Origin of the sequence: Amycolatopsis sp. NBC_01307 (assembly GCF_035975215.1) — a bacterium.
Taxonomy (GTDB): domain Bacteria; phylum Actinomycetota; class Actinomycetes; order Mycobacteriales; family Pseudonocardiaceae; genus Amycolatopsis.
Genome location: NZ_CP108403.1, coordinates 9,219,311 through 9,332,077, shown reverse-complemented (window position 1 = coordinate 9,332,077; position 112,767 = coordinate 9,219,311). Strand labels below are relative to the sequence as shown.

At 70.6% G+C, this 112,767-nt stretch carries 112 protein-coding genes and 2 pseudogenes (2 of these 114 only partly in view); 38 read left to right on the top strand and 76 right to left on the bottom strand.

Annotated features, from left to right (window positions below; translation table 11 throughout):
• Together OG439_RS41795 and htpX are read right to left on the bottom strand one after the other, a co-directional pair.
• A protein-coding gene (locus OG439_RS41795; RefSeq protein ID WP_326945972.1) for an LLM class flavin-dependent oxidoreductase crosses the window boundary here: on the bottom strand, positions 1 to 994 show its 5' portion. The gene continues 101 nt to the left of window position 1, outside the view; the window shows 994 of its 1,095 coding nt (coding positions 1-994); it begins with the start codon at positions 992 to 994; its stop codon lies beyond the left edge, outside the window.
• 89 nt (positions 995 to 1,083) lie between these two features.
• Entirely contained in the window at positions 1,084 to 1,944 is an 861-nt protein-coding gene (gene htpX / locus OG439_RS41790; RefSeq protein ID WP_326945971.1) for a zinc metalloprotease HtpX, read from the bottom strand.
• Positions 1,945 to 2,088: 144 nt separating this feature from the next.
• Between htpX and OG439_RS41785 the strand changes: the two genes are divergently transcribed.
• The 3 genes from OG439_RS41785 (at position 2,089) to OG439_RS41775 (ending at position 4,646) form a co-directional block, all read left to right on the top strand.
• Positions 2,089 to 3,057, top strand: coding sequence for a YncE family protein (locus OG439_RS41785; RefSeq protein ID WP_326945970.1), 969 nt, complete (start codon positions 2,089 to 2,091; stop codon positions 3,055 to 3,057).
• Between the two features lie 40 nt (positions 3,058 to 3,097).
• A complete protein-coding gene (locus OG439_RS41780; RefSeq protein WP_326945969.1) occupies positions 3,098 to 3,973 on the top strand; it encodes an LLM class F420-dependent oxidoreductase in 876 nt (291 codons plus the stop codon).
• Between the two features lie 79 nt (positions 3,974 to 4,052).
• Complete coding sequence (locus tag OG439_RS41775; RefSeq protein WP_326945968.1) at positions 4,053 to 4,646, top strand: helix-turn-helix transcriptional regulator; 594 nt, start codon at positions 4,053 to 4,055, stop codon at positions 4,644 to 4,646.
• On the opposite strand, the gene OG439_RS41770 is transcribed toward OG439_RS41775, so the two are convergent.
• From OG439_RS41770 to OG439_RS41755, 4 genes are all read right to left on the bottom strand, one after another.
• The gene (locus OG439_RS41770) at positions 4,639 to 5,739 is read right to left on the bottom strand and encodes a lanthionine synthetase C family protein (protein ID WP_326945967.1); all 1,101 of its coding nucleotides are present in this window, start codon (positions 5,737 to 5,739) and stop codon (positions 4,639 to 4,641) included. The genes OG439_RS41775 and OG439_RS41770 overlap by 8 nt on opposite strands.
• A complete protein-coding gene (locus OG439_RS41765) occupies positions 5,736 to 8,678 on the bottom strand; it encodes a lantibiotic dehydratase (protein WP_326945966.1) in 2,943 nt (980 codons plus the stop codon). The genes OG439_RS41770 and OG439_RS41765 overlap by 4 nt, the downstream gene beginning before the upstream one ends.
• A 66-nt stretch (positions 8,679 to 8,744) precedes the next feature.
• A complete protein-coding gene (locus OG439_RS41760) occupies positions 8,745 to 8,867 on the bottom strand; it encodes a hypothetical protein (protein ID WP_326945965.1) in 123 nt (40 codons plus the stop codon).
• Positions 8,868 to 8,996: 129 nt separating this feature from the next.
• Positions 8,997 to 9,365, bottom strand: a complete 369-nt coding sequence (locus OG439_RS41755) for a YrdB family protein (RefSeq protein WP_326945964.1) — start codon at positions 9,363 to 9,365, stop codon at positions 8,997 to 8,999.
• A 209-nt stretch (positions 9,366 to 9,574) separates the two neighbouring features.
• Between OG439_RS41755 and OG439_RS41750 the strand changes: the two genes are divergently transcribed.
• The 12 genes from OG439_RS41750 to OG439_RS41695 all read left to right on the top strand — a co-directional run bounded on the left by OG439_RS41750 (position 9,575) and on the right by OG439_RS41695 (position 22,060).
• Complete coding sequence (locus OG439_RS41750) at positions 9,575 to 10,870, top strand: class I SAM-dependent methyltransferase (protein WP_326945963.1); 1,296 nt, start codon at positions 9,575 to 9,577, stop codon at positions 10,868 to 10,870.
• Position 10,871: 1 nt separating this feature from the next.
• The gene (locus tag OG439_RS41745) at positions 10,872 to 11,663 is read left to right on the top strand and encodes a glucose-1-phosphate cytidylyltransferase (RefSeq protein ID WP_247060419.1); all 792 of its coding nucleotides are present in this window, start codon (positions 10,872 to 10,874) and stop codon (positions 11,661 to 11,663) included.
• Positions 11,660 to 12,307 (top strand): PIG-L deacetylase family protein, encoded by a 648-nt coding sequence (locus tag OG439_RS41740; protein ID WP_326945962.1) that lies wholly within the window; start codon positions 11,660 to 11,662, stop codon positions 12,305 to 12,307. Before OG439_RS41745 ends, OG439_RS41740 begins: the two co-directional genes overlap by 4 nt.
• A gap of 5 nt (positions 12,308 to 12,312) precedes the next feature.
• The gene (locus tag OG439_RS41735) at positions 12,313 to 13,332 is read left to right on the top strand and encodes an NAD-dependent epimerase/dehydratase family protein (protein ID WP_247060415.1); all 1,020 of its coding nucleotides are present in this window, start codon (positions 12,313 to 12,315) and stop codon (positions 13,330 to 13,332) included.
• Positions 13,332 to 14,612 (top strand): DUF4910 domain-containing protein, encoded by a 1,281-nt coding sequence (locus OG439_RS41730; RefSeq protein WP_326945961.1) that lies wholly within the window; start codon positions 13,332 to 13,334, stop codon positions 14,610 to 14,612. Before OG439_RS41735 ends, OG439_RS41730 begins: the two co-directional genes overlap by 1 nt.
• Before the next feature lie 5 nt (positions 14,613 to 14,617).
• Complete coding sequence (locus tag OG439_RS41725; protein WP_326945960.1) at positions 14,618 to 16,000, top strand: hypothetical protein; 1,383 nt, start codon at positions 14,618 to 14,620, stop codon at positions 15,998 to 16,000.
• A 7-nt stretch (positions 16,001 to 16,007) separates the two neighbouring features.
• Positions 16,008 to 16,952 carry a glycosyltransferase family 2 protein gene (locus OG439_RS41720; protein ID WP_326945959.1) on the top strand — a complete coding sequence of 315 codons (945 nt, stop codon included), beginning with the start codon at positions 16,008 to 16,010 and terminating at the stop codon, positions 16,950 to 16,952.
• Positions 16,949 to 18,133 carry a polysaccharide pyruvyl transferase family protein gene (locus OG439_RS41715; RefSeq protein ID WP_326945958.1) on the top strand — a complete coding sequence of 395 codons (1,185 nt, stop codon included), beginning with the start codon at positions 16,949 to 16,951 and terminating at the stop codon, positions 18,131 to 18,133. Before OG439_RS41720 ends, OG439_RS41715 begins: the two co-directional genes overlap by 4 nt.
• Positions 18,130 to 18,678 (top strand): dTDP-4-dehydrorhamnose 3,5-epimerase family protein, encoded by a 549-nt coding sequence (locus OG439_RS41710; RefSeq protein ID WP_247060404.1) that lies wholly within the window; start codon positions 18,130 to 18,132, stop codon positions 18,676 to 18,678. The genes OG439_RS41715 and OG439_RS41710 overlap by 4 nt, the downstream gene beginning before the upstream one ends.
• A 5-nt stretch (positions 18,679 to 18,683) precedes the next feature.
• The gene (locus OG439_RS41705; protein WP_326945957.1) at positions 18,684 to 20,000 is read left to right on the top strand and encodes a glutamate-1-semialdehyde 2,1-aminomutase; all 1,317 of its coding nucleotides are present in this window, start codon (positions 18,684 to 18,686) and stop codon (positions 19,998 to 20,000) included.
• Positions 20,001 to 20,168: 168 nt separating this feature from the next.
• Positions 20,169 to 21,650, top strand: coding sequence for a right-handed parallel beta-helix repeat-containing protein (locus tag OG439_RS41700; RefSeq protein WP_326945956.1), 1,482 nt, complete (start codon positions 20,169 to 20,171; stop codon positions 21,648 to 21,650).
• 164 nt (positions 21,651 to 21,814) lie between these two features.
• The gene (locus OG439_RS41695; protein ID WP_326945955.1) at positions 21,815 to 22,060 is read left to right on the top strand and encodes a hypothetical protein; all 246 of its coding nucleotides are present in this window, start codon (positions 21,815 to 21,817) and stop codon (positions 22,058 to 22,060) included.
• On the opposite strand, the gene OG439_RS41690 is transcribed toward OG439_RS41695, so the two are convergent.
• From OG439_RS41690 to ddaH, 16 genes are all read right to left on the bottom strand, one after another.
• On the bottom strand, positions 22,047 to 22,661 hold the full coding sequence (locus OG439_RS41690) for a maleylpyruvate isomerase family mycothiol-dependent enzyme (protein WP_326945954.1): 615 nt from the start codon (positions 22,659 to 22,661) through the stop codon (positions 22,047 to 22,049). The two genes, OG439_RS41695 and OG439_RS41690, sit on opposite strands and share 14 nt — an antisense overlap.
• 139 nt (positions 22,662 to 22,800) lie before the next feature.
• A complete protein-coding gene (locus OG439_RS41685) occupies positions 22,801 to 23,448 on the bottom strand; it encodes a phosphatase PAP2 family protein (RefSeq protein ID WP_326945953.1) in 648 nt (215 codons plus the stop codon).
• Positions 23,445 to 24,620: a glycosyltransferase family 4 protein gene (locus OG439_RS41680; RefSeq protein WP_326945952.1), complete on the bottom strand. Its 1,176-nt coding sequence runs from the start codon at positions 24,618 to 24,620 to the stop codon at positions 23,445 to 23,447. The genes OG439_RS41685 and OG439_RS41680 overlap by 4 nt, the downstream gene beginning before the upstream one ends.
• The gene (locus OG439_RS41675; RefSeq protein WP_442792253.1) at positions 24,617 to 25,888 is read right to left on the bottom strand and encodes an O-antigen ligase domain-containing protein; all 1,272 of its coding nucleotides are present in this window, start codon (positions 25,886 to 25,888) and stop codon (positions 24,617 to 24,619) included. Before OG439_RS41675 ends, OG439_RS41680 begins: the two co-directional genes overlap by 4 nt.
• Before the next feature lies 1 nt (position 25,889).
• The gene (locus OG439_RS41670; RefSeq protein WP_326945951.1) at positions 25,890 to 27,413 is read right to left on the bottom strand and encodes a right-handed parallel beta-helix repeat-containing protein; all 1,524 of its coding nucleotides are present in this window, start codon (positions 27,411 to 27,413) and stop codon (positions 25,890 to 25,892) included.
• Positions 27,414 to 27,422: 9 nt separating this feature from the next.
• A complete protein-coding gene (locus tag OG439_RS41665) occupies positions 27,423 to 29,363 on the bottom strand; it encodes a heparinase II/III family protein (protein WP_326945950.1) in 1,941 nt (646 codons plus the stop codon).
• Positions 29,360 to 31,543 carry a bi-domain-containing oxidoreductase gene (locus OG439_RS41660; protein WP_326945949.1) on the bottom strand — a complete coding sequence of 728 codons (2,184 nt, stop codon included), beginning with the start codon at positions 31,541 to 31,543 and terminating at the stop codon, positions 29,360 to 29,362. The genes OG439_RS41665 and OG439_RS41660 overlap by 4 nt, the downstream gene beginning before the upstream one ends.
• Positions 31,540 to 33,459 carry an asparagine synthase (glutamine-hydrolyzing) gene (asnB, locus tag OG439_RS41655; protein ID WP_247060391.1) on the bottom strand — a complete coding sequence of 640 codons (1,920 nt, stop codon included), beginning with the start codon at positions 33,457 to 33,459 and terminating at the stop codon, positions 31,540 to 31,542. The genes OG439_RS41660 and asnB overlap by 4 nt, the downstream gene beginning before the upstream one ends.
• Positions 33,460 to 33,495: 36 nt before the next feature.
• A complete protein-coding gene (locus OG439_RS41650) occupies positions 33,496 to 35,340 on the bottom strand; it encodes a Wzz/FepE/Etk N-terminal domain-containing protein (RefSeq protein ID WP_326945948.1) in 1,845 nt (614 codons plus the stop codon).
• Entirely contained in the window at positions 35,337 to 36,692 is a 1,356-nt protein-coding gene (locus OG439_RS41645; RefSeq protein WP_442792252.1) for an exopolysaccharide biosynthesis protein, read from the bottom strand. Before OG439_RS41645 ends, OG439_RS41650 begins: the two co-directional genes overlap by 4 nt.
• Before the next feature lie 109 nt (positions 36,693 to 36,801).
• The gene (locus OG439_RS41640; RefSeq protein WP_326945946.1) at positions 36,802 to 37,944 is read right to left on the bottom strand and encodes a glycosyltransferase family 4 protein; all 1,143 of its coding nucleotides are present in this window, start codon (positions 37,942 to 37,944) and stop codon (positions 36,802 to 36,804) included.
• 43 nt (positions 37,945 to 37,987) lie between these two features.
• The gene (locus OG439_RS41635; protein WP_247060383.1) at positions 37,988 to 39,304 is read right to left on the bottom strand and encodes a nucleotide sugar dehydrogenase; all 1,317 of its coding nucleotides are present in this window, start codon (positions 39,302 to 39,304) and stop codon (positions 37,988 to 37,990) included.
• Between the two features lie 197 nt (positions 39,305 to 39,501).
• Positions 39,502 to 39,774: a helix-hairpin-helix domain-containing protein gene (locus OG439_RS41630; RefSeq protein WP_326945944.1), complete on the bottom strand. Its 273-nt coding sequence runs from the start codon at positions 39,772 to 39,774 to the stop codon at positions 39,502 to 39,504.
• A gap of 75 nt (positions 39,775 to 39,849) precedes the next feature.
• On the bottom strand, positions 39,850 to 40,569 hold the full coding sequence (locus tag OG439_RS41625) for a glycoside hydrolase family 75 protein (protein WP_326945943.1): 720 nt from the start codon (positions 40,567 to 40,569) through the stop codon (positions 39,850 to 39,852).
• 211 nt (positions 40,570 to 40,780) lie between these two features.
• Positions 40,781 to 41,410, bottom strand: coding sequence for a polysaccharide deacetylase family protein (locus tag OG439_RS41620; RefSeq protein ID WP_326951744.1), 630 nt, complete (start codon positions 41,408 to 41,410; stop codon positions 40,781 to 40,783).
• Between the two features lie 108 nt (positions 41,411 to 41,518).
• Positions 41,519 to 42,370, bottom strand: coding sequence for a dimethylargininase (gene ddaH, locus OG439_RS41615; RefSeq protein ID WP_326945942.1), 852 nt, complete (start codon positions 42,368 to 42,370; stop codon positions 41,519 to 41,521).
• Positions 42,371 to 42,444: 74 nt separating this feature from the next.
• Between ddaH and OG439_RS41610 the strand changes: the two genes are divergently transcribed.
• The gene (locus tag OG439_RS41610; protein WP_247015250.1) at positions 42,445 to 42,891 is read left to right on the top strand and encodes an Lrp/AsnC family transcriptional regulator; all 447 of its coding nucleotides are present in this window, start codon (positions 42,445 to 42,447) and stop codon (positions 42,889 to 42,891) included.
• A 198-nt stretch (positions 42,892 to 43,089) separates the two neighbouring features.
• On the opposite strand, the gene OG439_RS41605 is transcribed toward OG439_RS41610, so the two are convergent.
• Complete coding sequence (locus OG439_RS41605) at positions 43,090 to 43,473, bottom strand: hypothetical protein (RefSeq protein ID WP_326945941.1); 384 nt, start codon at positions 43,471 to 43,473, stop codon at positions 43,090 to 43,092.
• 54 nt (positions 43,474 to 43,527) lie between these two features.
• On the opposite strand from OG439_RS41605, the gene OG439_RS41600 reads away from it, so the two are divergent.
• The 4 genes from OG439_RS41600 (at position 43,528) to OG439_RS41585 (ending at position 47,985) form a co-directional block, all read left to right on the top strand.
• On the top strand, positions 43,528 to 44,292 hold the full coding sequence (locus OG439_RS41600) for an enoyl-CoA hydratase (protein WP_326945940.1): 765 nt from the start codon (positions 43,528 to 43,530) through the stop codon (positions 44,290 to 44,292).
• Positions 44,293 to 44,555: 263 nt separating this feature from the next.
• Positions 44,556 to 46,481: a 2-oxoacid:acceptor oxidoreductase subunit alpha gene (locus tag OG439_RS41595; protein ID WP_326945939.1), complete on the top strand. Its 1,926-nt coding sequence runs from the start codon at positions 44,556 to 44,558 to the stop codon at positions 46,479 to 46,481.
• The gene (locus OG439_RS41590) at positions 46,478 to 47,542 is read left to right on the top strand and encodes a 2-oxoacid:ferredoxin oxidoreductase subunit beta (RefSeq protein WP_326945938.1); all 1,065 of its coding nucleotides are present in this window, start codon (positions 46,478 to 46,480) and stop codon (positions 47,540 to 47,542) included. The genes OG439_RS41595 and OG439_RS41590 overlap by 4 nt, the downstream gene beginning before the upstream one ends.
• Positions 47,543 to 47,655: 113 nt before the next feature.
• Positions 47,656 to 47,985, top strand: coding sequence for a VOC family protein (locus OG439_RS41585; protein ID WP_326945937.1), 330 nt, complete (start codon positions 47,656 to 47,658; stop codon positions 47,983 to 47,985).
• Between the two features lie 55 nt (positions 47,986 to 48,040).
• On the opposite strand, the gene OG439_RS41580 is transcribed toward OG439_RS41585, so the two are convergent.
• The 3 genes from OG439_RS41580 to OG439_RS41570 form a co-directional block, all read right to left on the bottom strand.
• Positions 48,041 to 49,366: a sunset domain-containing protein gene (locus OG439_RS41580; RefSeq protein WP_326945936.1), complete on the bottom strand. Its 1,326-nt coding sequence runs from the start codon at positions 49,364 to 49,366 to the stop codon at positions 48,041 to 48,043.
• Positions 49,367 to 49,383: 17 nt separating this feature from the next.
• Positions 49,384 to 50,436, bottom strand: coding sequence for a polyprenyl synthetase family protein (locus tag OG439_RS41575; RefSeq protein ID WP_305879382.1), 1,053 nt, complete (start codon positions 50,434 to 50,436; stop codon positions 49,384 to 49,386).
• Between the two features lie 116 nt (positions 50,437 to 50,552).
• A complete protein-coding gene (locus OG439_RS41570; protein WP_326945935.1) occupies positions 50,553 to 51,176 on the bottom strand; it encodes a LysR substrate-binding domain-containing protein in 624 nt (207 codons plus the stop codon).
• Positions 51,177 to 51,268: 92 nt separating this feature from the next.
• On the opposite strand from OG439_RS41570, the pseudogene OG439_RS50485 reads away from it, so the two are divergent.
• Both OG439_RS50485 and OG439_RS41560 read left to right on the top strand, forming a co-directional pair.
• Positions 51,269 to 51,541, top strand: a pseudogene (locus OG439_RS50485) (MFS transporter); the annotation flags it as partial.
• A gap of 316 nt (positions 51,542 to 51,857) precedes the next feature.
• The gene (locus OG439_RS41560) at positions 51,858 to 52,265 is read left to right on the top strand and encodes a hypothetical protein (RefSeq protein WP_326945933.1); all 408 of its coding nucleotides are present in this window, start codon (positions 51,858 to 51,860) and stop codon (positions 52,263 to 52,265) included.
• 66 nt (positions 52,266 to 52,331) lie between these two features.
• On the opposite strand, the gene OG439_RS41555 is transcribed toward OG439_RS41560, so the two are convergent.
• Positions 52,332 to 52,643 (bottom strand): DUF6204 family protein, encoded by a 312-nt coding sequence (locus OG439_RS41555; RefSeq protein ID WP_326945932.1) that lies wholly within the window; start codon positions 52,641 to 52,643, stop codon positions 52,332 to 52,334.
• Between the two features lie 161 nt (positions 52,644 to 52,804).
• Positions 52,805 to 53,404 carry a hypothetical protein gene (locus OG439_RS41550; protein WP_326945931.1) on the bottom strand — a complete coding sequence of 200 codons (600 nt, stop codon included), beginning with the start codon at positions 53,402 to 53,404 and terminating at the stop codon, positions 52,805 to 52,807.
• Positions 53,405 to 53,618: 214 nt separating this feature from the next.
• Here OG439_RS41550 and OG439_RS41545 point away from each other — a divergent pair, with 214 nt between their 5' ends.
• From OG439_RS41545 to OG439_RS41525, 5 genes and pseudogenes are all read left to right on the top strand, one after another.
• Positions 53,619 to 54,047: a hypothetical protein gene (locus tag OG439_RS41545; RefSeq protein ID WP_326945930.1), complete on the top strand. Its 429-nt coding sequence runs from the start codon at positions 53,619 to 53,621 to the stop codon at positions 54,045 to 54,047.
• Positions 54,047 to 54,664, top strand: coding sequence for a DUF3558 domain-containing protein (locus tag OG439_RS41540; RefSeq protein WP_326945929.1), 618 nt, complete (start codon positions 54,047 to 54,049; stop codon positions 54,662 to 54,664). Before OG439_RS41545 ends, OG439_RS41540 begins: the two co-directional genes overlap by 1 nt.
• Positions 54,664 to 54,921, top strand: a pseudogene (locus tag OG439_RS41535) (PPE domain-containing protein); the annotation flags it as partial. The gene OG439_RS41540 and the pseudogene OG439_RS41535, both read left to right, overlap by 1 nt.
• A 930-nt stretch (positions 54,922 to 55,851) precedes the next feature.
• A complete protein-coding gene (locus OG439_RS41530; RefSeq protein WP_326951823.1) occupies positions 55,852 to 56,007 on the top strand; it encodes a hypothetical protein in 156 nt (51 codons plus the stop codon).
• A 21-nt stretch (positions 56,008 to 56,028) separates the two neighbouring features.
• The gene (locus tag OG439_RS41525) at positions 56,029 to 56,754 is read left to right on the top strand and encodes an ESX secretion-associated protein EspG (RefSeq protein ID WP_326945928.1); all 726 of its coding nucleotides are present in this window, start codon (positions 56,029 to 56,031) and stop codon (positions 56,752 to 56,754) included.
• A gap of 47 nt (positions 56,755 to 56,801) precedes the next feature.
• Here OG439_RS41525 and nuoN read toward each other — a convergent pair whose 3' ends face one another.
• The 17 genes from nuoN to OG439_RS41440 all read right to left on the bottom strand — a co-directional run bounded on the left by nuoN (position 56,802) and on the right by OG439_RS41440 (position 75,650).
• Positions 56,802 to 58,373 (bottom strand): NADH-quinone oxidoreductase subunit NuoN, encoded by a 1,572-nt coding sequence (nuoN, locus tag OG439_RS41520; protein WP_326945927.1) that lies wholly within the window; start codon positions 58,371 to 58,373, stop codon positions 56,802 to 56,804.
• A gap of 3 nt (positions 58,374 to 58,376) precedes the next feature.
• The gene (locus OG439_RS41515; protein WP_326945926.1) at positions 58,377 to 59,966 is read right to left on the bottom strand and encodes an NADH-quinone oxidoreductase subunit M; all 1,590 of its coding nucleotides are present in this window, start codon (positions 59,964 to 59,966) and stop codon (positions 58,377 to 58,379) included.
• Positions 59,966 to 61,864 carry an NADH-quinone oxidoreductase subunit L gene (gene nuoL, locus OG439_RS41510; RefSeq protein WP_326945925.1) on the bottom strand — a complete coding sequence of 633 codons (1,899 nt, stop codon included), beginning with the start codon at positions 61,862 to 61,864 and terminating at the stop codon, positions 59,966 to 59,968. Before nuoL ends, OG439_RS41515 begins: the two co-directional genes overlap by 1 nt.
• Positions 61,865 to 61,874: 10 nt before the next feature.
• Positions 61,875 to 62,174, bottom strand: a complete 300-nt coding sequence (nuoK, locus tag OG439_RS41505) for an NADH-quinone oxidoreductase subunit NuoK (RefSeq protein WP_247060354.1) — start codon at positions 62,172 to 62,174, stop codon at positions 61,875 to 61,877.
• Positions 62,171 to 63,031: an NADH-quinone oxidoreductase subunit J gene (locus tag OG439_RS41500; protein ID WP_326945924.1), complete on the bottom strand. Its 861-nt coding sequence runs from the start codon at positions 63,029 to 63,031 to the stop codon at positions 62,171 to 62,173. The genes nuoK and OG439_RS41500 overlap by 4 nt, the downstream gene beginning before the upstream one ends.
• Positions 63,028 to 63,591, bottom strand: a complete 564-nt coding sequence (gene nuoI, locus OG439_RS41495) for an NADH-quinone oxidoreductase subunit NuoI (protein WP_326945923.1) — start codon at positions 63,589 to 63,591, stop codon at positions 63,028 to 63,030. The genes OG439_RS41500 and nuoI overlap by 4 nt, the downstream gene beginning before the upstream one ends.
• A complete protein-coding gene (gene nuoH / locus OG439_RS41490) occupies positions 63,578 to 64,927 on the bottom strand; it encodes an NADH-quinone oxidoreductase subunit NuoH (protein WP_326945922.1) in 1,350 nt (449 codons plus the stop codon). Before nuoH ends, nuoI begins: the two co-directional genes overlap by 14 nt.
• On the bottom strand, positions 64,924 to 67,398 hold the full coding sequence (locus OG439_RS41485) for an NADH-quinone oxidoreductase subunit G (RefSeq protein WP_326945921.1): 2,475 nt from the start codon (positions 67,396 to 67,398) through the stop codon (positions 64,924 to 64,926). Before OG439_RS41485 ends, nuoH begins: the two co-directional genes overlap by 4 nt.
• Positions 67,395 to 68,693: an NADH-quinone oxidoreductase subunit NuoF gene (nuoF, locus tag OG439_RS41480; RefSeq protein ID WP_326945920.1), complete on the bottom strand. Its 1,299-nt coding sequence runs from the start codon at positions 68,691 to 68,693 to the stop codon at positions 67,395 to 67,397. Before nuoF ends, OG439_RS41485 begins: the two co-directional genes overlap by 4 nt.
• Complete coding sequence (nuoE, locus tag OG439_RS41475; RefSeq protein WP_326945919.1) at positions 68,693 to 69,571, bottom strand: NADH-quinone oxidoreductase subunit NuoE; 879 nt, start codon at positions 69,569 to 69,571, stop codon at positions 68,693 to 68,695. The genes nuoF and nuoE overlap by 1 nt, the downstream gene beginning before the upstream one ends.
• A complete protein-coding gene (locus tag OG439_RS41470; RefSeq protein WP_326945918.1) occupies positions 69,568 to 70,902 on the bottom strand; it encodes an NADH-quinone oxidoreductase subunit D in 1,335 nt (444 codons plus the stop codon). Before OG439_RS41470 ends, nuoE begins: the two co-directional genes overlap by 4 nt.
• Positions 70,899 to 71,651, bottom strand: a complete 753-nt coding sequence (locus OG439_RS41465; protein WP_326945917.1) for an NADH-quinone oxidoreductase subunit C — start codon at positions 71,649 to 71,651, stop codon at positions 70,899 to 70,901. Before OG439_RS41465 ends, OG439_RS41470 begins: the two co-directional genes overlap by 4 nt.
• Positions 71,652 to 71,655: 4 nt before the next feature.
• Positions 71,656 to 72,204: a NuoB/complex I 20 kDa subunit family protein gene (locus OG439_RS41460; RefSeq protein ID WP_086863694.1), complete on the bottom strand. Its 549-nt coding sequence runs from the start codon at positions 72,202 to 72,204 to the stop codon at positions 71,656 to 71,658.
• A 4-nt stretch (positions 72,205 to 72,208) separates the two neighbouring features.
• Positions 72,209 to 72,628 (bottom strand): NADH-quinone oxidoreductase subunit A, encoded by a 420-nt coding sequence (locus OG439_RS41455; protein ID WP_247063898.1) that lies wholly within the window; start codon positions 72,626 to 72,628, stop codon positions 72,209 to 72,211.
• A gap of 481 nt (positions 72,629 to 73,109) precedes the next feature.
• Positions 73,110 to 74,396 carry a geranylgeranyl reductase family protein gene (locus OG439_RS41450; RefSeq protein WP_326945916.1) on the bottom strand — a complete coding sequence of 429 codons (1,287 nt, stop codon included), beginning with the start codon at positions 74,394 to 74,396 and terminating at the stop codon, positions 73,110 to 73,112.
• 9 nt (positions 74,397 to 74,405) lie between these two features.
• Entirely contained in the window at positions 74,406 to 75,095 is a 690-nt protein-coding gene (locus tag OG439_RS41445; protein ID WP_247060336.1) for a demethylmenaquinone methyltransferase, read from the bottom strand.
• Between the two features lie 9 nt (positions 75,096 to 75,104).
• Positions 75,105 to 75,650, bottom strand: coding sequence for a DUF4386 domain-containing protein (locus tag OG439_RS41440; protein ID WP_326945915.1), 546 nt, complete (start codon positions 75,648 to 75,650; stop codon positions 75,105 to 75,107).
• A 53-nt stretch (positions 75,651 to 75,703) separates the two neighbouring features.
• Between OG439_RS41440 and OG439_RS41435 the strand changes: the two genes are divergently transcribed.
• Positions 75,704 to 76,174, top strand: coding sequence for a MarR family winged helix-turn-helix transcriptional regulator (locus OG439_RS41435; RefSeq protein WP_326945914.1), 471 nt, complete (start codon positions 75,704 to 75,706; stop codon positions 76,172 to 76,174).
• Between the two features lie 63 nt (positions 76,175 to 76,237).
• Here OG439_RS41435 and OG439_RS41430 read toward each other — a convergent pair whose 3' ends face one another.
• Together OG439_RS41430 and OG439_RS41425 are read right to left on the bottom strand one after the other, a co-directional pair.
• The gene (locus OG439_RS41430; protein WP_326945913.1) at positions 76,238 to 77,341 is read right to left on the bottom strand and encodes a glycosyltransferase; all 1,104 of its coding nucleotides are present in this window, start codon (positions 77,339 to 77,341) and stop codon (positions 76,238 to 76,240) included.
• 3 nt (positions 77,342 to 77,344) lie between these two features.
• Positions 77,345 to 78,415, bottom strand: coding sequence for a glycosyltransferase family 4 protein (locus OG439_RS41425; RefSeq protein WP_326945912.1), 1,071 nt, complete (start codon positions 78,413 to 78,415; stop codon positions 77,345 to 77,347).
• A 177-nt stretch (positions 78,416 to 78,592) separates the two neighbouring features.
• Between OG439_RS41425 and OG439_RS41420 the strand changes: the two genes are divergently transcribed.
• On the top strand, positions 78,593 to 79,429 hold the full coding sequence (locus tag OG439_RS41420; RefSeq protein ID WP_247060331.1) for an inositol monophosphatase family protein: 837 nt from the start codon (positions 78,593 to 78,595) through the stop codon (positions 79,427 to 79,429).
• A gap of 31 nt (positions 79,430 to 79,460) precedes the next feature.
• Complete coding sequence (locus OG439_RS41415) at positions 79,461 to 80,024, top strand: GNAT family N-acetyltransferase (protein WP_326945911.1); 564 nt, start codon at positions 79,461 to 79,463, stop codon at positions 80,022 to 80,024.
• Between the two features lie 154 nt (positions 80,025 to 80,178).
• On the opposite strand, the gene OG439_RS41410 is transcribed toward OG439_RS41415, so the two are convergent.
• The 3 genes from OG439_RS41410 to menD form a co-directional block, all read right to left on the bottom strand.
• Positions 80,179 to 80,622 (bottom strand): DUF3592 domain-containing protein, encoded by a 444-nt coding sequence (locus OG439_RS41410; RefSeq protein WP_326945910.1) that lies wholly within the window; start codon positions 80,620 to 80,622, stop codon positions 80,179 to 80,181.
• Between the two features lie 22 nt (positions 80,623 to 80,644).
• Positions 80,645 to 82,174 carry a M1 family metallopeptidase gene (locus OG439_RS41405; RefSeq protein ID WP_326945909.1) on the bottom strand — a complete coding sequence of 510 codons (1,530 nt, stop codon included), beginning with the start codon at positions 82,172 to 82,174 and terminating at the stop codon, positions 80,645 to 80,647.
• 372 nt (positions 82,175 to 82,546) lie between these two features.
• On the bottom strand, positions 82,547 to 84,223 hold the full coding sequence (gene menD / locus OG439_RS41400; RefSeq protein ID WP_326945908.1) for a 2-succinyl-5-enolpyruvyl-6-hydroxy-3-cyclohexene-1-carboxylic-acid synthase: 1,677 nt from the start codon (positions 84,221 to 84,223) through the stop codon (positions 82,547 to 82,549).
• Between the two features lie 90 nt (positions 84,224 to 84,313).
• Between menD and OG439_RS41395 the strand changes: the two genes are divergently transcribed.
• From OG439_RS41395 to OG439_RS41380, 4 genes are read left to right on the top strand one after another with little or no spacing between them, the layout of a single operon-like run.
• Positions 84,314 to 85,237, top strand: a complete 924-nt coding sequence (locus OG439_RS41395; protein WP_326945907.1) for a 1,4-dihydroxy-2-naphthoyl-CoA synthase — start codon at positions 84,314 to 84,316, stop codon at positions 85,235 to 85,237.
• Between the two features lies 1 nt (position 85,238).
• Positions 85,239 to 86,372, top strand: a complete 1,134-nt coding sequence (menE, locus tag OG439_RS41390) for an o-succinylbenzoate--CoA ligase (protein WP_326951743.1) — start codon at positions 85,239 to 85,241, stop codon at positions 86,370 to 86,372.
• Between the two features lie 51 nt (positions 86,373 to 86,423).
• A complete protein-coding gene (locus OG439_RS41385; protein WP_326945906.1) occupies positions 86,424 to 86,570 on the top strand; it encodes a hypothetical protein in 147 nt (48 codons plus the stop codon).
• A gap of 50 nt (positions 86,571 to 86,620) precedes the next feature.
• A complete protein-coding gene (locus OG439_RS41380) occupies positions 86,621 to 87,493 on the top strand; it encodes a 1,4-dihydroxy-2-naphthoate polyprenyltransferase (protein ID WP_326945905.1) in 873 nt (290 codons plus the stop codon).
• On the opposite strand, the gene OG439_RS41375 is transcribed toward OG439_RS41380, so the two are convergent.
• From OG439_RS41375 to OG439_RS41365, 3 genes are read right to left on the bottom strand one after another with little or no spacing between them, the layout of a single operon-like run.
• Positions 87,490 to 88,581: a PLP-dependent cysteine synthase family protein gene (locus OG439_RS41375; RefSeq protein ID WP_326945904.1), complete on the bottom strand. Its 1,092-nt coding sequence runs from the start codon at positions 88,579 to 88,581 to the stop codon at positions 87,490 to 87,492. The two genes, OG439_RS41380 and OG439_RS41375, sit on opposite strands and share 4 nt — an antisense overlap.
• Complete coding sequence (locus tag OG439_RS41370) at positions 88,578 to 88,865, bottom strand: DUF4229 domain-containing protein (protein ID WP_247060318.1); 288 nt, start codon at positions 88,863 to 88,865, stop codon at positions 88,578 to 88,580. Before OG439_RS41370 ends, OG439_RS41375 begins: the two co-directional genes overlap by 4 nt.
• A gap of 11 nt (positions 88,866 to 88,876) precedes the next feature.
• On the bottom strand, positions 88,877 to 89,359 hold the full coding sequence (locus OG439_RS41365) for an Lrp/AsnC family transcriptional regulator (RefSeq protein WP_247060317.1): 483 nt from the start codon (positions 89,357 to 89,359) through the stop codon (positions 88,877 to 88,879).
• A gap of 282 nt (positions 89,360 to 89,641) precedes the next feature.
• Here OG439_RS41365 and OG439_RS41360 point away from each other — a divergent pair, with 282 nt between their 5' ends.
• Both OG439_RS41360 and OG439_RS41355 read left to right on the top strand, forming a co-directional pair.
• Complete coding sequence (locus OG439_RS41360; RefSeq protein WP_072474890.1) at positions 89,642 to 89,854, top strand: BldC family transcriptional regulator; 213 nt, start codon at positions 89,642 to 89,644, stop codon at positions 89,852 to 89,854.
• Positions 89,855 to 90,015: 161 nt separating this feature from the next.
• Positions 90,016 to 90,201 (top strand): hypothetical protein, encoded by a 186-nt coding sequence (locus OG439_RS41355; protein ID WP_247060316.1) that lies wholly within the window; start codon positions 90,016 to 90,018, stop codon positions 90,199 to 90,201.
• 316 nt (positions 90,202 to 90,517) lie between these two features.
• Here OG439_RS41355 and OG439_RS41350 read toward each other — a convergent pair whose 3' ends face one another.
• From OG439_RS41350 to OG439_RS41330, 5 genes are all read right to left on the bottom strand, one after another.
• Positions 90,518 to 91,882, bottom strand: a complete 1,365-nt coding sequence (locus OG439_RS41350; protein ID WP_326945903.1) for a MinD/ParA family ATP-binding protein — start codon at positions 91,880 to 91,882, stop codon at positions 90,518 to 90,520.
• An 88-nt stretch (positions 91,883 to 91,970) separates the two neighbouring features.
• Positions 91,971 to 92,939 carry a c-type cytochrome biogenesis protein CcsB gene (gene ccsB / locus OG439_RS41345; protein ID WP_326945902.1) on the bottom strand — a complete coding sequence of 323 codons (969 nt, stop codon included), beginning with the start codon at positions 92,937 to 92,939 and terminating at the stop codon, positions 91,971 to 91,973.
• Positions 92,940 to 92,942: 3 nt separating this feature from the next.
• The gene (gene resB, locus OG439_RS41340) at positions 92,943 to 94,538 is read right to left on the bottom strand and encodes a cytochrome c biogenesis protein ResB (RefSeq protein ID WP_326945901.1); all 1,596 of its coding nucleotides are present in this window, start codon (positions 94,536 to 94,538) and stop codon (positions 92,943 to 92,945) included.
• Positions 94,535 to 95,308 (bottom strand): cytochrome c biogenesis CcdA family protein, encoded by a 774-nt coding sequence (locus OG439_RS41335; protein ID WP_326945900.1) that lies wholly within the window; start codon positions 95,306 to 95,308, stop codon positions 94,535 to 94,537. Before OG439_RS41335 ends, resB begins: the two co-directional genes overlap by 4 nt.
• Positions 95,309 to 95,380: 72 nt before the next feature.
• Positions 95,381 to 96,442, bottom strand: a complete 1,062-nt coding sequence (locus tag OG439_RS41330) for an FAD-dependent oxidoreductase (RefSeq protein ID WP_326945899.1) — start codon at positions 96,440 to 96,442, stop codon at positions 95,381 to 95,383.
• 80 nt (positions 96,443 to 96,522) lie between these two features.
• Here OG439_RS41330 and OG439_RS41325 point away from each other — a divergent pair, with 80 nt between their 5' ends.
• Positions 96,523 to 97,074, top strand: coding sequence for a TetR/AcrR family transcriptional regulator C-terminal domain-containing protein (locus OG439_RS41325; protein WP_326945898.1), 552 nt, complete (start codon positions 96,523 to 96,525; stop codon positions 97,072 to 97,074).
• A gap of 100 nt (positions 97,075 to 97,174) precedes the next feature.
• On the opposite strand, the gene OG439_RS41320 is transcribed toward OG439_RS41325, so the two are convergent.
• From OG439_RS41320 to hemL, 4 genes are all read right to left on the bottom strand, one after another.
• On the bottom strand, positions 97,175 to 97,564 hold the full coding sequence (locus tag OG439_RS41320) for a hypothetical protein (RefSeq protein ID WP_326945897.1): 390 nt from the start codon (positions 97,562 to 97,564) through the stop codon (positions 97,175 to 97,177).
• Between the two features lie 87 nt (positions 97,565 to 97,651).
• Complete coding sequence (locus OG439_RS41315) at positions 97,652 to 98,224, bottom strand: TlpA family protein disulfide reductase (RefSeq protein WP_326945896.1); 573 nt, start codon at positions 98,222 to 98,224, stop codon at positions 97,652 to 97,654.
• The gene (locus OG439_RS41310) at positions 98,221 to 98,847 is read right to left on the bottom strand and encodes a histidine phosphatase family protein (RefSeq protein WP_247060305.1); all 627 of its coding nucleotides are present in this window, start codon (positions 98,845 to 98,847) and stop codon (positions 98,221 to 98,223) included. The genes OG439_RS41315 and OG439_RS41310 overlap by 4 nt, the downstream gene beginning before the upstream one ends.
• Positions 98,844 to 100,145 (bottom strand): glutamate-1-semialdehyde 2,1-aminomutase, encoded by a 1,302-nt coding sequence (gene hemL / locus OG439_RS41305; RefSeq protein ID WP_326945895.1) that lies wholly within the window; start codon positions 100,143 to 100,145, stop codon positions 98,844 to 98,846. The genes OG439_RS41310 and hemL overlap by 4 nt, the downstream gene beginning before the upstream one ends.
• 209 nt (positions 100,146 to 100,354) lie before the next feature.
• Here hemL and OG439_RS41300 point away from each other — a divergent pair, with 209 nt between their 5' ends.
• Complete coding sequence (locus tag OG439_RS41300) at positions 100,355 to 100,831, top strand: TspO/MBR family protein (RefSeq protein ID WP_326945894.1); 477 nt, start codon at positions 100,355 to 100,357, stop codon at positions 100,829 to 100,831.
• Between the two features lie 64 nt (positions 100,832 to 100,895).
• On the opposite strand, the gene OG439_RS41295 is transcribed toward OG439_RS41300, so the two are convergent.
• From OG439_RS41295 to OG439_RS41230, 14 genes are all read right to left on the bottom strand, one after another.
• Positions 100,896 to 101,534, bottom strand: coding sequence for a hypothetical protein (locus tag OG439_RS41295; RefSeq protein ID WP_326945893.1), 639 nt, complete (start codon positions 101,532 to 101,534; stop codon positions 100,896 to 100,898).
• 10 nt (positions 101,535 to 101,544) lie between these two features.
• Positions 101,545 to 102,750, bottom strand: coding sequence for an ABC transporter permease (locus OG439_RS41290; protein ID WP_326945892.1), 1,206 nt, complete (start codon positions 102,748 to 102,750; stop codon positions 101,545 to 101,547).
• Positions 102,747 to 103,460: an ABC transporter ATP-binding protein gene (locus tag OG439_RS41285; protein WP_326945891.1), complete on the bottom strand. Its 714-nt coding sequence runs from the start codon at positions 103,458 to 103,460 to the stop codon at positions 102,747 to 102,749. Before OG439_RS41285 ends, OG439_RS41290 begins: the two co-directional genes overlap by 4 nt.
• Entirely contained in the window at positions 103,457 to 104,755 is a 1,299-nt protein-coding gene (locus tag OG439_RS41280) for an efflux RND transporter periplasmic adaptor subunit (protein ID WP_326945890.1), read from the bottom strand. The genes OG439_RS41285 and OG439_RS41280 overlap by 4 nt, the downstream gene beginning before the upstream one ends.
• Positions 104,756 to 104,817: 62 nt before the next feature.
• Positions 104,818 to 105,156, bottom strand: a complete 339-nt coding sequence (locus OG439_RS41275; protein WP_247060296.1) for a hypothetical protein — start codon at positions 105,154 to 105,156, stop codon at positions 104,818 to 104,820.
• A gap of 13 nt (positions 105,157 to 105,169) precedes the next feature.
• Positions 105,170 to 105,616 (bottom strand): hypothetical protein, encoded by a 447-nt coding sequence (locus tag OG439_RS41270; protein WP_326945889.1) that lies wholly within the window; start codon positions 105,614 to 105,616, stop codon positions 105,170 to 105,172.
• The gene (locus tag OG439_RS41265; RefSeq protein ID WP_326945888.1) at positions 105,613 to 106,155 is read right to left on the bottom strand and encodes a hypothetical protein; all 543 of its coding nucleotides are present in this window, start codon (positions 106,153 to 106,155) and stop codon (positions 105,613 to 105,615) included. Before OG439_RS41265 ends, OG439_RS41270 begins: the two co-directional genes overlap by 4 nt.
• 17 nt (positions 106,156 to 106,172) lie before the next feature.
• Positions 106,173 to 107,144: a porphobilinogen synthase gene (hemB, locus tag OG439_RS41260; protein WP_326945887.1), complete on the bottom strand. Its 972-nt coding sequence runs from the start codon at positions 107,142 to 107,144 to the stop codon at positions 106,173 to 106,175.
• A gap of 81 nt (positions 107,145 to 107,225) precedes the next feature.
• Positions 107,226 to 107,630, bottom strand: coding sequence for an Imm1 family immunity protein (locus OG439_RS41255; protein WP_326945886.1), 405 nt, complete (start codon positions 107,628 to 107,630; stop codon positions 107,226 to 107,228).
• Positions 107,627 to 108,355 carry a DddA-like double-stranded DNA deaminase toxin gene (locus OG439_RS41250; RefSeq protein WP_326945885.1) on the bottom strand — a complete coding sequence of 243 codons (729 nt, stop codon included), beginning with the start codon at positions 108,353 to 108,355 and terminating at the stop codon, positions 107,627 to 107,629. Before OG439_RS41250 ends, OG439_RS41255 begins: the two co-directional genes overlap by 4 nt.
• Positions 108,356 to 108,453: 98 nt before the next feature.
• Complete coding sequence (locus tag OG439_RS41245; RefSeq protein WP_247060288.1) at positions 108,454 to 109,986, bottom strand: uroporphyrinogen-III synthase; 1,533 nt, start codon at positions 109,984 to 109,986, stop codon at positions 108,454 to 108,456.
• 83 nt (positions 109,987 to 110,069) lie between these two features.
• The gene (gene hemC, locus OG439_RS41240; protein WP_247060286.1) at positions 110,070 to 110,999 is read right to left on the bottom strand and encodes a hydroxymethylbilane synthase; all 930 of its coding nucleotides are present in this window, start codon (positions 110,997 to 110,999) and stop codon (positions 110,070 to 110,072) included.
• A 21-nt stretch (positions 111,000 to 111,020) separates the two neighbouring features.
• The gene (locus OG439_RS41235; RefSeq protein WP_326945884.1) at positions 111,021 to 112,328 is read right to left on the bottom strand and encodes a glutamyl-tRNA reductase; all 1,308 of its coding nucleotides are present in this window, start codon (positions 112,326 to 112,328) and stop codon (positions 111,021 to 111,023) included.
• Between the two features lie 73 nt (positions 112,329 to 112,401).
• On the bottom strand, positions 112,402 to 112,767 hold the final stretch of the coding sequence (locus OG439_RS41230) for a redox-sensing transcriptional repressor Rex (protein WP_326951742.1). The gene runs 564 nt beyond the window's last position; the window shows 366 of its 930 coding nt (coding positions 565-930); its start codon lies beyond the right edge, outside the window; it ends in the stop codon at positions 112,402 to 112,404.

The following is a 112,767-nucleotide window of genomic DNA, read 5'->3' as shown; positions in this document are numbered from 1 at the left end:
CGCGCAGGGCCGGCACGACCTCGCCGGTCAGCAGGTCGAGGTCGTCGGGCAGCACCGCCGGCCGCAGGTGGAAGCCGGCGACGCCGGACTCGGCGGCCCAGCGCGGCAGCTCGGCGGCCAGCTGCGCGGGCGTGCCGACGAACGACAGGCCGACGGGCTCGAACGGCGTCAGCGCGTCCAGCTCCCGCCGCCGGTCCCGGGCGGTCTGCGCGGTCTCGGCGAGCACGATCGAGACGGTCGCGAGCACCTTCGCGCCGGGGAACCGCGCGGCCGTGGCACACACGGCGTCGAGGTGGTCCGCCCTGGTGATGACCAGGTCGGCGGCGACGGCGTGCGGGGAATCGCCGTAGACGGCGGTCACCGGGTGGCCCTGCGGCGGCCGCGGCGTGATCGACGGGCCCTTCACGCTGAAGAAGCCGCCCTCGAAGTCGACGTAGTGCAGCTTCTCCCGGTCGATGAACCGGCCGGTGGCCGCGTCGCGGATGATCGCGCCGTCCTCCCAGCTGTCCCAGAGCCGGGTGACGACGTCGACGACCTCGGCGTTCTCCGCCTCCGCGGCGGCCTCGGCGGGCGCCGGGCGCCGGCCGAAGTGCGCGGCCTCGGCGTCGGTGCGCGACGGCACGGCGAGCACGCCGGCGCGGCCGCGGCTGGCGTAGTCCAGCGTCGCGACCGACGTCGAGACGTGGAACGGCTCGGTGTGCGTGGTGGTGACCGTCGGCACCAGGCCGATCCCGCTGGTCGCCGGCGCGATCGCGGACAGCGTGAGCAGCGCGTCGAGGCGGCCGCGGACGACCTGTTCGCCGCCGGACTGCAGCGCCAGCGAGTCGTCGAGGGTGACGAAGTCGAGCGAAGCCGCTTCGGCGAGCTTCGCGTACTTCAGGTAGTGGCCCGAGGTGAACAGCGCGGCGGGCTCGGCCGCGGACACGCGCCACGCGGCCGGGTGGTACCCGGCCCCGTCGATGGCGACGCCCAGGTGCAGCTCTGCGGAGACCATGCCTGCGCAACTCCGCGCGCCCGACGTGGATTCCCCGTCCCACCATGTGGAAGAAACGCAGCTTTCCCCGTGAAAGTGACGCCTGGGGGTCAGAGACCGCCGGGGGCGCGGCGGGCCATCTCCTCCAGCCGCGCGATGCGGTCGGCGATCGGCGGGTGCGTCGAGAACAGCTTGCTCATGCCCTCGCCCGGGCGGAACGGGTTCGCGATCATCAGGTGCGACTGCGACACCAGCTGCGGCTCCGCGACCAGCGGCCGCGCCCGCGTGCCCGCGTCCAGCTTCCGCAACGCCGAGGCCAGGCCCAGCGGGTCGCCGGTCAGCTCGGCGCCGGACGCGTCGGCCTGGTACTCCCGCGACCGGCTCACGCCCATCCGGATGACGGCGGCCGCGATCGGCCCGACGAAGAGCAGCAGCAGGCCGACCAGGGGGTTCCCGTCGCGGTTGTTGCCGCCGAAGAAGAACGCGATGTTCGCGAGCACGCTGATCAGGCTGGCCAGCGCCCCGGCGACGCAGGAAATCAGGATGTCGCGGTTGTAGACGTGGGACAGCTCGTGGCCGAGCACGGCCCGCAGCTCGCGCTCGTCGAGGATGTCGAGGATGCCGGTGGTGCAGCAGACCGCGGCGTGACGCGGGCTGCGGCCGGTGGCGAACGCGTTCGGCGCGGCCGTCGGGCTGAGGTACAGCGCCGGCATCGGCTGCCGGGCGACCGTCGCGAGCTCGCGCACGATCCGGTACATCGCGGGCTGCTCGGCCTCGGACACCGGCTGCGCGTGCATCGCGCGCAACGCCAGCTTGTCCGAGTTGAAGTAGGCGAAGGCGTTCATCCCCAGCGCGATGACCAGGCCGATGACCAGGGCACCGCGGCCGAAGAGCCCGCTGATCGCGACGATGATCGCCGACAGCAGGCCGAGCAGCAACGCCGTCTTCAACCCGTTCTGGTGCCCGTGCACGCGCGCTCGCCTCCGTCCGCTCTTTCCCGCTCTTCTGGTGGGTTACCCACTGGAAACAACGCGATCGGGGGACCCGAAGTTCCTTCGCGTGATCATCGCGCGGGTTACGCTCGGGAGGCGAATCGATCACGAGCGGAGGCGCCGATGCGAGGCCGCCGGATACGCCGGAGGACCCTGTTCGCCCTGGTCACCGCGGGCGCGGGGGCGGTGTTCCTGCCCGGGGTCGCGCGCGCGGAGAACGTCCGGTCGATCGAGCTGGGCGGCGCCCCGACCGGGATCGCGGTGAATCCGGTCACCGGCCTCGGTTACGTCACGGATCCCCAGGCCGGGACCGTTTCCGTCGTGGACCCGCAGAGCGCGACGATCGGCGCGGTGGTCCGCGTCGGCGGCGCGCCCGGCGACATCGCGGTCGACTCGGTCGCCAACCGGATCTACGTCGCCAACCCGCCGGCCGGCACCGTCGTGGTGCTGGACGGCCGCACCCACGACCTGGTGAGCGTCATCGGCGCGGGCGCCGGCGCGGCCACCCTGGCGGTCGACGAGCAGGCCAACCGCGTCTACGCGGCCAGCGGCGGCACCGGCATGCTCGCCGTGCTCGACGGCGTCAGCTGCTCGCTCGCGGCCCTCGTGCCCGGCCCGAAGCCGAGCCTGGGCGGCATCGCCGTCGACCCCGGCCGCAAGCTGGCCTACTGCGCCAGCACCGACACCGACTCGGTGGAGGTGTTCGACATCGACGCCGGGAAGTTCGTCGCGAGCGTGCACGTCGGGGCGAAGCCGACGGCGGTCGCGGTGCACGCCGCGAGCGGCACGGTGTACGTCGCGAACTCCGGCATCCACCACATGTCCATTGTGGACTCCTCGACGCGCACCGAGCGCAAGACCGTGTTGCTGCGCAGCGAATCCTCCGCGCTCGCCGTGCACCAGGGCACGAACACGGTCTACACCAACGGCGGGCAGAACGGCCTCAGCCGGATCGACGGCGCCACGGGCACACTGACCGGCGACCTGTCACTGGGCGTCAACCCCGGCGACGTCGCCGTCGACCAGCGGACGCACACGGTGTTCGTCACGGATCCCTTGCACGGCAGGGTTTCCCTCATCGGGGATTTCTGAGCACGCACCTGGGGTAACTCCAGGTATACGGTCGGGGACTATGAAACTCGGACTGCAGATCCCCGACTTCACCTGGCCGAACGGGGCGTCCGCGCTGGGCGCCGACCTGGCCTCCGTCGTCCGCACCGCCGACCAAGCGGGCTTCGACTCCATCGCCGTGATGGACCACTTCTTCCAGATCGGCGGGGTCGGCCCCGTCGAAAACGACATGCTCGAGGCGTACACCACCCTCGGCTTCATCGCGGCGCACACCGAGCGCGCCAAGCTGCTGACCGTCGTCACCGGTGTCCTCTACCGCCACCCGGGCCTGCTGGCCAAGGCGATCACGACGCTGGACGTGCTCTCCGGCGGCCGCGCGATCCTCGGCGTCGGCGCGGGCTGGAACGAGGAGGAGTCGAAGGGCCTCGGCTTCCCCTTCCCGCCTCTGAAGGAGCGTTTCGAGCTGCTGGAGGAGAACCTCCAGTACATCCTGCAGATGTGGGCGGAGGGCGACGCGCCGTTCAAGAGCGCGCACTTCGACGCGTCGCGGCTCCTGAACGTCCCGCAGGTGCTTTCGAGCCCGCGGCCGCCGATCATGATCGGCGGCGGCGGCGAGAAGAAGACGCTGCGGTTCGTCGCGAAGTACGCCGACCAGTGCAACCTCTTCAACAGCCCGGAGCTGGAGCACAAGCTCGACGTCCTCAAGCAGCACTGCGAGACCGAGGGCCGCGACTACGGCTCGATCACCAAGACCGTCTACCACATCCTCGACATCGGCGAGGACGGCGAGAAGACCGGCGAGCTGCTGAAGGAGCTGGAGCGGCTGAACGGGCTCGGCATCGAGGTCGCCCTCGGCATGGTCCCGCACGTGCACAACCCGGCGGTGCTCGAGAAGTTCGGCACCGACGTCATCCCGGCCGCCGCGCGGATCGGCTGACCCGGACAAAAGAACAATCAATTCCCCGCGGATCCCCTGATATCGTTTCTTCGATATTTCGGGATCTGCGGGGGCCACCATGACGGAATCACCGACTCGGCTGAACGTGATCGCCCCGGCCTGTCTCGGCGAGGCCCTTTCACCGCACGTGTTCCTGCTCGAAAAGCAGGACATCCGGCTGGTCCTGACGGCCGATCTGTCCTGCACCCTGCGGGAACACCGCGGCGCGGTGGCCGCGGTGCCCGCTTTCACCGAAGCCGAGGTTTCGGTGATCAGTTCACTCCGGGCCGCATTTCCCGGGCAAGCGGTGATCGGCGTCGTCGACGACGTCTCCGGAAACCAGACGTATGCCGCGATGCACGCTGGAGCGCACGGCGTGCTCAACATCCAGCTGCCGCCGTCCCGCGCGGTGACGGTGATCCACCGGCAGGCCGCCCGCCTCGCACTGGCCACCCCGGATCACCCCGGCGCCGCGCCGGCGTTGAGCGTGAGCGACTTCGCGGTGCTCGAGATGGTGATCGAAGCGCGGTCGACGCGGGAGATGGCCCGGCGCTTCTACTGCTCCGAGCGGACGATGTACCGGCGGCTGAAGGACATCTACGGCCACATCGGCGTCGACGGCCGCCGCGGGCTCCTCGAACTGCTCGCCACGCGCCGGCGGGCGTTCAGCTGAACAGCAGGACGCGGTCCCACGACGACGCGCCGCGCGCGTCGTACCCCGCGAACGGCAGCAGCGCGCAGGCCACCCCGGCCGCGCCTTCGACGAGCCCGGCCACGTCGACGGGCGCGCCGGATTCGTGGTGCCGGAACAGGAACTCCGCCGTTTCGTCCGCACAGGCGGCCACGCGCCGGGCGACGCGGCCGGCCGCGGCCAGCAGCTCCGGATCGCCAGTGGCCGTGCCGACGCGGTGCAGGGCTTGCAGCAGACCGGCGTAACCGTGGCAGACGGTCGGGCCGTCGAGGTGCCACTCGGCCTCGGGACGCCGGGTGACCGCGCGCAGGGCCTCGACCGCGAGCCGCCGCCAGGCCGGTTCGCCCAGCACGGTCCCGGCCCGGTGCAGGGCAACGGCGACGCCGGGAGCGCCGTAGCACCAGGCGCTCTTGGCCGGGACCGGGGGTTCCCCGGCCCAGGCCGGGAAGTACGGACCGGCGGCGTCTTCGCCGGCGACGTCGCGCAGCCAGCCTGCGATGTGGTGCATCGCGTCCTGCTGGCCGGGCACCACCCGCTCGTGTTCCGCGGCGAGGGCGAGGAACGCGAGGATCCCGGCGACGCCGTGGGCCATCCCGGCGTCGGCGCCGGGCCGGGTTTCCGTGACCGCCAGCCGGACCAGCGCGTCCAGGGTCGGTCCGACGTCGGCGCCCGCGTCGAGCAGGACGCGCCCGAGCCCGGTGAGGCCGTTGACGACGTCGTAGCCGCTCGGGTGGGCGAGCCGGTGCGCCTGCGCGGCCTCGGCGTACGCGGTCAGCCGCGCCCGCAACTCCCGGTAGCGGCCGGTGCCCGCCGCGCACGTCTGCGCGGCGGCGAGCACCGCGGCCGGGCCCTCGTAGAGCCCGGCGGCCGGCGCGTCGTCCAGCGCGGCCACCGCGGCCGCGAGGTGCCGGTGGGCCACCGGCAACCACCGCTCGTCCGCCCGGCCCAGCTCGCCGAACAGCATCGCGACGCCGGGGTGACCGCGGAACAGCGAGGTCGGCCGGGTCCCGCCCGATCCGACGGGCGTCAGCCGCCGGGCGGTTTCGGCCACCAGCGCCGCGAAGTCCGCGGTCACGAGTGCCTCCGGCGGCCGAGGTGGTCGAGAACCGCGGCACGCGCGTAGCCGTGCACCTTCCGCTCCCGCTCGACGGGCCCGCCGAACAGCCGGTTGCACGTCATGTGCAGCAGGCTCGCCAAGATCTCCTCGGCGTCGCCCAGCTCGCGGACGACGTCGCCGTAGCGGCGCACCGCCTCGTCACGCGGGCCGAGCGCGTCGACGACCGCGCGTCCTTCGGCCGTCGCGCGCAGGCCGGGCCAGCCGCCGGCCGGATCCACGAGGGACCGCCACCGGACGCGGTTCCGGGCGTACTCGCGGCCCGGAGCGATCGCCGGCAGCCGGTCCGCCGCACCGAACGCGTGGGCCAGCGCCGCCAGCGACACCGCGGCCAGCTCGTCCAGCGAGAAAGCCGTTCGCCGTTCCAGGTCCAGCAGCCTCAGCGCGAGCTCGCTGTCGGCGTGGAACACCGCTTCGGCCGCCGGCATCGCCGCCGGGCCGCCGTAGCGCTCCAGCTCCGGCTCGTGGCTCGCCACCAGCCAATCACCGATCAGCCGCTGGTCCGACCACTCGCCGAGCCGCGCCGCGAGGCGGGGGAACACCGACGGCCACAACGTCGCCGGGTCACCGTGGAACCGCAGCCGCAGGACCGGGTCCAGCTCCGCGTAGCGGACGAAGTACCAGGGCCCGCCGGCTTCGGCGGCCAGCGCCGGGAGCCGGTCGCGCACGACGTCCGGTCGCGGTGAGAAAACCTTGACGTACAGCCATTCCCCGCCCGGCTGGTACCGGCGACGGGCCCGCAGCGGGCGGGGCGGCGGCGCGGACGGCACCGGCGTCCGGCGGCTGAGCCCGACGACCACCTCGGCGGGCCGGCCGCCCAGCCAGCCGCCCGGGTCGGCGGACTCAGTGGCGACCAGGCCGGCGTCCTTCCGCAGCTCGTCGCGCAGGATCGCCCGGTGCCACGGGTCGGCCAGGTCGAGCGTCAGCCGCTGGTCCCGGCTGCGCACCTCGACCCGCTCCGGCACCCGCCACGCCGTCCGCCAGCGCTCGACCGCGCCGGGCCAGGCGTCGTCCGGCACGTCGCGCAGGGCGTCCAGCCGCCACACCGCCGGGCTCAGCACCGTGCGCCGGTAGCGCACGCGCGGCAGGTACGGCCCGGCGAGCGCGCTCCCCCAGTCCCACGGTTCCCACAGCCGCGTCCCGGTCAGCCTGGCGTCGTGCAGGAACCGGACGACGTTCGGTGCCTGGTCCTCGAGCCGCAGCATGTTGTGCACCACCGGCAGCAGCTCGGTACCCGTCGGGACGTGCACGACGGTCACGCGGCCACCGGTCACGCCGACGGCGAGATCGGCCGGCGCGAGCGTCCCCCCGGGCAGGCCGACCGCGATCCGCCGGCCGGTGTGCGCGGGCGTGTTGACGACGTTCGCGCCGCGCCCCTCGCGCGGCTGGTAGGCCAGGGTCACGGGCACGACCTGCTCGTCACGCTCCACGACGTCCGGGTCGGGGAGCATTCCGGCGAACCGGCTCGCGGTCGCGCCGGGCTGGTACGACCCGTGGCTCGGCGCGGTGACCAGCCGGAACTCGCCGGCGGCGAGGTCCTCGACCGAGGCCGCGCACAGCTGGAAGCAGTACTCGCCGAACCGCGTGACCTCGGCCGGGTCGCCGTCGTCGGCCAGTGCGTCGACGGTCTCGTCGTCGAGCACGACCTCGCGCGCGCCGTCCCGGACCGCCTCGGCCACCAGCGCCGCCACCCGGCGGTCCCGGGCGGTCCGCTCCGGCGGCGGCTCCGGCGTCGCGGGCCGCGCGGCCGGCCACCGGTAGCCCGCCGGGGCGCCGATCCCGGCGGTCTCGTCGAGGGCCTCCAGCAGCGGAACCAGCCGTCCGGCGCCGTACCGCTCGGTGAACCGGGCCTGCCACTCGCCGAGGACGGCCCGGCGCGGCGACATCCGCCACATCGCGGTGACCGCGGCCGCGGCCTCGGCGCGGACGTCCTCGGGCAACCGGACGCGCAGCCCCTGCCGGGTGTCGACGTGCACGGGGTTCTCGTGCGGCTTCACGGCCCGCGCGAGGGCGACGAGGCGACGCAGTTCGGCGGTCCCTTCGCCGATCGGCCGCGTGTCGTAGGCGTCGCGCGCTTCGGCCACGGCGACGAGGGCGTCGCGCAGCGGTACGACCGCCCCGCGGCGCTCGGCCGCGGCCAGCACGTCGATGACGTGGGTGAGCGGGTCACCGCCGTCGAGCGGCGGCCGCAGCGACGTCAGCAGCACGCCCTGGCGCACCAGCTCGGCGATCAGCCCGATGGCTCGGGTGCCGGAGACGGGGAACCGGTCCCGCAGCGCGGCGACGACGTCCGCGACGGGACGGGCCGCCCGCGTCTCGGCGAGCACGGCCTCGACCGCCGGGGTGCACCGCACCGAAACGGCCGCGCGCTGACCTGCCGAGGGCGTGTCGAGGTGCAGCCGGTCAGCGCGGCGGACCACCGTCGAGTGCGCCTGGACGTCGAGGTGCGGCAGCAGGCCGGGCTCCGGTTCCGCCGCTTCGATGACCTCCCGCAGCCAGCCGAGGTCGACGCGGGTCCGCGTCCGCGCCGGTCCGTCGTCCTCCACCTTCGGCGCGAGGTCGAACCGGCCGGCGGACACCCCGGCGAACAGCCCGAACGGCGTCGGCCGGGTCCGCGAGCGGAGGTCGTACTTGAGCACGGCGAGCGCGGCCCGCCGCAGCTGAGCGGGCTTGCGCGCGTCGAGCCGGCCGCTCCGCGCGTCCGCCAAGACCGCGGCGAGGCTCGGGCTGGCGACCTCGATCGCTTCGGCCAGCTCGGCCCGGTCGGCCGCGGCGCGCAAGACGTCCCGGCACGCCTCGGGATCCGGGCCGCCGGGGGCGGCCGGCAGCCGCGCGGCGCCCGAGCGCAGCGGGGTGCGTACGACGAAACCGTCGTGCACCCGGAAAATCTCGTCACCCATTTCCGGCCTCCGGGAAACCGGCGGCGGAAAACCGGAACCGGTCCGGTTTTCCGCCCGCCGCGGCGATCAGAAGGCCGAGCAGCAGTCGGTGCCGAGGATCCAGACCACGACGTCCGGGTTGAACTCGGCCTGGACGTCGAGGTCGAACTCGTCCGGCACGACCTGCATGTCACCATTTGCGTTCTGCATGATTCCGCTCCTGTCCGTGGGTACGGGGATTTCGACGTTCACCGGGGCCCTGGTGCTCACCCAGTAAATGGGCGAACCCACGGCCGGGGCAATCGCCGGCAGACAGGTTGGCAGTGATGGCAGGGCTGGTCAGCCGTCCTTGGCGACGCGGCGGGTGAGGGCCGCGACGCCGATGCCGACCACGGCCAGCACGATCCCGGCGATCACCCAGCCGACCAGGGCCAGCACCACGCCGGTGGCCGCGAACAGGGCGAACTCCACCAGGAAACGGGCCGGTTCCGGGAGCCGCCGGGGCGCCTTCGGGGCGATGAACAGGCCCCAGACGGCGGCCGCCGCCACCGGCAGCAGGACGGCGTCGACGATGGCCAGCACCACGCCGCCGCCGAGCTGGGTGCCGGCCAGGGCCAAGCCGCCCAGGAGGGCCAGTTCCGTCAGGAACCGGACCGTCAGCACCACACCCGCGACCCCGCTCAGGCGGGGAGTCGGCTCCGAAGTCATCCGCCCAGCGTAGGGCCCAAGTCCACTGTGGACGTTACGGATCCGGACCGGCACCGTCCGTGATCTGCACCACAGGTCACCTGGTTGGCGTGGTGATGTTGCGGTTCCGAATCGGTCCACCGGCCCGGCACGCGTCGCTGTAACGACCTTCCACCGCCGCTCGACGTGTCTAACGCATATCGCGACCGCGAGTCCAAGGAGCCTGGTAGATGACCACATGTCGACTCTGCGGTTCGACAAACACGGCCAGCGTCGTGGACCTCGGCGCGACTCCCCCGTGTGAGCGATTTCTGACCGCCGAACAGCTCGACGAGCCGGAAGCCACTTTCCCGCTGCACCTCATCGTGTGCACCGAGTGCTGGCTGGCGCAGATCCCGCCGTTGATCGACCCGGACGACACCTTCACGGAGTACGCGTACTTCTCCTCCTTCTCGACGTCGTGGGTGGAGCACGCGAAGCGCTTCGTCGACGGCTCGGTCGAGCGCCTCGGGCTGGACGAGAAGTCGTTCGTCGTGGAGGTCGCCAGCAACGACGGTTACCTGCTCAAGCACGTCGTCGGGCACGGGATCCGGTGTCTGGGAGTCGAACCTTCGGTGAACGTCGGGCAGGCCGCGCGCGACGCCGGCGTGCCCACCCTGACCGCGTTCCTCTCCGAGGAAACCGGCCGTCAGGTGCGCGAGGAGCACGGGCCGGCCGACCTGGTCGCCGCCAACAACGTCTACGCGCACATCCCCGACGTCCTCGGCTTCACCAAGGGCCTGCGCGCCCTGGTCGCGGACGACGGCTGGGTCTCCATCGAGGTCCAGCACCTGCTCACGCTGATCGAGAAGAACCAGTACGACACGATCTACCACGAGCACTTCCAGTACTACACGGTCGAATCGGCCCGCCGCGCGCTGGCGACCGGCGGCCTGACCGTGGTCGACGTCGAACTCGTGCCGACGCACGGTGGCTCGATCCGGCTGTGGGCGCGTCCCACCGAGGCTTTCGGGGGGTCCCGGGTGGCGGAGCCCCCGGCCCGGGGCGGCGCCCCGGTTGTCGCAGCGGTCGCGGGCGAGCCCAGCGAGCGGATGACCGACGTGCTGGAGCAGGAGAAGGCCGCCGGGCTGCACGAGCTGTCCGGGTACACCGAGTTCGCCGAGCGCGTCACCCGCGTGCGGCTGGACCTGCTGAAGTTCCTCATCGAGGCGCGCAACGACGGGAAGACCGTCGTCGGCTACGGCGCCCCGGGCAAGGGCAACACCCTGCTCAACCACTGCGGCATCCGCACTGACCTGCTGCAGTACACGGTCGATCGCAACCCGTACAAGCACGGCCGGTTCACCCCGGGCACCCGCATCCCGGTGCTGCCCCCGGAGCGGATCGAAGCCGATCGGCCCGACTACGTGCTCGTCCTCCCGTGGAACCTCCGGGAGGAACTGACCGAACAGCTGTCGTTCGTGGGTGCCTGGGGCGGAAAGCTCGTGTTCCCCATCCCCCGCCTGGAAATCGTCGAGGTGTCTTGAAGTGAAGGTCGTACTCTTCTGCGGTGGTTACGGGATGCGGATGCGCAACGGCGCGGCCGACGACGTTCCGAAGCCGATGGCGATGGTCGGTCCGAGACCGCTCATCTGGCACGTCATGCGGTATTACGCGCACTTCGGGCACACGGAGTTCATCCTGTGCCTCGGCTACGGCGCGGCGCACATCAAGAACTTCTTCCTGAACTACCAGGAAACCATTTCCAACGACTTCGTCCTGCGCAACGGCAAGCCGGAACTGCTCTCCACCGACATCGCCGACTGGACGATCACGTTCGTGCAGACCGGGATCGAGTCGCCGATCGGTGAGCGCCTGCGCCGCGTCCGCGACCACCTCGACGGCGAGGAGATGTTCCTCGCGAACTACGCCGACGTCCTGTCCGACGCGCCGCTGCCCGACATGATCGAGCGGTTCGAGAACACCGACGCCGGCGCGTCGATGATGGTCGTGCCGCCGCAGTCGTCGTTCCACTGCGTGGAGATGAACGAAGGCGGCATGGTCGGCGCGATCACCGCCGTCAGCGAAATGCCGCTGTGGGAGAACGGCGGGTACTTCGTGCTCCGCCAGGAGGTCTTCGACCACATCCCGGAGAACGGCGACCTGGTCGCCGACGGCTGCGGCGAGCTGGCCAAGCGCGGCCGGCTGCTGGCCTACCCGTACCGCGGGTTCTGGAAGCCGACCGACACGGTCAAGGAGCGCGCGGCGCTCGACGACGCCTACACGCACGGCAAGAAGCCCTGGGCGCTCTGGGAGCGGCCCGTCGCGAGCACCGCGTGATCGGGCTCCGGCCGGGACAGCTCGGCGGCGTCGTCGCCCTCGGCGCGCACTGCGACGACATCGCGATCGGCGCCGGCGGCACCCTGCTGACGATGTGCGCGTCGCGGCCGGGCCTGCGGGTCGACGCGCTGGTCCTCTCCGGCGGCGGCACGCCCCGCGAGGACGAGGAGCGCGCGGCGCTGGCGGCGTTCTGCCCCGGCGCGCAGGTCGAGGTCACGGTGCTGAAGCTGCCCGACGGCCGGTTCCCGGCCCACTGGGAAGAGGCCAAGAACGCGCTGGAGGAGCTGCGGCGACGGACCGACCCGGACGTCATCCTGGCGCCGCGCACCGACGACGCGCACCAGGACCACCGCGGGCTGGCCAAGCTGGTGCCGACGGCGTTCCGCGACCACCTGGCGCTCGGCTACGAGATCGTCAAGTGGGACGGCGACCTCGGCGCCCCGTCGGTCTACCAGCCGCTCGACGACGACGTCGCCGAGGAGAAGGTCCGGCTGCTGCAGACGCACTACGCGTCCCAGCGGCACCGCGGCTGGTACGACCGGGAGGCCTTCCTCGGCCTGGCCCGGATCCGCGGGATCGAAGCGGCCGCGAAGTACGCCGAAGCGTTTTTCGTCAAGAAACTCACTCTCGACCTGAAGGGCTGAATTCGATGCGGGTGTTGCTGACGGGGCACAAGGGCTACCTGGGCACGGTGATGGCCCCGGTGCTCGCCGCGGCCGGCCACGAGGTCGTCGGCCTCGACTCCGGGCTGTTCGAGCAGTGCCTGCTCGGGCCCGCGCCGGCCGACCCGGGCGGGTACGCCGTCGACCTGCGCGACGTCACGGCCAAGCACGTCTCCGACGTCGACGCGGTGATCCACCTGGCCGCGCTGTCGAACGACCCGCTGGGTTCGCTCGCGCCCGAGCTGACCTACGACATCAACCACCACGCGTCGGTGAAGCTCGCCAAGCTGGCGAAGGACGCCGGTGTCCAGCGCTACCTGTACGCGTCGACCTGCTCGGTGTACGGCGCGGGCGGCGAGAACCTCGTCAACGAGGACGCGCCGCTGAAGCCGGTGACGCCGTACGCCGAGTCGAAGGTGCGCGTCGAGGCCGACGTCCACGAGCTCGCCGACGACGACTTCACCCCGGTCTACATGCGCAACGCGACGGCGTTCGGCTACTCGCCCCGGCTGCGCGGCGACATCGTGCTGAACAACCTCACCGCCCACGCGCACCTGTCCGGCGAGGTGCTGGTGCTCTCCGACGGCACGCCGTGGCGGCCGCTCGTGCACGCCCAGGACATCGCGCGCGCGTTCACCGCCGCGCTGACGGCGCCGAAGGAGGCCGTGCACAACAAGGCCTTCAACATCGGCACCGAGGACAACAACGTCACCGTGGCCGAGATCGCCCAGGAGGTCGTCGAGGCCGTGCCGGGCTCGACGCTGAACATCACCGGCGAGGCCGGCGCCGACCCGCGCTCCTACCGCGTCGACTTCTCACGCTTCCGCGAAGCCATCCCGGGCTTCGCCTGCGAGTGGTCGGTCAAGGACGGCGCCGTCGAGCTGATCGAGGCCTACCGGAAGTTCGGGCTGACCCGGGAGTCGTTCGAGAAGCTGTTCACCAGGCTCGCCTGGCTGCGCAGCGAGGGCGAAGCCGGCCGCGTCGACGACACCCTGCGGCGGCACTAGTGGCGGGCACGCAGCTGCGGACCGGGGCGGAACTGCACGCCCTGGTCGAGCGGCTGTACCCGATCTGCCGCAGCATCACCGGCGACGGCGTGCGGCAGACCCTGGACATCATCGGCGAGCACATCGCGCTGGAGCGGCACGAGGTCCCGACCGGCACCCAGGTGCTGGACTGGACGATCCCGCAGGAGTGGAACATCCGCGACGCTTACGTGGCCACTCCTTCGGGTGAGCGGGTAATCGACTTCCGGGAGTCGAACCTGCACGTCGTCGGCTACAGCGTCCCGGTGTCGGAGCGGCTGCCGCTGAGCGAGCTGCGGGAGCACCTGCACACGCTGCCGGACCGGCCGTCGTGGGTGCCCTACCGGACCAGCTACTACGCCCCGGCCTGGGGATTCTGCCTCGCGCAGGAGAAGCTCGACGCGCTGCCCGACGGCGAGTACGACGTCGTCATCGACTCGACCCTGGCGGACGGCTCGCTCACCTACGGCGAGCACGTCGTCCCGGGCCGCGTCACCGACGAGGTCATCGTGTCCTGCCACGTGTGCCACCCGTCGCTGGCCAACGACAACCTCGCCGGCATCGCGGTGGCGGTCTCGCTGGCGCAGCAGCTGGCTCTCGTCCAGCCCCATTACACGTACCGGTTCCTGTTCATGCCGGGCACGATCGGCTCGATCACCTGGCTGGCGCGCAATTCCGACCGGATCGAGAAGGTCAAGCACGGGCTGGTCCTGGCGTGCGCCGGCGACCCGGGCCCGCTGACGTACAAGAAGTCCCGCCGCGACGACGCCGAGATCGACCGCGTCGTGCAGCACGTGCTCCGCTCGCGGGAGCACAAGGTCGTCGACTTCTCGCCGTACGGCTACGACGAGCGCCAGTTCTGCTCGCCGGGCTTCAACCTCGGCGTCGGCTCCCTGACGCGGACGCCGTACGCCGGCTACCCCGAGTACCACACCTCCGCCGACAACCCGGGTTTCGTCTCGCCCGCGGCCATGGAGGACACGCTCGGCGCGCTTCGCGACGCCTTCGGCGTCCTGGACCGCAACCGCCGGTACGTCAACCTCAGCCCGTACGGCGAGCCGCAGCTCGGCAAGCGCGGGCTGTACGAATCGCTCGGCGGCCGCAGCGACGCCAAGGAAGCCCAGATGGCCATGCTCTGGGTGCTCAACCTCTCCGACGGCGACCACTCGCTCCTGGACATCGCCGAGCGGGCCGGCCTGCCGTTCGACATCGTCGACGTCGCGGCGCGTGCCCTGCACGACGCCGGTCTGGTCAAGGAGTGAGCGACGTGGCCAACCACCGCCGGGCCTCCGGCTCGCTGCTCCGGAACGGCGCCGTGCGCGCCATGGCCGGACGGCTGAGCTGGGGCCTCGGCGACCAGGCGGTCTCGAGCCTGACGAACTTCGCGGTCGGCCTGTACGTGGCCCGCTCGCTCGGGACGTTCGCGTTCGGCATCTTCAGCCTCGCCTGGGTGACGTACGGCGTGGTGCTGAACGTCTCGCGCGGCCTGGCGACCGACCCGCTGATGGTGCGCTTCAGCGCCGTCTCGGAGGACCGCTGGCGCCACGGCGTGGCGAGCGCGTCCGGCACCGCCATCGGCGTCGGCTGCGTGACCGGCGTGATCAGCCTGGTCGCCGGACTCGCGGCCGGCGGCCCGCTCGGCAACGCGTTCGTCGCGCTCGCCGTCGTGCTGCCGGGCCTGCTGCTGCAGGACGCCTGGCGCTTCGCGTTCTTCGCCCGCGGTGCGGGCAAGAAGGCGTTCATCAACGACTGCGTGTGGGGCGTCGCGCTGATCCCGGCGCTGGTCATCGCCGCCGAGATCGGCACGGTCGTCGCGTTCGTGCTGGCCTGGGGCATCTCCGGCGCGGTCGCGGCGGTCTTCGGCTGGTTCCAGACCGGCGTCCTCCCGCACCCACGCGCGCTGCTCGGCTGGTTCAAGTCCCAGCGCGACCTGAGCGTCCGCTACCTGGTCGAGAACGTCAGCAACAGCGGCGCGTCGCAGCTGCGGGCGTACGGCCTCGGCGCGATCGCCGGCATCACCGCCGTCGGCGCGGTCCGCGGCGCCGAGCAGCTGCTCGGCCCGTTCCTGGCCCTGCTCATGGGACTGTCCCTGGTCACCGTCGCCGAGGGCGCGCGGGTGCTTCAGCGGGCGCCGCACCGGCTGAAGCACTTCTGCATGATCCTCGGCGGCGGCCAGGCCGCCGCCGCGCTGTGCTGGGGCCTGGCGCTGCTGCTCCTGCTGCCGGACGCGGCGGGCCGCTGGGTGATGGGCTCGGTGTGGGACTCGTCGTCCCCGCTGATCCTCCCGGTGACCCTCGCCGTGGTCGGCGCGAGCTTCTCGACCGGCGCCGCGGCCGGCCTGCGGGCCCTCGGCGCCGCCCCGCGGAGCCTGCGGTCGCAGCTGATCGCCTCCCTGTTCTACGTCACGTTCGGCATCACCGGAGCCTTCCTGGGCGGTGCGGCCGGGTCCGCGTGGGGCGTCGCGGCCGCGACGCTCACCGGATCCGTCGTCTGGTGGCTGCAGCTGCGGCTCGGACTGCGCGAGTACGTGCCGCCGGCCCCGGACGACGCCGGGGCCGGCGACGCCACCATCGTCTTCGCGCCGCTCAAGGAGACGATCAACGAAATCACCGTGGTCTTCGAGCCGATCAAAGAGCCGATCAAGGAATGAGGACTCCATGACCACCGTCCCGCGGCTGAGCCTCGGCCTCCCGGTGTACAACGGCGAGGAGTACCTCGCCGAGTCACTGGACGCGCTGCTCGGCCAGACCTACGAGGACTACGAGCTGATCATCTCGGACAACGCGTCCACCGACGCGACCGACGAGATCTGCCGCCGTTACGCCGAGAAGGACTCGCGGATCCGCTACGTCCGCCAGCCGAAGAACATCGGCGCGACACCGAACCACAACTTCGTGTTCGACGTCTCCCGCACCGAGCTGTTCAAGTGGGTCTCCCACGACGATCTCTACGCGCGCGACCTCCTCAAGCGCTGCGTCGAGGCGCTCGACGAGCGCCCGGACGTCATCCTCGCCCACTGCGACCAGGCCATCATCGACGGCGACGGCCGCATCGTCCAGCCGCTCGAGTACACCCTGAACACCGGCTCCCGGCACGCCCCGGACCGCTTCCGCAGCATCCTGTTCGAGCCCGGCGGCGACGACTTCTACGGCGTCATCCGCGCCGACGTCCTCCGCCGCGTCAAGCCGCTCGACAGCTACCACCACGCCGACCGCACGTACTCGGCCGAGATGGCGCTGCACGGGCCGTTCTACCAGGTGCCCGAGCTGCTCTACTTCCGCCGCGACCACCCGGGCCGCGCGGAGCGGGCCAACCCGACCATCCGGAGCCGGTGCGCCAACCTCGACCCGCGGCGCGCGGACCGGCTCCGGAACCCCACCGTCCGCCTCGTCGGCGAGTACATCGTCGGGTTCGCCGACCTGATCCGCCGCTCCCCGATCTCGGGCGCCGACAAGCGCGAGTGCTTCCGGCACTTCGGCAGCTGGCTGACCGACCGCGCGCGCTCCGGCCACGGCGAGCGCGTCGAGGACCGCGCGCCGACCGCCTCCGACGTCGCCACGGTCAACGAGATCGTGGCCGGCCGGGAAGGCAGGCTCGCGTGAAGCGTGCCCCTCGCGTCGGCGTGTTCGGCCTGCTCGGCTCGGGGAACCTCGGCAACGACGGTTCCCTAGAAGCCGTGCTCGGCTACCTGCGCGCCGAGTACCCGGACGCCGTGCTGGGCGCCCTCGTGGGCGGTCCGGAGGTCGTCCGCGAGCGGTACGGGCTCGACACCACGCCCCTGCACTGGAACCAGTCCGAGTACGAGACGGCGTCCGGCCTCCGGTCGATCGTCCTGAAGGGCCTGGGCAAGCTCGTCGACATCGGCCGCACGGCCGCTTGGGTCCGCAAGCAGGACGTCGTCATCGTGCCGGGCATGGGTGTCCTCGAAGCGACGCTTCCGTTGCGTCCCTGGGGTTTTCCGTATTCGCTGTTCCTCCTCTCGGCCACGGGCCGGCTCTTCGGAACGAAGGTGGCGCTGGTCTCGGTCGGCGCCAACGAGATCAGCGCGCGGGCGACGCGGACGCTGGTCCGCTGGGTCGGCCGCCTGGCCACCTACCGCTCCTACCGCGACGACATCTCTCGCGACGCGATGCGCGCCATGGGCGTCGACACCAGCCGTGACCAGGTGTATCCCGACCTAGCGTTCTCCCTCCCCACCCCGGACGACGCCGGCGAGCCGGGCACCGTCGGTGTCGGCGTGATGGCCTACTACGGCGGCAACGACGACCGCGCCGACGCCGACCGGATCTACCGCCACTACGTCGACACGATGAACCGTTTTGTCGGCTGGCTCGTTGACCAGGACAGACCCGTCCGGCTGTTCATCGGCGATCAGATCGACCGGCAGGTCGTCGACGAGATCATCGAGAAGACCGCTTCCCCGCTGGTGACGGCGGCTTCGGCGGAGACCCTGGACGAGCTGATGCACGAGATGGCCGCGGTTGACCGCGTGGTGGCGACGCGCTACCACAACGTGCTCTGCGCCCTGAAGGTCGCGAAACCGACCGTGGCGATCGGGTACGCGCCGAAGAACGACGTCCTCATGGCGGAGATGGGGCTCGGCGGTTTCACCCAGCGGGCGAAGACCGTCGACTTCGACCGGCTCGTCGAACAGTTCACCGAGCTGGAGAACCGTTCGGCCGAACTGCGCCAGACACTGCTGGAACGGAACGAGATGAACGCGCAACGGCTCAAGGACCAGTTCGCCGCCCTTTCGGCGGCCCTCTTCGGGGGTGGGCGATGAAGGCCATTCCGGTGCCCGAAATCGAGGGCGTGTACCTGTTCGAACCGGCACCCCACGTGGACGTGCGCGGCTTCTTCAGCCGCACCTTCGACCGCGAGGTCGTCGCGTCGGTCGGGATCGACCCGGACGGCTTCGCCCAGGACAGCCTTTCCCGGTCCCGCAAGGGAGTCGTGCGCGGAATGCATCTGCGCGGCGGGGCCGGCGAGTCGAAGCTCGTGCGCTGTTCGCACGGCGCGATCTTCGACGTCGTCGTGGATCTCCGACCGGATTCCCCGACATTCCGAAACATCAAGACTTTCGAACTTTCCGGTGAGACGCAGGTTTCGGTATACATCCCCGCGGGGTGCGCGCACGGATTCCAGTCACTCACAGATCCCTCTGACGTTTCGTACCGTATCGATCGGGCGCACAATCCGAACGAAGACATTACGATTTCGTACAAAGACCCTGAATTGGACATTTCCTGGCCACTGTCAGTCACACTGGCCAGTGACCGAGACGAACGTGCGCCGTCTCTCGGAGAGGCGTTGAAACCAACGAGGTGACCCCCATGGGAACGAACTTGCCCCGCTCCACGACGGCGAACGAGCGGCTGCACCGGGTCATCCCGGGTGGTGCGCACACTTACGCCAAGGGCTCGGACCAGTATCCCTTCGAGATGGCCCCGGTCATCTCCCACGGCCGCGGCGGCCACGTCTGGGACGTCGACGGCAACGAGTACATCGAGTACGGCTCCGGGCTGAGAGCGGTCAGCCTGGGCCACGCCCACCCCCGCGTCCTCGACGCCGTCCGCGGCGAACTGGACAAGGGCAGCAACTTCATCCGCCCGTCGATCATCGAGGCCGAGGCCGCCGAGCGGTTCCTCGAAAACGTGCCGACGGCCGACATGGTGAAGTTCACCAAGAACGGCTCCGACGCCACCACGGCCGCGGTCCGGCTGGCCCGCGCCGCGACCGGGCGCAAGCTCGTCGCGAAGTGCGCCGACCACGCGTTCTTCTCGACCGACGACTGGTTCATCGGCACGACGCCGATGAACGCGGGCATCCCGGACGAGACGACCGAGCAGACGGTGTCCTTCCCGTACGGCGACCTGCAGGCCGCCGAGGAGCTGCTGCAGCGCCACAACGGCGAGATCGCGTGCCTGATCCTGGAGCCGGCCGCGGCGGCCGAACCGCCGCCGGGGTACCTGCAGGGCCTGCGGGAGCTCGCCACGCGCCACGGCGTCGTGCTGATCTTCGACGAGATGATCACCGGCTTCCGCTGGTCCGCCCACGGCGCGCAGGGCCTCTACGGCGTCACCCCGGACCTCTCGACGTTCGGCAAGGCCCTCGGCAACGGCTTCGCCGTCTCCGCACTCGCCGGCAAGCGGGAACTGATGGAGATCGGCGGGCTGCGCACCGACCGGGAGCGCGTGTTCCTGCTCTCGACCACCCACGGCGCCGAGACCCACTCCCTCGCCGCCGCGATGGCGGTGATGGACGTCTACCGCGACGAGGACGTCATCGGCCGCATGCACGCCCTCGGCGACCGGCTCGCCGCCGGCGTCCGCGACGTCGCGGCCGGAATCGGCGTCGAGGACCACGTGGTCGTCCGCGGCCGGGCCAGCAACATGGTCTTCGGCACGCTCGACGAAGAAGGTAAGCCGTCGCAGCCGTACCGGACGCTGTTCCTGCGCGAGCTGATCAGCGGCGGGGTGCTCGGCCCGTCCTTCGTGGTCAGTGCCGCGCTCACCGAGGCGGACATCGACAAGACGATCGACGTCGTCGCCCAGGCCTGCACGGTCTACCGCAAGGCGCTCGACGCCAACGACCCCACGCCGTGGATGGGCGGCCGCCCGGTGCAGCCGGTCTTCCGCAAGCGCGCCTGACCCGGCCCCCGCGCCGCCCGGTGCCCGGTTCCTGCCGGGCGCCGGGCGGTCGCGGGTCCGGAGCACGCCACCGGATCCCCGCTCCGGGGAGCCGGTTTCACTCGTTGGGTCCGATGAGGACACTTGAGGGTGACTGTTTTCCCGCCCGATCGTGCGTAGCGTCCTGCCATGGGCAGATCTCGTGCGTTTCTCGTCGGTGCTTGCTCGCTCTTGATCGCCGTGGCTTGCCCGGCGATCGCGAACGGTGCCGACGGGCCCGGGCCGGTGTGCGATCACCAGCCCGCGGCGTACGAGGAACCGCCGCCCGGGGCGGTCTCCGTCGAACCGGGCGTCGACGGAGACCTCTCGGCCAAAACGGCGGCGCACCCGCCGGGCACCACCTTCTGGCTCCGGCCCGGCACCCACACCCTCGGCACCGACGAGTTCGGCCAGGTCGCGCCCAAGGACGGCGACGTCTACCTCGGCGCTCCCGGCGCGGTCGTCGACGGCCGCGGCGTCAACCGCGCGGCGTTCACCCAGCAGGCTCGCGACGTCGAGATCAAGGGCCTCACCATCCGCGGTTTCGCCGCGCTGCAGGACCAGGGCGTGGTCAACCACGACTCCGGCGACGGCTGGCTCATCGAGAACACCACCATCGAAGACAACGCCGGCGCCGCCCTGATGGCCGGCGCAGGCCAGGTCGTGCGGCACAGCTGCCTGCGGAACAACGGCCAGTACGGGCTCAACGCGTACCAGGCAGGCGACCACATCACCGGGCTCGTGCTGGAGGGCAACGAGATCACCGGCAACAACACCGGCGACTGGGAGACCAAGGTCCCGGGCTGCGGCTGCAGCGGCGGGGCCAAGTTCTGGGCGGTGAACGGCGCCGACGTCCGCGGCAACTGGGTCCACGGCAACCACGGCGCCGGCCTGTGGGCCGACACGAACAACAACGACTTCCTCGTCGAGGACAACCTGTTCGAGGCCAACGACGCCGAGGCGCTGTTCTACGAGACGAGCTACAACCTCGTGCTGCGCGGCAACACCTTCCGCGGCAACAGCCTGGTGCAGGGCCGCAAGTTCGCCTCGCGCGGCGACAACTTCCCGGCCGCGACGGTGTACCTGTCGGAGTCGGGCGGCGAGTCCCGGGTGCCGGCGCGGACGTCGGCCATCGACATCAGCGGGAACACGTTCGTCGACAACTGGTCCGGGATCACGCTGTGGGAGAACGCCGACCGCTTCTGCACCAGCCCGGCGAACACGTCTTCGGGCTACTGCACAAAGGTGGCTTCCCCGTCTTCGTGCTCGGCGGGCACCATCACGAAGGCGCCGGCCTACGGCGACTGCCGCTGGAAGACCCAGCACGTCGAGATTCACGGGAACACCTTCCGGTTCGATCCTGGGCGGGTGGGCTGCACGAGCTTCTGCGGGCGGATGGCGCTGCTGTCGAACTACGGGACGTTCCCGGACTGGTCGCCCTACAAGGGAACCGTGGTCCAGGAAGCGATCACGTTCCAGCAGGACAACCGGTGGCACGACAACTCCTATGCGGGGCCGTGGACCTTCGTCGTGCATGACACCTCCAGGACGGTCGACCCTGCGGGCTGGCGGGCGGGCCCGTACTCGCAGGACGCGTGTTCTTCGTTCGACGGTGGGTCCGCCGGCTGCTGATCACGACTATGGCACCGGGTTCCGACACTTTTCTCCGACGATCACGACTTCGATGAAGATTTCCCTTGGTACACAAGGGAAAAGTCGCGAGTGGTGAATTCCGGACACCGCAATCACCCGTTCAAGCGATGGTGTTCGCACGAGTGTTCGGTACCTTCGGAGACATGGCCACCTCGAGCCCCGTTCCCGAAACCCTCCGCCATGACGCGACCGACGTCGTCGCGTTCGACGCGATGGGCGTCCTCTACTCGCGCGCCGACGACGTCGGTGAACTGCTCGTCCCTTTCTTGCGCAGCAGGGGATGCGTGCTCGAACGGCATGACATCCCCGACTGGTTCGTCAGCGGAGAAACCGGAACACCGCGGCTGTCCACGATGGACAGACTTCGAAGAGAGCTCAGACCGTGGTGAACCGCGAACTCGGCTCTCCTCGCAGCCGCCCCGAGGGCAGCCGCCGGTTGCAGAGCACCAGCAGGAGATCCTGGGCGGCGCCCGTGAGCGGCGAGCCGGTGCCGTACGACCAGTCGAGGTCGTCGGCGCGCAGGGAGACGCCCGCCAGATCGGCGCCGAAGTACCTCACCTGCTTCGGCTTGAGACCGTCGAGAACCACCTCGAGCCGTTCCCGGGGCACACTCCGGTCGAGGCTCAGGGCGGTCGTGATGTCCAGGCCGTGGATCACGTCGTGGCTCAGGGCGCCTTCCGCTCCCCCGCCCGGCGGCCGCCAGGGGTGTTCGGCGTTGTCGCGCAGCGAGGCGACGAGCGCCTCGGACGACAGCTCGGCCGCGTCGCGTCGCGCCACCCGGTCGGCCATGTGGTTGAAGCGCCCGGCGGACTTCAGCAGTTCGCGGGCGAACCGGCCGGTCGACATGCGGAACGGCATCGTCAGGTGGGCGACCACCTCCGGCACGCGCCAGCCCGCGCACAACGTCGGCGTCGCCCATTCGGCCGGCGACAGGCCATCGAGCACCGCCGCCAGCTCACGGCGTTCCGCGGCGATCAGGTCCTGGATCATCGGGGTCTCCTTCGCGAGTCGGTCACCCCACCGACGAACAAGCCCGACCGAGACCGACAGGTTCGCCCGGAGAACCGCCACACAACCGGACCGGCGCCTGGGCGCCGCGAGTGTCACCCCGCCGACGACCGCGGAGTCGTCAGAGGCGATCGGCGACGCGGTCCACCGCCCACGCCATCGCGGGGACCACCGCCAGCGCGGCGCAGAACCCGCCGATCGCGTCCGTCGGGTAGTGCGCGCCCAGGGACACTTCGGCCCAGCCCATCGCGATCCCGGCGACCACGGCCAGCACCAGCATGAGCAGCACCCCCGCCGTGCGGCCCAGGTGCAGGCGGTCGGCCACCAGCAGGCCGATGACCAGCGCGAGGGCCGTGGCCATGGCCGTGTGACCGCTCGGGTAGGACAGGAACTCGCCGTGGATCTTGCGGCCGACGATCGGTTTCAGCACCGTCGTCACCGCGACGGTGGCCAGGACCCCGACCACGGTCAGCACCGCTATCCGGACCCGGTGGGCCAGGAAACCCAGCAGCGCGACCAGAGCGACCAGGATCGTCGACCCGACCGGTTCGCCGCCAAAGTCGAAGACCAGCGCCACGTACCGCCAGGGTGGCCGGACGCCGTCGAGCGACGGCAGCACGGCCGCGTCGATCCCGGTCAGGCCGGAGTCGTGGAAGTGGAGGATGCCGAGCGCGACGAGCACCGCAGTCGCCAGCGCACCCGACATGGCCAGCGGGGCCCGCAAGGCGACCGGCAGGGCCTCGGGTGCCGTCCGGACGAGTTCCCTCACCCGTGTGCCTCGATCGCGGCCTGGTACCCGGAGATCAGCCGGTCGAGCCCGACCGCCGGGGTGAAGTCCTTCTCGTACCGGACGCGGGCCGCGTCCCCCATCTCCTGGTTCCGGTCGCCGGTCACCTGGCGCAGCCGGTCCGCGAGCGAGGCCGCGTCGTTCGGCTGGTGCAACAGGCCCGTCACGCCGTCCTCGACGAGCTCGGGGAACGCGCCGTGGGCCGCCGCGACCGTCGGCACGCCGGCCGCCATCGCCTCGACGACGACCAGGCCGAACGCCTCCAGCCACGTCGACGGCGCCACCACGGCGACGGCGTCGGCGGTCAGGGCGCGGCACTCCGCCTTGTTCTGCAGGCCGACGTACGAGACGTCCGGCCGGCCGGACGCCCAGGTGGCGACCTCGTCCTGCATCGGGCCGGTGCCGGCGATGACCAGCGGCACGCCCAGGGCGCCGCCGAGCTGGTCCCACGCCCGCATCAGCAGGCCGACACCCTTTTCCTCGGTGATACGGCCGAGGAACAGTACGTGCTTTCCGTCGCCGGTGCGGCGGACACCGGGGTCGGTGACGAAGTTGTGCTTCACCGCCATCCGCTCGCCGGGCATCCCGGCCGACACCAGGAGGTCACGTTGAGCCGCCGAAATGCAGAAGAACCGGGACACGCCCGTCCACCACCGGCGGCGGTTCGCGATCATGCTGGCCGCCATCGGCACCGTCGCGGCGCTCGATCCGCGGTAACAGCCGTGCTTCACCGCGGGCAGCGGTGAGCCGCCGACGCACTCGGTGCAGATGTGGCCGTCGCGGTGCAGGGTGCCCGGCGGGCAGACCATCGTGTAGTTGTGCAGCGTCGCGACGGCGGGCACGCCCGCGTCCGCGCAGGCGGCGACCACCGACGGTGACAGCAGCGGGAACGTGTTGTGGATGTGCACGACGTCCTGACGCGACGCCCGCAACCGGGCCGCGAGCTCCTTCCGGACCGCCGGGTTCCACGGGATCATCAGCGGAACGGTCGCCTTGCGGGGCAACGGCATCTGCGCGATGTCGTCGCTGCGGCGCTCGAACAACGACACCTTGTGCCCGCCCTCGGCGAGCAGGGAGACCTCGGCGTCGACGACGTTGTTCTCACCGCTCGGCTGCTCGGACCGGTACCGGTTGTGGACCACGAGCACCTTCACGCGGCTGCACCTCGCACGCTTGCCCCCTTCGCCGGGATGAATGCTTCTTCGTCGGACTGCGGCACCCCGCGGACCAGCAGCGACGCGGCCAAGGCCAGGTGGAGCAGGTACGGCGACGCGTCGCCGAGGCCGGCCTCGGTGTAGGAGGCCGAAATGCAGTAGGTGATCAGGAAGATCGCGCACGCGCGAGCCAGGGACGGCGGCCGCAGCACGGCCACCACGACCAACGTGAGGAGGAAGCCCGCGACCAGCGCGATCCCGACGAACCCCTGCTCGTGGTAGATCGCCAGCCAGCTGTTGTCGATGGGGAGGCCGTCGTAGGACTTGTCCGTCAGGCCGACGCCGAAGATGTACTCCGACGTCGTCCGCGGGGCCTCCAGCAACGCGTCCCAGACCTTCGCGCGGCCGGTCAGGCTGGAGAAGTTGTCCGCGCTCTGCCCGCGGAGGAACCACGCCTGCAGCGCGCCGGCCAGCACGAGGCCGCCGACACCGCCGATACCGGCCGTCCACGCGAACACCTTGCGGGCGCGGGCGCTGGTCAGCGCCATCGACAGGAAGGCCACCAGTAGCCCGGCGAGCAGGCCGAGCGTCGCCGTGCGGGTGTGCGTGAGCAGCAGCAGCGCGAGGGCCGGCACCACGATGATCAGGGCACTGCGCCAGGTCGTGCGGCGGCCGAACCAGAGCAGGAGCGTCAGGCCGGAGATGACCGCGGCGTACTGGCCGATCTGCGGCGGCGTGAGCGGCCAGATCGCGCCGGACAACCGGCCGCCATACTCCTCGGGCATCGCGTTGCCCGGCGAGACGACCAGGCCCACCGCGACCGACGCGAGCACGATCCCGTACGTCCGGATGTGGGACCGGACCAACCCGAACCCGCCGTCCCACCAGCGGGTGAGCAACCAGAGCGTGGAGAGGAAGACCGTGAGCCGGAAGCACCGGAAGAGCGCGCCCGCGCCTTCCTTCAGGTCGGCGCTGGCCAGGATGCTGGACAGCAGCAGCAACGTCAGCAGCAGCAGGTATGCGCTCGGCCGGATCCGCAGATGCTTGTTCAGGGCCAGCGCGATCACGAAGGCCGTCATCAGTGAGCCCATCGTGACCAGCTGGCTGACCGACCGCGGCAGCGGGATGACCGTCTTCGCGCCGGTCGAGCCGAGCGTGTTGATGATCAGCAGCGCCCACGCCAGGGCCGCCCACTTCGGCGTCGACGACGCGGGCTCGACCGTGGCTTCGCCGCGGATCCTCGTCGTCGTTCGGGTTTGTGTCGCCATGTCAGCCCCCGCCCTGCGCGGTGAAGGTGCTTCCGGAGTCCTGCGAGTACGGCGAGCCCTGCCACTCGCCGATCTCGATGACGCGGTCGGTGGTGTACGGGATGAACGTCCACGGCCCGGCGTAGCTGTTGTCGTGCCAGCGGTTGTCCTGCTTGTACGTGATCGCCTCTTGGACGACGTCGTTCTTGTAGGGCGACCAGTCCGGGTAGGTGCCGAAGTTCGACAGCAGCGCCATCCGGCCGCACGAGGCCTGGCAGCCGACCACGGCCGGGTCCAGGACGAACTTGTTGTCGTGGATGTCGACGTGCTGGGTCTTCCAGCGGCAGTCGCTCAGCAGCGGCTCGGTGGTGATCGCCGGCGCCGCGCACGTCTTCACGTTCGGCACCAGGCGGGTGCAGTCGCCGGACGAGGTGTTGGCCGGGCTGTTGCAGTACCGGTCGGCGTTCTCCCACAACGTGATCCCGGACCAGTTGTTCTCCAGGAAGTTGCGGGAGATCTCGATCTTCGCGGTCCGCGCCTTGATCCGCGGCTCGCCGCCGGACTCGGAGATGTAGATGGCTGGCGTCGGGAAGTTGTCGCCCTTGTCGGCGTACCTGCGGCCGTCGACCCAGTTGTTCTTCCGGATCGTGTTGTCGCGGATGATCGCGTTGTAGCTGATCTCGTAGATGATCGCGGCGCTGTCGTTGTTCTCGATGAGGTTGCCCTCGATGAGGAAGTCGTTGTTGTTGGTGTCGGCCCACAACCCGGTGCCGTGGTTGTCGTGCACCCAGTTGCCGCGGACGTCGGCGCCGTTGACGTCCCAGAACTTGACGCCGCCGGTGCAGCCGCAGCCGTCGATCTTCGTTTCCCAGTCGCCTGTGTTGTTGCCGGCGATCTCGTTGCCCTCGACGACCAGCGCGGTGATCGGGGTGCTGCCGGAGAAGGCGTTGATCCCGTACTGGCCGTTGCGGCGCAGGCAGTTGCCGCGCACCTGCTGGCGCGCGCCCGCCATCAGCCCGGCGCCGTCGTTGTCCTGGATCGTGGAGTGCTCGATCTGCCAGCCGTCGCCCGAGTCGTGGTTGACGACCCCTTCGTCGCGGGGCGCGGCGAAGCCCTGCACGGTCAGGTAGGTGAGCTTGACGTTGTTCCCGTGCCCGGTGAACGCGTACTGGTTGATCTTCCGGCCGTCGAGGACCGCACCGGGCGCGCCGATGTAGACGTCGCCGTCCTTCGGCGAGACCTGGTCGTACTTGTCGTCGCCGAGGATGTGCTTGCCCGGCTTGAGCCAGAACGTCGTGCCCGGGCCGGCCGCACGCGTCTTCACGGCGAGATCGTTGGGCACCGCCGGGTCGACGATCACCGCACCGGCCGGCGCCGCCGTCGGGCCGGCCGGCTCTTTGTCGCAGACCGCCGCGACCGACCCGCTGGGGGCCGAGGTCGCCTGGGCCGGGCCGCCGGTGTCGGGGCTGCTGGAGCACGCCGCGAGCGTGAGCAGCACGCCGAGCAGCGGAGCGGCACGGCGGAGTCGGGAGCGGCGGGCTGTCACGGGCGGGTCCTAACTGAAGCGGAGCAGGGTGATCGAGTGTCCGGGAGTGCCGGAGCCGACCAGGGTGGTCGAGGGTTCCTTGCGGCCGAAGCCCGCCGAGTACCAGCCGAGCGGCGGGTCGAGCTCACCCCGGTGGGCCGTCCACGTCAGCTCGGCCGGCAGTTCCAGCTCCGCGGTGTGGACGGGGGCCAACGTCCGGCCGTCACCCTCCCAGCGCAGGTGGGCGACGTTCCCGTCCAGGGTGGCCGTGACGGCCGGGCCCAGGTGGAACGCCAGCCGCGCGGCCGGGCCCGTGTCGCCGAGCACCTCGTCGACGATCTTCAGCACGGCGCCGTCGAGCTCCACCGTCCGGCGGTGCACCGCCGGCGCGTAGCCGTCGTGGGCCGCCGACCAGTGGGACGGGCCGTGGTCGGGGGTGTGTACGCCGAGCACCTTCGTCACCGCGTGCCGGGTCCAGAGGAACGGCCCGCCGGACACCGACTGGTCCTGACCACCCAGTTCGAGGGTGTTGTGGCCGAGCGTGGAACGGAAGTACGACCGCCACTGCGGCTCGCCGTGGTAGCAGAAGGTGCCCGGGTCGGCGAGGATGTCGACGCCGTCGTGGCGGACCTCCACCGACAGCGCGTCGGCGTGGGCGTGCGCGGCGATCGACAGGAAACCGTGCGGCCCGCCGTCGCACCGCGCCCAGACCTTTCCCGAGCGCAGGATCGTCATGCCCGCGTCCCGCAGGTGGGCGGGACGCCGGCCGGAGCGGACGCCCGTGGCTCGTGGTGTCCGGAGGGCGAGTGCGGTCAGCAGCGGCGTGCGGACGTCGTCACCCGGCACCGGCCACCAGTCGAGGCGGCCGAACAGGACCTCGCCGGTGGCCAGCAGCGACGCCCAGCGGTTGGTCTCGGAGCCGTCGACGATCAGGCCGAAGCCGTCGTCGGCGTCGCCCTGCCGGGGCGGCCGGAACCGGTTGTCCACAATGGACGCCAAGGCGTCGGTCATCCGGAGCAGGACGTCCCAGGTGGAGTCCGGCACCGGGGTGCCCGCCGCGTCGGCTTCGAGCGCCGCCGCGAGGCCCAGCTCCAGCACCAGGCCGTGGTACTCGGATGCGAGCTCGGCGTTGAGCCCGGAGCCGAAGGTGTTGCGACCCAGCTGGACGTCCAGCGAGCGGGTCGCCTCGGCCCGCCAGCGCGGCGACTCCGGGAACCAGCCGAACGCGCACGCCGCGGCCAGCAGGCCGGCGTCCTCGGCGATGACGTGGTTGTTCGCCGACGAGCCGTGGCTGCGCAGGGTCGCCAGCCAGTTCTGGTGGTGCCACAGCTGCAGGTGGAAGTCCGGGTTGTCCTCGAACAACGCCGTGACGCCCGCCCAGCCGTCGAGCAGGCGGCGGACCCAGACCCACGACAGCAGCCGGATGCCCAGCTCGATGCCGCTCACCCAGTGCGGCCCGCGCAACGGCGGGTTGGCCGCCCACCAGGACCGCAGGTGCGCGGCGACGCGCTCGGCGTACGTCTCGGTGCCGGTCAGGGCGTACGCCGCGGCCAGCACGGTGAGGTGCTGGTGGCGCGACGGCTCCCAGATCTGCTTGATGTCGCCGACCTCGTCCTCCGACCGGTACGGCACGTCGAAGGCGTAGACGTCCAGCGGCGCGCGGCGGCCGGTCTTCGGGTCGAGGGCCCAGTCCGGCGACACCATGTCGTCGCGCAGGACGCCGAAGTACTCGGCGCGGCCGGCCATCAGGTGGTCGGCCGTGGCCAGCAGCCGCGTGACGGCTTCGCCGGAGACCTTGCCGAGGACGCCGTCCGGCAGCTGGGCGGTGAACCGTGGGTGTGACGGCCACGCGGGCGGCTCGGGCAGCGCGGACCGCCATTGCCGCTGGACGACGGCGTGCCGAGCACGGCCGACGACCTCCGCCGGCCCCATCCGGGACAGCCGGCGGAGGTACCAGCCGGGACCCATCATGCCGGGGCACCCGCCTTCCGCGGCAGCTCGATCCGGACCGGCGCCGAGTTCGCGACGCTGGTCTGGGCGGCGAGCGTGGCCAACGTCGTCGCGGCCAGCGAAGCGACCGAGATCGGCATCGGGCCACCGGTGCGGACGGCTTCGAGGAAGGCGTCGACCTCGGCGGCCTGGCCCTTGTCGCGCCCCTTCGGGAGCCGCGAGCTCGCCCACTTCTTGCGGGAGAACACCGACGCGCGGACGAAGTCGTCGAACCTCAGGACCTTGCCGTCGGCGGTGACGTCGAGCGTCTCCTTCGGGAAGCCCGACGAACCGCTTTCGGCGTAGGTGATGACCGCGGTGGAACCGTCCCCGTAGCCGAGGGTGATCTGCAGGTCCGTGCCGCCGGTCGCGTAGACCGAGACCGGGTCGGCGTCGAGCAGCCAGCTCACGGTGTCGATGAAGTGCCCGCCTTCACCGGCGAACCGGGAGCCCTCGGTGGCGGTCTGGTTGTACCAGCTGCCGTGGTCGAGGCGACCGGCGTTGACCAGGTAGCGGACCGTCGCCGGGCCGACGCGCGGGCCGAACTGGCCGCGGGCTTCGTGCAGCAGCGGCGCGAACCGGCGGTTGAAGCCGACCTGCAGCCGGTCGTTGCCGGACTCCTCGATCGCGTCGAGCACCTTCTGCAGCTCGGTTTCCGTCAGCGCCAGGGGCTTCTCGACGAACACCGTCTTGCCCGCGAGCAGCGCCTGGCGGGTCAGCTCGGCGTGCGAACTGTGGCGGGTGACGACGAAGACGGCGTCGATCGAGTCGTCACCGAGCACGTTGTCGATGTCGGTGGACGCCTCGGCGAAGCCGAACTTGCGCCGCGCGTTGGCGCCGGACAGCGCCGACGTCGTCGCGACGTGCTTGAGCTCGACGTCGTCGCGCTCGACGAGGTGCGGCAGCAGCATCGACGACGCGTAGTTGCCGGCCCCGACGAAGCCGAGGCGCACCGGCTGCCCGGCGGGCTTCGGCGCGGCCTTGTGCTCGACCAGCCCGATCCGCGCGGACGTCACGACCGGCTCGGTCTTCGCGACCGCGTCCGGGTAGCGGAACAGCACCGCGACGGCCTTGAGCTCACCGTCGTTGAGGGACTTGTACGTCTCGACGGCCTCGGAGAAGTCCGAGACGTGCGTGATCAGCGGCTCGACGTCGAGGCGGTCGCGGTCGATCAGGTCGATGACGCACTCGAGGTTGCGGCGCTCGGTCCAGCGGACCTGGCCGATCGGGTAGTCCCGGCCTTCGAGCTCGTACGACGGGTCGTAGCGGCCGGGGCCGTACGAGCGGGAGAACCGGACGTCCAGTTCCTTCTCGTAGTAGGCGTTCCACGGCAGGTCGAGCTTGCACTTGCCGATGTCGATCACGCGGCCGCGGTCGCGCGACAGCTTCGCGGCCAGCTCCACCGGATCGTTCGTGTTGCCGCCCGCGGCGAGGTACGTCTGGTCGACGCCCGCGCCGTGCGTCAGCTCGTCGACGGCGGTGTCCACCACGCCGGAACCCGGGTGGCTGCACACCAGCGCGCCGAGGCTCTCGGCGAGCTTGCAGCGCTCCGGGTCGGGGTCGACACCGAAGACGCGCACGCCGGACGACACCAGCAGCTGCACCACGAGCTGGCCGATCAAGCCGAGCCCGATGACCAGGGCGACGTCGCCGATCTGCGGCTCGCCGCGGCGCACACCCTGCATCGCGATCGAGCCGACGGTGCCGAACGCCGCGTGCCGCGGGTCGACCCCGGCCGGCACACGCGAGTAGAGGTTCTTCGGCACCCAGTTCAGCTCGGCGTGCAGCGCGTGCTCGTTGCCCGCGCAGGCCACGAGGTCGCCGACCGCGACGTCCGTGATGCCGTCGCCGACCTGCTCGACGATGCCGCACAACGAGTAACCGAGGGGCGTGTATGAGTCCAGTTTGGACGTCACCTTGCGGTAGGTCGCCGAAAGACCGTTGGTCGCCACGCTCTGGACGACCTTCGCGACCTGGTCCGGCCGGGCTCGCGCTTTGCCCACCAGGGACAGGCTCGCCTCGGACACCTTCATCATCTCGGTGCCGGTCGAGATCAGGGAGTACACCGTGCGGACGAGCACCCCGCCGGCCTTGCACGCGGGCTCGGGCACTTCCAGCAGTGCCAGTTCACCGCTCTTGTAGTTCTGGACGACCTGCTTCACTTCGCTCCCGCTCCCGACATCGCGTTCCGGTACCAGTACTCAAGGGTCAAGATGTGCCAAAGGTGCTTGCTGCGGTCCTGCTGGCCGGCGGCGTCCTCGGCGACCATCCGCTGCAGTGCTTCGCGCTGCAGGAAACCGGATTCGACGAGCACGCCCTCGTTGACGACTTCGCGCACCAGCGGCGCGAGGTCGCGGCTCATCCAGGCCCGCAGCGGCGCGCTGAACAGGCCCTTCGGCCGGTGCACGATCTCGCTGGGCAGGATGTTGAGCGCCGCGTTCTTGAGGGCGACCTTGCCGGCGCGGCCGACGATCTTCTTGTTGCCGGGGGTCCGGAACGCCGCGCGGACGACCTCGACGTCGACGAACGGCGTCCGCACCTCGGTGGACGCCGCCATCGTCGAGCGGTCGGTGTAGGTCAGGTTGAGGCCGGGCAGGAACATCCGCGAGTCGGCCAGGCACATCCGGTTGACGAAGTCGTCGAGCGACTGGTCGTTGTACGTGTCGGCGTGCTCGGTGAGGACGTCGTCGACCGTCGGCGCGAGGTCCGGGTTGAGCAACCCGAGCAGCTCGGCCTGGTCGTACATCGTGTAGCTGCGCCGGAACGCCGTCTCCTCGGGCAGGCCCGCGAACGACAGGAACCGCTTCGCGAACCGCACCGAGCGGTAGCCGCGCTTGGCCGAGGCCACCGGCAGCCGGTCCACCAGGGACTCCACCGGACGCCGGACCGCGCCCGGAACCTTGTGGTAGCGCAACGCGATCAGGTTCGCGAGGTGCTTGCGGTAGCCGGCGAACAGCTCGTCGGCGCCCATGCCGGACAGCATCACCTTGACGCCGGCGTCGCGCGCGGCCGAGCAGATCAGGAACGAGTTGATCGCCGCCGGGTCCCCGATCGGCTCGTCGAGGTGGTAGGTCATCTTCGGCAGCAGGTCGAGCACCTGGGGCGCGATCTCGATCTCGTGCAGGTCGACGCCGAACTGCTTGGCCACGATCCGGGCGTACTTCAAGTCGTCCGGCATCGCCTCGAACTTGGCGTCCTCGGCGCGGAACCCGATGGTGTAGGCCGAGATCCCCGGCTGCGACCGCGCGGCCAGCGCCGTCAGGTAGCTGGAGTCCAGCCCACCCGAGAGGAATGTCGCGACCGGGACGTCCGAGAGCAGGTGCTTGGCGGTCGACTCGGCGATCACCTCGTGCAGGTCGACCTCGCCCTCGAAGGCCGCGCCCTCTTCGGCGACCTCGCGCAGCGACCAGAAGCGGCCGCGGTCGACCCGGCCGTCCGGGCGGCAGCGCAGCCACGTGCCCGGCTGCAGCTTCTCCGCGCCTTCGTAAGCGCAGCGGCTGTCCGGCACCCAGTAGTAGAGCAGCGACGCGACCAGCGCGGCGTTGTCGATCTGCAGCGATCCGCCCAGCTCGCCGGCCAGCGCCTTCAGCTCGGAAGCGAAGGCGACACCGCCGGCCCGGTGCACGAAGAACAGCGGCTTGATGCCCAGCTGGTCGCGGACCAGGAACAGCTCGCCGGTGCCCTCTTCGAACATCGCGAAGGCGAACATCCCGCGCAGCTTCGGCAGGCAGTCGGTGCCCCAGCGCCGCCACGCCTGCAGCAGCACCTCGGTGTCGGACGTGCCGCGGAAGCGCACGCCGGCGGCCGTCAGCTCGGCGCGCAGCTCGGGCGCGTTGTACAGCTCGCCGTTGTAGCTCAGCGCGAGGCCGTCGAGGACCATCGGCTGGGCGCCGGTCTCGGTCAGGTCGACGATCGAGAGCCGCCGGTGTCCCAAGTGGACTTCACCGGCGCCGGTGCCGCCGACGACGTGGTCGTAGCGGCCGGAGCCGTCCGGCCCGCGGTGGGCCAGCGTCTTCGTCAGCCGGTCGGTCAGCGGTCCGCCGTCCGGCCAGAGGTAGGTGCCTGCGATGCCGCACATCTCGAGTGGGTTCCCCTTCGTCGCGGCGCGCCGAGGTCAGGAGACCTCGGCGCTCTTTTCGGGGGTCTGGGTGGCGAAGCCCCCGGTCCGGGGCGAAGCCCCGCTTGTCACAGCGCTCTTTTCGGACTCGAGCTCGGCGTTCAGTTCGCCTTGGTGTGTCGGCTCGCCGTGGTCGCGCTTGAACGGCGTCGGCCGCTTCGGCTTGACCGGGGCGAACTTCTTCGTCGGCGCGTCCGCGTGCGGAACGCTGACCTTGCCCGGCTCCGGGAGCTTCGGATCCGGCTTCGGCGCCTTGGGCGGCAGCGGCTTGGCGACCTGCGGGACCATCGGCCGGACCGGCGCGAACTTGCGCGTCGGCGGATCCACCAGCGCGACGCGCTCGGCGACCCGGGCGGCCAGCTCGTCGATGCGGTCCTCGCGCTCGACGTCGGCGACCTTCGGTGCCGCGGGTGTCAGCCCGGCGCGGCCGCGCAACGCGGTGTGCAGGCCGTCCCACAGCGTCCCGTCCGACTTGTCGCGCGGGTCCGGGTCGACCAGCACCACGCCGAGGATCGAGATCTCCTGGTCGGCCAGCTGCCGCGCGACCGTGTGCAGCCACAGCGTGTTCGCGTGCCCGGCCTTGACGACCAGCACGGTCTCCGCGCCGAGGTGCTCCAGGTCGGTCCACGCGGTGCCCGGCGAGATGGTGCCGACGCCGACGCGGCGTTCGCCCGGCTCGGCATCGGGGTCGCCGACGCCCAGGACGACGACCTCGCTCTGGGTCTCGGCCGCCAGCTTCCGGACGTCCTCGCCCGGCAGGTCGTCGACGACGCTCGCGCGGCCGTCCTCGCCGAGTTGCTCGGCGACGTCGAGGGCGAGCGCGGCCGTGACGCTCGGCGCGCCGAGCTCCAGCAGCGACACCTCGGTGATGTCCTTCTGGATCGCGCGGACCAGCGTCGTGGCGACGCGACGGCGTTCGGAAACGGCCCGGGAGCGGCGCCACAGCCGGGACGGCCCGCGGCGCTTCGACGGCAGCTGCGCGATCACGGACGCGCCGAGGTGCGTCGAGATCTCGCGGCGCAGCACCGGCCGGTCGCGCGAGACCGCGCCGACGGCGGCGAACGCGATCCCGAGCGCCAGGCCCAGCGCGAACCCGATGCCGGCGTTGGTCGCCGTCGTCTTGAGGAACGCCTTGGGCAGCGCGCGGGGCGCGTCGACGATCTGGGTACCGGCCGCGACCTGCGGGCTGCCGATGCCGGCCTGCTGGGCGCGGGAGTCGAAGTCCGAAACCTGCGACGCGAGCGCGGCGCGGCGGCCGTAGAGGCCTTCGAGCGTGCTGGCGTTCGCGTTGCGGCCCTTGCCGGTCTCGTCGGCGATCTGCGCGTCGACCTTCGTCAGCTCGTCCTGGGCGTTCTTGCGCTGGTCGAGGATGGCCTTCGACTGCGCGGCCGCGGCGGCCTGGCTGCGCTCGACGTGGTCGGCGATGAACGTGTCGGCCAGCGCCTGCGCCTGCGCGACGGCCTCGCCGTCGCTCTTGGCCTTGACGGTGATCTGCATGACGTTGTTCGTCACGGGCAGGCCCGAGTAGTTCTTCATGAACTCTTCGGACGATTCGGTGCTGTTGAGCTTCTTCAGCGCGCCTTCGGCGATCTGGGTCGTCGACAGCACCGCGACGTCGGTGCGCATCAGCGTGCCGCTGTCGGTCGGCGAGTCGTCCTGGTGGACCACGATCACCTTGGCGACGGCGGTCGGCGGGGCCGGCAGCAGGATCGCGACCAGGGCCCCGGCGATCAGCCCGAGCAGCGCCGTGGCCAGCCAGAGCCGCTTGCGACGGCGGATGGTGACGAACAGCCGCTGGAGATCGACGAGCGGAGCAGCCGGAGTTTCGCTTGTAGTCGTCACGCCGAACCTGCCAAGGCTTTCTCGGGGGCTTCCGCCACGGGTTCGGCGACCGGCTCACGCGGCCGGACGGGATGGGTGAGGACCGCGCCGACGATCTCCCGCCCGGCTTCCGAGCAGGCCTCGGCGAGCGAGACGAGCTCCCACGCGGTGCGGCTGGCGGTGCTGAGCACGACCAGCACCCCGGAGCTCCCACCGGCGTCCGGGACGGTCGGGCGGCCGGGGCTGACCTCTTGGATGCGCAGCGGCAGCGACATCCGGTCGGCCAGCGTGGCCAGCTGCGTCGCGGCCAGCCGGGCCGTCTCGTCGTCGTCGGCGATCAGCAGCAGGATGTCGGCGGGGCCGGTGGCCAGCCTGGCGAGCACCCGGCGGTACCGGATGTCGCGGTTGACGTCGTCGGCCGAGGTCGCCACCGGCGGCAGCACCCACGGCCGGTCGCCGCCGAGCAGGCGCCGCACCTTGCCGTACAGGCCGGTCGCCGGGAGGCGGTCGCCCTCCGGCGTCGGGACGTCGACGCCGGCGAGGATCGGCGAGCCGAGCGCGGACGCGATCTCCGGCTCACCCCGCAGCCGCCGGTCGGCGCGAGCGGTGAAGAGGTGGCCGAAGACGCCGACGAGGAAGAACAGCACCGCGCCACCGGCGGCCAGCTGCGTCATCGTCGGGGCGGCCGGGCCGGCCGGGCGCTCGGACGGACCGAGCACCACGGTGTTGCCGACACCGGTCGCGAGGTCGGCCTGGTTCAGGTCGTTGATCGCCTGCTCCAGCGACGTCCGCAGGCCTTCGAGCTGCGTGCGGACCTGGACGCTTTCCACGGTCAGGTCCCCGCCGACGGTCTTGGCGAGGTCGCTGATCTTCTGCGTGGTCAGCTGGACCTGCTGGCGCAGCGTCTCGCGCTGCTCCTGGGCCAGCTGCACCGAGGCGTCCGCCGAGTTGCTCGCCAGCTGCCCGGAGTACTTGACGAACTGCTGCGCGACCTGGTCGGCGAGCTGCTGGGCGTGCTCGGCGGTGTCCGCCGAGACGGTGATCGTGACGACGTTGCCATTCGCCACCGACGCCGTGACCTGCTTCTTCAGGTCGGCGCCGGTCGGGTGCCACTGCAGCTGCGCGGCGGCGCGGTCGAGCACGACCGAGCTGGTCGCGACCTCGGCCTGGGTGAGCAGCTCGTCCGCTTGGCGCGGTCCTTGCAGCAGGACGCTGGACGAGGTCTGGTACCCGGGCGAGAAGAGGACGGAGGCGCCGGCGCCCACCGCCGCTCCGAGGACGGCGAGGGCCACCAGCAGCCGCCAGCGCCGGCGGAGAACCTGCCCGATCAGGCTCAGGCGCACCGTGTCGTCAGTCACCGGCGGGATCTCCATTCCTGGGGCGAGTACGCCGAACGGCTTCAGTGGATCGGCCGGTTACCCGATCCGTCGTCCGGCCGGGACCATTGGTTACACGTCCGGTGACTTCTTGACCGAACGGCGATCAGGAACCGAGTGCGTGCTCGTACGCGGCGAGGAGGGCCTTCGCCGAGTTCTCCCAGGACAGCGGGCCCGCGACCCGGGCCTGGCCGAGCTTACCCATCCTGACCCGCTCCTCGGGGTCGTCGAGCAGCCGCGAAACCAGGACCGCGAACTCCGCTTCGTCGTTCGCCGGGGCGTACACCGCGGCGTCGCCGGCCGATACGCGCGCTTCGCGCAGTTCGAACGAAACGATCGGCTTGCTCATCGCCATGTACTCCATGACCTTGTTCATCGTGGAGACGTCGTTGAGCGGGTTGAGCGGGTCCGGCGACAGGCAGACGTCGGCGGTGGACAGGTACCGGACCAGGTCCTCGTCCGAGATCCGGCCGGTGAACTCGACCTGGTTGGCCAGCCCGAGCTTCGCCGAGAGCGCGACCATGTCGTCGAAGGCGTCGCCGGAGCCGACGAACACCGCGTGCCAGTCGGTGCGGCCGACGTCGTCACGCAGCTTCGCGAGCGCGCGCAGGGCGTAGTCGACACCGTCCTGCGGGCCCATCACGCCGAGGTAGGCCAGCAGGTACGGCTTGCCCTGCTTGAGCTCGGGCTCGACGGGGACCTCGTGGAACCGCTCGACGACCGGGGCGCTGCGCACGACGTAGACGTCCTCGGGCCGCTTGCCGCCACGGATCCGGGCGACCTGCTTGTAGCTCTCGTTCGTCGAGATGACGACGTCGGCGGCGCGGTAGGTGGCGCGCTCCAGCGCGCAGACCCCGCGGTAGAGGAGGTCCTGCCCGCGGTCGAAGCGCGACAGGTACAGCTCGGGGCACAGGTCGTGCTGGTCGAAGATGAACTTCGCGCCCTGTCGCTTGAGCACCTTCGCGACCAGGTACAGCAGGTCCGGCGGGTTGCAGGCGTGCACGACGTCGACCGGCCCGACCTTGCGGGCCAGCCGCAGCGTGTGCCACAGCGCGCTGCCGTACTCCTGCAGGTACCCGGCCGGGCCGCCGGTCGCGGCCTTCAGCGGGTAGCGGTGGATGTGGACGCCGTCGATGACGGCTTCGGCCTCGGTGTCGCGTTTCGTGCCCTGCGGGCAGATCACGTGCACCTCCCACCCGGCGTCGCGCAGGGTCGTGGACTCCTGCCAGACGCGCCGGTCGAAGGGCACGGAAAGGTTTTCGACGAGGATGAGCGCTTTACCAGACTGTGTTTTACCAAGCAAGGCCGGCGTATCCCTCTTCAAGGCGACGCTTCTCGGCGTCGGGCAGGCGGACGAGGTCGATCAGCACCCGGTCGCCGCCGTGCGGCAGCGCCGCCAGCACGTCCGGGTCCTTGCAGCCGACGATCACGACGTCGGCGTGGTCCATGACTTCTTCGACGGACCCGGCGAGCAGCGAACCGAGGTGCGGCAGCCGGCCCTCGATGTACTCGCGGTTGGCGCCCATCAGCCGCGAGAGGCTGACGTTCGCGTCGTAGATCTTCAGGTCGTAGCCCTTGCCGAGCAGCTTCTCGGCCAGCTCGACCAGCGGCGACTCGCGCAGGTCGTCGGTGCCCGGCTTGAACGACAGCCCGTACAGCCCGACCTTGCGCTTCCCGGTGCGCGCGACCAGGTCGAACGCCCGCTGCAGGTGCTCTTCGTTGGAGCTGAGCACGTGCGACAGGATCGGCACCTTCACGTCGGCGCGGTGCGCGGCGTAGACCAGCCCGCGCAGGTCCTTCGGCAGGCACGAGCCGCCGAACGCGAACCCGGGCTTGAGGTAGGCCGGGCTGATGTTGAGCTTGGTGTCGGCGAGGAAGACGTCGATCACCTGGTGCGAGTCGAGGCCGAGCGCGCGGCAGATCGAGCCGAGCTCGTTCGCGAACCCGATCTTGAGACCGTGGAAGGAGTTGTCGGCGTACTTCGTCATCTCCGCGACCGGGATCGGCACGCGGAAGACGGCGCCGGGCAGGCCTTCGTAGAGCGCCGCGACGGCGTCACCGCTGAGCGCGTCGAACTCGCCGATCACCGTCTTCGGCGGGTCGAAGAAGTCGCGGACGCTGCTGCCCTCGCGCAGGAACTCGGGGTTCACCGCGACACCGAAGTCGACCCCGGCGGTGCGGCCCGAGGCCTTCTCCAAGATCGGGACCAGCAGGTCCAGGCAGGTGCCGGGCAGCATCGTGCTGCGGAACACGACCGTGTGCCGCTCGGTCTTCTTCGCGAGCGCCTCGCCGATCTCCTCGGCGACGCGCTCGAGGTAGACCGTCGAGAGGCTGCCGTTCGGCGCCGACGGCGTACCCACGCAGACCAGCGAAATCTCGCTGTCGGCGACGGCTTCCGCGACGTCGGTCGTGGCTCTCAGCGCCCCGCTCGCGACGACTTCGGCGGTCAGCTCGCCGATCCGCTCCTCGACCACCGGGGCGTTGCCCGCGGTGATGAGGTCGATCTTGACCGGGTTGACGTCCACGCCGACCACCCGGTGCCCCTGCCCCGCCAAGCACGCGGCGGAGACACACCCGACATAACCAAGCCCGAAGACACTGATCTTCACGCCAAAACCTCCGCTTTTCCCACGCGACCCATGAGTTGGTCGGCGAGCCCCCCTGGATCGTTACCGCGAGGGCCGCGAACGGGGTAATGCGTGAGACGGCCGTGAGGCGCAACAGTTTTCCGGTAAGAATCGCGTCTCGATTCGCCCCGGAATTGCATCTTGCAGGTGGACGGGCAACGCGTTCGGCGCAGTTCTCGTCAGCGGCCCCCGGAAAGATCCCCGAGAAGCCGTTTCCGTTCCGGGGTGTACGTCCACCACGGCCGGGGCGGCGCGCCGTCGGCTTGGTCGACCGCCGACATGAAGGTGTCGAGCACGCAGGGGTCGTGCCGGCGGCCGTCGGTGGCGCAGAGGCGTTCGTACAGTTCAACCGGGTCGCGCCCGGCGAGCTGGGCGGGTTCGGTGATGCCGAGCCGGGTCAGGTCGCGGACCATCGCCGGGCCGATGTTGGCCAGCTTCAGCAGTTCGCTCATGGACCCAGCACAGCAGCCGGGGCCGGCCCGTGTCTTGTACGGATCGGCCCCGGCTGTGTCGTGCGGTGCCGTGCGTCAGTTGTTGTTCACGAAAGTCGTGGCGAGGCTTTCGCCCTTGCTGATCGCATTGGCGTGGTTCTCGATCGGGGAGACGGTCGAGTTCTTGAAGCAGATGTACGTCACACCGGAGTCGGTGCCGCCGTTGGACGGGTCCGGGTTGATGCCGAGATCCTTCGCCGTCGCGTAGGAGGCTTCGCCGATGATCTGGGTCGGGCCGGTGTCGCCGATGACCGCGTACTCGATCTTGCCGTTGTAGATCACCGCGCAGGAGCCGCCGCCCTTCAGCTGCGACGAGGTGTACTTCCAGATGCTGCTCGAGCTCGGCACGACGATGTAGGGCAGCTTCGCGGCACTGAGCGGCTTGCCGTCGGACTGGTGGAACGCCGTGTCGTCCTGGTAGCAGCAGTCGGTGTCCTCGTTGCACTGCGTCGTGCGCTGGCCGTCGCAGTCGATGTCCATGTCGGCCTTCCAGAAGACCGCGCCATTGGCGTCACAGACGGCGACCGTCTTGGCCGAGACGTCCTCGTCCGTCTTGTACTTGCCGTTGGAGATCTGGGTGCAGCTGTTCGTCTTGGCCAGCAGCTGCGCCGCGGTCGGACCGGCTTCGACGGCGGCCGGCGCCGCGGCGGTCTGCGCCGAGGTGGCCTGAGCCGGAGCCGGGGCGGCCGACGCGAGAGCCGAGGGCATCACGGCCGCGGCCAGCGCCATGGTCGCGAGCAGGATCAGTTTCCGCATACCTGGTGCTCCCTTTAGTTAGGAAACTTTCCTTACGGCGGCGAGCACACAGGATGCACCCCGGACGGTGACGGGTTCAAGACCCAGAGGTACGAGAATTTCCCAGCATCCGGCGGGACTTGACGAAAACGCTGCTCACCGGACGCGGCCGCAGCGAACCGGCTCGGGACGTGTTCCGGCCACCGGGAAGACGGGCTGACGGTTATACCGACTAACCGTCTGCCCGTCGAAACAGCCGTCGCATCCACTGTCCCCTCCGGCGGCCGCCGGACAGCACGCCGTCCAGCCACTCCTGGTCGAGGTCATGTCTCAGCTCCGTTCGCGGCTGCAGCCACCCATCGCGGCTGGTTTCGCCGCCGTCGCTCGCGTACACCCGCGTTGCGCCCGCCTCCCGCAACCGGTCCAGCACCCGCCGGTCGTAGGCGCCGAACGGCAGCGAATACCGCCGCACCGGCCGGCCGCACAGGTCGCCCAGCAGCTTCGGGGCGTCCGTCAGCTCCCGGCGCGCATGGCGGTCGTCGAGGCGGCGCCAGTCGCGTGGCTCCCAGCCGTGCGAGCCGATCTCCATGCCGGCACGAGCCAGGTCGCGCAGGGCGTCGTGGTCGAGGTAGCCGCGCTGCCCGAGACGGCCGGCGAGCGGGAAGAACTCCGCCGTCAGCCCGCGCTCCACGAGCCGGGGCAGCGCGATCTCGACGTCGGACTCGTTGCCGTCGTCGAAGGTCAGGTGGACGTCCGCGCGTTCCTCGACCGCGTCGAGGATGCGGTCGAACTGCTCGACCGTCACCCAGCGTTCGTTCTCCCCCGGCTCGAGCTGGCGAGCCGGCCGGCCGATCCCGTGCATGGCGAAGTTCACCGCCACCGCTTCCACCCCCTGCCACCGCGAGTAGTCGAGCTGTTACCCCGATTAATCGCGGAAGCAAACGGGTGAGTTACACCCTTTTTCCGGCAATCAGCCTTTCCGGATTTCCAGCGTGCAGCACTTCGGCCCGCCGCCGGCTTTCCGCAGCTCAGAGATGTCGACGTAGACCGGCTCGTACCCACGCTCGGCGAGCAGTTCACCCAGTCGAGTGGCCTCGACGGGGAGGACGACGTTCCGGCCGTCGGACACCCCGTTCAACCCGAAGCACTCGGCGTCGGCGGCGGTCGCGAGGACGGCGTCCGGGAACAGCCGCTTGAGCACGCGGCGTGATCCCGCGGAGAACGCCGCCGGGTAGTAGACGATCTGCGCGCGCGTCGTGTCGGTCGCCTCGGCGAGCACGAACAACGCCGTGTCGAGGTGGTAGTAGCGCGGGTCGACCAGGTTCAGCGAGACGACCGGGACGCCGAGGACCTCCTGCGCCTCGGCGTGCGCGGCCGGGTCGGTGCGAAAACCGGTGCCGGCCAGCAGCAGGCCGCCGGTCCAGGCGAAGTCGCCCTCGGCCTCGTTGATCTTCTCCGGCATGGTGATGTCGCGGTAGCCGTGTTCGACGAACCAGCGGCGGAAGTGCTCGGCCTCGGCGGTGCGCTGCGGCGCGCGGAACCGCGAGCCGAGGACGCGGCCGTCGACGACCGTGCCGGAGTTCGCGGCGAAGACCATGTCGGGCAGCCCCGGCTGCGGGTCGATCTCCTCGACGGTGTGGCCGAGACGGCGGTAGGTGTCACGCAGCTCGGTCCACTGCGCGACGGCGACGTCCGCGCTGACCGGCTGGGTCGGGTCCATCCAGGGGTTGATCACGTAGTCCACCGCGAAGAACCGCGGCGGGCACATCAGGTATCGGCGGGTGGTCGGTACGCGAGCGGCCAAGGGCTGTGATCCCTGCATGAAAGCAGGGTAAGCGAGGCCGAAACTCGCAATCAATCGCTGTTCGCTGCGCGTATCTGTGCTAAGTGTTGCGTGTGAACACCATCGACCAGCGAATCGTTTCGTGCCTCGTGGCGAACGCCCGATCGAGCTACGCGGAGATCGGCAAGGTCGTCGGGCTGTCCGCGCCGGCGGTCAAACGACGGGTCGACCGGCTGCTCGAAACCGGCATCCTGCGCGGCTTCACGGCGGTCGTCGACCCGGAGGCGCTGGGCTGGGGCACGGAGGCGTTCGTCGAGGTCACGTGCCAGGGCAACATCACACCGGCGCGCATCCGCGCGCGGCTGGAACCGCTGCCCGAGGTGGTCGCGGCGTACACGGTCTCGGGCGCGGCGGACGCGATCGTCCACCTGCGGGCCGCCGACATCCACCACCTGGAGACGGCGCTGGAGCGGCTGCGCGGGCTGGAGATCGTGGACCGGACGGTGTCGACGGTCGTGCTGTCCCGGCTGCTCGAACGCCCGCCGACGCCGGAGGCGTGACGCGGCCGGTCGGCAGTCGTGTTTTGCCGCAGCGCGAAGATCACGGAAGCGTCCACTGACCGAAATCCACCGCTCGCCGGGCCCGGGATCCGGCGCTGGCCGCGCCTCCCGGCTGCTCGAAGGCCGGTCGCGCGAAACTGCGCGGGGCGGCGCCCCCCGTCTTCCAGCGTAGCGGCGGGTACCGACAGTTTCGGCAGCTCAGCTGCCCAGGGCTCGGAGCACCGCCGGGGCTTCGTCCGGGTGCAGGCGCAGCTCCGTGCGGCCCGCGTTGAACGTGACCGCCTGCTCGTCCACCGCCTGCATCGTCAGCTCTCCCGGCTCGAACGGCGCCGGCGGCTGCCCCGGGGCCAGCCACTGGACGTGGCCCGGCCCCACGAGGAGCCTGCCCTGCTGCTCTCGGCCGTCCGTGAGGGTCGGGTCGCGTAGGACGCACGGGATCTTCGCCTGCTCGCCTCGGCTCAACGCCCTCTGTCGCGCCGATCGGCGACGGGCTCCGAAGAGCTCGGCCGTGTCGATCATCGTCAGGACGTTTCCCGCCAGCACGATGAACCCCCGGACCAGGGCTCCGACCAGTTCCCCCATCCCTCCAGTCATACCCGAGCAAGGCGACGACCGCCTCGTGCCACCCTTACTCCCATGACCGACAGCATCGTCAGCGAGCACGCGGGCGGCGTCGCCCTGCTGACCGTCGACGCGCCCGGCAGCCGCAACGCGCTGACGCTCGCGCTGTCTTCGCAGCTCGCGGACGCCGTCGCGGCCGCGGAGCGGGACGAGTCGGTGCACGCCGTCGTGGTCACCGGGACCCCGCCGGCGTTCTGCGCCGGGGCCGACCTCTCCGCGCTGGGCGCGGCCGACGAGGCCGGCCTGCGCGCCATCTACGAAGGCTTCCTCTCCGTCGCGCGCTGCACGCTGCCGACGATCGCGGCGGTCGGCGGCGCGGCCGTCGGCGCCGGGCTGAACCTCGCCCTCGCCGCGGACGTCCGGCTGGCCGGGCCGCGCGCGAAGTTCGTCGCGCGGTTCCTGGAGCTGGGCCTGCACCCCGGCGGCGGGATGACGTGGATGACGCAGCGACTGGCCGGCCCGCAGCAGGCCGCCGCCATGACGTTGTTCGGGCAGCCCCTGGACGCCGAGGCGGCCGCGCGCGCCGGGCTGGCGCTGCGCGTGGTCGACGGCGGGCACGACGACCTGCTCGCCGCCGCGCGGGAACTGGCGGCTCCGGCCGTCGCCGCGCCGCGCGAGGCCCTGCTGGCCACCAAGCGCAGCCTGCGGGCGACCGCCTCGCTGGCCGCGCACGCCGACGCCGTGGACGTCGAGATCGAGCCGCAGCTGGCGTCGCTGGCGTCCCCGGAGTTCGCCGAGCGGCTGGCGGCGATGCGGGCCCGGATCCGGTCCGGCCCGTGAGTTCTCACCACGTGGACGTGACGCGGGAGATGCGCGTCACAACGCCTCGTGACAGTTAACCGTTACCATCAGTTACAGGTATTTGTCGGACCAGCAAAGAAGAACCACTAGCGCAGCGAAGAGGTCGTCCGGGACTCGGGACACTGGGAACATCGTGGTCAAGGGCGAGCTAACCTCGTGATAGGGCCTGGTGTCCCGACTGTCATGACACCGGGCAGAGCGACCGAAGGCCGCAACGTCGGGAGAGAGGGAATCCCTGACCCATGAGCACGAGTGCGAACGGCAACGGCGCTGGTCACGGCTCGCTCGCCGCGACCAGGCCCACCGAGATCAGCAAGCTGGACCGGGTGGTCATCCGGTTCGCGGGCGACTCGGGTGACGGGATGCAGCTGACCGGCGACCGCTTCACGTCCGAAGCGGCCGCGTTCGGCAACGACCTGTCGACGATGCCGAACTTCCCCGCCGAGATCCGCGCCCCGCAGGGCACGATCCCCGGCGTCTCCTCGTTCCAGGTCCACTTCGCCGACTACGACATCCTCACGCCCGGCGACCGGCCGGACGTGCTGGTGGCGATGAACCCCGCCGCGCTCAAGGCGAACGTCGCCGACGTGCCGCGCGGCGGCACGATCATCCTCAACACCGACGACTTCATCAAGCGGAACCTGACGAAGGTCGGCTACGCCACCGACCCGCTGGACGACGACACGCTCGAGCCCTACCAGGTGCACCGGGTCGCCATGTCGACGCTGACCCAGGGCGCGCTCGCCGACACCGGCCTCGGCAAGAAGGACGCCGAGCGCTGCAAGAACATGTTCGCCCTCGGCCTGCTGTCGTGGATGTACCACCGGCCGACCGAAGGCACCGAGCGGTTCCTGCGCGAGAAGTTCGCGAAGAAGCCGGACATCGCCGAGGCCAACATCCTGGCCTTCCGCGCGGGCTGGAACTACGGCGAGACGACCGAGTCGTTCGCGACGACGTTCCAGGTCGCCCCGGCGAAGCTGGCGCTGGGCACCTACCGGCAGATCACCGGCAACACGGCGCTGGCGTACGGGCTCGTGGCCGCCGGGCAGCAGTCCGGCCTGCCGATCCTGCTCGGCACCTACCCGATCACCCCGGCGTCGGACATCCTCCACGAGCTGTCCAAGCACAAGAACTTCGGCATCCTCACCTTCCAGGCCGAGGACGAGATCGCCGGCATCGGCGCCGCACTGGGCGCGTCCTACGGCGGCGCCCTCGGCGTCACCTCGACGTCCGGCCCGGGTGTCGCGCTGAAGTCCGAGACCATCGGCCTCGGCGTGATGATGGAGCTGCCGCTGGTCGTCATCGACGTCCAGCGCGGTGGCCCGTCGACCGGCCTGCCGACCAAGACCGAGCAGGCCGACCTGCTGCAGGCGATGTTCGGCCGCAACGGCGAGTCGCCGGTGCCGATCGTCGCGCCACTGTCGCCGGCGGACTGCTTCGACGCGGCCGTCGAGGCCACCCGGATCGCGCTGAAGTACCGCACGCCGGTGCTGCTGCTCTCGGACGGCGCGATCGCGAACGGCTCCGAGCCGTGGCTGATCCCCGACGTCGAGACGCTGCCCGACCTGCGTGTCGAGTTCGCGACCGAACCCAACTCGGACAACGACTCCGGCGAGTTCTGGCCGTACGTCCGCGACCCCGAGACGCTCGCCCGCGCGTGGGCGATCCCGGGCACGCCCGGCCTGCAGCACCGCATCGGCGGGCTGGAGAAGGCCGACCGGACCGGGCACATCTCCTACGACCCGGACAACCACGACAAGATGGTCCGGCTGCGGCAGGCGAAGATCGACGGCATCGACGTCCCCGACGTCGTGGTCGACGACCCGAGCGGCGGCAAGGCCCGGGTGCTCGCGCTCGGCTGGGGCTCCAGCTTCGGCCCGATCGGCGCCGCGTGCCGCCGGGTGCGCAAGCTCGGCATGCCGATCGCCCAGGCCCACCTGCGGCACCTGAACCCGCTGCCGGCCAACCTCGGCGACGTCCTGCGCGCCTACGACAAGGTCGTCGTGCCGGAGATGAACCTCGGTCAGCTCTCCCTGCTGCTGCGCGCGAAGTACCTGGTGGACGTCCATTCGCACACCAAGGTCGCCGGGATGGCGTTCAAGGCCGAAGAGCTGCAGAACCTGTTCTCGGAGATCATCACCGGCATTGCTACGGAGGCGGCGAAGTGACCGCAATCGACATCGGTCTGCCCACTCTCGGCGGTCTGGACCTTGTGCCCACCACCGACGAACCGCAGACGGCCAAGGACTACAAGTCGGACCAGGAGGTCCGCTGGTGCCCCGGCTGCGGCGACTACGTCGTGCTCAACGCGGTCCAGTCCTTCCTGCCGACCCTCGGCCTCAAGCGCGAGAACATCGTGTTCGTCTCGGGGATCGGCTGCTCGTCGCGGTTCCCGTACTACCTGAACACCTACGGCATGCACTCGATCCACGGCCGCGCGCCGGCGATCGCGACGGGCCTGGCCACCACGCGGCCGGACCTGTCGGTGTGGGTCGTCACCGGTGACGGCGACGCGCTGTCCATCGGCGGCAACCACCTGATCCACGCGCTGCGCCGCAACGTGAACATCAAGATCCTGCTGTTCAACAACCGGATCTACGGGCTGACCAAGGGCCAGTACTCCCCGACGTCGGGGCCGGGCATGGTCACCAAGTCGTCCCCGATGGGTTCGGTGGACACGCCGTTCAACCCGCTGTCGCTGGCGATCGGCGCCGAGGCGTCGTTCGTGGGCCGCGCGATGGACTCGGACCGCAAGGGCCTCACCGAGGTCCTGCAGGCCGCGGCGGAGCACCGCGGGTCGGCGCTGGTGGAGATCTACCAGAACTGCCCGATCTTCAACGACGGCGCGTTCGACGTCCTCAAGGACGCCGACGAGGCCGCCGCCCGGCTGATCCCGCTACGCGCCGGCGAGCCGATCCGCTTCGGCCCGAACCAGGAGTTCGGCGTCAAGCGCAGCGACTGGGGCGGCCTGGACGTCGCGAAGGTCGCCGACATCGGTGAAGACAACATCGTCGTGCACGACCCGGCGATCACCGACACGTCGTACGCGTTCGCGCTGTCCCGGCTCGGCGACCAGAACCTGAACCACGTCCCGACGGGCATCCTCCGCCAGGTCGAGCGCCCGACCTACGACGACGGCGCCCGCGCCCAGGTCGAGGAGGCCCGTGCGGCCCGCAAGCCGGACCTGCGGGGCCTGCTCCACGGCAAGGACACCTGGACGGTCGCGTAACCGCTGCGGCAAGGTCCGCGAAGGCCCCCTTACCGGCTCAAGATGCCAGGAAGGGGGCCTTCACGGCATCAGGGGGTTGCCAGAATTAGGACACGTGTCCTAAGTTTCAGGTCATGCGACCTTTCGTGTTCTTCGACGTCCGGACGTCCGACGTGGACGGCACCAAGAAGTTCTTCGCCGACCTGCTGGGCTGGGAGTCCGGCGGACCGCTGTTCACCGCGGACGGAGCTCCGTGGGGCGGCCTCACCGAACTCGCGCCGGACGACGACCGCGCGCCGCAGTGGCTGCCCTACGCGCCGGTGTCCGATGTGGACGACGCCGCGGCGAAGGCCGTGGCGCTGGGCGGCCGGGTCGTGCGCGAGCGCACGGATCTGCCGTTCGGCTCGCTGGTCGTCGTCACCGATCCCGGCGGCGCCGCGCTGGTCCTGTTCCAAGCGGCCTGAAACGCCGTGAAGGCCGCCTCGCGGGTTCGCGAGACGGCCTTCACGGATCAGGAACTCAGGTGAGCGGGCGGAACCCGACGCGCTCGGCGTCCTCGGCGGTGCGGAACCAGACCTCGGCCACCATCCGCGGGAACTGCTCGGACTCGTCGGTGCAGTACCGCAAAGCCGTGACGCTCGCCTTCACCTCGAAGCCGTCGCTGGGCCGGCCGCCACCGGGCCGCGGCATCGCCGAACCGGGGCCGAACGGGCCGGGCGGGACGGAGTCCTCGGCCGACTCGCGGGCGGGCGGGGGCGGCGGCGCGTCCGGCGCAACGCCGACGGCCGTCTGGTTCGGCTGCACCGACGGCTCGAACAGCGAGCCGCTGTGCGCGCCGGTCAGCTCGGGTTCGCGGCGCTCGACCGTGCGCATCGACGGCTGGATCGGCTGCGGCGAGTCGAAACCGCCCCGCACCACACCGCGCGGCTGGCGCTTCGGCAGCACCTGCGTCGCCTCGGCCGGCGTCTCCGGCGGCACGTCCAGGTCGCCACCGGCCGCTTCGTCACCGGCGAAGGCGTACTGCGGCGTCTCGTCGTCCTGGAGTTCGTCCTCGAAGTCGTCCGAGAGGTCGTCCTGGAGTTCTTCCTGAAGCTCTTCTTGGGGCTCTTCCTTGCGGACCGATCCCGGGTGCTCGCCGATGTAGCGGGTGCGCTCCATGGGCTCTTCGAACGCCGAGCGCTGCGACTGCGGCTCGCGGTCGAACCAGTCCGGGTCCGCCGCGTGCGCTGCGGCCGGCGGCTGGAACAGCGACCCACCAGTGTCCGGCTCGAGCTGGTGCTCCAGCTGCGAAAGCGCCGGCGCGGGCTCGTACTGCTCGTCGTCTTCCGGGCTGAGGTACTCCGACGCGGCCGCGCGGTACGGGTCGTCCTGCTCGGGTTCCGCGACCGGCGCCATGACCTGGGTCGCGGACGCCGGGTAGACGTCTTCCGGTTCCGGCTCCGGCCGGTAGTCGTCCACCGGCGGGGTCCGCGGCGGCACCTGCGAGTCCAGCTCCGCGAAGTCCGCGTCGATGTCGTCGTGGACGTCGTCGCGGTTCACCGGCGACGCGGCGACCAGTGTCCCCGGGTACGACGTCTCCTGCGGCCGGGCCTCTTCGTACGGACTCGCGTTGTACCGGCTCTCGTCGTAGGACGGCTCCGGTCGCGTGTAGACCTCAGTACCCGGCGTGGCCAGCCCGGTGGCGTTCGCGGGCGTGCGCGCGGCGTCGGCGTGGGCCTGGGCCAGCGCGCTCTCCAGCTTGCGGACGCTCTTGCGAAGCGGTAGCACCAGCACCAGCCAGGTGAGCAGTGCCCCGACGAAGAAAGCCGCCAGGCTCCACAGCCAAACCTGTCCGAAAATGGACATCTATCCCTGCCCCTAGTTCAGTGCGTGCGCGCTACCAGGTAAGCGGCAACCGACTCGCACGCGTCACGAGCGGGTGACGCGGGCAGCGCGGTGAGCTCGGCACGCGCGCGCTGAGCGTAGTCGGAAAGGGTGACGCGTGCGCGTTCGAGTCCACTACTGACCCGCAGCAGCGCCAGCGCCTCCTCGACCAGGTCGTCGTCGGCGATCGGGCCGGACAGCAGCTCGACCAGCCGGGGATCGGTCCCGGGGTCGGCCAGCGCGTACAGCATCGGCAACGTGCGGACGCCTTCGCGCAGGTCCGTGCCCTGCGCCTTGCCGAGCTCGTCGGACGGCGACGCGATGTCGATGATGTCGTCGGAGATCTGGAACGCCGTACCGATGATGTCGCCGAACCGGCGCAGCGCCTCGATGTACTCGTCCGGGGCGCCGGACATCATCCCGCCGAAGCGGCCGGACGTCGCGATCAGCGAGCCGGTCTTCTGGGCGATCACGGTCAGGTAGTGCGCCACCGCGTCGTCACCCGGTCCGGGGCCGACGGTCTCGCGCATCTGGCCGGTGACCAGCTCGCCGAAGGTCTCGGCGATGATCCGCGCCGCGTCCGTGCCGAGGTCGGCGACCAGCCGCGAGGCGTGGGCGAAGAGGAAGTCGCCGGTCAGGATGGCGATCGTGTTGTCCCAGCGCGCGTTGACGCTCTCGGCGCCGCGGCGCATGTCCGCCTCGTCCATGACGTCGTCGTGGTAGAGCGTGGCCAGGTGCACCAGCTCGACCGCGGCGGCGGCGATCACGACGTGGTCGTCCTGCTTCGGCCCGAACTGCGCGGACAGCAGCGTGAACAGCGGACGGAAGCGTTTGCCCCCGGCCTCGACCAGGTGCAGCGCCGCGTCGTGGACGGCCTGGACGTCGCTGCTGACGACGTCGCGGAGCAGCTTCTCGACGTCGGCCAGCCCGGCGGCGATCGCGCGCAGCAGGGCTTCGTCGGCGATCTGCAGGCCGACCGACGCGCGCAGGTCCTCGAGGGCGCCACCCGGCGCAGCGGGGAGGGATCCCGCCCCGGGGGCTGGGGAAGGCACAGACACGTCGGCTCCGCTCTACTCGTGCACCGGTCGGGTTCTCCCCTGAGCGTAGTGGCTACCCCGCGCCACCGTTTACCCGCTGTCCAGCGGAAACGGTGACGAACATGACATCGTCAGCCGGTCGGGGCCGCGTCGCGCACCCGAGCGCGCAACCACCGGTGACCGGGGTCCCTCGCGAAGCGCGGGTGCCACGCCTGCGCCATCGGCCGGAGGGGCAGGTCGGCGGGTACCGGGAGCGGCCGCACGTCGGTCACGCGGGCCGCGAAGCCGCTGGTGGCCAGGCAGACCAGGTCCGAGGCCAGGACCAGGTTCAACGCGGCCGTCGGCGTCGGGACGACGGCCACGACGTCGCGGCTCAGCCCGTGCTCGGCGAGCACCGCGTCGAACGGCGCTTCGGTGCGGCCGCGGCGGGAGATCACGAGGTGCGGCTGCGCGGCGAGCCGCTGTTCGACGACGATCTCGGAGTCCGGCAGGTCGATCATCCCCAGGTCAAGGTCGATCCGGCCGTCACGCAGCGGCTGGACGTCCTCCTCGCCCTCCGCGACGAACCGCAGCCGCACCCCGGGCGCGGCGGCGCGGGCCGCCGCGATCAGGCCGGGGCCGAGCTGGCTGACCAGGGAGTCGTTGGCGCGCAGGACGAACGTCCGCTGCAGCGTCGCGAGGTCGAACTCGCCGGAGTCGCGGAGCATGCCGCGAGCGCGTTCGACCAGGCGTTCGACGCAAAGCTTAGGTGTCAAGATTGCACTGGACGCAGTACTTAGCCCTGCTTAGCGTTGACCGGCTGGAACACACCCTCCCCCGCGTCCGGCAAGGCCTGCTCACGACACTGATGGCGCTGTGCGTCGTCACGGTCGTCGGCATGGTCGCGGCGATCAACCTGGCCGTGCCGCTGCTGTCGGCGAGCCCGCTGCACCCGTCGCCGACGGCGCTGCCGTGGGTCGTCGACAGCTACGTCGTCGCCTTCGCCTGCCTGCTGATCCCGGCGGGCGCGGCCGCGGATCGCCTCGGCCGCAAGGGAATTCTGCTAGGCGGACTCGGCGCCTTCACCGCGGGCGCACCGCTGTCCGGGTGCGCGAACGACGTCACGCTGGTGCTGGCTGGCCGCGTGCTGAGCGGCGTCGGCGCGGCCGCGGTGATGCCGGCGAGCCTGGCCATCCTGGTCGGCGGCGGCGCGCTGCTGCAGACGGGCTCGTGGCGGGCGTTGTTCTTCGGCGTCGCACCGCCGGCACTGGCTGTCTTGGTCCTTTGTGGACTGTTCGTGCCGCGCACGCCGGTCCACCCGCGGCCGATCGCGCTGCTGTTCACGGCTGGCGTGGTGGCGCTGCTGCTGGGCATCACGTCGGAGCCGTCGGCGGGCTGGGCGAGCGCCGGCGCTGGGCGCGTTCGCCGCGGCCGCGCTCCTGCTCGGCGCGTGGTGCGTGGTCGAACTGCGGATCACGCACCCGATGCTCGACCCGCGGCTGTTCGCGATCCCGGCGTTGCGCGCGCACTGCCTCGCGCTGGTCGCGACGTTCGTCGGGATGTTCTACCTCAACGGCCAGTACCTGCAGCACAGCAAGGGTTTCTCGCCGTTCCTGGCGGGCCTGGCGTTGCTCCCGATGGCCGTGACGCTGTTCTTCGGCCCGCGCGTGACGGTGGCGCTGGCCGGCCGCGTCCGCCCCCGCCTGCTCACGGCGTCCGGCTTGGTGATCGTCGCGCTCGGCCTGGCGGCACTGTCCACAGCGGACAGTGCGACGCCGTATCCGTGGTACGCCTCGGCCACGGTGGTGCTCGCGGCGGGCTGCCCCACGAACGCGCCGGCGTCGGCTCGGGCCTGCAGGGCATAACCCGCGAGCTGGGCAGCGCGCTGGCGGGCACGGTGCTGACCGGCGCCGTCGTGGTGACGACGCGGGTCAGCGGCGCCGGATCTTGACGTCGTCCAGGCAGGTCGAGCTGACGACCAGGTCGCGGAACGGGTAGCCCTCACGCTCGAGCAGCTCCATGACCATCAGCTCGGCCTGGTCGTGGGCTTCGTCACCCGATGCGACGTCGACCTGGACGCGGAAGCTGAAGCCGCCGAGGTGGTGACTGTAGGTGAGCGAGCCTTCGTCGCTGAAGACGGGCCCGGCGGCGTCGTCCGAGGTCAGCCGGGCGAGCAGCTTTTCGCGGACGGCCTGCGCGGGCCGGTCGAACTTGCCCCGGACAAGGACGCGGTAGGTCGGCATGGGCGTAAATATACAGAGCTGTATCCGGATACCGAAGGGATTATCCACCGGGTGGTTCATGATCCACGAAGGGGTGATCAGCGGTTTCGGGCGCAACGGACGCGTCGGACAGGCGGATATTCACGACGTGGAAGAACTGCCGAACCCGACAGCTCTCCCGGTCAGCAAGGAGGCAGCGACATGCGCAGCACAATCGCGAGGCGGGCGGGGCTCGCCGGAACGCTGTTGGTGGCCGGACTCGCCGTGGGCGTCCCGGCGCAGGCCGCGCCGCAGCCGGGCGTGGCCCAGATCGGCTCCGCCGAGTTCACGAAGGTTGACGCGACGATCAAGGTGCCGGTGCAAGGCCAGTGTTCGGTGAGCGGCCCGAAGACAGCCACAGCCCAGACGGTGTCGAAGAACGGAATCACGTTCGGCGGCGGCACCTCGTCCTGCGCGACGACGGTGACGGACCCGAAGACGTCCGCCACGACAACGACATCCACGGCGACGGGCAAGAACTTCGAGCTGTCGGCACTGGTGAGCGCGGGCGGCCCGCGGATCAAGTTGTCGACGTTCAAGGTGACCTGCACGGCAACACACACCCAGACGAACGCCGGCTGGACGTACGGCGGCATGAGCGGAATCACGAACCCGCCGAACCCGGTCCCGGTGGGGTATGTCGTGCCGCTCAAGAAGTCGAACGGAACGGTGCTGGCGAACGCGGTGTTCAACATCCAGAACCTCCCGGGCGACGGCAGCATCGGCTTGACGATGCTGCGCATCAACTTCCTCCTGGCATCGGGCATGACGGGCCAGGTGATCCTGGGCCACACATCCTGCGCGCCGACGCCCTAGGCCCCCTGAGCTGGGGTTTCTTGCCTGGCTGAGCTGATGGGGAACCCTGGTAGGGTTCGAGCCGTCGGATACGCAGGGTGCTCGGGGTGAAGCACTGTGCAAGCTAGGGGAGAGCTGACGTGACTGACGTGGTGTTGGGCCGTGGGTGAGGTCTACGACCCGAGCAAGGACTGGCAGCTACCGGGGCCGAACGGAACCCCCCACGCGGGCTCGTACGGCTCCGGTCCTGGCTCGGGTTCCGGCTCCGGCGGGGGTGGGGCGGGGTTCCAGTACGACGAAGCGACGCTGCACGAACTGGTCAGGGAGTGGAGCGACCTCGCAAGCGAGTTCGAAGACGATCTGAGCTACGCGGCACTGCTGCAGCGAACTGAAGGCCCGGGCACTGAGTACGCAAGCGGAGGCAATGCCGAACGAGTGAGGGCTTCAGGCGAAGCGCTACACGAAACGTTGACGGCGCGCAGCCAGTACTGTCGCTCGATGGCGGAAAAGTTCAGGGCCGCTCTCGGCAAGTACGCGACCGCCGAAGACACTCAGACCACGGAAGTGAAGCGAACCGGAGGCAGTCTCTGATGCGCCGCATACTCATCCCGCTCTGCGCATCGCTAGTGCTTCTCTCAGCTTGCACGACGACCAAGGGCGGAACCGCCTCTCCCTCGAGTTCCTCCACAAGCCAGACTTCACCATCAAACTCGGACACAGAGCTACCTGGATCCGGAATACCCCGAGTTGAATCACCGATCGATATCAGCCATTTCAGGGACGCACCCTGCGACGCGTTGACCGCCGATCAGATCACTCGACTTTTGGGGGCGGGCGTGACACCCAAGCCAGACCTGAACTCTCCGGCGGGTCCAAGCTGCAGCATCCACCCGGATGAGGGCACGCAAGCCTCGATCCTCATTATTTTCAACAACGTCGACAAGCGCGGCCTGACCAGCGTATATCAGGCCGATTATCGGTTCTTCATGCCGCTCAGCCCAGTGGACGGCTTTCCGGTCGCAGCCTATGGACTCGCCGACGATCGAGCCGATCATGGCAGGTGTCAGATCGCCATCGGCACCAGCGATCAACAAACAGTTGATATCACCGTTGCCCAGTCAGAAGACAACATTGGTAAGAAAGACCCATGTGAAGCGGCACGCGAAGTCGCTTCCGACGTGCTGAGCAACCTTCGTGGAGGCAGCTGATGGTTGCCGAAGGTCCTTTGACTGCTGCGGAGATCTATGAGCAGGTCACTGGTGGTGCGGGCATCGGGTCGCTGGCTGATGCGCAAGATGGGGCTGGGCAGTTGACTCACCGGATGGTTGAGCGGGCTCAGCGGATCAGTGCTCTGCGGGCCAAGACCATGGGTGGGTGGCAAGGCGGCGCTGGGGACTCTGCTGCCGATGCCACGCTTCCCCTTGTTCAAGCTGCCGCTGATGATGCTGTTCATCTCGAGACTGCTCGGACTGCCGTTGGTGCTCAGATGGATGCTTTTGGGACTGCCAAGTATTCCGTCAAGCCTGTTGCGCCTCGGCCGCCTGAGATGACTTCTGGGGATCTCTACAATGTTCTCACTGGGGATGGGCAGTCCTACAACTCCAAGGTTTCCGGGTGGCAGGCTGATAGTCAGGGGAACATCGAGGCTTTTGGGGCTTATCACTCCGCCAGTGCCTCCAATGGTGGGCTGATGCCTTCCCAGTACGCGCAGATTGATGACTCCGGCGCCCCTATTTCCTTGGCTACTCCGGGGCAGGATACTCAGGGTAAGACCACTACCGGGCGGACCGCTACCGATGCTGGTGAGTGGGCTCGTAATCCTGGGCAGACCGGGGTTTTCGGGCAGGATCGGGACGTCTCGGCCGGGCGGAATCGGGACGTCTACGGCCAGGACGTCCAGTCTGGGCGTGATCAAGGGCAAGGGTCTTATCAGGTTCCGGGGCAGGCTCCTGGGAGTGGTGCTTTCGATACCACTCATGCCAACAGCTACGTTCCGCCTGCTGCTGCTCAGGATGGGGGGTATCAGTTCGGGCCTACCGGGCAGTCCCTTGGCAATCTCGGCGGTGGGTCGGGTAGCCAGCTGTACGGCGGTGACAGCGGGTCCGGAGGCTTCGGACCAGGCACCGGTGGGTTCGGGCCAGGGACCGGCACCGGCGCTGGTACCGGATCAAGGACTGGAAGCGGGCCAGGCAACGTCGGCGGATATCGCACCGGGACCGGCAGCGGGCCCGGCACCGGCGGCTACCGGAGCGGCAGCCCGAACACCAGTGGCCCGAACACCGGCGGGATCACCCAACGCGGTCCCGGCTCCGGCGCCCGGGTTCCCGAAGAGCGCCTGCCCGGCCGACCCGCCGTCCGCGGTGTTGCCGGGGCTCGCGGTGCCAACGGAGTGCCCATGGGCTCCCCCGCCGGCGGGCGTGGAGCGAAAGATGACGACAAAGAGAAGAAGTCCGCTCCTTACCTGAAGAATCCCGATCCCGACGAGACCTTCGGTGGATTCACCGAGAAGCCCATGCCGCCCGTGATCGGGGAAAGCCGGCCCAAGTCTTAGGCGCCTGGAGGAACGAAGCACGTGGTGCTCAAGGCCGAACTGTCTCTCGGCAACCTGCTCACGGCCATGCGTACCGCGGGCTGCGGGGATCCGCATCCGGTCTTCGCCGGTGGGTTGCGCTACATTCCGCCGTCCATCAGGGAACACACTGATCGCCGGGCCTTTGAAGAGCTCTCCGAATACGGCTTCACCCAGGGCGACGGCTTCACGCCCGAGTTCGACGATCTTCTGCACCTGCTCGACCGGCCCGCGGTCGAGTTCTTCGCTTACGCGCGGGACCAGCGGGAACAGATCGGGGTCCTTGTCGCCGTGCAAGGGCGGACCGCCGTCACCGCGCTCTGTCAGGGTGAGCGCGTCTGGCTCCGGGGTGTCTCGCCTGATACCCATCCCGTCGACGCGCTCATCGCGAACCTGCCGCCTTGCGCGGCCGCGGCCATCAAGCCGTTTTCCCTGTCGCAGCAGGACTTTCGGGACCAGCCCGGCAGCGAGGTGTTCGACGACGCCCCGGGCCGCAGCCGGGCCGCGCAGAAGCTCGATGAGCTCGTGAAACAGAAGCACAGCGGGATCGGGCAGTTCTACGCCGCCAAGCGGGAAGAGGGGCTTCGCGTCGAAGCTGACGGCTCTTTCGGCTACCTCGACGTCGATGCCGGGCGGGTTGGGATCGGGGTGGCCGATCAGTTCATCAGCGTCATGCCCGGGGATCCCGTCGTGCTGGGGCGGAAGGTCGCAGCACTTCTGGACAACTGAAAGGGCCGCCACCCTCAACGAGAGAGTGACGGCCCTGGAAGACGAACTCAGGAAGCGAAGCCGCCCGCGCCCGCCCATGACAGGGCGAATGCCGGGACCAAGCCCAGGACCAGCGTCACGGCCGTGCCCAGGAAGATCGCCGTTCCGGTGCCGAAGCCCGGGATCGTCACCGTGGGGCCGTCCGCGGCCGGCTCGGAGAAGTACATCAGGACGATCACGCGCAGGTAGAAGAACGCCGCCACCGCGCTGAACACCAGGGCGATGACCACCAGCGGGGCCATTCCGTCGGACAGCGCCGCCGAGAACACGACGAACTTGCCGACGAAGCCCGACGTCAACGGGATGCCCGCCAAGGCCAGCAACAGGAACGTGAACACCGCGGCCACCAGTGGCGACCGTTTCGCCAGGCCCGCCCACGCCGAGAGGTGCGTTGCCTCGCCCGACGAGTCGCGGACCAGGCTGATCACGCCGAACGCCGCCAGCGTCGTGAAGCCGTACGACAGCAGGTAGAACAGCGTGCTCGACAGGCCGTTCTCGGTGATCGAGATCGCGCCGATGAGCAGGAAGCCCGCGTGCGCGATCGACGAGTACGCGATCATGCGCTTGACGTCGGTCTGGGTCAGGCCCAGCACCGCGCCGATCAGCATCGAGATGATCGCGACGCCCCAGAGCACGCCGCGCCACTCCCAGCTCGTGGAGCCGAACGCCACCGACAGCACGCGCAGGATCCCGCCGAACGCGGCGACCTTCGTGCACGCCGCCATGAACGCCGTGACCGGGGTCGGCGCGCCCTGGTAGACGTCCGGGGTCCAGGTGTGGAACGGGCCGACCGAACCCTTGAACAGCAGGCCGACGACCAGCAGGCCGAGGCCGGCGAACAGCAGCGTGTCCGAGCGGTCCGAACCGGCCGCCGCGGCGGCGATGTCGCCCAGCTTCACGGAGTTCGCGTAGCCGTACAGCAGCGCGAGGCCGTAGAGGAAGAACGCCGAGGAGAACGCGCCGAGCAGGAAGTACTTGACCGCCGACTCCTGCGACAGCAACCGCCGACGCCGGGCCAGGCCGCACATCAGGTACAGCGGCAGGGACAGCACTTCCAGCGCGATGAACATCGTCAGCAGGTCGTTCGACGCGGTGAACGCCATCATGCCGCCGAGCGCGAACAGCGTCAGCGGGAAGACCTCGGTCTGCATGGTCGTCGCCGTCTGCGCGCGGTCCTGGACCGTGCCCGGGCGGATGCCGGCCTGCGCGACCAGCGCGCCGCCCGGCTCGACGACGCGGTCCGAGATCAGCAGCACCGCGCCGACCGCCAGGGCCAGCAGCGTGCCCCAGAGGAACAGCGCCGGCTTGTCGATCGAGATCGCGCCGCTGAACGTCTTGACGCCGCCCGCGGGCGCGTCGGTGAGCGCGTACTTGATCAGCCAGCCGCCGGCCGCGAGGATCGCCACCAGGCTCAGCCCGACCTGCGTGCCGAACCGCGAGCGCTTCGAGGCAAACGCTTCCACCAGCACGCTGAGGCAGGCCGCGCCGAAGATGATCAGCACCGGCAGCACGGCGTTGTAGTCGACCGACGGCGTCGCGATCGGTGGTTCCGGCGCCTGGGTCAGGAGGATGTCGAGCACGGGTTACTTGCCTCCCTGAACCGCGGACAGCGTCTGCTGCACCGTCGGGGTGACTGTGTCGAGCACCGGCTTCGGGTAGAAGCCGAGGACGATGATCAGCACGACCAGCGGCGCGAGGATCGCGATCTCCCGGCCGCTCAGGTCCTTGATCACCTTGGTCGCGCCCGGCTCGGTCACGGTCGCGGTGGCCACGGCGCCACCCGACTCGACGCCGGCCGGGGTGGCCCCGCCGCCCTTGGCGGGCGGCACCAGGGCCGCTCCGCGGAGCGGACCCTGCATGACGCGCTGGTAGAGCCAGAGGACGTAGGCCGCGGCCAGGACCATGCCGACCGTCGCGAGGATCGTGTACACCGGCTGGTCCACGAAGGCCCCGATGAGCACCAGGAACTCGGAGACGAACGAGTTGGTGCCCGGCAGCGACAGCGTGGACAGCCCGGCGAGGAGGAACAGGCCCGCGAGCAGCGGGGTCACCTTCGCCATGCCGCCGTAGTCGGAGATCTTCGTCGAGCCGCCGCGCGCGACGACCAGGCCGATCACCACGATCAGCATGCCGGTCGCGAGGCTGTGGTTCAGCATGTACGTCGCCGAGCCGATCATCGCCTGCTCGTTGAACGCGAAGATGCCGAGCGAGATGAAGCCGAAGTGGGCGATCGAGACGTAGGCGATGAACCGCTTCATGTCCCGCTGCCCCGCGGCGAGGATCGAGCCGTACAGCACGCCGATCACCGACAGCACCAGCACCAGCGGCGCCAGGGTCCGGCTCGCGTCCGGGAACATCGGCAGGCAGTAGCGCAGGAAGCCGAACGTGCCGACCTTGTCCAGCACACCGACCAGCAGGACGGCGACGCCGATCGGCGCCTCCCCCGCCGCGTCCGGCAGCCAGGTGTGGAACGGCACGAGCGGCGCCTTGATCGCGAACGCCAGGAAGAAGCCGAGGAACAGCCAGATCTGCGTGCTCAGCGGCGCGTCCCGGACGACCGTGACCAGCGTGGCCCAGTCGAACGTGCCGTGGCCGAGCTTCTTGTCCGCCAGCGAGTACGCCCCGATCGCCGAGGCCAGCATGATCAGGCCGCCGAGGAACGAGTAGAGGAAGAACTTCACCGCCGCGTACTGCCGGTTCGCGCCGCCGTAACCGCCGATGAGGAAGTACATCGGGATCAGCATGATCTCGAACAGCACGTAGAACAGGAAGACGTCCGTCGCGGCGAAGACGCCGATGGTGAGCGCCTCCTGCAGCAGGATCAGCGACAGGAACCCGCCGGCGCTGCGGCCGGGCGGGAGCTTGTCCATCGTGCCGAGCCCGCCGACGACGATCGGCACCAGCAGCGCGATCACCGCGATCATGATCAGCGAGATGCCGTCGGTGCCGAACGCGATGTGCACCCCGAAGCTCGGGATCCAATCGAAGCTCGACGTCATCTGCAGCCGCGCGCCGGACGGCGAGTAGCTGAGCCAGAACGGGATGATCAGCAGGAACTCGAGGATCGAGAAGGCGAGCGCGGCCAGCACCGCGGCGCGGTCGTTCCCCTTGAGGAACGCCAGCACCAGGGAGCCGACCAGCGGCACCAGGATGAGGATCAGCAACCAGGTCATCAGGAGAACCTCACCAGCAGGAGAGCCGCCAGAAGCAGGAACGTGCCGCCGAGCATCGACAGCGCGTAGGACCGGACGAACCCGGTCTGCAGCCGCCTCAGCCGGCCGGAGCCGCCGCCGAGAGCGGCGGCGAGGCCGTTGACCGCGCCGTCGACGCCGCGGTTGTCGACGAAGACCAGCGCCCGCGAGAGCCAGGTGCCCGGACGGGCGACCAGCGTCTCGTTGAGGGTGTTGCCGTACAGGTCGTTGCGGGCGGCGCGGGTGACGAACGAGACGCGCTCCGGCCGCTCGACCGGGACGGGACGGCGGAAGATCAGGTACGCGGCCAGGAAGCCCGCCAGCGAGACCGCGACGACGATCCCGGACATGAGCCACTTGTCGATCGCCAGGTGGGCTTCCGGTGCCTCGCCGACCACGGGAGCCAGCCAGTTCTTGAACCGGTCACCGAGCGAGAAGAACGCGCCCGCGCCGACCGAGCCGACCGCGAGGATCGCCATCGGCACCCACATGATCGGCTTGGACTCGTGCGGGTGGAAGTCGCGGCCGTCGGCGCTCTTGATTTCCTTCCAGCGTTCCTTGCCGTGGAAGGTCATCACCATCAGGCGGGTCATGTAGAACGCGGTCAGCCCGGCACCCAGCAGCGCCGCGCCGCCCATGACCCAGCCGCGCCAGCCTTCCTGGGCGAAAGCCGCTTCGATGATCGCGTCCTTCGTCCAGAAACCGGACAGCAGCGGGAAGCCGATCAGCGCGAGATAACCGAGGCCGAAGGTGATGTAGGTGATCGGCATCTTCTTGCGGAGGCCGCCGAACTTGCGCATGTCGACTTCGTCGTTCATGGCGTGCATGACCGAACCGGCCCCGAGGAACAGCCCGGCCTTGAAGAAGCCGTGCGCCACCAGGTGCATGATGCCGAGCGCGTACGCGGCGGGCCCGATGCCGACGGCCAGCATCATGTAGCCGATCTGGCTGACCGTGGAGTACGCCAAGACCTTCTTGATGTCGTCGTAGGCGCAGCCGATCACACACCCGATCAGCAGGGTCACCGTGCCGACCAAGGTGACGATCAGGCGCGCGTCCTCGGTGGCGTTGAAGATGTCGTGCGAGCGGGCCACCAGGTAGACGCCCGCGGTGACCATCGTCGCCGCGTGGATCAGGGCCGAGACCGGGGTCGGGCCCTCCATCGCGTCCGGGAGCCAGGCCTGCAGCGGGAACTGGCCGGACTTACCGCACGCGCCCAGCAGCAGGAAGATCGCCATCGCGGTGATCGCGGCCGGCGGGAACTTGCCGGCGCCCACCGCGTCGAAGACCTGCGCGTAGCCGGTCGAACCGGCGTACTTGAACATGATGAAGATCGCCAGCGCGAGCCCGACGTCACCGACGCGGTTCATCAGGAACGCCTTCTTCGCCGCGGTCGCGGCGGACGGGCGGCCCTGGTACCAGCCGATGAGCAGGTAGGACGCGAGACCCACGCCCTCCCAGCCCAGGTAGAGCGTCACGAAGCTGTTGCCCAGCACCAGGATCAGCATCGAGGCGACGAAGAGGTTCAGGTACGCGAAGAAGCGGTACCGGGCCTCGTCGTCGGCCATGTAGCCGATCGAGTAGAAGTGGATCAGCATGCCGACGCCGGTGATGAGCAGCACGAACGTCAGCGACAGGGCGTCGACCCGGAGCCCGAAGTCGATCTGCAGCGCGCCGGCCGGGATCCACGAGTAGAGCTTGGTGTCCGTGGTCTGGCCCGTGTCGGCGGTGAAGAACAGGATCAGGCCCCAGACGAAGGCCAGGGTGACGGTGGCTGTTCCGAGCAGATGCCCCCAGCCCTTCGCGCGCTTGCCCATGAGCAGCAGGACGAGCGCGCCGAAGGCAGGGAGGGCCACCAGCAGCCACGATGATGCGGTCACTCGGTGTCTCCTAGTACTTCAGCAGGTTGGTGTCGTCGACCGAGGCCGAGCGCCGGGTGCGGAAGATCGCCATGATGATCGCCAGCCCGACCACGACCTCGGCGGCGGCCACGACCATCACGAAGAAGGCCATGATCTGGCCGTCGAGGCTGCCGTTGATCCGGGCGAACGTCACGAGCGAGAGGTTCACCGCGTTCAGCATCAGCTCGATGCACATGAACACGACGATCGCGTTGCGGCGCACCAGCACGCCGACCGCGCCGATCGAGAACAGCAGCGCCGAGAGCAGCAGGTAGTACGTGGGGGTCATTCCTTCTCCCCTTCCGAAGCACCTTCGGAACCGACCAGCGCGTGCGCGTCCGGGTGCGGGCGGTCGTCCGCGACGAGCTTGCGTTCCTTCGCCAGCTCGATCGCCGAGGTGGACTCGATGATCGCCGACAGCGACTCCGGGGCGACCGAGCCGTCCGGCAGCAGCGCCGGGGTGGACACCGAGTTCGCCGTGGCGAAGACACCCGGGCCGGGCAGCGGCGACGGCCGGTCGTGCTCGCCGCGGAAGCGCGCCACGACCAGTTCCTTCTGCGTCTTCTTGCCGCCCTTGGCGTGCCGGTCGGTGAAGGCCAGCACCATCGCGCCGACCGCGGCGGTGATGAGCAGCGCCGACGTCAGCTCGAACGGGAAGAGGTAGTCGGTGAAGATCAGCCGGCCCAGGCCCTTGGGCCCGCCGCCCGCGGACGTCGCCGAGTCGAGCGGGACGGCCGGGGTGACGTTGTCCAGCGCCCGGTAGATGCCGGTGGCCAGCAGCGCGGCCAGGCCGATGCCCAGCACGGTCGCCGCGAGCCGCTGACCGCGCAGCACCTCGACGACCGAGTCGGAGCTCTCGCGGCCGACCAGCATCAGCACGAACAGGAACAGCATCATGATCGCGCCGGTGTAGACGATGATCTGCGTGAAGCCGAGGAACGGCGCCGACTGGATCATGTACAGCGCGCCCAGGCTCAGCATGGTCAGCACCAGCCACAGCGCCGAGTGCACGGCGTTGCGGGAGAAGATCATGCCGAGCGCGCCGAGCAGGCAGACCGGGCCGAGGATCCAGAACGCGATGGCCTCACCGGTCGTCACGCCCGCGGCGGCACCGGTGGGTGCCTGGGCCAGGAGTGCGGTGATCACTTCGTACCCTCCCCGCGCGCCAGCTGTGTTGATGAGCTCTCAGCTGAAAAGCGTGCTTCGAGCTGTGGCCCGTTGACGTAGTAGTCCTGCTCGTTCTCGCCCAGCCGCATCGGGTGCGGCGGCTGCTCCATGCCGGACAGCAGCGGCGCGAGGAGGTCTTCCTTCGTGTAGATCAGCCGCTGGCGGTCGTCGTCGGCCAGCTCGTAGAAGTTGATCATCGTCAGCGACCGCGTCGGGCACGCCTCGATGCAGAGCCCGCAGCCGATGCAGCGCAGGTAGTTGATCTGGTAGTCGGCGCCGTACCGCTCGCCCGGGGAGTACCGGGCTTCCTCGGTGTTGTCACCGCCCTCGACGAAGATCGCGTCCGCCGGGCACGCCCACGCGCACAGCTCGCAGCCGACGCACTTCTCGAGGCCGTCCGGGTGGCGGTTCAGCTGGTGCCGGCCGTGGTAGCGCGGGGCGGCCGGCGCGCCGGCCTCCGGGTACTCCTCGGTGGCGACCTTCTTGAACATCATCCCGAAGGTGACGCCGAAGCCCTTGACGGGATCAAGAAACCCCATCTTGCGCTCCTTCCTTTGCGGTACCGACGGCTGCCGGCTTGCGCCGGGCCGCCTTCGCCTCGGCCTTGGCCAAAGCCTTCTGACGCGGAGTGGTCTGCGGGACCTTGAGGTCGAGCGGCGGCACCGGGAACCCGCCACCGGTCACCGGCACGACTTCGCTCTCCTCTTCGCGGCCCGACGCGCGGACGTAGAAGAACAGGGCGAGGACGATGAAGATCGCGACCGCGGCGATGATGATCGACGCGGGGTTCCAGCTGATGACCTTCGCGAAGGTCACCATGACGATCCACACCAGGTTCAGCGGGACCAGGACCTTCCAGCCCAGGCGCATGAACTGGTCGTAGCGCAGGCGGGGCAGCGTGCCGCGCAGCCAGATGAACCCGAAGAGCAGGACGAACATCTTCGCGAAGAACCACAGCACCGGCCACCAGCCGGTGTTGAGCACGTTGTTCCCGATCAGCGACAGCGGCCACGGGGCCATCCAGCCGCCGAGGAACAGCGTGGTGGCGAACGCCGAGACGATCACCATGTTGACGTACTCGGCGAGGAAGAACATCGCGAACTTCATCGAGCTGTACTCGGTGTGGAAACCGCCGACCAGCTCCGACTCGGCCTCCGGGAGGTCGAACGGGGCGCGGTTGGTCTCGCCGACCATCGAGATCAGGTAGATCACGAAGCTCGGGACCAGGTAGAGGAACCACACCGGCTGCTGCTTGGCGACGATGTCGGCCAGGTCCAGCGAACCGGCCTGCAGGATCACCGCGACGATCGAGAGGCCCATCGCGATCTCGTACGAGATCACCTGGGCGGCCGAGCGCATGCCGCCGAGCAGCGGGTACGGCGAGCCGGACGCCCAGCCCGCGAGCACGATGCCGTAGACGCCGATCGAGGAGCAGGCCAGCACGACCAGCAGGCTGACCGGCAGGTCGAGCAGCTGCAGGACGGTCCGCTCGCCGAAGATCGAGACCACCGGGCCGAACGGGATGGCCGCCAGCGCGATCAACGGCGGCACCACGCAGATGACCGGGGCGAGGAAGTACACCTTGCGGTCGGCGGTGTCCGGGATGATCTGTTCCTTGAACGGCAGCTTCAGCGCGTCCGCCAGGGACTGCAGGTAGCCGTTCGGGCCGACGCGGTTGGGGCCCGGCCGGTTCTGCATCCGGCCGACGGCCTTGCGCTCCCAGACGATCAGCAGGATCGTGAAGATCGGCCCGATCAGCAGGATGATCACGGACTTCAGCGCGATCATCCAGAACGGGTCGTCCGCCAGCAGCGCCGCGCGCGTCGCCGCGTCGGGCACACTCCCGACGGCGACCTCGGTCAGCATCGGTGTCACAGTTCACCCCCAGCGAGGTTCACCACGGCGCCGTGACCGGCACCGAGCGTCTTGGCCACGGCGGAGCCGTCGGAGTTGCCCGGCAGCCACACCACGCCGTCGGGCAGGTCGGCGACCTCGATCGGCAGCGTGATCGCGCCGCGTTCGGTGCTCACCTTCACGGACGCGCCCAGCCCTTCGGCGGTCGTCGCGGACAACCGCGCGACCGGCTTGCGCTGGGTGCCCTTGAGGTGCGGCTCGCCGTCCTGCAGGGACCCGTTGTCGATCAGCTGGCGCCAGGTCGACAGGACCGCCTGGCCGGCACCCGGGGCAACCGTGGCGCCCCCGGTCGCGGCCTCGACGTGACCCCAGCGCAGCGCGGAGGCCGCGCCGAGCTTCTCGTAGTCCCCGCGCGCGGCGGCCGGCGTCTGCGTGAACAGGTCCGTGTCCATCTCGACGGCGAGGGTGTCGAGCACCCGGCAGTCCGGCAGCGAGCCGGTGCCCTCGATGGTGATGTCGAACGGGCGGGTGCGGCCCTCCCAGTTGAGGTAGCTGCCCGCCTTCTCGTCCGACGCGGCCACCGGGAGCACGACGTCCGCGCGCTCGGTCACGGCGCTCGGCCGCAGCTCGAGGCTGACGACGAAACCGGCGTTGTCCAGCGCGCGCAGCGCGAGGTCCGGGTCCGGCAGGTCGTACGGGTCGACGCCGCCGACGACCAGGCCGCCGAGCTCACGACCCGCGGCGGCCTTCAGGATCTCCGTCGCGTCGCGGCCCGGAGCGGCCGGAAGCGGGACGCCCCAGGCGTTTTCGACGGCGACGCGCGCGGCGTCCTCGCCGACGCGGCGGCCGCCCGGCAGCAGGCCCGGCACGCAGCCGGTCTCCAGCGCGCCCCGGTCACCGGCGCGGCGCGGGATCCACGCGAGCCGGACGCCGGTGCGCTCCACCAGGTCGTGCAGCGCCGAGAACAGGCCGGGGACCGAAGCGGCGCGCTCGCCGACGAGGACAACGGCGTTCTCACCGCTCAGGGCCTCGTCGAGGTCCGGTGCGTGCTTGGCGATGCCTTCGATGGCCGCGGGCTCCTGGCCCGGGACGCAGGCGAGCAGCTCGCCGGACGTCTTGCGCACCGACGACGTCGTCCACTGTCCCAAGTGGACGACCCGGGTGCGGTTCTTGCGGGCCGCCTTGCGCAGCCGCAGGAACACGATCGGCGCCTCGTCCTCGGGCTCGAACGCCACGCACAGCACTGTGCGGGCCCGCTCGATCTCGCCGAAGGTGACGCCGGACTCCGGCGTCACGCCCACGACGTGCGAGGTGAGGAACGCGAGCTCCTCGGCCGAGTGCGCGCGGGCGCGGAAGTCGACGTCGTTGGTCTGCAGGGCGACGCGGGCGAACTTCGAGTACGCGTAGGCGTCCTCGACGGTCAGCCGGCCACCGGGCAGGACGCCGACGCCGCCGTTGCCGCGGGCCTCGGTGAGGCCGGCGGCGGCGATGCGCAGCGCGTCGGTCCAGGACGCCTCTTCCAGCTCACCGGTCTCGCGGTTGCGGACCAGCGGCCGGCGGATGCGGTCCTCGGCGCTGGTGTAGCGGAAGGCGAAGCGGCCCTTGTCGCAGATCCACTCTTCGTTGACGTCGGGGTCGTCGCCGGCCAGCTTGCGCTGGACCTTGCCGCGGCGGAAGTCGGTCCGCTCGGCGCAGCCGGACGAGCAGTGCTCGCAGACGCTCGGCGCGGACACCAGGTCGAACGGGCGGGAGCGGAACCGGTAGGCCGCGCTCGTCAAAGCACCGACCGGGCAGATCTGGATGACGTTGCCGGAGAAGTAGCTCTGGAACGGCTGACCGGACGTCGTGCGCGACGCGAGGTCGAGGACGTCCGCCGTCTCCGCCGTGCCGATCTGCTGGTGGGCGCCGCGTTCGAGGAGCTCGATGAACGGGTCGCCGGCGATCTCGCGGGAGAACCGGGTGCAGCGCTGGCAGAGCACGCAGCGTTCCCGGTCCAGCAGCACCTGCGAAGAGATCGGCAGGGGCTTCTGGAACGTCCGCTTGGTGTCCACGAACCGGGACTCCGTGCGGCCGTGGGCCAGCGCCTGGTTCTGCAGCGGGCACTCGCCGCCCTTGTCGCAGATCGGGCAGTCCAGCGGGTGGTTGATGAGCAGCAGCTCCATCACACCCTGCTGGGCCTTGTCGGCGACCGCCGACGTCAGCTGCGTCTTGACGACCATGCCGTCGGCGACGGTCATCGTGCAGGACGCCTGCGGCTTCGGCATCGGCCGGCCGCCCATCTCGACCTCGACCAGGCACTGGCGGCAGGCGCCCGCCGGGTCGAGGAGCGGGTGGTCGCAGAACCGCGGGATGACCGTGCCGAGGCGTTCGGCCGTGCGGATCAGCAGCTCGCCCTTGGGGGCGATGACCTCTTCGCCGTCGATGACCAGCTTCACGTGGCCTTCGGGGACCGGCGTCGCAGCCGTGTCGGGCTTGTCGGGGGCGATCGTCATGATGCCTGCGCTCCCACCAGTTCGGGCTTGGTCTCTTCGTGCCGGTTCTTCTCGCACAGAGCCAGGAATTCGTCGCGGAAGTACTTGATGCCGCTGGTGATCGGCGACACCGCGCCGTCACCGAGGGCGCAGAACGACCGGCCGAGGATGTTGTCGCAGACGTCGAGGAGGGTGTCGATGTCCTCTTCGGTGCCGTGGCCCTCGACCATCCGCTCGAGGATCTGCGCCAGCCAGTACGTGCCCTCGCGGCACGGCGTGCACTTGCCGCAGGACTCGTGCTCGTAGAACTGCGTCCACTTCATCACGGCCCAGGGCACCGACACCGTCTCGTTGAAGACCTGGACGGCCGTCGTGCCCAGCATCGACCCGGCTTCCGCCGCGCCTTCGAAGTCCAGCGGAACGTCGAGGTGCTCGGCGGTGAACATCGGGGTGGACGAGCCGCCGGGGGTCCAGAACTTGAGCGGGATCCCGTCCTTCATGCCGCCCGCCATGTCGAGCAGCTCGCGCAGCGTGGTGCCGAGCGGGCACTCGTACTGGCCGGGCTTCTCGACGTGACCGGAGATCGAGTAGATCTTCGGGCCGGGCGACTTCTCGCGGCCCATCTCGCGGAACCAGCTCGACCCGCCGTTGACGATGAACGGCGCGCTCGCGATGGTCTCGACGTTGTTGACCGTGGTCGGCGCGGCGTACAGACCGGCCGCGGCCGGGAACGGCGGCTTGAGCCGCGGCTGGCCGCGACGGCCTTCCAGCGAGTCGAGCAGCGCCGTCTCCTCACCGCAGATGTACGCGCCGGCGCCGGCGTGCACGGTGATCTTGAGGTCGAAGCCCGAGCCGAGGATGTTCTCGCCCAGGTAGCCCGCCGCTTCGGCTTCGCGCACGGCCGCGTTGAGCCGGCGGATGCAGTGCAGCGCCTCGCCGCGGACGTAGATGAAGCAGTGGTTCGAGCGCATCGCGTACGAGGCGATGATGCAGCCCTCGATGAGCGAGTGCGGGTCCGCCATCATCAGCGGGATGTCCTTGCACGTCCCGGGCTCGCCCTCATCGGCGTTGATCACCAGGTAGTGCGGCTTGTCGAAGTTCGGCGGCATGAACGACCACTTGATGCCGGCCGGGAAGCCCGCGCCGCCGCGGCCGCGCAGACCCGAGTCCTTGACCAGCTGGACGAGCTGCTCCGGCGTGCCGGCGAGCGCCTTGCGGATGGCGGTGTAGCCCTCCAGCGCCTCGTACGTGCCGATCTGCCAGGAGTTCGGCGACAGCCAGCGCTTCGTGAGGACCGGCGTAATGGGATCTGCCATTACTTCTTCTCCCCATCTTTAACAGGCACAGCAGGCAGTGGGACGTCCTGGGCGACCGGGGCGACCCAGCCGCGCTCCTGCGCGATCTGCGCACCCCGCAGGGTTTCGACGGCCTGCGAAGGACCGTCGACGTCCGTGCGGTACTGGCGCTCGTCCTCCGGGAAGAACCCGGCGAGCTGCAGCTCGGCGCCCTTGAAGCTGCTCAGCGGGGCACCGCGCGTCGGAGCCGGCTTCTTGCCCGCCTGCAGCGCGTCGACCAGCGCGACGGCCTTGTCCTCGGTCTGGTTGTCGAAGTACTCGTAGTTGACCTGGATCACCGGCGCGAGGTCGCAGGCCGCGAGGCACTCGGCGTGCTCGAGGGTGATCGAGCCCGGCTCGTTCGGCGTGCCCGCGGTCTCGTTGTGCCCCAGCGGTTCCTGCTCGGAACCGAGGTGCGTCTGGAGCCGCTTGTAGATCGCGTCGCCGCCCATGGCCGCGCACAGCGTGTTCGTGCAGACGCTCACCAGGTGCTCGCCGCACGGACGGCGCTTGTACATCGTGTAGAACGTCGCGACCGCGCTGACCTCGGCGTCGGACAGGTCGAGCTGCCGCGCGCAGAACGCGATGCCCTCCTGGCTGACGTACCCCTGCACCGACTGCACGAGGTGCAGCAGCGGCAGCAGCGCCGAGCGGGACATCGGGTAACGCGCGATCAGCTCCTGCGCCCGGGAATACACGCCTTCGTCGAAGATGTCTTCGAGCGGCGTCTCCGCCAGGATTCCCTCGGCGACCGCGGGATCCGGCGCGATGGCGATCACGTCGACGTCGCCACCGGCCGCGGCGTGCGTCCGGTCGGCCGCGTTCGGCCCCGGTTCCGGGACTGCGGTTGAAGAAGTCATCGGTCCACTCCCCCCATGACGGGGTCGATCGAGGCGACCGCGGCGATCACGTCCGCCACCAGCCCGCCTTCGGACATCGCGGGCATCGCCTGCAGGTTCACGAAGCTCGGTTCGCGCACGTGGACCCGCAGCGGCCGCGTGCCGCCGTCGGACACCAGGTGCGCGCTCAGCTCGCCGCGCGGCGACTCGACGGAGGTGTACACCTGCCCGGCCGGCACCTTGAAGCCCTCGGTGACCAGCTTGAAGTGGTGGATCAGGGACTCCATCGACTGGCCCATGATCTTCTTGACGTGCTCGAGCGAGTTGCCCATGCCGTCGCTGCCGATGGACAGCTGCGCGGGCCAGGCGACCTTCTTGTCCTCGACCATGACCGGGCCCGGCTCGAGCTTCTCCAGGCACTGCTCGATGATCTTGAGGCTCTCGTGCATCTCGTGCACCCGGATCAGGTACCGCGACCAGCAGTCCGCGCCGTTGTCGACCGGCACGTCGAAGTCGAACTCCTCGTAGCAGGAGTACGGCTCGGTCTTGCGCAGGTCCCACGGCAGGCCGGCAGACCGCAGCACCGGGCCGGTGACGCCGAGCGCGAGGCACGCGTCGACCGGCAGGTACCCGACACCCTTGAGCCGGTTGCGCCAGATCGGCTGCCCGGTGAAGAGCTTGTCGTACAGCGGAAGGCGTTCCTTCATCGTCTTGACGAATTCGGTGACCTTCTCGCGGTAGTCCGCGGGCATGTCCTGCGCGAGGCCGCCGGGGCGGATGAACGCGTGGTTCATCCGCAGGCCGGTGAGGTGCTCCAGCAGGTGCAGCACGACCTCGCGCTCGCGGAAGCCCAGCGTCATCGCGGTGGTGGCGCCGAGCTCCATGCCGCCGGTGGCGATGTAGACCAGGTGCGAGCCGATGCGGTTGATCTCCAGCAGCATCACGCGCAGCAGCTGCGCGCGGCGCGGGGCCTCGATCTGCAGCAGCTTCTCGACGCCGAGGCAGTACGCCATCTCCGTCGAGAGCGGGGCCAGGTAGTCCATGCGCGTCACGAAGGTGACGCCCTGGGTCCAGGTCCGGTACTCGCAGTTCTTCTCGATGCCGGTGTGGAGGTAGCCGATGACCGACCGCAGCTGCGTGACGGTCTCGCCCTCCATCTCCAGCACGAGCCGGAGCACGCCGTGCGTCGACGGGTGCTGCGGGCCCATGTTGATGACCATGCGCTCGTCGTGCTGGGCGTCGGCGACGACGTCGTCCCAGTCACCGCCGGACACCGAGTAGACGCGGCCTTCGGTCGTGTCGCGAGAATCGGCGTATTCGGGGGTTTCGGCAGTGCCTTCATCGATGGTCACGAGTACGACCTCCGCTGGTCCGGCGGCGGGATCTCCGCGCCCTTGTATTCGACCGGGATCCCGCCGAGCGGGTAGTCCTTGCGCTGGGGGTGGCCGTCCCAGTCGTCCGGCATGAGGATGCGGGTGAGCGCGGGGTGGCCGTCGTAGACGATGCCGAACATGTCCCAGGCCTCCCGCTCCTGCCAGTCGGCGGTCGGGTAGATCCCGACCAGCGACGGCACGTGCGCGTCGTCGACGTCGAGGGAGACCTCGAGCCGGATGCGGCGGCGGTAGGTCAGGGACGTGAAGTGGTACACCGAGTGCAGCCGCTGCGGGACGTCGACGCCGTAGTCCACGCCGGACACCGAGCTGAGCAGCTCGAAGCGGAGGCCGCCGTCGTCGCGCAGGACCTTCGCGATCGCGGGCAGCTGCTCGCGGGCGACGTAGAAGGTGATCTCGCCGCGGTCGACCGTCGTCTGCAGGATCGCTTCGGCCGGGACCTTGTTGTCCGACAGGGCCGCGTAGAACTCGTCGGCGAACTGGTCGAACCAGCCGCCGTACGGCCGCTCGGCCGGCGCCGGGTTGTAGGCCGGCAGCCGGACGCCGCCGTAGCCGGAGGTGTCACCGGTGCCGTGCACGCCGAACATGCCCTGGCGTTCGCGGCCGGTGACGACGGGTTCGGCGGGCCGGGTACCGCGCGGCTCGAGGCCGTCTTCGGTGGGGCGATCGGCGCTGGACTGCTCGCCGCCGGGTTCTGGGGTCTCAGTCATCGCTCTACTTCTTCGCGTACTTGATCGAGGACGCGACGAGCTCGGTGCGGGCGCCGCTGGCGGCGCGGATCGCGGCCCGGCGGGCGTTGATCGGCTCGTCCTGGATCTTGGCGTGCAGCTTGAGGATCGCGTCCAGCAGCATCTCCGGCCGCGGCGGGCAGCCGGGCAGGTACATGTCGACCGGCACGATGTGGTCGACGCCCTGGACCACGGCGTAGTTGTTGAACATGCCGCCGGAGGAGGCGCAGACGCCCATGGCGAGGACCCACTTGGGCTCGGCCATCTGGTCGTAGATCTGGCGCAGGACCGGGGCCATCTTCTGGGTGACGCGGCCGGCGACGATCATCAGGTCGGCCTGGCGCGGCGTCGCGCTGAAGCGCTCCATGCCGAAGCGGGCGATGTCGTAGCGGGAACCGCCGACGGTCATCATCTCGATCGCGCAGCAGGCGAGCCCGAAGGTCGCGGGCCACATCGAGTTCTTCCGCGCCCAGTTGACGAGGCCTTCGAGGCTGGCCAGCAGGATGCCGTTGGGGAGTTTCTCTTCGAGGCCCATGGGTCTAGTTCCAATCCAGGCCGCCGCGCCGCCACACGTAGGCGTACGCGAAGCCGACCGTCGCGATGAACAGCAGGATCTCCACCAGGCCGAAGGTGCCCAGCGCGTCCGCCTGCACGGCGAACGGGTAGAGGAAGACCATCTCGATGTCGAACAGGATGAACAGCATCGCGGTGATGTAGTACGCCACCGGCATCCGGCCGCCGCCGACGAGCGGCTGCGGCGACGGTTCGATGCCGCACTCGTACGCCTCGAGCTTGGCCTTGTTGTAACGGCTGGGGCCGACCAGTGGGCCCAGCAGCACCGACAGCACGGCGAACGCCAGCGCCAGCACGAACAGAAGGACCAGGGGCAGGTAGGGCTTCAGGCTCGGGGCCTGCTGCGCCAGGTTCACTGCGTCCGTTTGGGTCAGCACGGGCAACATCAGCACGGGGTCTTCGCCATCCTTTCCGCGCCGCTGCGGTTTTGCTTGTGGTGGGAACCGCTCAGCCTCGTCGGCACCCTAAGGGACCTGGGTCACACCGCCGAGGGTCAGGGTCTCCTTACGGCCCGTGGCTGCGTTCGGGCCAGCTTGTGAAATAGTTCACAAGCCACTCGTCGTGGATGTGAAGCGATTCACAAAGCATGGGGGGAGTGTAGGACGCGACTCACATTCTTGTCCCTAGGCCCCCGTGTTATAAGGGTGCCCTAACTTCCGCCGCCATCGTTGTCACGGCCCGGCAACGACGCGCGTGCGACCTGCGCGAAGACGTTTCATGATCACGGCACGACCGGACAAACAGGGCGCTGACCTGTGATCTATCCCACTGACCGCACGGCCAACTTGCTACGCCGGTCGAGTGTCCGCGCGCGAAGGAGGGCGGCACTTTCACGTGAAAGTGCCGCCCTCGACCGGAGATTGAGGCCTAGCGCGGGGAGGGTGTGGCCTTCGCGAGGGCCGAGATGAGGCGGTCGACGCCGTCGCCGCCCTTGGCGTCGTAGCAGCCCGACAGGCCCTTGTAGACCAGCGGGAGGATCTTGTTGATCCGCAGGCCGTACTTGGTCGCCGCGTGCATGATCTTCGGCTTGCCGATGATCTTCGCGAAGACGTTGCCCAGCTGGTAGTAGCCGCCCATCAGCTCGCGCACCGCGCGCGGGTACGCCTCCAGCGCCCGCTCACGCGAAGGCCCTTCGCGCCGGGCCAGGGCCTGGACGACGACCTCCGCCGCGATCTGCGCGGACTCCATCGCCGCCGAGATGCCCTCGCCGTTGAACGGGCTGACCATGCCGCCCGCGTCGCCGAGCAGCAGCAGGCCGTCGCGGTAGTGCGGGGTGCGGTTGAAGCCCATCGGGAGGCCGGCGCCGCCGACCTTGCCGATCGCGTTCTCCTCGCGGTAGCCCCACTCCTCCGGCGTCCCGTCGAGCCACTGGCGCAGCAGCGCGCGGTAGTCGGTGTTCCGGAACGACGCCGACGTCGAGAGCATGCCGAGGCCGACGTTCACCGTGCCGTCGCCGAGCGGGAACGCCCAGCCGTAGCCCGGCAGCAGCTTCGGGTCACGCGGGTCGGAGCGGTCCCACAGCTCGAGGTGGCCCTCGATGAACGGGTCGTCGTGACGCGGGCTCTTGTAGTACTGGCGCACCGCGACGCCCATCGGGCGCTTCTCGTTCTTCTGGATGCCGACGCTCAGCGCGAGCCGCGCGGAGACGCCGTCGCAGGCCAGGACCAGCGGCGCGCGGTAGTTCACCGGCGTGCGCTCCGGGCCGACCTTCGCCTCGACGCCGACCACGCGGCCGGTCGCGTCGGTGATGGCGCTGGTGACGGTGGTGCGCTCGTACAGCCGCGCGCCCGCCTTCACCGCGAGCTTCGCGAGGAGGTCGTCGAAGTCGTGGCGGGTGCGGGAAACGCCGTACGGCGGGTAGCTCGTGAGGTCCGGCCAGTCCAACTCCAGCGTCAAGTCGCCGGTGAGGATCCGCAGGCCGCGGCTCTGCACCCAGCCGGCTTCCTCGCTGGTGTCGATGCCGAGGTCGATGAGCTGCTTGACGCCACGCGGGGTCAGGCCGTCGCCGCAGACCTTCTCGCGCGGGAACTCGGTCTTCTCCAGCAGCAGCACGTCGACGCCCGACCGGGCGAGGTAGGTCGCGACGGTGGACCCGGCCGGTCCGGCGCCGACGACGATGACTTCGGCGTCCTGGTCAGGGCTTCGACGACTCATACCGCGAGTTTAGGCAGGCTTTCGCGCCCGGTGGATCGCGACGACGCCGAATGTGAGGTTCAACCACTCGACGTCGGCCCAGCCCGCGCTCTCGATGATCTCGCCGAGGGTGCGCTGATCCGGCCAGGCCAGCATCGATTCGGCCAGGTAGGAGTAGGCCTCCGGGTTGGACGACGTCCGCTTGCCGACCCACGTGAGCAGCTTCAGCATGAACCGCCGGTGGATGAACCTGATCGGGGGGAACGGCGGCGTCGAGACCTCGCAGATCACCAGCCGGCCGCCCGGCTTGACCACGCGGGCGATCTCGGTGAGCGCGGCCTTCGTGTCGACGAAGTTGCGCAACGCCAGCGAGATCGTCACCGCGTCGAAGCTCTCGTCGGCGAACGGGAGGTTCAGCGCGTCCGCCGCGACCATCGGGACCTTGCGGTGCAGCCCGGCCCGCAGCATGCCGAACGAGAAGTCCGCGGCCAGGCACCAGGCCCCACCGCGGGCGTATTCGACGGTGGACACCCCGGTGCCGGCGGCGAGGTCCAGGACCTTCTCGCCGCGGCGGGCGTCGAGCACGCGGGCGGTGGTGGTGCGCCAGCGCCGGTCGAAGCCGAAGGTCATGAACGAGTTCGCCCGGTCGTACCCGTCCGCGACACCGTCGAACATGGCGGCGACTTCGTGCGGGTTCTTGTCCAGGCTTGCGCGTGACATGGCTCGAATCTAGTCGCTGGTCTTGCGGAAGCTCACGAGCACCAGCCAGATCAGGCCGCCGAAGCGGCCGACCGGGATCAGCGGGTAGAGCACCGGCGTCAGCATGCCGAACGCCGACAACGCGGCTAGCGCGGCGATCACGTAGCCGATGATCGCCAGCCAACGCGGCGTCGTCCGCGCCAGGACGGCGATGAGCAGCGCCAGCGGCACCGCGAAGCCGAACGCGCCCGCCGCGAACGCCAGCGACGTGAGGGGCCGGGCGAACTCGGGGTTCTGCGCGGCCGTCCAGGTCGCGAGGCCGCTCAGCACGAGGCTCCCCGAAGCGAGGAGGCCGCCGGCGAAGCCCAGGCTCGGCGGTCTCGCGGCCGCGGTCCAGGTGGCGAGCGACAGCCCGGCGCCGAACACGGCCAGCGCCAGCAGCTGGATCAGGCCGTGGTGGCCCGCGTTGTAGGCGGCGACGTCGGCCGCGGACGAGTCCGGGCGGGTACCGGTGGCGCCGAGGACGCCCCCGGCGACGGTGAACAGGACGTAGGCGATGATCGCGATTCGTTTCATGACGTAAACCATTACATCGGTGTAATGGATTGTCAACGACTATCGTTCCGGCCATGGAAGCGAGGAGACCCCGGCTGGGCAGCGCGTTCCTGCTCGCCCAAGTCGGCGCGCACGCCGCCCAGCAGTTCACCGAACGGATGACGGAGCTGGACCTGACGCCGGCGCAGGTCGGGCTGCTGCGGCTCGTGGCGTCCCGGCCCGGGCAGAGCCAGCAGTCGCTGGCCAAGCAGCTCGGCACGCCGGCGACCCGGCTGGTCCCGCTGGTCGACGGGCTGGAGAAGCGCGGCCTGATCGAGCGGCGCCGCAACGCCGAGGACCGGCGCCTCTACGCGGTCGAGCCGAGCGAGGACGGGCGCGCGCTGCTGGGCCGCATCGGCCAGGCCGGAGCGGCCCACGAGCAGGCCGTCACCGCGGCGCTGACCGACGACGAACGCGACGTCCTGCACGGCCTCCTGGTCAAGATCGCGGACCAGCAGGGCCTCACGCCGGGCGTCCACCCCGGCTACCTGCGCCTGCGGTCCTGAAGTCCGTGAATGCCACATCGAGGGACGTGAAGTCCCTCGATGTGGCATTCACGGACTTGGGCATCAGCGGAAGGCGGCCAGCATCCCGGCCACCGCGGCGGGCCAGGTGAACTCCTCGGCCCGCGCCCGGGCCGCCGCGCGGCGCAGGTCCTCCGGTCGGTCCAGGAGGTTCGTGACGGCCGAGGCGAACGCGGGCGCGTGGTCGTCGACCGCCGCCCCGCAGCCCGGCCGGACGATCTCCCGCAGCGCCGAGGACGCCGAGACCACCACCGGCGTCCCGGACGCGAGGGCCTCCAGCGCGGCCAGGCCGAACGTCTCGTGCGGGCCCGGCGCGAGGGAGACGTCGGCGCTGGCCAGCAGGCGCGCGACGTCGCCGCGGCCGGACAGGAACCCCAGGAACGTCACCGGCAGGCCGCGCGCCCGGCGTTCCAGCGCCCGGCGTCGCGGGCCGTCGCCGGCCACGACGAGCCGGACCCGCGCGCCCGCCTCCGTCAGCTCGGCGACGGTGTCCACGCTGCGCTCCACGTGTTTCTCCGGCGACAGACGTCCACAGTGGACGATCAGGGCGTCCGCTCCCCCGGCGAGATCGGCGCGCCAGCCGTCGTCGCGCATGGCGGGCCGGAACGTCGTGAGGTCGACGCCGAGCGGCACGCGGCAGACGTTCGGCGCGGCGATCCGGTCGAACTCCGCCCGCGCGAACGCCGTGGTGCAGACGACCGTGTCGTAGCTCGCGGCCATCCGGCGGTTGGCGACGTCGGCGACGCGGCGCGCCACCGGCTCGGGCAGCAGGAACTGCTCCAGCAGCCGGTCGAGGCGCTCGTGGGAGATCACCGTGCTGGGGACGCCGTGACGCCGCGCCCAGCCGCCCATCCCCCGCAGCGTCAGCCGGTCCGAGACCTCCAGCCGGTCCGGTTCGAGCTTCCGCAGCACGGCGCGGACGCGGTGTGGATCGACGGCGCGGTAGCCGCCGGTGCCCGGGATTTTGGGCGCGGGCAGGGAAAACCGGCGGACGCCGGTGGGCAGCACCTCGTCGGCGTAGCGGGTGCCGGGCACCACCAGCGTCACGACGTGCCCGCTCGCGACGTAGCCGGCACCGAGGTGGTGCAACGCCGTGCGCAGCCCGCCCGAGCGCGGGCCGTAGAAGTTCGCGAGCTGGACGATGTGCACGGCTCAAGCCGCGCGCGCGGCTCGGCCCTGCACCGCTTCGTAGTGCCCCACCAGCTCGTGGCAGACGGCCGGCCAGGTCCGTCCGAGCACGACCTTGCGCGCCTTCTCGCCGAGCCTCGCCCGCAGCGCGGCGTCCCGCAGGGCGTCGATCTTCTCGAGCAGCGCCGGGCCGAAGTGCTCGCGGTCCGCGGGCAGCAGGTAGCCGGTGCGGCCGGGCAGCACCAGGTCCTTCGGGCCGCCCGCGTCGGGCGCGAGCACGGGCAGGCCGGACGCCATCGCCTCCTGCACCGCCTGGCAGAACGTCTCGTGCGGTCCGGTGTGGACGAAGACGTCGAAACTCGCGTACGCGGCGGACAGCTCGTCGCCGTACTTCGCGCCGAGGAAGGCCGCGTCCGGGAGCTGCGCCCGGAGGCTTTCGAGGTCGGGTCCGTCGCCGACGACGACCACGCGGATGCCGGGGACGCCGGCCAGTGCGGCCAGCCGGTCGACCTCCTTCTCGGGCGCCAGCCGGCCGACGAAACCGACCAGCAGCTCGCCGTTCGGCGCCAGCTCGGCCCGCAGCGCGGCGTCGGCGTGCGCCGGGGAGAACCGGTCGATGTCGACCCCTCGCGCCCAGCGGTGCACCCGCGGCACGCCGTGCCGCCGCAGCTGCTCGACGGAGTCCGTGGACGGCGCCAGCGTCCGGTCGGCCCGGGAGTGCAGCCGCCGCACCCAGCGCCAGGCGGCGCGCGCGGCGAGGCCGAAGCCGTACGCGGACGCGAAACCGGCGATGTCGGTCTGGTAGACGGCGATCGAGGGCACCCGCAACCGTCGCGCGGCGGCGAGCCCGCGGGCGCCGACCACGAACGGCGACGCCAGGTGCACGACGTCCGGGCCGAACGCGGCCAGCGCCGTCAGCACGGTGCGCGTCGGCACGCCGATGGGCAGCGAGTGCACGCCGGGGAAGTCGAGCGCCGGGATCCGGACCACCGGGGCGCCGCGGTAGGAGTCCGGGCCGGGGCCGGGCGCGATGATCAGCACGTCGTGCCGGCGTTCGCGCAGGTGCTCGACCACCCGCAGGACGGAGTTGGTCACGCCGTTCACCTGGGGCAGGAAACTTTCGGTGACTATCGCGACTCGCACGTCCCCGACGATCGCACCCGATCCTGGCGACCGCGTGACACCGCGGCCAACGCTGCCGGAACAGATCGGCCACGACATGTCATCTCAAGGTCGTGTCCCGGAAACCAGCGGGGCCCAGACTAAGCAGGCATGACCCTCTTGTCCTCCAGGCCGCCGCGGCCCGTGGAGCCCGGCCTGCTGTCGAGGGCCCTCGAAGTGGCCGGGCGCCTGGCCAACGACGCGACCGACGTGATCACCGCGACCGCCGGCCGGGGTGCGCACCCGGCCACGCTCGACTCGCCGTTCGACTGGGTCACCGACACCGACCGGATCCTCGAGCGGCACACGCGGCGCGTGCTGACCGCCGAGTTCCCGGGCATCCCGGTGGTGGGCCACGAGTTCGGCGCCGACCACGGCGCGGACGTCGCGGAGTACCGCTGGGTCGTCGACTCGGTGGACGGCACCGCGAACTACGTCGCCGGGGTGCCGTGGTGCGCCTACAGCCTGGCGCTGGTGGACGCGGCCGGCCCGGTGGTCGGGGTGGTGGCGGACCCGTACCGGGCCCAGATCTACGCCGCGGCGCGCGGCCGGGGGGCCCGCGCGAACGGCACCCCGGTCCGGCTCACCGACCGCTGTGTCACGGCGGGCGCGCTGGTGTTCACGGAGTTCGCCCGGCGCGGGCCGTGGCCGGGGATGGGCGAGTTCATCGAGCGCGCGGCGGCGGCCCACGCGGGCGTCCGGGTGCTGGGCTCGGCGGCGCTGTCGATCGCGCAGGTGGCACTGGGCCACGCGGCGGCGGCGGTGCTGCACAGCTACCACGAGTGGGACGTCGCGGGCTCGGTGGCGATGGCCATCGAGGCGGGCGCGGTGGTGCTGGACCGGCACGGCGAAGACACGGCGCTGCCGACGGACGGCCTGCTGGTGGCGGCCCCGGGCGTGGCGGACGAGGTGCTGGGCTGGTGGCAGGAGACGGCCCACGCGGGCTGAAACGGGTTGCGCGCGCTGTGAAGATCGGGACATGCCCACCCTCCACACCGCGCGCCTGACGCTCGTACCCCTGGCCGACGAGCACCTCGAGCTGGAGATCGAGCTGGACTCCGACCCGGAGGTGATGCGGTACCTGACGGGCCGGGCGGCCACCCGGGCCGAGGTCGAGGCCGCGCACCGGCGCCGGATGGCCGTCTCACCCGGTTTCGGCTTCTGGATGGGCTTCGCCGGCGAGGACTTCGTCGGCTGGTGGATCCTGCGGCCACCACAGGGACCGGACCAGCCTTCGGTCGAGGGCGAGGCTGAGCTGGGGTACCGGTTGCTGCGCCGGCACTGGCGGCAGGGTTACGCCGGGGAGGGCTCGCGGGAGCTGCTGCGGTACGGCTTTTCCGAGCTGGGGCTGGACCGGATCTTCGCCCAGACGATGGCGGTCAACACGCCATCACGGGCGACGATGGCGTCGGCCGGGCTGACGTTCGCCCGCGCGTTCACCTCGGCGGAGGACTTCACCGACGTGCTTCCGGGCACCGAACAGGGTGAGGTCGAGTACGAGATCACGCGGAGCCGATGGCTGGAGAGGGCCCAGCCGGGCTGATTTGTCCAGGTCGGCTGAGTTGTCCAGGTCGGCTGAGTTGTCCACATCGGCTGCGGTTGTCCACAGATTCACCGCGTCACCCCTTCGGGGGACCAGGTGCCGATAGACTGGAGCAGGGCACGCCCCCCTGGGTGTGGTGGGGGATGTTTGCCGGTCAGGCCGCGGCTTCGACCGGTGTTCGCTTGTTCTGGCGCCGGATCCACCACAGCAGCGGCCCCGCCACCAGCCACGTGAAGAACACGAAACTGCCCAGCGGCAGCAGCGTCAGCGTCGCCGAGCGGCCCGCTACCCGGGCCAGTTCCGGGTCCGTCGCGTCGTACTCGATGCGGACCAGCTGGCCCGCGGCCAAGCCGTCCGGGTAGAGGACTCCGTTGGCCGGGCTGTGGACGATGCCGTCCGGGGTCTCGAAGTGGATGATCGTGCGATCGAACGCCACCGAGTCCACCGTGGCCGTCGCCGTGCCGAGCTGGCCGGAGATCGAGCGGTCGTTGCGGATCGCCGCGAACAGCAGGCAGATGCACATCACGGTGAGGAGCGAGGCGACGGCGAGGGTTATCCACCACCCGACGCGCCTCGCCCGCTCACCTCTCGTGCTCACGCCGCGAGCGTAGCGGTACTGCTCAGTGCTTGTGCTCCGCGGCGAGATTCCGGTGGTTGGCCTGGATCTGGTCGAACGACTTCGGCTTGACCGAGGCCGCCGGAGCAGCGGCCCGGGCCGTGAAAGCCGTAGGCGAAGCGCCGTTCGGGCCGACCGCCGGCTTGCCCGACGTGTACAGCCACGTCTGGAACAGGTCGTACAGCGGCTTGCCCGAGACCTTCTCGGCCAGCGCGATGAACTCCTGGATCCGGCCGTTCGACCCGCCCTTCTGGGCCTGCCACGCCTGCAGGATCTTGAAGAACGACTCGTCGCCGACGGCGGTGCGCAGCGCCTGCAGCGTCAGCGCGCCGCGGTCGTACACCGCGTTGTCGAACTGGTTGTCCGCACCCGGGTCGGCCGGGATGAGCTTCCACAGGGCACCGTCGGCCGGGTTCGAGTCGTAGGTGTACTGCGCCAGCTCGGCGACCGTGCCCTCGCCCTCGTGCTCCGACCACAGCCACTCGGCGTAGGACGCGAAGCCCTCGTTCAGCCAGATGTCGCTCCAGCGGCCGAGCGAGACGTTGTCGCCGAACCACTGGTGGGCGTTCTCGTGCGCGATGAGCGTCGTGTTGGAGCCCGCGAGGAAGTTGCGCGTGCCGTAGGTCGGCCGGGTCTGGTTCTCCAGCGAGAAACCGATGCCGCTGGTGACGACGCCGCCCTCGGCCTCGAACGGGTACGGCCCGAACTTCGTCGCCAGGAACGCGTCGATCTCCGGCGTCCGCTCGACGCTGGCCTTCGCCGCGTACAGCGAGTCGCCGAGGTCGGAGCCGTACGCCGTGATGAACGGCTTGCCGTCCGGCGTCGTCGACTGGTTCAGCTCGTACTTGCCGACGATGAACGACGTCAGGTACGTGGCCTGCTGCTTCGTGCTGCGCCACTGCCAGCGGGTCCAGCCGGCGCGGCTCTTCGTCTTGCGGACGAGCGTGCCGTTGGTGACGGCAACGTTGTCATCCGGCGCTTCGATGGAGACGTCGTAGGTCGCCTTGTCGGTCGGGTGGTCGTTGGCCGGGAACCACCACGCGGAGCTCTGCGGCTCGTCGACGCCGAGCGCGCCGAAGGGGCCCTTCTTCCAGCCGTTGAGCCCGTCGACCTGCTCGGTGGACGGCGTGTCCGAGTACGCGACGACGACCGTGGCGGTCTGGCCCTTGAGCAGCGGCTGCGCCGGCGTGATGACGAGCTCGCCGTTGCCGGTCTGGTTCGTGAACTGGGCGGCGCGGTTGTTCACCAGCACGCTCGACGCCTTCAGCGCGAAGTCGAGGTCGAACCGCGAGAGGTCCTGGGTCGCGGTGAGCAGCAGCGTCGTCGTGCCGGCCAGCACGTCGGTCGCGGGCTGGTAGGTCAGGCGGATGTCGTAGTGCAGCACGTCCGTCCCGCCGTTGCCGGCGTTCGGGTAGTACGAGTCACCGACGCCGGGCGCGCCGGGCGTCGGGGCCGCACTGGCGGTACCGGCGAGCAGCACCGAGGCGACCCCGGCCGCGAGCACACCAAGGCCGGTGCGAGTTCTTGCACGCATTCGAATCCCTCCAACGGGTGAGGATCAGCGCGCTCGAACGTAGCCAGCCAGGAAGACACCAGGAACAGCCGAAGGGAGGATCTTGCCTGCTGAGATCACACCCGGAAAGCGGTTGACCGGTTGTTTCAGACGGCGGAGACGGCCGCGCTGACCGCGGAGCGCAACCTCGCGTGCAGGTCACGGTGCCGCGAACGGTCCACCCCGCCGCGCCAGGCCCGCGCACCCGGAGGGTCGGCTCGCGTGCCTGGACAGTCGGCTCGCGTGCCTGGACAGTCGGCTCGCGTGCCTGGACAGTCGGCTCGCGTGCCTGGACAGTCGGCTCGCGTACCCAGGGAGTCGGTTCGCCCGGTGGCGGCGCCCGTCGCGAGCGGGTCAGACCGCCGAGACGGCCGCGCTGACCGCGGAGCGCAACCTCGCGTGCAGGTCACGGTGCCGCGAACGGTCCACGCGGACCTCCACCACCCGCAGCCCCGGCGCGGGGCGGAGCGCGGCCTGGAACTCCGTCAGCGTCTCCGCCACCACGTGCGGGACCCGGTAGCCCGCGCACAGCGCGCCCAGGTCGGCGCCGTGCGGGGTGCCGAACACCCGCTCGAAGCTCGCCGAGTGCTCCGGGGCGCCCTGCTCCAGCAGGGAAAATATCCCGCCGCCGTCGTCGTTGCAGACCACGATCGTCAGGTCCGGGCGCTGCTCCGCCGGGCCCGTCAGCAGCCCCGACGCGTCGTGCAGGAACGTCAGGTCGCCCAGCAGGGCGTACGACGGGCCGCGGTGGACCGTCGCCGCGCCGATCGCCGTCGAGACCGTGCCGTCGATGCCCGCGACGCCGCGGTTGCGGTGGACCAGGACGTCCGGGCGCAGCCGGCCCGCCAGCGCCACGTCGCGGGTCGGGTTGGACGAGCCCACCACCAGCAGCGAGTCCGGCGGCAGCGCGTCCACCAGCTCCGACGCCAGGCGCAACCCCGAGGGCCACGGCTCCGACGCCAGCACCGCCGTGACCGCCGTGGACGCCGCTTCGTCGGCCCGGCGCCAGCTGGCCAGCCACTCCGGGTCGGCGGGCTTGGTCGGCTCGTCGAACCACTGCCCGACCTGCCGGACGTTGTGCGCGGGCGCCGGCCAGTCCGAGTCCGGCCGGACCAGCAGCACCTCGACCGAGGCGTCGGAGAGGACGTTCTGGATCTGCCGGAACACCGTCGGCCGGCCGAGGCAGAGCACCTGCTCCGGCTTGTGCCGCGTGATGAACTCCGTGACGCCCAGCAGCCACGCGCCGGACGAGATCGCCGTGCCGCCGGACAGCCCGAGGCCGCCGGTCTCCGAGATCACCGGCCAGCCGTGCTGCTCGGCCCACTCGCTCGCCGCCTGGACGCCGGTGTCGCACGCGATGACCAGGCCGTGACGCGCCGACGGCACCACGAACGACGGCAGCGCGCCGAAGTCGGGCAGCTCGGTCCAGCGGGAGCCGTCGGGACGGCCGTCCAGGGACTCGTACCACTCGCCGTCATCGTCCGGATCCGGCACGAGCGGCTCGCGGAACGGGATGTTCAGGTGTACCGGGCCGCAGCGCCACTCGCCGTACGCGGCGTTCCAGGCCCGGCAGATCTGGCTGCGCCAGTAGGAGTTCTGCCCGGCGCGGCGCTCGGCGACGGCCAGTTCGTCGAAGTAGCGGGCGGCGTTGCCGAACAGCCGGTGCTGGTCGATGACCTGCGACGCGCCCGCGGCCCGCAGCTCGGGCGGCCGGTCGGCGGTCATCACGATCAGCGGGACGCCGGCGCGGTCGGCCTCCAGCACGGCGGGGTGGAAGTTCGCGGCCGCGGTGCCGGACGTGCAGAGCACGGCCACCGGACGGCCGGTGCGCGCGGCGATGCCGAGCGCGAGGAACCCGGCGCCGCGCTCGTCGATCCGGACGTGCAGCCGGAGCTTGCCCGCCGCCGCGGCGTCGTACAGCGCGATCGACAGCGGCGCGTTGCGGGAGCCCGGGCACAGCACGACGTGCGAGACGGTGTTGCGGACGAGTTCGTCGACGATGACCCTGGCCTGCGCGGTGGAAGGGTTCACCGGCGGGCTCCGAACTCCGCCGAGGCACTTTTCCCCGCCGAGGCGGCATCAGGCACAGCAAAGGTGTCCACAGGTCCTATTCTCCCAAACGTGGATGACGCCCGAGTTTCCGAGCTGTTCGATCCGGCCGCGTGGACCGAGGTCGAAGGTTTCGCCTTCACCGACATCACCTACCACCGCTCCGCTGAGAGCCGTGGCGGCAAACGCGTGGTGCGCGTCGCGTTCGACCGCCCTGAGGTCCGCAACGCCTTCCGCCCGCACACCGTCGACGAGCTCTACCGGGCCCTCGACCACGCCCGGCTCAGCTCCGACGTCGGCTGTGTCCTGCTCACCGGCAACGGCCCGTCGCCCAAGGACGGCGGGTGGGCGTTCTGCTCCGGTGGTGACCAGCGTATTCGCGGACGCTCCGGGTATCAGTACGCGAGCGGCGAGACCTCCGACACGGTGGACCCCGCCCGGGCCGGCCGGCTGCACATCCTCGAGGTCCAGCGGCTGATTCGGTTCCTGCCGAAACCGGTCATCGCAGTCGTTCCGGGCTGGGCCGCGGGCGGCGGGCACTCCCTGCACGTCGTGTGCGATCTCACCCTCGCTTCCGCAGAGCACGCGAAGTTCAAGCAGACCGACGCCGACGTCGGCTCGTTCGACGGCGGCTACGGCTCGGCCTACCTCGCGAAGATGGTCGGCCAGAAGTTCGCCCGCGAGATCTTCTTCCTCGGCCGCGAATACTCCGCCGAGCAGATGCACCGGATGGGCGCGGTCAACGCCGTCGTCCCGCACGCCGACCTCGAAAAAGAGGCCCTGGACTGGGCGTGGACCATCGCCGCCAAGTCGCCGACGGCCCAGCGGATGCTGAAGTACGCGTTCAACCTCACCGACGACGGCCTGGTCGGCCAGCAGCTGTTCGCCGGCGAGACCACCCGGCTGGCGTACATGCAGGACGAGGCCGTCGAAGGCCGCGACGCGTTCCTGCAGAAACGCGACCCCGACTTCAAGGACGTCCCCTATTACTACTGAGCTGCGGCCTCTCCACCTCGACGGCTCGCCCGCGGCGCTCGACGCGCTGAAGGGAGCCCTCGCGGACGCGCTGGGCGGCGGTCCGGCCGTGCTGCCCTTCACCGACCCCGCGCTACGGGACGCGATGACACCCGGCGACCCCGCCGAACCGGACACCGCCGTGGTCATCGCCACCTCAGGCTCGACCGGCGCGCCCAAGGGCGTGCTGCTCTCGGCCCGCGCGCTGACCGCCTCCGCCGAGGCGACCCACCGCCGCCTCGGCGGGCCGGGGCACTGGCTGCTGGCCACCCCCGCGCACTACATCGGCGGCCTGCAGGTGCTGATCCGGTCGCTGCTGGCCGGCACCGAACCGGTCTACCTGACCGGTGACGGCTTCCGCCCGGACGCGTTCGCCGCCGCAGCAGCCGCCTTGAAGGGCGGCCCGCGGTACACGGCGCTGGTCCCGACGCAGCTGGTCCGGCTGCTCGAGGACGGCGGCGCCGGGCTGGCCGCCGCGATGACGTTCGACGGGATCGTCCTCGGTGCGGCGGCGACCTCGGCCGCGCTGCGCGAGCGGGCCGCCGAGGCCGGCGTGGCGATCGTGCCCGCGTACGGGATGAGCGAGACGGCCAGCGGCTGTGTCTACGACGGCTTCCCGCTCGACGGTGTCCGCGTCGACGTCGCCGGAGACCGGATCCGCATCGCCGGTGACGTCCTCGCGCACGGCTACCGCTCACGACCGGACCTGACCGCGGAGTCCTTCGACGGCGGCTGGTTCACCACCTCCGATCGCGGGGTCCGGCACGCCGACGGCCGGATCGAGGTGCTCGGCCGCGCCGACGACATGATCAACACCGGCGGTGTGAAGGTGTCCGCGAACGCGATCGAGCGGTGCCTGACCGCGCAGCCGGGCGTGCGCGACGCGTGCGTCGTCGGCCTGCCGGACCCGGAGTGGGGCGAGGCGGTGGTCGCTCTCGTCGTCCCAGCCGGTGAACCGCGCGCAGCGGCCGAGCTGCGGGCCGCCGTGCGGGCCGAGCTGGGCGCGGCGTCGACACCGAAACGGCTCGAGTACGCCGCTGAGCTGCCCCTTCGCGGCCCGGGCAAGATCGACCGGGCGGCCGTGCGGGTCCGACTTCTGGCGGGTTTCGGCGGCTGATCGGCCGCACTTCGTTGACACGCACAGGGTGCACCCGCTTGGCTACTCACCATGACGCGCTGGATTCGCACGGCCCTGATCAGCACCGCCGTCGCACTGGGTGTCCTGATTCCGGTGGGCACAGCGCTGGCCGCCGAGGGCCCGACGGTGGACCCCAACAGCGGCTCCCTCGTCTGGCAGCTGCCGACCTCCGACTGACCTCCCAGGCTCCCGCTCGGGCGTGATCGTCATGGCGTTGAATGACGTGCATGGCGAGCTTGAGCGAGTGGATCGAGGGGGCCCGGCCGCGGACGTTGCCGAACGCGGTGGCTCCGGTGGTGGCGGGGGTCGGCGCGGCGATCGCGCTGGACGCGTTCTCCTGGTGGCGTTCGCTGCTGGCGCTGCTGGTCTCGCTCTCGCTGATCGTCGGCGTCAACTACGCGAACGACTACTCCGACGGCATCCGCGGCACCGACGAGAACCGCGTCGGACCGCTGCGGCTGGTCGGTTCCGGCGTCGCCGCTCCGAAAGCCGTCCTCACCGCGGCGCTGATCGCGCTGGGTCTGGCCGGGGTGCTGGGTTTGCTGCTCGTCGCGCTCACCGGGTACTGGTGGCTGCTGGCCATGGGTGGCCTCTGCATCCTCGGCGCCTGGTTCTACACGGGCGGCAAGAAGCCTTACGGCTACTACGGTTTCGGCGAGATCGCGGTGTTCGTCTTCTTCGGCCTGGCCGGGGTGCTGGGCACGGTCTACGTCCAGGCCGGCCGGATCAGCTGGGCCGCACTGGCGTGCGCGGTCGCCGTCGGCTGCTTCTCGACGGCGGTCCTGACGGCCAACAACCTGCGTGACATCCCGACCGACGTCGAGTCCGGCAAGCTCACCCTGGCCACGCGCCTCGGCGACCGCGGCACCCGGCGGCTCTACCTGGCGCTGCTCGCGGTGCCGTACGTGCTCGCGCTGGTCCTGGCGTTCACCGGCCACCCGCTCGCCGGGATCCCCGTGCTCAGCGTGTCGCTGCTGGTCCAGTCCGTCAGCGCGATCCGGCACAACGCGACCGGCCGCGACCTCATCCCGGCGCTGCGCGACACCGGCCTGGCGATGCTCGCCTGGGCCGTCCTGGCCGCGGTCGGCCTGAACCTCTAGTCGTCGATGTCCTCGACCGGGAACTTCCCGGTCGCCAGGAACTCCTCGAACAACGCCGTGTGCGGCGCGAGGTCCAGACCTTGCTGGGTGACCCACTCATCGTCGTAGTAGGTGTGCGCGTAGCGCTCGCCGCCGTCGCACAGGAGCGTGACGACGCTGCCCGCCTGGCCGTCCTCGACCATCCGGGCGATGAGCCGGAACGCGCCGTAGAGGTTGGTGCCGGTGGAGCCGCCCGCCCAGTGCCCGGTGTGCTCACGCAGCAGCCGGACCGCCGCCAGCGAACCGGCGTCGGGGATCCGGAACATCTCGTCGATCACACCCGGCACGAACGACGGCTCGCACCGCGGCCGGCCGATGCCCTCGATCCGCGACGGCATCCCGGTCGCGTAGTCCAGGGCGCCGGTCTGCCAGGCGCCGTAGAACGACGAGTTCTCCGGGTCGACGACGCAGACCTTCGTGGTGTGCCGTTTGTAGCGCACGTACCGGCCGAACGTCGCGCTCGTGCCGCCGGTGCCCGCGCCGATGACGATCCAGGACGGCACCGGGTGCCGCTCGGAGCGCATCTGCGCGAACACGGACTCGGCGATGTTGTTGTTGCCACGCCAGTCCGTCGCGCGCTCGGCGTAGGTGAACTGGTCGAGGTAGTGGCCGCCGCACTCGGCCGCGAGCCGCTCGGCCTCGGGGTACATCGCCGGCGCCTGGTCGACGTAGTGGCACTCACCGCCGTAGAACTCGATGAGCGCGATCTTCTCCTTGCTCGTCCGCCGCGGCACCACGGTGATGAAACGCAGGCCGAGCATCCGGGCGAAGTACGCCTCGGAGACCGCCGTCGAGCCGCTGGAGGCCTCGACTAGCACCGTGTCGGGCCCGATCTGGCCGTTGACGAGCCCATAGAGGAACAGCGACCGGGCGAGCCGGTGCTTCAGCGAGCCGGTCGGGTGGACGGACTCGTCCTTGAGGTACAGGTCGATGCCCCACTCCGGGGGCAGCGGGAAGACGTGCAGGTGGGTGTCGGCGCTGCGGTTGGCGTCGGCCTCGATGATCCGGACGGCCTCGCGCACCCAGCTGCGGCTGTGCAGGCGGCTCATTCCGGCTGCCCGGCGGCGTCGCCACGCAGCTGCGCGCGCAGCTGGGCCCGGGCCCGCGCGCGGTTCTCGTTGCGCTTGGCCAGGCCGGCCGTGACGCGGGCGTTGAGCGGGCGGAACAGCAGCAGCCCGAGCGGCAGGCCGACGACCAGGCCGATGAGCAGCGCGACCAGCAGGGGCACGCCCACCAGGCTCAGGGCCCAGCCGATCACCCCGACCAGCACGAACCGGGCCAGGAGGTACAGCGTCAGGTCACGGGGCAGGGTGCCGGCCTTCTCGTCGCTCACACCAACGCAGGTTACGCCCCGCCCGGCCGGTCCTTTTCCACGCCCGCGCCCGCCGCGTTGTTCGGCCGGCCCTCGAAGCGGGTCGAGAGCACGACGGTGGTGTTCGTCCGCCCGACGCCGGGGATGCGCCGGAGCCGGCTGAGGGTCCGCTCCAGCTCGTCGACGGTCGGCACGCGCACCTTGACGACGAAGGCTTCGTCACCCGCGACGGCGTAGCAGCTCTCGACCTCGTCGAGCTCGCCGAGCGCGTCGGCGACGTCTTCGTCCGTCGCCGTGTCCGTCGGATGGATGCCGACGAGGGCGGTGACGCCGAGCCCGACCGAGCTCGGATCGACGACCGCGTGGTAGCCGGTGATCACGCCGGCGGCCTCCAGCTTGCCCACGCGCTCGTGCACCGACGAGGCGGACAGCCCGACGGCCCGCCCCAGATCGGCATAGGTGGCCCGTCCGTTGATGCGCAACGCCGCGATGATCTTCCGGTCCAACTGATCCACGGCATCACTCTATGCGGTTGGACAATCCCCCATTGGCACCACGCCTAGCACCCACTGGACAGGGGAAGACTCGTCTCCGCACTTCAAGTGACCGGATCTGATAGTTGCACACCGTAAGCAACCTGTCCGTTTTGACCTTTAAGGGCTCTTTACTCTTTGACAACCGTTCGAGTACCTGACGGGTGAAGTGCAACGATTGCCGTGTTGGCTACCCCGGCGCGACGGGCCAAAATGGCCCGGATTGCCTCCGGTATAGCAGTGAGGGCGTTAAGGAGGCGGAAAATGACCGCGACGATGGGCGGACGACTGCTCACCCCAGGCGAGGTGGCAGCACTGTTCCGGGTGGACCCGAAGACGGTCACCCGGTGGGCGACGGCAGGTCGCATCGGCTCGATCCGGACCCCGGGCGGACACCGGCGGTTCCGCGAGTCCGAGGTCAACGAGCTCCTGGCCGAGCTGACCACGGACGCGAGCGAACCGGCTCGCAAGGCCTGAACCATCCAGCAGCCTGGGCCGTGTCGGGTACGGGGTACTCCCCCGCCCCCGCACACGGCCCGGTTTGTTTCCGGGTGCCACACCGCAACGCGGCGTGCCGCCCGCAGCCCGCGCGGACGGGTAACCTCGGGGGACTGGCAAGCCAAGCGGAAGGATCCGGCATGCTCGCTCTGCTCGCGGCCGTCGGCGCGCTGGTCGTCGCCCTGCTCCTGTGGCGGTCGTTCGCCGGCCAGCGGATCGGAGTGCCCTCGACCCCGCGGCGCGCCCCGATCGCTCCGGACGACGACCCCGACTTCCTGCGCCAGCTGTCCGAACAGCAGCGCAAACGCCGGGACGAAGACCTCTAGGCCGCCCTTGACGTTCGGCTGACCCGAGACCCGCACACCCGGGCCCGGATAACACGCGACCCCACGCGGATCCCGCGCACTCCAGCCCGGAATTCGTGTGCTCCGGCCCGGAACCCACGTGACTCAGCCCGGAACTCACGTGATCCCAGCCGTAACTCGCGTGATCCAGGCCGGATCTCGCGCGACTCAGCCCGTGACTCACGTGATCCGGGCCGGAACTCACGAGTCACGGCTCTGATCACGCGAGTTACGGGCCCGATCACGCGAGTTGCGGGTCTGGTCACGCCGGTTACGGCGCTGGTCACGCGTCTTGCGGCTAGCGGTACTGCTGTGAAAGCGGGGTCGCGAAGCCGTCGGCGACCGTGGCCGCCAGGTCCAGCAGGGCCAGCCGGGTGTCGCCGCCCAGGCGGTCCAGTTCGATCTCCGCGCCCTCTTCGAGGTGCGGGTCGAACGGGACCTGGCAGACCGCGCGGACCTTGGCGCCGAAGTGGGCCGACAGCTTGTCGAGGTCGACCGAGCCGCCCTTCGGGCGCACCGAGTTGATCACCGCGACCGAGCGTTTCACCAGCTCGCCGTAGCCGTGGGCCTCGAGCCAGTCCAACGTCGCCGAGGCGCTGCGGGCGCCGTCGACCGAGCCCGACGAGACGACGACCAGCGCGTCCGCGACGTCCAGGACGCCCTTCATCGCCGAGTGCATCAAGCCGGTGCCGCAGTCGGTGAGCACGATGTTGTAGAAGTGCTCCAGCAGGTTGACCGTGCGCCGGTAGTCGTCCTCGGAGAACGCCTCGGAGACGGCCGGGTCCTGCTCGCTGGCGAGGATCTCCAGCCGGCTGGCGCCCTGGGACGTGTAGGACCGGACGTCGCTGTAGCGCGTGATGCGGGCCGCGTCGCGCAGCAGGTGGCGGACCGTCGCCGTGGTCTCCAGCGGGATCTTCTGCGAGAGCGTGCCGCGGTCCGGGTTGGCGTCCACCGCGACCACGCGGTCGCCGCGCAGCGAAGCGAACGTCGCGCCCAGCGTCGTCGTGACCGTGGTCTTGCCGACGCCGCCCTTCAGCGACAACATCGCGATCTTGTAGCACCCGCGCAGCGGCTGGTTGACCCGCGCGATGAGGTCACGGCGCTGGGTGTCGGCCGGGCTCTCCCCCGGGTTGACGAGCTTCCCGGTGCCGACGTAGACGGCCTTGCGCCAGCCCGACTGCGGCGGCCGCTTGACCTGCTTGACCAGGTGCGCCGTGGACAGGTCGTGGCCGTGGCCGCCCTGCGGCTGCGGCGCGGCGTGCCGGCCGCCCTGGGGCTGCGGCAGGCCGGACGGCTGCTGCTGGGGCTGCTGCTGCGGGTACTGGGCCTGGGCCTGCGCCTGGTACTGCTGCGCGGGGTCGCCGTACTGCGGCTGCAGCGGCGGGAGGTTCTGGTCGTAGCCGTACTGCGTCGGCTGGCCCTGGGGCACCTGGTGCGGACCCGAGACGGCCGGGTTCGGCACCTGGTGCGGCCCGGACGCGGCCGGGTTCGGCGGCGGCGCGACGGCCTGCGTCGGCTGCACGTCGAACGCGCCTGACGTCTCCGGGTGCGGATGCGAGTCCGTCCGGTCGTCGGCGAACAGGCTTCCCGGGGCCTCCGGCTGCTGCGGGGCAGCGGCCGGTTCGGCGTGGCCAGGAGCCGATTCTTCGCTGGGTCCGGTCACCGGTGTAAACCTCCGCGCACTCCGCCCGACATCACTACCCCTGAAGCTCTCCCCGATGACGACGGTAGTCGGCGTACCCGCAGGTTGCTCAGCCCACCCCGGCGTAGGAGTGCAAGCCCGCGGTGACGAGGTTCACGAAGAACAGGTTGAAGATGATCGCGGCGAACCCGACGATGTTGATGGCCGCCGCCCGGGCGCCGCGCCAGCCGGCCGTCGCGCGTGAGTGCAGGTAGGCCGCGTAGACGACCCACGCGATGAACGCGACGGTCTCCTTGGGGTCCCAGCCCCAGAACCGGCCCCAGGCCGACTCGGCCCAGACGGCGCCGCAGAGCACGCCGAAGGTGAAGACCGGGAACGCGAAGATCGTCGTCCGGTAGGCGATCCGGTCGAGGACGTCGGCCGCGGGCAGCTTCGAGGCGAAGCGCGCGAACTTGGTGTTGTCCTTGTCGTAGGCCGCGCGGAACAGGAACAGCACACTCGCCACGCCCGGCACCAGGAACACGCCGGAGCCGATGATGGCCGCCGAGACGTGGATGGCCAGCCAGTACGACTGCAGCGCGGGCTGCACCGGCGCCGCGATCGTGTACAGCAGCGTGCCGTTGATGAACATCAGGATCACGACGGGCAGCAGCAGGAAGCCGGTGAGGTGCCGGACCGGGAACTTCCACATCACGATCAGCCAGGTGACCACCGTGATGAAGGTGACCGCCATGCCGTACTCGTACATGTTGCCCCACGGCGCGCGGTGCACGGCGAGCCCGCGCAGCACGATCGCCGACAGCTGCAGCAGCGCGCCGAGCACCAGCAGCGCCGCGCCCATCCGGCCGATCCGCTCGGGCCGCCCGACCGCGCGCTGCTCGGCCTGGATCTGCTCGATCGGCGGTCCGCCGGCCCCGACGAGCTCACGCGCCCGCAGCTTGGCCCGCTCGGTGGCGAGCCGGCCCTTGGCGCCGAAGCCCTGCTCGATCAGGGTGAACATCAGCGCGACGACGTAGATCGCCGCGGCGGTGGTGTACAGCCAGTCGCTGTACTGCGACAGCGTCTCGTTGATCGGCATGCCTCAGCCCTTCTGACCACTGATCAGGCGTTCGCTGATCCGGTGGAACTCTTCGCCGTACCCGGCCTGATCCGTGCGGGCCAGCCCGGCGACCTCGATCACCGTACCCGGCTCGCTCTCGGTCCCCGGCTTCACCCGGACCCACAGCCGACGCCGCTTGACCAGCAAGGACGCGCCGAGGCCGAGGAACATCGAGATGGCGAACCCGAGCACGAAACCCTGCGTCGGGTCGTGGGAGACCTGGAGCGAGACCCAGTGGCCGACGCCGTCGAAGCGGACCTTCGTGCCGTCGTCGAGCTTGATCTCCTGGCCGACCTTCATGTTCTCGCGGGCGATCTTCTTCAGCCGCCCGTCGTCGACCATCGACTGGTCGACCTCGAACACCGACTGGCCGCGCCCGGCGTCCAGGCCGAGGTCGCCGCGCAGGATGTCGACGGCGACGGCGGGGTCGGTCAGCTGCGGCGCCGACGACGTCAGGACGTTGCCGTGCAGAAACGACGTCGGCGCGAACAGGCCGGTGATGGCCAGCTGGCGGGTCCGCCGCTGCACCTCGTCGGTGACGCCGGGCTGGTCGAACTTCGTCGCGCCCTCGGCGAGCATCGTGGTCGGGTCGACCGTGCGCCACTGCGTGTTCTGGGTGCGCTGGGTGCCGTCCGGGAAGGTCACCGTGAACTTCGGCGAGTACCCCTGGCCGAGCAGGTAGACGCGGTCGCCGACGGTGCGCAGCGGCGAGTTGACCTCGAGGCCGTACGGGCGCCAGGTGTTCGTGTCGAGGTCCGCGCCGGACTGGTACTCGATGTTCGAGTGGTAGTACTCCGGCTCGCCGGCGTCGGTGTAGCGCGCGGTGAAATCGTCGATCTTCACGCAGAACGGGTCGAGGTCGGTGCCGTCGATGCGCAGGCCCGCGTTGAAGGAGTCGTAGTTGTAGATGCCGGAGTTGCAGAACGTGCTGCCGTCGGCCTGGACGATGACCTGGCCTTCGTAGCCGTACAGCTTGCCCAGCGCGAAGAACACGATCAGGCCCAGCATGCTGAAGTGGAAGATCAGGTTGCCGGTCTCGCGCAGGAACCCGCGTTCGGCGGAGATCGTGCGGACGCCGCCGGCCTCTTCCCGCTCGACGCGCCGCCAGCCGGACAGCTGCTTGTGGACGGCCGCGAGCTCGGCGGCGACGTCCTGCTTGCCGCGGCCTAGCCGGTAGTGCGGCATCCGCGCCAGGTTGCGCGGGGTCAGCACCGGCTTGGCGCGCATCGCCTTGACGTACTCGAAGCTGCGCGGCGTCAGGCAGCCGATCAGCGAGATCATCAGCAGCAGGTAGATCGCCGAGAACCAGATGCTGGAGTAGACGTCGTAGAACTCGAGCTTGTCGAGCAGCGTGCCCCACCAGCCGTGCGCGCTGATGTACTCGTCGACCTTGGGCGCGTTGAGCTTCCGCTGCGGCAGGAGCGCGCCGGGCAGCGCGGCCAGCGCCAGCAGGAACAGCAGGACGAGCGCGGTGCGCATCGACGTCAGGCCGCGCCAGGTGTTGCGCACGAAGGCGAAGGTGCGCTTGGCGGGCGTGGGTCCTCGCGGGGCCGCGGGCGGTGCCTCGGTGGTCGTCACAGCGGCAGCCTCAAGTCGCCGGCCAGTTCGTTGCGGAGGAAGCCCATCAGATCTCCCCAGACGCCGGTGACCAGCAGGATCCCGACGATCATCAGCAGCGCGCCGCCGAAGACCTGGACCTGGCGGCCGTGGCGGCGCAGCCAGTCGGTGGCGCGCACGGCCCAGCGGGCGCCGAGCGCGATGAGCAGGAACGGCAGCCCGAGGCCGAGGCAGTAGACGGCGATCAGCAGGTAGCCGCGGGCCTCGGCGCCGCCGGTCGCGCTGGCCAGCGTCGTGACGGCGGACAGCGTCGGGCCGATGCACGGCGTCCAGCCGAGGCCGAAGACGGCGCCGAGCAGCGGCGCGCCCCAGATGCCGCCGCCGGGCACGCGGTGCGAGCGGAACTCGCGCTGCAGGCCCGGGATCCAGCCGAGGAACACCAGCGCCATCGCGATGGTGAGGACGCCGCCGATGCGCTGCAGCAGGTCTTGGTTGAGGGTGAGCGTGTCGGCCAGCCAGACCAGGGTGCCCAGGGTGGCGACGAACACGACGGTGAACCCGAGCACGAACAGCAGCGCGGCGCCCAGGACGGCCCAGCGGCCCTGCTTGCGCTCCTCGCCGGCCCGGACCGCGGGCGCGTCCGCGCCGACGAGCGCGGCGAGGTACGCGAGGTACCCCGGCACCAGCGGCACCACGCACGGCGAGGCGAAGGAGATCGTTCCGGCCAGCAGCGCGACGCCCGCGGCGAGCAGCAGCGGTCCGGAGATCGCCAGCTCGGTAACGGAGTTCACGGGATTGAGGGTAGGCAGTGAGGTCCCGGTGAGAACTCCGGGGCCGGTTCACAGGACCTACCTCACAGCAGTTCAGGACCTTGGTCCCGCCCGTTCCGGGAGAAACTGGTCAAGCACGGCGACACTGTGCTCGACGGCTTGGGCGCCGTAGGCGAGCATCTGCGTCTCGTACTCCTCGACGGCTTCGGGGACGGCCTTCTCGACGAGCAGGTCCCGCAGCAGCCGTGCGTCGTACAGCGCCGTGTTGGCGCCGTTGCCACCGCTGGGCGACGTCGCGTGGATCGCGTCGCCGAGGAGCGTGACGCGGCCGGGTGCCCACCGCCGTTCCGGCCGGACGACCCGGATCGACAGCGCTGCCGAGTGGGCCGGGTCGGCCGCCTCGACCAGCGCGCGGACCCGCGGGTGCCAGCCCTCGACGGCCTTCACCGGGACGTCCGGCGCCGGCAGCAGCACCCAGCGGACGTAGTCGGGTGTGTCGGGCAGCTCGACGCCGAATTCGCGGCCGGCTTCGCGCGGCGGACGGCGGAAGCGCATCAAGCCGAGCATGAGCTGCACCGCGCCGTCGCTGACGCCGGTGCCGAAGCCGGGGACGAGCGACTCGAACTCCGGCGTCAGCGTGGTGCGGCCGACGACGCACCGGACGCCGGTGTCGCTCGGCCGGAGGTCCGGCGCGAGCCGGCCGCGGACCGCGGAGGTGATGCCGTCGGCCCCGACGATCAGGTCGGCGTCGACGTGGGTGCCGTCCGCGAACCCGGCCCGGGTGCCCTGGTAGCCGGTGAACCGCTTGCCGAAGCGGACGTCGATGCCGTCGAGCAGGAGGTGGCGCAGGACGTGCCGGTCGACGGCGATCGCGGTCATCGGCTCGAGCTCGCGCAGCTGCCGGAGCTGGGTGTCGTGGAAGACGCGGCGGCCGTGGAGGTCGCCCGTGACGGCGTCGAGCAGCGGGTGCAGCCGGTCGGGCAGGCAGGCGAGCAGGGCTTCGCGGCCGACGTCGGCTAGGCCGATCCGGTAGCCCTGGAAGCGGGCGCGGACACCCGGGTCACGTTCGAACACGTCGACGTCGATCCCGGCTTTCCGCAGGCCCTGGGCCAGGCACAGGCCCCCGAGCCCGGCTCCGATCACAGCGACTCTCATGATTCCTCCCCGGCTTATTGAACGCTGCTCAAGTTACCTGAACAACGCTCAATCGCGCCAGGCGTGGTGAACTTGTCCCGATGCCTCTGAACCAGGCGGTGGTGCTGGACGCCGCGATCGAATTGCTCGACGAAACCGGGCTGGACGAGCTGACCACGCGCAAGCTCGCCGATCGCCTCGGCGTGCGCGTCGGCGCGCTCTATTGGCACTACGCGAACAAGCAGGCGCTGCTGGACGCGGTCGCGGAGCACATGCTGGCGGTGGCGTCCCGCGGGCTGAGCGCGTCGGGGACGTGGCGGGAGCGTGTGACGGCGTTCGCGAACGCCCACCGCGAGACGATGCTCGCCCACCCGGACGGCGCCCGCGTCATCGCGACGATGAGCGTCCCCGGGCCGGCCGCGAGGGAGTTCCTGGGCCACCTGCTGACCACGCTCGCCGCCGCCGGGATGGCTTCACCGGAGCGCGAGGCGTGCGCGGACGTCGTGACGAGCTACGTGAACGGCTTCACGGTCGAAGAACAGGCCCGCCGCACGGCCGTGCCCCGCTCGCTGCGGGACATGGCGTTCGCGACGGGCCTGTCCGTGGTCATCGACGGCCTGGCCGCCCGGGTCGGGCGCGCCGAAAAGCCGTGAAGGCCTCCTTCGCGGCTCTTACGGCCGGTAAGGAGGCCTTCACGGCTTTCGCGGGTCTGGCGGGTCTCGCGGGTCTGGCGGGTCTCGCGGGTCTCGCGGGTCAGAGGTAGAGCTGGCCGCCGTCGGCGAGGACGCCGCCGATGCGGGGGCCGTAGTTGCCGTACTCCTGGGTGTTCAGCTCGTACTGGCCGGTGCTGGTCACCGTCTCGTACGTGACGTACGGGTAGCAGCAGTTGCCGATGTACAGCTGGTCGCCGTACTGGGCGCCCGACAGGCTGCCGTGCACCAGGCCGTTGCCGGTGTTCTGCCACAGGCGGAGCGTGCGGCCGTTGCCGCTCGTCTGCTTGAGCAGCGTGAATCCCTGGACCGTGACCGGTGCCGCCGAAACGACCGGTGCCGTCGAAGCGGCGGGTGCCGCCGAAGCGGGCGCCGACACGGCCGTGGTGACGGCGAAGGCGAGGAACGCCACGGCCGCCAACTTCTTCATCATGAGAAACCCCCTGGGTTCGGACAAAACGATCACCGGGAACGTACCGGGAACCGCGCGGCCGGCGGAGGGGTTTCAGCCTGGGCTTGATCAGGCTTGTTCGGCCGCCAGGCGCTGGGTGACCGGGAGCAGGTCCTGGGCCAGCACCGGGCGCAGGAACACCGCCGCGACGCGGTGTTGTCTGTCCAGCACGATCGTCGACGGGATGATGTTGCGCGGGTAGCCGCTCAGCTTGAGCAGCACCCGGCCGTCCGGGTCGTAGATCGACGGGTACGTCAGCCCGCGGTCGCGGACGAAGTCCTGCGCGGCGTCACGCGCCGGGTCGCGGACGTCGATGCCGACGACCTGCACCCCCGGCGCCTGCTTCGCGAGGCTCTCCATCTCGGGCGCCTCCGTGCGGCACGGCCCGCACCACTGGCCCCAGAGGTTGAGCACGACGACCTTGCCGGGGAAGTCCGCCAGCGACAGCTGCTTGCCCTCGTTCATCAGGTCGTCGCCGGAAAGGACGGGCGCGGTCTGGCGCCGGTCGACGTCGTAGGTGATGTCGACCTGGCCGCCCGGGGAGACGAACGTGAAGCTGCTCCCCTGGACGACCGCGTCCTTGCCCGCGCTGCACCCCGCGATCAGGCCCAGCGCGGCCAGCGTGACGAGGAGCCGTTTCATGCCCCGGTCACCTTCGGGTCGGTGGACCCCGCGGGCTCGCTGTAGACGATCTCGCGCAGCTCGTCGCCGTCGAAGACCAGGCTGGTCAGCGAGGCCAGCGAGCACTGGCGACGGCGCGGGTCGTGCCACAGCTTCTTGCCCTCGAGGAACCGCCGGAGCGTCCAGATCGGCAGCTGGTGCGAGACGCACAGCGCCTCGTGGCCCTCCGCCGCGTCGCGCGCGCGGTGGACGGCGCCGAGCATCCGGTGCGCGATCTCCAGGTACGGCTCGCCCCACGACGGCTTGAACGGGTTGGTCAGCTTCGACCAGTGCTTCGGCTCCCGCAGCGCGCCGTCGCCGACCGCGACGTGCAGACCTTCGAACTGATTGCCGGCCTCGATCAGCTCCGCGTCGGTCGCGATGTCGAGGCGGTGCGCGGCCGCGATCGGCGCCGCCGTCTCCTGCGCCCGCTGCAGCGGCGACGCGACGACGTGCACGAGGTCGTGCCCCGCGACGGCCTCGGCGACGGTCAGCGCCTGACGCTGGCCGCGCTCGGAGAGCCGGTAGCCGGGCAGCCGGCCGTAGAGGATCTTCTCGGGGTTGTGGACTTCGCCGTGGCGGAGCATGTGGACGACGGTGGTCACCGGACCGCTCCGGCCGCCGCCTGCGCCGCCGCGGGCAGCGCCGCTTCGATCACCGAGAACGCTTCTTCGTCCATGGCCGCGTTGACGAACCAGGCCTCGTACGCGCTCGGGGGCGCGTACACACCGCCGTCGAGCAGCGCGTGGAAGAACGGCGGGAAGCGCCAGGTCTCGGACGCCTGCGCGCCCGCGTAGTCGCGGACCGCCGGCTCGCCGAAGAACACGCTCACCAGGTTGCCCGCGTACTGGACGCTGTTCGCGACGCCGGCTTCGCTCAGCGCGAGGCGGAAGAGGTTGCCGAGGCGCTTCGCGTTGGCGTCGAGCGCCGCGTACACGGCCTGGTCGGCCGCGCGCAGCGTCGCGAGGCCGGTGGCCACCGCGACGGGGTTCCCGGACAGCGTCCCGGCCTGGTAGACCGGTCCGCCCGGGGCGAGCTTGGCCATGATGTCGGCGCGGCCGCCGAACGCCGCCGCCGGCAGGCCGCCGGACATCACCTTGCCGAACGTGTACAGGTCGCCGGCCACGCCTTCGAGGCCGAACCAGCCCGCGCGCGAGACGCGGAACCCGGTCATCACCTCGTCCATGACCAGCAGCGCGCCGTGCTCGTGGGCGATCTCCAGCAGGCCCGCGTTGAAGCCCTCGTCCGGCGCGACGGCGCCCATGTTGCCCGCCGCGGCCTCGGTGATCACCGCGGCGATCGCGTCCGGGTTGTCCACAAAGGACTGCCGGACGGCGTCGAGGTCGTTGTAGGGCAGCACGATCGTGTCGGCGGCCTGGGCGCCGGTGACACCCGGCGACGTCGGCAGCCCGAGCGTCGCGACGCCGGAGCCGGCCTGAGCGAGCAGCGCGTCGACGTGGCCGTGGTAACAGCCGGCGAACTTGACGATCTTCGCGCGGCCGGTGAACCCGCGGGCCAGCCGGATCGCGCTCATCGTGGCCTCGGTGCCCGAGTTGACCAGCCGCACCCGCTCGACGGGCTCGACCCGGCCGATGATCTCCTCGGCCAGCTCGACCTCGCCGATGGTCGGCGTGCCGAACGACAGCCCGGACGTCGCCGCCTCGCGCGCCGCCTCGACGACCGCCGGGTGCGCGTGCCCCAGGATCATCGGGCCCCAGGACGACACCAAGTCGACATAGCGGTTCCCATCGGCGTCCCACAGGTGCGGGCCCTCGCCGCGGACCATGAACCGCGGGGTGCCGCCGACCGAGTTGAACGCCCGGACCGGCGAGTTCACCCCGCCCGGGATGGCCGCCTTAGCGCGGTCGAACCATGCCTTGGACTGCTCGGTTCCAGTGCTCACCCGTCCAGTGAACCTCATTCAGCCGTCGGCCGGCGCGAGAGGTCACTGAAGGCGAATCGGTCGCGACCCGTAGCGCCGTCCTAACCAGAATGAGGTTCAGTCTCGCAAACCCGGACGACGCACCGCCGACCCCGTCACCGGCAACTCGGGGTGCGCGCGAGCGTCACCGCCCTAAGATGGCCGCACGCCGCCCGGGAGGGGAACAACCGGTGACCGAACGTGCGCCCCAGCGCAACCCGTGGCTGGTGCTGGCCTGCTTCCTCGGCGTCGTCGCCGTGGTCGCGGCGGTCGGCGCCCTGGCCGCGACGTCGTCGAAGGAGATCTACGAGCGCTTCGACCTGCCGTCGTGGGCGCCACCGGTGTCGCTGTTCGGTCCGGTGTGGACGGTGCTGTACGTCACGATCGCCCTGTCCGGCTGGTGCTACTGGCGCACCGACGGCGAGAACCGCGGGTTCGCCGCGTACGGCATCGGCCTGCTGGTCAACCTGCTCTGGCCGCCGCTGTTCTTCGAGGGCGGCGCCGCGGTGCTCGCCCTGCTCGACATCCTGGTGCTGGACGTCGTCGTGCTCGTGACGATCGTCCTGTTCGCCCGCCGGTCGAAGCTCGCGGCCGCGCTGCAGGTGCCCTACCTCGTCTGGATCCTCTTCGCGACCGCGCTCAACACCGCCATCGTCGCGCTCAACTAGCTCTCGTGAGTGGTTAGGGCGGTTAGAACCGCCCTAACCACTCACGAGAGCCGCGGCAGACCCGTCAGCGGGCGGCCTGCTGGGTGATCGCCTGCGCGGCGACCGTGCCGTCGTCGCCGGCCTGGCCCTGGATTGTCACCGTCGAGCCCGGCTTGAGGTCCGCGAGCTTGCCCGGCTGGGTCACGCCGACCGTCGTCGAGTCCGATGTGGACACCTTGACGTCGGTGCCCTGCGCGGTCTTCACGTAGACGGTTGTGCCGTCGACGTGGTCGATCGTGCCCGTGGTGCCACGCCCGCCGGCCCCGCGGAAGCCGCTGCCCTGCTGGCCGGTGCCGGTCCCGGTCCCGGTGCCCGTCCCGGCCTGGGTGCCGCCTTGGGTGCCGCCCTGCTGGCCGCCCAAGCCGCCGCCCTGACGTCCGGCCGGCGCGCCCGAAGAGGAGCCCGAGGACGAGCCGAACGCGGCGTGCGTCCAGGCGCCGCCGGCGAACACCGCCGCGAGCACCACCAGCCCGGCCAGCACCATCGTGGCGCGGGAGAACGGCTTGGCCGCGCGGCGCATCTCGGCGTTCAGGTCGCCCTCGACCGCCGGGCTGGCGACGATCTGCTCCGCCGTCGGCTCGGCGGGGCCCGCCGAGCCGACGGCCGGGAGCACCGCCGTCGGCTCGTCCCCCGGGCCGGGCGGCGGGGTCGTCGTGGAAGACATCGGTGACTCCTTATTCATGACGCAGCGCGTCGATCGGCCGCAGCTTGGCGGCCCGGTTCGCCGGGAAACTGCCGAAGAACAGCCCGATCAGGGCGGATACCGCGAAGGCGAGCAGGATCGACGAGGGCACCACGACCGGCTTGATCCCGGAGATGGTGAACCGGCTGCCGATCAGCCCGATCGCGACGCCGAGCAGCCCGCCGAACAGGCTGAGCATGGTCGCTTCGGCGAGGAACTGGCCGAGGATGGCCGCGCGCGGGGCGCCGATGGCCTTGCGGATGCCGATCTCGCGGATCCGCTCGGTGACCGTGACGAGCATGATGTTCGTGACGCCGATGCCGCCGACGAGCAGCGAGATCGCCGCGACGGCCGCCAGCAGCACGGTGAACGTCTCGGTCGCCGACGTCCGCGTCGCGAGCAGCTGCTCGGAGTTCTGGATCTGGTAGTCGGCGGTGCCGCCGAGCCGGATGCCGTGACGCGCGTTGAGGATCGCGGTGATCTCGGACTGCGCCAGCGTGACGGAGTCCGCGCTGGTGGCCTGGACGGCGATCTGGCTGAGGCTGCCGTAACCGGCCAGCGAGTTCTGCACGGCCGAGATCGGCGCGATCGCGACGTCGTCGGCGTTCTGCAGCCCGGTGCTGCCCTTGGCCTGCAGCACCCCGACCACGGTGAACTGGATGCTGTTGAGCAGCACGTTCTGGCCGACCGCGTCGGTACCGCTGCCGAAGATCGACTCCGCCGTCGTCGGGCCGAGCACGACGACCTTGCGCGCGGCCGTGACGTCCTCGCTGGTGAACAGCGCGCCTTCGGCGATGTCGCGGTTGGTGGTGGTGAAGTACGCGGGCTCGGTGCCCGCGACGGTCGAGATGTCGTACGACGTCTGCCCGTAGGTCGCGGTGGCCGTCGTGTTGACGACCGGCGACGCGGCCTTGACGTCGGGCGCGCCGATCGGGTCGACCAGCGCGTGCGCGTCCTGCACGGTCAGCGGCCGGGCCGAGGCGCCCTGCCCGCCGCCGCGCGCCGGGGAGACGTTGACGACGTTGGTGCCGAGGCCCTGGATGCTCGCCGCGATGGCCGCCGAGGCGCCGTTGCCGACCGCGACGAGCAGGATCACCGCGGCGACGCCGATGGTGATGCCGAGCGTGGTGAGCGACGAGCGCAGCTTGTTCGCCGTGAGCCCGCGCACGGCGAAGCGCAGGACTTCGAAGAGGTTCACGACACGGCTCCCACGACCCCGGACGCCCGGGTGACGTCATCCGCCACGATCAGGCCGTCGTCGACCCGGACGACGCGGCGTGCGTGCGCGGCGACCTCGTCCTCGTGCGTGATCACGACGATGGTGCGGCCGAGCTGGTTGAGCCGGTCGAACACGCCGAGGACGTCCTCGGTGCTGCGGCGGTCCAGGTTGCCGGTCGGCTCGTCGGCGAGCAGCATCGCCGGGCCGGTGACCAGCGCCCGCGCCACGGCGACGCGCTGGATCTGGCCGCCGGACAGCTCGCTCGGCAGGTGCTTGGCCCGGTCGGACAGTCCGACCATGTCGAGCGCCGCGAGCGCGCGACGTCGGCGTTCCGACCGGCGGAGTCCACTGTAGACAAGCGGTAGCTCCACATTGGACAGAGCGGAAGTCCGGGGCACGAGGTTGAACGACTGGAAGATGAAACCGATCTTCCGGTTGCGCAGCAACGCCAATTGACGCTCGTTGAGCTTGCCGACGCCGAAGCCGTCCAGCAGGTACTGGCCGGACGTCGGGACGTCGAGGCAGCCCAGCATGTTCAGCAGCGTCGACTTGCCCGAACCGGACGCGCCCATGATCGCGACGTACTCGCCGGGCCACACGGTGAGCTCGACGCCGCGCAGGGCGTGCACCGCGGTGTCCCCCGCACCGTAGGTCTTGCGCAGTCCGGAGACCGCGATCACCGGGTTCATCCGCGTCCGCCGAAGCCGCCGCCGGCACCCGTGCCGCGCTGGCCGCCGCCGGGCACGCCACCGGTCCCGCCGCCCGGGAACCCACCGGTGCCGCCCGTTCCCCCGGTGCCGGTGCGGCCGGTGCCGCCGGTGCCGGTCGCGGCCGTCGCGGTGAGCACGACGTTCTCACCCTCGGTCAGCCCGGACGTGATCTGCACGGTCGACTCGCCTCGGATGCCGATCTGCACCTGGCGGGGCACGTTCCGGCCGTTCTCCTGCACGGTGACGATGTTGGTGTTGCCGGCGGTCGTCACGGCCGCGGCCGGCACGCTCAGCGCGTTCTGCGCCTCGGCGACGGTGATCACGACGCTGGCCGACTGCCCGGGCCGCAGCCCGTCCGGCGGGCTGGTGAGCGCGAGCTGCGCGCCGTAGGAGACCACGCTGCCGCTGGTCGTCGGGGTCAGGTTGATGCTGGAGACGGTGGCCTGGATCGGCTTGTCCGGCAGCGCGTTGAGCGTCACCGTGGCCTTCTGGCCCGCCTTCACCTTGCTGACGTCGATCTCGGCGACCGAGGTGGTCACGACCAGGCCGCTCATGTTCGTGATGGTGATGAACCCGGTGCTGCTGCTGGAAGAAGACGACGTCGCGGCGCTGGAGTTGGACGAGCCCTGCCCGCCCTGGCCGCTGCCGCTGGACGTCGACTGGGAACTGCTCGCCGAGCCGCTCGAGGACTGCTGCCCGACCGTGCCGTTGACGGCGGTGACGGTGCCCGCGCCGGGCGCGTAGAGCGAGGTGTTGTCCAGCGCGGTCTGCGCGGTCTGGACGTCCAGCTCGGCCTGGTCGAGCTTCGCCTGCGCCGAGGTGACGCTGTTCGCGGCGGCCTGGGCACTGTTCTGGCTGTTCTGGCTGTTTTGGCCCGTCGCCGGGGTGTCCTCGGCGGTTTCGGCGCTGTCGAGACTGTCTTGCGCCACCGAGCGATTCGCCTTCGCGACCTGAAGCTGCTTCGCCGCCTGCGTGCTGTCGACGGTCGCGAGCTTCTGGCCGGCGCTCACGACGTCGCCGACCTTCACGTCGATCGACGTCACCTTGCCGGCCGTCGTGAAGTTCGCCGCGCCCGTGTAGCTGCTGGCGAGCGTCCCGGCGGCGGAAATCGTCTCGGAGACCGTCGCCCGGCGCACCTGCGTGCTGCGGGTCTGGGCCTGAGCCGTGTTCGAAGCCGGGGTAAAGGCTTGGTATATCCCGAATCCCGCCCCGGCCAGTAGCACGATCAGAGCACCGTTGATCACCCATGCCCTGGAGGCACGCACCCGCGTCATGCGGCAACAGTGCTGCCGCCGCTTAGCAATTGACTGTTCGTTCCCTGTGGAGGAGCTGTGTATCAGTCCGGCTGCTTTTGGGGGCGCGCACGCAGCGCGAGAGAGAGCTGACGGACCGCGTCCACCAGCAGGATCGCGGCCACGACGCCGAGCCCGATGGCCGCGGCGAGGTGCCCGCCGAAGTACCGGTGCGATTCGAGGACGGCGCCGTCGTCGGTGCGCGTCACCACGGTGGCCATGCCGCTGTGCCAGAAGGCGTAGACGCCCCAGCCGGCCGCCACGGCGAGCACGACCTCCAGAACGGCGACCAGAATCCGCCACGGCTTGTGCAGCCGCGCGGCGGACCCGGATTCATCCGGCGGCCAGAGCTCGGCCCCGGTGGGCTGCGGAAGGTCGATCACGGAGAGGATTTTCTCACGTCTCGCGCGGCGTCGCCCGGACGAGGCGGTCCAGCGCGTCCTGCAGGGCCTCGACGTCCTTCGCCCACGCCAGCACCACCGTGCCGTCCGCCAGCTTCAGCGGCAGCGAATCGTACTTGCGCGGGACCGACCAGCCGCCGCCGAGCACCCGCGCGCCGACCGGTGTGCCGACGTCCGTCACCGACGCCAGCTCGGACGCCTGGACCTTCTCGCGGCCCTGGCGCAGCTGCTTCGTCGTGACTTCCAGCGAGAGGAACCGGCGCCGCGCGTACACCCACGGGATCGTGATGACGCACAGGCCGAACGCGACCAGCAGCCAGCCCACGAGGTGCACCGGGCCACCCGTCACCAGCTCCGCCAGCGCCCCGACCACGGCGAACACCGGGCCCCACACGATGGCGACCCAGCTCACGCCGGACTCGGCGTAGAGCCGGTCGCTCACGGGCGCTTGCCGGCCTTCGGGAAGTAGCCCGCCACCGACGGCAGGTACAGCAGCACCAGCGCGACGACGAACACCAGCACCGCGGCCAGCGTCAGGAAGTTGATGATCGGCGCGATCACCATGATCAGCACCAGCATCACGATCGGCAGGATGGTGAGCACCGTCCGGGCCGAGCGGGTGCCTTCGCGCGCTTTGTACGCGAACAGCAGGAACAGCAGCACGAACACGACCGAGCCGCCGAGCAGGTACCACAGCAGCGTCGTGACGCCGTCCGCGATCATCTGCGGCGAGTACTTCGAGTCCTTCGTGCCCTCGACGAACTGCGCGATGACCGCGGACTTGCTGCTGAGCAGCTGGACGTAGCTCAGGATCAGCAGCACGCCACCGCCGAGCCACAGCCAGAACGACCACCACACCGGCCGCGGCGGGGCGGCCTTCGGCGCGGACTGTCCCGGCATGACCGGATCCGGCGCGCGGCCCAGTTTGCGGCGTTCGTCGTCGGTGAGACCGCTGAGGTCTTCGGTTTCCTTGTCGGTCACGCGAGGACTCTAACCGGTCAGTCCAGCCACGCAGCGGCTTCGGCTGCCCAATACGTCAGGATCATGTCGGCGCCGGCCCGGCGGATCGACGTCAGCACCTCGAGGACGGTCCGCTCACGCTCGAGCCAGCCGTTGGCCGCGGCGGCTTCGACCATCGTGTACTCGCCGGAGATGTTGTACGCCGCCACCGGCACCGGGGAGATGTCCGCGGCCGCCTTGAGGACGTCCAAATAGGACAGCGCGGGCTTGACCATGATCATGTCCGCGCCCTCGGCGAGGTCCAGCTCGATCTCGCGCAGCGCCTCGCGGGCGTTGCCCGGGTCCTGCTGGTAGGTCTTGCGGTCGCCCTTGAGCTGCGAGTCGACGGCCTCGCGGAACGGGCCGTAGAACGCGCTGGCGTACTTCGCGGCGTACGCGAGGATGGCCTTGTCGTTGTGGCCGACCTCGTCGAGCGCGCGGCGGATGACGCCGATCTGCCCGTCCATCATCCCGGACGGCCCGAGCACGTGCGCCCCGGCTTCGGCCTGCGCGACGGCCATCTCGGCGTAGATGCGCAGCGTGGCGTCGTTGTCGACCCCGCCGTCGGCGTCGAGGACGCCGCAGTGGCCGTGGTCGGTGAACTCGTCGAGGCAGGTGTCGGCCATCAGCACGGTGGCGTCACCGAGCTCGGCGCGGAGGTCGCGCAGGGCGACGTTGAGGATGCCGCGCTCGTCGACGGCACCCGAGCCCTCGGCGTCACGGGTCTCGGGAATGCCGAACAGCATCAGCCCGCCGACCCCGGCGTTGACCGCGTCGACGGCGGCCTTCCGCAGGGTGTCCCGGGTGTGCTGCACAACGCCCGGCATGCTCGAAATCGGCCGCGGCTGATCAAGCCCTTCGGCGACGAACATCGGGAGGATCAGCTGGCGTGGCCGCAGAGTCGTTTCACCGACCAGCCGGCGCATAGCGGGCGTGGTCCGAAGCCTGCGGGGACGATGCTCGGGGAACACCCCTCCAAGTTACTCCGCGCCCCTTCGCCGAAGACCCGCAAGGGTGCTCAGCGGCCACTTTCGTCGGTGACCGGCAGGCGGTCAGGCTTCCGGCTTCAGCCCGGCCGGCCGAGCGCCTCCGGACCGCAGGAATTCGTGGGCACCCCTGCGCACATCGGCGAAGGGGACCTCCGCGTCATCAGGGGCGAACTCCTCGGCGCGGTCCAGGTAGTAGATGACCTCGTCGTAGTCCGGGAGCGGGTACGGCGACGGGTTGTGGCTGTAGGTGACGGCCTCGCCGGCGCGGTAATGCCGGAGAAACCCCCGGTCCATGTTGATGCCGACTGTCAGCAGCCCCTTTTCGGGATCACCGTCGACGATCAACCGCGCGAGCTGGAGGGGGCCGGCAGCGGCTACCCGGTCCAGCAGTGCGTCCAGGTCAGCAGCGTCGGCGACGGTGAGGAGGTCCTCGGTGTGGAGGTGGCCTTCGAGCTGCGCCTTGATCACTGCTGCACCCTTCCCGTGTAGACCTGGACCGTGTTGTGCCCGTCCTCGGTCGTTCCGTACACCGTCAGCCTGGCTCCGGCCGGAAGCACCCGCGGTAGCAGCGTGTCACAGCTCAGTTCGCCGGCGCAGGGTGCGTTGTTGATGGTGACCGTCACCTCGGTCGATCCGGTCTTCCGCATGTGAACCGCGAGTTTGGTCTCCACGTGCGTGGCGATCGAGTAACCCGCCATCCCGTGCTCGTCCAGGTACGCCTGCGTCTCGCGGTACAGCTCGTCCTTCCGGCCGCTCACGATCGACTGGAGATCGTCCCCCAGGCCGGAGGCCGACCACCGGCCGTGAGTCTTCGCTCCGGTGTTCTTGACGACCGGCGGAGGCAGCTCGGAACGCGCGGCTGCCACCACTGCCGGTTCTCGTTGGCCTCCGCCGAGACGCCGGCTCGTCCCGGAGGACCGCTGGTCCTCCTTCGGCTGCCCCATCAGGCCGTCGCGATAGCTTCGGACAGCTCCGGCCGCTCGCCTGACCAGATTCTCGAGAGCCGCGAAGTCCATTCCGGCCAGGTCCCGGACCGCCCCGCCGATGTCCGGGTCACCGCTGCCCCGCGTAGCCGCGCTGAGGGTCTGAGTGCATTCGTCTGAGACCGTCGCGGCGTCGCTCAGGTGCGGCAGTGCTGCGTCAACCTTGTCGAGCGCCGTATCGAGCGCGCCGGCGATCTCCTCGAGGTTCACCGCCCAACTATCAGGCGGGCTGCCGATCCCGGAAAGCCGTGAAGGCCCCCTTCCCGGCGGTAAGAGCCGGTAAGGAGGCCTTCACGGACCAACGAACCTCAGGACCTGCGGGCCCGCTTCGCCTTGCGCGGCGGCGGCAGGGCGCCCTCCGCGCGGAGGCGTGCGGCGTGCTCGGCCAGGGCGTCCACCAAGTGGGGGACGTCCGCCTTCTCCGGCTGGACGTCGACGCGGAGGCCGAACTCCACTGCCGTCTCGGCCGTCTTCGGGCCGATGCACGCGACCAGCGTGCGGGTGTGCGGCTTGCCGGCGATGCCGACCAGGTTGCGCACGGTCGAGGACGAGGTGAAGCAGACCGCGTCGAAACCGCCGGTCTTGATCATCTCGCGGGTATCAGCGGGCGGCGGCGCGGCCCGGACGGTCCGGTAGGCCGTGACGTCGTCGATCTCCCAGCCGCGTTCGCGCAGGCCGGCCGACAGGGTCTCGGTGGCGATGTCCGCGCGGGGCAGCAGGACGCGGTCGACCGGGTCGAGGACGTCGTCGTACGGCGGGAACTCGGCCAGCAGACCTTCGCTGGACTGCTCACCCTCCGGCACCAGCTCGGGGATGATGCCGAACGAGCGCACCTTCTCCGCGGTGGCCGCGCCGACGCAGGCGATCTTGACGCCGGAGAACGCACGGGCGTCCAGGCCGAACTCCTCGAACTTCTCCCACACCGCGCGGACCGCGTTGGTGGAGGTGAAGACGATCCACTGGTAACGGCCGTCGACCAGGCCCTTGACCGAGCGCTCCATCTGCGCCGGGCTGCGGGGCGGCTCGACCGAAATGGTGGGCACCTCGTGCGACGTCGCGCCGTGGCCGCGCAGGCGCTCGGCCATCTCGCCGGCCTGCTCCTTGGTGCGCGGCACCAGGACCTTCCAGCCGTAGAGCGCGCGCGACTCCCACCACGACAGCTTCGAGCGCTGCCCGGCGGCCTGGCCGATCGTGACGATCAGCGGCCCGACGAGCTCGCCGGCGTCGTTGGCGACCTTCTCGAGCGTGGTGTCGAGGGTGCGCTGGGTGTTGATGGTGCCGTTCGCCGTCACCGCGACCGGCGTCGACGCGGGCAGGCCGTGCCCGGTCAGCGCCGAAGCGGCCTCGGCGAGGTGCGCCGACGACGCGTGCAGCACCAGCGGGCCCGGGGCCGCGGCCAGGGCCGCCCAGTCGACGTCGCCGCGGACGTCGACCTCGGTGTGCGTGCCGCCGAGCGCGACGCCGGCGTACGCCGGGACGGCCGCGCCCGGGGACACACCCGGGATGACGTCGAACACGGCGCTCGTGCGGGCGACCGCCTGCACCTCGGCCACGACGGCCGGGGTGGTCAGCGGGTCGCCGGCGATCAGACGGAGCACCAGCCGGCCGGCCTTGGCCTCGTTGGTCAGGTCCTTGGCGACCTCGGTGGCCTCGCCGACGGCGGGGCGGACCTCGGCGCCTTCGGCGGTCATCGCCAGGACGGCCTGGGGCACGTCCGGGTCGGTCACCACGACCTCGGCCTTGGCCAGCAGTTCCTGGGCACGGACCGTGAGCAGGCCGGCGTCGCCGGGCCCGGAGCCCACGAACGCTACGCGCCCGGTGGTCTTTCGCGCGGGGGTCATCTGTGCGTTTCTCCTCTTGCGGCGGCCGTGCGTCATGGCACGGACGCAGGTCTCCTACGTCTTGAGAAGCGCTCGTGAAAGCGCTACTGCGCGGGTCCGGAGAGGGCTCCGGCTCCGAGGTCCAGCAGCTCTGCGGCCAGGTCCTTGCCCAGCTGGGCGGCCTGGTGCTTGTCGGCCAGCGCGATGGCCCGGACCATGTCCACCACGCCTTCCTCGCCCTCGATCGCGGCGGTGCCGCGCAGCGAGATCCGTTCCACGACCTTGCCCTCGGCGTCGAGATCTTCGACGATCTCGGCGAGCGCGCCCACGGGCGAGCTGCACCCCGCCTCGAGCGCGGCCAGCAAAGCACGCTCGGCCGTCACCGCGGCCCGCGTGCCCTCGTCGTCCAGCGTGGATGCGAGCAGGTGCTCGAGGTCCACGTCGGCGGTCCGGCACTCCACCGCCAGCGCGCCCTGTGCGGGCGCGGGCAGCATCTGGATCGGGTCGAGGGTCTCGGTGATGACCTCGACCATGCCGACCCTGGCCAGTCCGGCACGCGCGAGCACAACGGCATCCAGCTCGCCGTCGGTGACCTTGCGCATGCGGGTGTCGATATTGCCGCGAATCGGCACGATTTCCAAACCGAGACCCAGCGCGCGCAGCTGCGCGGTGCGCCGCAGCGAGCCGGTGCCCACCGTCGCGCCCGGCGGCAGCTCGCCGAGAGTCAGCCCGTCACGCGCGATCAGCGCGTCCCGCGGGTCCGCGCGCGGCGGCACGGCGGCGAGCGAGATGCCCGGCTCCGGCGCGGTCGGCAGATCCTTGTACGAGTGGACGATGACGTCGACCTCGTTGCGCAGCAACGCTTCCCGCAGCGCGGAGGTGAACACGCCGACGCCGATCGTCGGGATCGGCGCCATCGACTTGTCCCCGGGCGTGGTCACCGTGACGATCTCGACCTCGGCGCCGGTGGCGCGCAGGGCGTCGGCGACGTGCCCGGTCTGGGCGAGCGCGAGCTTCGATCCGCGCGTACCCATGCGAATGACTCTGGTCACTTACTACTTCTTCTCTGGTGGGGGCGTCGGGCTCGCCACCGCGGCGGGTGCCTGCGGGTCGAGGCAGAACAGTTCGCGCAACGCGTTCGCGTAGTCGGTGTCGGCCGTCTCGGCGGCCAGCTGCTTGACCCGCACCGTCGGCGCGTGCAGCAGCTTGTCGACCACCCGGCGGACGGTGCGGCCGACCTCTTCGCGGATGGTGCTGTCCAATTGGGGCAGCCGGTGGTCCAGCCGCAGCAGCTCGGCGTCGACGACCTCGGCCGCGCGCTTGCGCAACGCGGTCACCGTCGGGGTGACCTCGGCGCTGCGCTGGCCGGCGAGGTACTCGCGCACCTCGTCGAGCACGATGCCGGTGGCCTTGGCCGTCTGCCGGTCGGTGGTCGGGGTGCCGGCTTCGCGCATCCGGCGCTGCACGGTCGCCAGGTCGACGACGCGCACGCCGTCGAGCTCGCCGACCGCCGGGTCGACGTCACGGGGCAGGCCGAGGTCGCAGACGACCAGGGCGCGGCCGCCGCGGGGCAGCACCTGCTCCGGGCCGAAGACGGCGTCCTGCGCGCCGGTGCAGCAGATCACGACGTCGGCGTCACGCACCGCGTCGGCGACCTGGGACAGCGCGATCGCCCGGGCGGGCACGCCCTGCTCGGACACGTTCGCGGCGAGCCGGCGCGCGCGGGCGTCGGTGCGGTTGGCGACGGTGATCTCGCCGATGCCGGCCTTGCGCAGCTGCGACGCGCTCAGCGCGCCCATCGAGCCGGCGCCGACGATGACGGCGTGCTTGCCGGTGACGTCCCCGGCCGCGGCGAGCGCTTCGGACACGACCGACGCGCCCAGCTGGTCGAGGCCGGTTTCGGTGTGGACGCGCTTGCCGACGCGCAGCGTGGTCTGGATCAGCTCGTGCAGCGTGCGGCCGACCGTGCCGGCCTCGCGCGCGGTGGCGTAGGAGGAGCGGATCTGGCCGAGGATCTGCGTCTCGCCGACGACCATCGAGTCCAGGCCGGAGGTGACCGAGAACAGGTGCTCGACCGCGGCGCCGGCGTAGTGCACGTACAGGCTGTCGTACAGGTCGGCGGGCGTCATCCCGGCCTGGCGGGCGAGGACGTCGGAGACGTCGTTCAGGCCGCCGTGGAAGGTCTCGACCACCGCGTAGACCTCGATGCGGTTGCACGTCGAGACGAGCATGACCTCGCTGATGTGCTCGGCCTGCTGCAGCTCGTCGAGCACCTTGCCGATCTCGGGCGCCGGTACCGCGACGCGTTCCAACGTGCTCAGCTCGGCGCTGCGATGGGACAACCCGACCGCCAGAACGCTCATGCCGTCACCTCGCTGACGCTCGGTGAGCGCCTAAGCGGCTGCGCTGTGTTGAATGATTCACTCGCAGGCTCGCTCATGAGCGCACCACCACTTCCCGTCCGCCGTCCGGACCCGCGCCGTTCCGTCCGCTGCCCTTGCCATTGTCGGACGGCAGACCCGCTGCGGGTAATCCGGAATTGCCCTGATTGCTCGCAGCATCATCCGCCCGACGGGCTACGTGAAATGACAGTATCTGCAGCTCGACGGCCAAATCCACCTTGCGGACCTCGATGTGAGCAGGAACTTGCAGCACGACGGGAGCAAAGTTGAGGATGCACTGGACGCCGCCGGCGACCAGGCGGTCGCACACCGACTGCGCCGCGGTGGGCGGCGTGGCGATCACGCCGATGGAGATCCCGCGCTCGGCGCAGACCCGCGGGATGTCGTCCATGTGGGAGAC

Bases quoted from the DNA above. Each gene is read 5' to 3' on its own strand.
- OG439_RS41785 (WP_326945970.1), top strand. From the start codon at position 2,089: ATGCGAGGCCGCCGGATACGCCGGAGGACCCTGTTCGCCCTGGTCACC.
- OG439_RS41780 (WP_326945969.1), top strand. From the start codon at position 3,098: ATGAAACTCGGACTGCAGATCCCCGACTTCACCTGGCCGAACGGGGCG.
- OG439_RS41775 (WP_326945968.1), top strand. From the start codon at position 4,053: ATGACGGAATCACCGACTCGGCTGAACGTGATCGCCCCGGCCTGTCTC.
- OG439_RS41765 (WP_326945966.1), bottom strand. From the start codon at position 8,678: ATGGGTGACGAGATTTTCCGGGTGCACGACGGTTTCGTCGTACGCACC.
- OG439_RS41760 (WP_326945965.1), bottom strand. From the start codon at position 8,867: ATGCAGAACGCAAATGGTGACATGCAGGTCGTGCCGGACGAGTTCGAC.
- OG439_RS41755 (WP_326945964.1), bottom strand. From the start codon at position 9,365: ATGACTTCGGAGCCGACTCCCCGCCTGAGCGGGGTCGCGGGTGTGGTG.
- OG439_RS41750 (WP_326945963.1), top strand. From the start codon at position 9,575: ATGACCACATGTCGACTCTGCGGTTCGACAAACACGGCCAGCGTCGTG.
- OG439_RS41735 (WP_247060415.1), top strand. From the start codon at position 12,313: ATGCGGGTGTTGCTGACGGGGCACAAGGGCTACCTGGGCACGGTGATG.
- OG439_RS41720 (WP_326945959.1), top strand. From the start codon at position 16,008: ATGACCACCGTCCCGCGGCTGAGCCTCGGCCTCCCGGTGTACAACGGC.
- OG439_RS41710 (WP_247060404.1), top strand. From the start codon at position 18,130: ATGAAGGCCATTCCGGTGCCCGAAATCGAGGGCGTGTACCTGTTCGAA.
- OG439_RS41705 (WP_326945957.1), top strand. From the start codon at position 18,684: ATGGGAACGAACTTGCCCCGCTCCACGACGGCGAACGAGCGGCTGCAC.
- OG439_RS41700 (WP_326945956.1), top strand. From the start codon at position 20,169: ATGGGCAGATCTCGTGCGTTTCTCGTCGGTGCTTGCTCGCTCTTGATC.
- OG439_RS41695 (WP_326945955.1), top strand. From the start codon at position 21,815: ATGGCCACCTCGAGCCCCGTTCCCGAAACCCTCCGCCATGACGCGACC.
- OG439_RS41690 (WP_326945954.1), bottom strand. From the start codon at position 22,661: ATGATCCAGGACCTGATCGCCGCGGAACGCCGTGAGCTGGCGGCGGTG.
- OG439_RS41675 (WP_442792253.1), bottom strand. From the start codon at position 25,888: ATGGCGACACAAACCCGAACGACGACGAGGATCCGCGGCGAAGCCACG.
- OG439_RS41665 (WP_326945950.1), bottom strand. From the start codon at position 29,363: ATGATGGGTCCCGGCTGGTACCTCCGCCGGCTGTCCCGGATGGGGCCG.
- asnB (WP_247060391.1), bottom strand. From the start codon at position 33,459: ATGTGCGGCATCGCAGGCACCTACCTCTGGCCGGACGGCGGACCGCTG.
- OG439_RS41645 (WP_442792252.1), bottom strand. From the start codon at position 36,692: ATGGAGATCCCGCCGGTGACTGACGACACGGTGCGCCTGAGCCTGATC.
- OG439_RS41630 (WP_326945944.1), bottom strand. From the start codon at position 39,774: ATGAGCGAACTGCTGAAGCTGGCCAACATCGGCCCGGCGATGGTCCGC.
- OG439_RS41625 (WP_326945943.1), bottom strand. From the start codon at position 40,569: ATGCGGAAACTGATCCTGCTCGCGACCATGGCGCTGGCCGCGGCCGTG.
- OG439_RS41620 (WP_326951744.1), bottom strand. From the start codon at position 41,410: ATGCACGGGATCGGCCGGCCGGCTCGCCAGCTCGAGCCGGGGGAGAAC.
- ddaH (WP_326945942.1), bottom strand. From the start codon at position 42,370: ATGCAGGGATCACAGCCCTTGGCCGCTCGCGTACCGACCACCCGCCGA.
- OG439_RS41605 (WP_326945941.1), bottom strand. From the start codon at position 43,473: ATGGGGGAACTGGTCGGAGCCCTGGTCCGGGGGTTCATCGTGCTGGCG.
- OG439_RS41600 (WP_326945940.1), top strand. From the start codon at position 43,528: ATGACCGACAGCATCGTCAGCGAGCACGCGGGCGGCGTCGCCCTGCTG.
- OG439_RS41595 (WP_326945939.1), top strand. From the start codon at position 44,556: ATGAGCACGAGTGCGAACGGCAACGGCGCTGGTCACGGCTCGCTCGCC.
- OG439_RS41585 (WP_326945937.1), top strand. From the start codon at position 47,656: ATGCGACCTTTCGTGTTCTTCGACGTCCGGACGTCCGACGTGGACGGC.
- OG439_RS41580 (WP_326945936.1), bottom strand. From the start codon at position 49,366: ATGTCCATTTTCGGACAGGTTTGGCTGTGGAGCCTGGCGGCTTTCTTC.
- OG439_RS41555 (WP_326945932.1), bottom strand. From the start codon at position 52,643: ATGCCGACCTACCGCGTCCTTGTCCGGGGCAAGTTCGACCGGCCCGCG.
- OG439_RS41550 (WP_326945931.1), bottom strand. From the start codon at position 53,404: ATGCGCAGCATCGTCAAGCCGATGCTGCCGTCGCCCGGGAGGTTCTGG.
- OG439_RS41540 (WP_326945929.1), top strand. From the start codon at position 54,047: ATGCGCCGCATACTCATCCCGCTCTGCGCATCGCTAGTGCTTCTCTCA.
- OG439_RS41530 (WP_326951823.1), top strand. From the start codon at position 55,852: ATGGGCTCCCCCGCCGGCGGGCGTGGAGCGAAAGATGACGACAAAGAG.
- OG439_RS41515 (WP_326945926.1), bottom strand. From the start codon at position 59,966: ATGACCTGGTTGCTGATCCTCATCCTGGTGCCGCTGGTCGGCTCCCTG.
- nuoK (WP_247060354.1), bottom strand. From the start codon at position 62,174: ATGACCCCCACGTACTACCTGCTGCTCTCGGCGCTGCTGTTCTCGATC.
- nuoI (WP_326945923.1), bottom strand. From the start codon at position 63,591: ATGGGGTTTCTTGATCCCGTCAAGGGCTTCGGCGTCACCTTCGGGATG.
- OG439_RS41485 (WP_326945921.1), bottom strand. From the start codon at position 67,398: ATGACGATCGCCCCCGACAAGCCCGACACGGCTGCGACGCCGGTCCCC.
- nuoF (WP_326945920.1), bottom strand. From the start codon at position 68,693: ATGGCAGATCCCATTACGCCGGTCCTCACGAAGCGCTGGCTGTCGCCG.
- nuoE (WP_326945919.1), bottom strand. From the start codon at position 69,571: ATGACTTCTTCAACCGCAGTCCCGGAACCGGGGCCGAACGCGGCCGAC.
- OG439_RS41465 (WP_326945917.1), bottom strand. From the start codon at position 71,651: ATGACTGAGACCCCAGAACCCGGCGGCGAGCAGTCCAGCGCCGATCGC.
- OG439_RS41460 (WP_086863694.1), bottom strand. From the start codon at position 72,204: ATGGGCCTCGAAGAGAAACTCCCCAACGGCATCCTGCTGGCCAGCCTC.
- OG439_RS41455 (WP_247063898.1), bottom strand. From the start codon at position 72,628: ATGTTGCCCGTGCTGACCCAAACGGACGCAGTGAACCTGGCGCAGCAG.
- OG439_RS41450 (WP_326945916.1), bottom strand. From the start codon at position 74,396: ATGAGTCGTCGAAGCCCTGACCAGGACGCCGAAGTCATCGTCGTCGGC.
- OG439_RS41445 (WP_247060336.1), bottom strand. From the start codon at position 75,095: ATGTCACGCGCAAGCCTGGACAAGAACCCGCACGAAGTCGCCGCCATG.
- OG439_RS41440 (WP_326945915.1), bottom strand. From the start codon at position 75,650: ATGAAACGAATCGCGATCATCGCCTACGTCCTGTTCACCGTCGCCGGG.
- OG439_RS41435 (WP_326945914.1), top strand. From the start codon at position 75,704: ATGGAAGCGAGGAGACCCCGGCTGGGCAGCGCGTTCCTGCTCGCCCAA.
- OG439_RS41420 (WP_247060331.1), top strand. From the start codon at position 78,593: ATGACCCTCTTGTCCTCCAGGCCGCCGCGGCCCGTGGAGCCCGGCCTG.
- OG439_RS41415 (WP_326945911.1), top strand. From the start codon at position 79,461: ATGCCCACCCTCCACACCGCGCGCCTGACGCTCGTACCCCTGGCCGAC.
- OG439_RS41405 (WP_326945909.1), bottom strand. From the start codon at position 82,174: ATGCGTGCAAGAACTCGCACCGGCCTTGGTGTGCTCGCGGCCGGGGTC.
- OG439_RS41385 (WP_326945906.1), top strand. From the start codon at position 86,424: ATGACGCGCTGGATTCGCACGGCCCTGATCAGCACCGCCGTCGCACTG.
- OG439_RS41380 (WP_326945905.1), top strand. From the start codon at position 86,621: ATGGCGAGCTTGAGCGAGTGGATCGAGGGGGCCCGGCCGCGGACGTTG.
- OG439_RS41375 (WP_326945904.1), bottom strand. From the start codon at position 88,581: ATGAGCCGCCTGCACAGCCGCAGCTGGGTGCGCGAGGCCGTCCGGATC.
- OG439_RS41360 (WP_072474890.1), top strand. From the start codon at position 89,642: ATGACCGCGACGATGGGCGGACGACTGCTCACCCCAGGCGAGGTGGCA.
- OG439_RS41355 (WP_247060316.1), top strand. From the start codon at position 90,016: ATGCTCGCTCTGCTCGCGGCCGTCGGCGCGCTGGTCGTCGCCCTGCTC.
- ccsB (WP_326945902.1), bottom strand. From the start codon at position 92,939: ATGCCGATCAACGAGACGCTGTCGCAGTACAGCGACTGGCTGTACACC.
- OG439_RS41330 (WP_326945899.1), bottom strand. From the start codon at position 96,442: ATGAGAGTCGCTGTGATCGGAGCCGGGCTCGGGGGCCTGTGCCTGGCC.
- OG439_RS41325 (WP_326945898.1), top strand. From the start codon at position 96,523: ATGCCTCTGAACCAGGCGGTGGTGCTGGACGCCGCGATCGAATTGCTC.
- OG439_RS41320 (WP_326945897.1), bottom strand. From the start codon at position 97,564: ATGATGAAGAAGTTGGCGGCCGTGGCGTTCCTCGCCTTCGCCGTCACC.
- OG439_RS41315 (WP_326945896.1), bottom strand. From the start codon at position 98,224: ATGAAACGGCTCCTCGTCACGCTGGCCGCGCTGGGCCTGATCGCGGGG.
- OG439_RS41295 (WP_326945893.1), bottom strand. From the start codon at position 101,534: ATGTCTTCCACGACGACCCCGCCGCCCGGCCCGGGGGACGAGCCGACG.
- OG439_RS41285 (WP_326945891.1), bottom strand. From the start codon at position 103,460: ATGAACCCGGTGATCGCGGTCTCCGGACTGCGCAAGACCTACGGTGCG.
- OG439_RS41280 (WP_326945890.1), bottom strand. From the start codon at position 104,755: ATGACGCGGGTGCGTGCCTCCAGGGCATGGGTGATCAACGGTGCTCTG.
- OG439_RS41245 (WP_247060288.1), bottom strand. From the start codon at position 109,986: ATGACCCCCGCGCGAAAGACCACCGGGCGCGTAGCGTTCGTGGGCTCC.
- hemC (WP_247060286.1), bottom strand. From the start codon at position 110,999: ATGGGTACGCGCGGATCGAAGCTCGCGCTCGCCCAGACCGGGCACGTC.
- OG439_RS41235 (WP_326945884.1), bottom strand. From the start codon at position 112,328: ATGAGCGTTCTGGCGGTCGGGTTGTCCCATCGCAGCGCCGAGCTGAGC.